This is a genomic window from Blastopirellula marina, from assembly GCF_002967715.1.
GTDB lineage: Bacteria > Planctomycetota > Planctomycetia > Pirellulales > Pirellulaceae > Bremerella > Bremerella marina_B.
In genome coordinates, this window is the sequence record NZ_PUIA01000069.1 from 402837 (window position 1) to 488650 (window position 85814).

General features: G+C 55.7%; 74 protein-coding genes and 2 tRNA genes (1 of these 76 only partly in view). 41 read left to right on the plus strand and 35 right to left on the minus strand.

The features are described 5' to 3' along the window. Positions 1 to 1188, plus strand: the 3' portion of a protein-coding gene (rny, locus tag C5Y96_RS22115; protein ID WP_105357940.1) for a ribonuclease Y. It extends 363 nt beyond the left edge of the window; only the last 1188 of its 1551 coding nucleotides appear in the window; the start codon falls outside the window, past its left edge; its stop codon occupies positions 1186 to 1188. Positions 1189 to 1215: 27 nt separating this feature from the next. After that, entirely contained in the window at positions 1216 to 2028 is an 813-nt protein-coding gene (locus tag C5Y96_RS22120) for a TIGR00282 family metallophosphoesterase (protein WP_105357942.1), read from the plus strand. Positions 2029 to 2041: 13 nt separating this feature from the next. Here C5Y96_RS22120 and C5Y96_RS22125 read toward each other — a convergent pair whose 3' ends face one another. Continuing rightward, on the minus strand, positions 2042 to 2923 hold the full coding sequence (locus C5Y96_RS22125) for a hypothetical protein (RefSeq protein ID WP_105357944.1): 882 nt from the start codon (positions 2921 to 2923) through the stop codon (positions 2042 to 2044). A gap of 185 nt (positions 2924 to 3108) precedes the next feature. Here C5Y96_RS22125 and C5Y96_RS22130 point away from each other — a divergent pair, with 185 nt between their 5' ends. Together C5Y96_RS22130 and C5Y96_RS22135 are read left to right on the plus strand one after the other, a co-directional pair. Beyond that, positions 3109 to 3480, plus strand: a complete 372-nt coding sequence (locus C5Y96_RS22130; protein WP_146115767.1) for a hypothetical protein — start codon at positions 3109 to 3111, stop codon at positions 3478 to 3480. A 98-nt stretch (positions 3481 to 3578) separates the two neighbouring features. Next, on the plus strand, positions 3579 to 6641 hold the full coding sequence (locus tag C5Y96_RS22135) for a PVC-type heme-binding CxxCH protein (protein WP_105357949.1): 3063 nt from the start codon (positions 3579 to 3581) through the stop codon (positions 6639 to 6641). A gap of 14 nt (positions 6642 to 6655) precedes the next feature. Here C5Y96_RS22135 and C5Y96_RS22140 read toward each other — a convergent pair whose 3' ends face one another. Continuing rightward, positions 6656 to 7090 (minus strand): hypothetical protein, encoded by a 435-nt coding sequence (locus tag C5Y96_RS22140; protein ID WP_105357951.1) that lies wholly within the window; start codon positions 7088 to 7090, stop codon positions 6656 to 6658. A 48-nt stretch (positions 7091 to 7138) separates the two neighbouring features. Then, the gene (locus C5Y96_RS22145) at positions 7139 to 8014 is read right to left on the minus strand and encodes a DUF1559 domain-containing protein (protein WP_105357953.1); all 876 of its coding nucleotides are present in this window, start codon (positions 8012 to 8014) and stop codon (positions 7139 to 7141) included. Positions 8015 to 8533: 519 nt separating this feature from the next. Here C5Y96_RS22145 and C5Y96_RS22150 point away from each other — a divergent pair. The 3 genes from C5Y96_RS22150 (at position 8534) to C5Y96_RS22160 (ending at position 10781) form a co-directional block, all read left to right on the plus strand. After that, the gene (locus C5Y96_RS22150) at positions 8534 to 8968 is read left to right on the plus strand and encodes a DUF2752 domain-containing protein (protein WP_158261366.1); all 435 of its coding nucleotides are present in this window, start codon (positions 8534 to 8536) and stop codon (positions 8966 to 8968) included. A 59-nt stretch (positions 8969 to 9027) separates the two neighbouring features. Then, positions 9028 to 9699, plus strand: coding sequence for a hypothetical protein (locus tag C5Y96_RS22155; RefSeq protein ID WP_146115768.1), 672 nt, complete (start codon positions 9028 to 9030; stop codon positions 9697 to 9699). A gap of 137 nt (positions 9700 to 9836) precedes the next feature. Next, on the plus strand, positions 9837 to 10781 hold the full coding sequence (locus tag C5Y96_RS22160) for an alpha/beta hydrolase (RefSeq protein ID WP_105357961.1): 945 nt from the start codon (positions 9837 to 9839) through the stop codon (positions 10779 to 10781). A 40-nt stretch (positions 10782 to 10821) separates the two neighbouring features. On the opposite strand, the gene C5Y96_RS22165 is transcribed toward C5Y96_RS22160, so the two are convergent. The 7 genes from C5Y96_RS22165 to C5Y96_RS22195 all read right to left on the minus strand — a co-directional run bounded on the left by C5Y96_RS22165 (position 10822) and on the right by C5Y96_RS22195 (position 21171). Continuing rightward, complete coding sequence (locus C5Y96_RS22165) at positions 10822 to 11706, minus strand: LysM peptidoglycan-binding domain-containing protein (RefSeq protein ID WP_105357964.1); 885 nt, start codon at positions 11704 to 11706, stop codon at positions 10822 to 10824. 595 nt (positions 11707 to 12301) lie between these two features. Further along, positions 12302 to 16156: a protein translocase subunit SecD gene (gene secD, locus C5Y96_RS22170; RefSeq protein WP_158261367.1), complete on the minus strand. Its 3855-nt coding sequence runs from the start codon at positions 16154 to 16156 to the stop codon at positions 12302 to 12304. Between the two features lie 90 nt (positions 16157 to 16246). Further along, the gene (yajC, locus tag C5Y96_RS22175; protein ID WP_199188759.1) at positions 16247 to 16615 is read right to left on the minus strand and encodes a preprotein translocase subunit YajC; all 369 of its coding nucleotides are present in this window, start codon (positions 16613 to 16615) and stop codon (positions 16247 to 16249) included. Between the two features lie 307 nt (positions 16616 to 16922). Then, the gene (locus C5Y96_RS22180) at positions 16923 to 18266 is read right to left on the minus strand and encodes a PQQ-binding-like beta-propeller repeat protein (protein WP_233199050.1); all 1344 of its coding nucleotides are present in this window, start codon (positions 18264 to 18266) and stop codon (positions 16923 to 16925) included. A 114-nt stretch (positions 18267 to 18380) separates the two neighbouring features. Further along, a complete protein-coding gene (gene tgt / locus C5Y96_RS22185; RefSeq protein WP_105358130.1) occupies positions 18381 to 19514 on the minus strand; it encodes a tRNA guanosine(34) transglycosylase Tgt in 1134 nt (377 codons plus the stop codon). 97 nt (positions 19515 to 19611) lie between these two features. Then, positions 19612 to 20943, minus strand: a complete 1332-nt coding sequence (locus C5Y96_RS22190; RefSeq protein ID WP_105357968.1) for a DNA-directed RNA polymerase subunit alpha C-terminal domain-containing protein — start codon at positions 20941 to 20943, stop codon at positions 19612 to 19614. 154 nt (positions 20944 to 21097) lie between these two features. Continuing rightward, positions 21098 to 21171 (minus strand) — tRNA-Thr (locus C5Y96_RS22195). 760 nt (positions 21172 to 21931) lie between these two features. Here C5Y96_RS22195 and C5Y96_RS22200 point away from each other — a divergent pair. The 3 genes from C5Y96_RS22200 to C5Y96_RS22210 all read left to right on the plus strand — a co-directional run bounded on the left by C5Y96_RS22200 (position 21932) and on the right by C5Y96_RS22210 (position 25730). Continuing rightward, positions 21932 to 22861, plus strand: a complete 930-nt coding sequence (locus C5Y96_RS22200; protein ID WP_105357970.1) for a diacylglycerol/lipid kinase family protein — start codon at positions 21932 to 21934, stop codon at positions 22859 to 22861. A 178-nt stretch (positions 22862 to 23039) separates the two neighbouring features. Beyond that, complete coding sequence (gene kdsA / locus C5Y96_RS22205) at positions 23040 to 23864, plus strand: 3-deoxy-8-phosphooctulonate synthase (RefSeq protein WP_105357972.1); 825 nt, start codon at positions 23040 to 23042, stop codon at positions 23862 to 23864. Between the two features lie 9 nt (positions 23865 to 23873). Further along, the gene (locus C5Y96_RS22210) at positions 23874 to 25730 is read left to right on the plus strand and encodes a tetratricopeptide repeat protein (RefSeq protein WP_105357974.1); all 1857 of its coding nucleotides are present in this window, start codon (positions 23874 to 23876) and stop codon (positions 25728 to 25730) included. Positions 25731 to 25743: 13 nt separating this feature from the next. Here C5Y96_RS22210 and C5Y96_RS22215 read toward each other — a convergent pair whose 3' ends face one another. Further along, positions 25744 to 26604, minus strand: a complete 861-nt coding sequence (locus C5Y96_RS22215) for a phosphoribosylaminoimidazolesuccinocarboxamide synthase (RefSeq protein ID WP_105357977.1) — start codon at positions 26602 to 26604, stop codon at positions 25744 to 25746. Between the two features lie 295 nt (positions 26605 to 26899). Here C5Y96_RS22215 and C5Y96_RS22220 point away from each other — a divergent pair, with 295 nt between their 5' ends. From C5Y96_RS22220 to C5Y96_RS22230, 3 genes are all read left to right on the plus strand, one after another. Beyond that, complete coding sequence (locus tag C5Y96_RS22220) at positions 26900 to 28393, plus strand: hypothetical protein (RefSeq protein ID WP_105357979.1); 1494 nt, start codon at positions 26900 to 26902, stop codon at positions 28391 to 28393. Between the two features lie 107 nt (positions 28394 to 28500). After that, complete coding sequence (locus C5Y96_RS27635; protein WP_199188760.1) at positions 28501 to 28719, plus strand: hypothetical protein; 219 nt, start codon at positions 28501 to 28503, stop codon at positions 28717 to 28719. A gap of 238 nt (positions 28720 to 28957) precedes the next feature. Continuing rightward, the gene (locus C5Y96_RS22230; RefSeq protein ID WP_105357982.1) at positions 28958 to 30571 is read left to right on the plus strand and encodes a DUF1080 domain-containing protein; all 1614 of its coding nucleotides are present in this window, start codon (positions 28958 to 28960) and stop codon (positions 30569 to 30571) included. Positions 30572 to 30655: 84 nt separating this feature from the next. Here the strand turns inward: C5Y96_RS22230 and C5Y96_RS22235 are convergent, their stop codons facing one another. Next, on the minus strand, positions 30656 to 32344 hold the full coding sequence (locus tag C5Y96_RS22235) for a SpoIIE family protein phosphatase (protein WP_105357984.1): 1689 nt from the start codon (positions 32342 to 32344) through the stop codon (positions 30656 to 30658). Positions 32345 to 32567: 223 nt separating this feature from the next. Here C5Y96_RS22235 and C5Y96_RS22240 point away from each other — a divergent pair. From C5Y96_RS22240 to C5Y96_RS22255, 4 genes are all read left to right on the plus strand, one after another. Beyond that, positions 32568 to 32638 (plus strand) — tRNA-Gln (locus C5Y96_RS22240). Positions 32639 to 32728: 90 nt separating this feature from the next. Further along, the gene (locus C5Y96_RS22245; protein ID WP_105357987.1) at positions 32729 to 33934 is read left to right on the plus strand and encodes a S1C family serine protease; all 1206 of its coding nucleotides are present in this window, start codon (positions 32729 to 32731) and stop codon (positions 33932 to 33934) included. 32 nt (positions 33935 to 33966) lie between these two features. Further along, positions 33967 to 34644, plus strand: a complete 678-nt coding sequence (locus C5Y96_RS22250) for an HAD hydrolase-like protein (RefSeq protein WP_105357989.1) — start codon at positions 33967 to 33969, stop codon at positions 34642 to 34644. 127 nt (positions 34645 to 34771) lie between these two features. Continuing rightward, positions 34772 to 35878 (plus strand): M24 family metallopeptidase, encoded by a 1107-nt coding sequence (locus C5Y96_RS22255; RefSeq protein WP_105357992.1) that lies wholly within the window; start codon positions 34772 to 34774, stop codon positions 35876 to 35878. A gap of 11 nt (positions 35879 to 35889) precedes the next feature. Here C5Y96_RS22255 and C5Y96_RS27640 read toward each other — a convergent pair whose 3' ends face one another. Next, positions 35890 to 36327 carry a hypothetical protein gene (locus C5Y96_RS27640; protein ID WP_199188761.1) on the minus strand — a complete coding sequence of 146 codons (438 nt, stop codon included), beginning with the start codon at positions 36325 to 36327 and terminating at the stop codon, positions 35890 to 35892. A 287-nt stretch (positions 36328 to 36614) separates the two neighbouring features. On the opposite strand from C5Y96_RS27640, the gene accB reads away from it, so the two are divergent. From accB to C5Y96_RS22280, 4 genes are all read left to right on the plus strand, one after another. Beyond that, entirely contained in the window at positions 36615 to 37121 is a 507-nt protein-coding gene (gene accB / locus C5Y96_RS22265) for an acetyl-CoA carboxylase biotin carboxyl carrier protein (protein WP_105357994.1), read from the plus strand. A gap of 47 nt (positions 37122 to 37168) precedes the next feature. Beyond that, on the plus strand, positions 37169 to 38512 hold the full coding sequence (gene accC / locus C5Y96_RS22270) for an acetyl-CoA carboxylase biotin carboxylase subunit (RefSeq protein WP_105357996.1): 1344 nt from the start codon (positions 37169 to 37171) through the stop codon (positions 38510 to 38512). 227 nt (positions 38513 to 38739) lie between these two features. Further along, entirely contained in the window at positions 38740 to 40314 is a 1575-nt protein-coding gene (locus C5Y96_RS22275) for an arylsulfatase B (RefSeq protein ID WP_105357999.1), read from the plus strand. A gap of 78 nt (positions 40315 to 40392) precedes the next feature. Continuing rightward, entirely contained in the window at positions 40393 to 41259 is an 867-nt protein-coding gene (locus C5Y96_RS22280) for a LamG-like jellyroll fold domain-containing protein (RefSeq protein WP_105358001.1), read from the plus strand. A gap of 81 nt (positions 41260 to 41340) precedes the next feature. Here C5Y96_RS22280 and C5Y96_RS22285 read toward each other — a convergent pair whose 3' ends face one another. Then, positions 41341 to 41532, minus strand: coding sequence for a hypothetical protein (locus tag C5Y96_RS22285; RefSeq protein WP_105358003.1), 192 nt, complete (start codon positions 41530 to 41532; stop codon positions 41341 to 41343). Between the two features lie 68 nt (positions 41533 to 41600). Continuing rightward, positions 41601 to 42578, minus strand: a complete 978-nt coding sequence (locus tag C5Y96_RS22290; protein ID WP_233199051.1) for a DUF1559 domain-containing protein — start codon at positions 42576 to 42578, stop codon at positions 41601 to 41603. 661 nt (positions 42579 to 43239) lie between these two features. Between C5Y96_RS22290 and C5Y96_RS22295 the strand changes: the two genes are divergently transcribed. The 4 genes from C5Y96_RS22295 (at position 43240) to C5Y96_RS22310 (ending at position 47158) form a co-directional block, all read left to right on the plus strand. Then, complete coding sequence (locus C5Y96_RS22295) at positions 43240 to 44535, plus strand: 6-phosphofructokinase (protein ID WP_105358007.1); 1296 nt, start codon at positions 43240 to 43242, stop codon at positions 44533 to 44535. A gap of 205 nt (positions 44536 to 44740) precedes the next feature. Further along, positions 44741 to 45268, plus strand: coding sequence for a DUF3365 domain-containing protein (locus tag C5Y96_RS22300; protein WP_105358009.1), 528 nt, complete (start codon positions 44741 to 44743; stop codon positions 45266 to 45268). A 327-nt stretch (positions 45269 to 45595) separates the two neighbouring features. Further along, positions 45596 to 46666, plus strand: a complete 1071-nt coding sequence (locus C5Y96_RS22305) for a DUF1559 domain-containing protein (protein WP_105358012.1) — start codon at positions 45596 to 45598, stop codon at positions 46664 to 46666. Positions 46667 to 46747: 81 nt separating this feature from the next. Beyond that, positions 46748 to 47158, plus strand: a complete 411-nt coding sequence (locus C5Y96_RS22310; RefSeq protein ID WP_105358015.1) for a hypothetical protein — start codon at positions 46748 to 46750, stop codon at positions 47156 to 47158. Here C5Y96_RS22310 and sigJ read toward each other — a convergent pair. Further along, entirely contained in the window at positions 47155 to 48030 is an 876-nt protein-coding gene (sigJ, locus tag C5Y96_RS22315; RefSeq protein ID WP_105358018.1) for an RNA polymerase sigma factor SigJ, read from the minus strand. The genes C5Y96_RS22310 and sigJ overlap by 4 nt on opposite strands. Before the next feature lie 56 nt (positions 48031 to 48086). After that, complete coding sequence (locus C5Y96_RS22320) at positions 48087 to 48599, minus strand: hypothetical protein (RefSeq protein ID WP_105358020.1); 513 nt, start codon at positions 48597 to 48599, stop codon at positions 48087 to 48089. A 199-nt stretch (positions 48600 to 48798) separates the two neighbouring features. Here C5Y96_RS22320 and C5Y96_RS22325 point away from each other — a divergent pair, with 199 nt between their 5' ends. Beyond that, positions 48799 to 49923, plus strand: coding sequence for a sialidase family protein (locus C5Y96_RS22325; protein WP_105358023.1), 1125 nt, complete (start codon positions 48799 to 48801; stop codon positions 49921 to 49923). Positions 49924 to 49963: 40 nt separating this feature from the next. On the opposite strand, the gene C5Y96_RS22330 is transcribed toward C5Y96_RS22325, so the two are convergent. From C5Y96_RS22330 to C5Y96_RS22360, 7 genes are all read right to left on the minus strand, one after another. Further along, positions 49964 to 50272: a hypothetical protein gene (locus tag C5Y96_RS22330; protein ID WP_105358026.1), complete on the minus strand. Its 309-nt coding sequence runs from the start codon at positions 50270 to 50272 to the stop codon at positions 49964 to 49966. Positions 50273 to 50421: 149 nt separating this feature from the next. Beyond that, positions 50422 to 51432 (minus strand): DUF1559 domain-containing protein, encoded by a 1011-nt coding sequence (locus tag C5Y96_RS22335; RefSeq protein ID WP_158261369.1) that lies wholly within the window; start codon positions 51430 to 51432, stop codon positions 50422 to 50424. A gap of 311 nt (positions 51433 to 51743) precedes the next feature. Continuing rightward, a complete protein-coding gene (locus tag C5Y96_RS22340) occupies positions 51744 to 52931 on the minus strand; it encodes an FG-GAP repeat domain-containing protein (RefSeq protein WP_105358031.1) in 1188 nt (395 codons plus the stop codon). A gap of 114 nt (positions 52932 to 53045) precedes the next feature. Then, entirely contained in the window at positions 53046 to 53468 is a 423-nt protein-coding gene (locus C5Y96_RS22345) for a hypothetical protein (protein WP_105358033.1), read from the minus strand. A 34-nt stretch (positions 53469 to 53502) separates the two neighbouring features. Then, positions 53503 to 54531: a M28 family peptidase gene (locus C5Y96_RS22350; protein ID WP_233199052.1), complete on the minus strand. Its 1029-nt coding sequence runs from the start codon at positions 54529 to 54531 to the stop codon at positions 53503 to 53505. Between the two features lie 34 nt (positions 54532 to 54565). Further along, positions 54566 to 55609 (minus strand): glycosyltransferase family 9 protein, encoded by a 1044-nt coding sequence (locus C5Y96_RS22355; RefSeq protein WP_105358036.1) that lies wholly within the window; start codon positions 55607 to 55609, stop codon positions 54566 to 54568. Between the two features lie 112 nt (positions 55610 to 55721). Next, positions 55722 to 56879, minus strand: a complete 1158-nt coding sequence (locus C5Y96_RS22360) for a PDZ domain-containing protein (protein ID WP_158261368.1) — start codon at positions 56877 to 56879, stop codon at positions 55722 to 55724. A 173-nt stretch (positions 56880 to 57052) separates the two neighbouring features. Here C5Y96_RS22360 and C5Y96_RS22365 point away from each other — a divergent pair, with 173 nt between their 5' ends. Continuing rightward, positions 57053 to 57922, plus strand: a complete 870-nt coding sequence (locus C5Y96_RS22365) for a class I SAM-dependent methyltransferase (protein ID WP_105358042.1) — start codon at positions 57053 to 57055, stop codon at positions 57920 to 57922. Between the two features lie 9 nt (positions 57923 to 57931). Next, positions 57932 to 58729: a TrmH family RNA methyltransferase gene (locus tag C5Y96_RS22370; protein WP_105358044.1), complete on the plus strand. Its 798-nt coding sequence runs from the start codon at positions 57932 to 57934 to the stop codon at positions 58727 to 58729. A gap of 9 nt (positions 58730 to 58738) precedes the next feature. Here C5Y96_RS22370 and folD read toward each other — a convergent pair whose 3' ends face one another. Beyond that, positions 58739 to 59617: a bifunctional methylenetetrahydrofolate dehydrogenase/methenyltetrahydrofolate cyclohydrolase FolD gene (folD, locus tag C5Y96_RS22375; RefSeq protein WP_105358047.1), complete on the minus strand. Its 879-nt coding sequence runs from the start codon at positions 59615 to 59617 to the stop codon at positions 58739 to 58741. Positions 59618 to 59958: 341 nt separating this feature from the next. Here folD and C5Y96_RS22380 point away from each other — a divergent pair, with 341 nt between their 5' ends. Next, positions 59959 to 61668: an NADPH-dependent assimilatory sulfite reductase hemoprotein subunit gene (locus C5Y96_RS22380; protein WP_105358049.1), complete on the plus strand. Its 1710-nt coding sequence runs from the start codon at positions 59959 to 59961 to the stop codon at positions 61666 to 61668. A gap of 96 nt (positions 61669 to 61764) precedes the next feature. On the opposite strand, the gene C5Y96_RS22385 is transcribed toward C5Y96_RS22380, so the two are convergent. Beyond that, entirely contained in the window at positions 61765 to 63420 is a 1656-nt protein-coding gene (locus C5Y96_RS22385) for a formylmethanofuran dehydrogenase subunit A (protein ID WP_105358052.1), read from the minus strand. 95 nt (positions 63421 to 63515) lie between these two features. Next, positions 63516 to 64628 carry a twin-arginine translocase subunit TatC gene (gene tatC, locus C5Y96_RS22390; RefSeq protein WP_105358054.1) on the minus strand — a complete coding sequence of 371 codons (1113 nt, stop codon included), beginning with the start codon at positions 64626 to 64628 and terminating at the stop codon, positions 63516 to 63518. 383 nt (positions 64629 to 65011) lie between these two features. Here tatC and C5Y96_RS22395 point away from each other — a divergent pair, with 383 nt between their 5' ends. The 4 genes from C5Y96_RS22395 (at position 65012) to C5Y96_RS22410 (ending at position 68277) form a co-directional block, all read left to right on the plus strand. Beyond that, on the plus strand, positions 65012 to 65983 hold the full coding sequence (locus tag C5Y96_RS22395) for a type I phosphomannose isomerase catalytic subunit (protein WP_105358056.1): 972 nt from the start codon (positions 65012 to 65014) through the stop codon (positions 65981 to 65983). Between the two features lie 94 nt (positions 65984 to 66077). Continuing rightward, positions 66078 to 66338 carry a hypothetical protein gene (locus tag C5Y96_RS22400; RefSeq protein WP_105358059.1) on the plus strand — a complete coding sequence of 87 codons (261 nt, stop codon included), beginning with the start codon at positions 66078 to 66080 and terminating at the stop codon, positions 66336 to 66338. 93 nt (positions 66339 to 66431) lie between these two features. Further along, on the plus strand, positions 66432 to 67400 hold the full coding sequence (locus tag C5Y96_RS22405) for a pseudouridine synthase (RefSeq protein WP_199188763.1): 969 nt from the start codon (positions 66432 to 66434) through the stop codon (positions 67398 to 67400). 25 nt (positions 67401 to 67425) lie between these two features. Continuing rightward, positions 67426 to 68277, plus strand: coding sequence for a dihydroorotate dehydrogenase electron transfer subunit (locus C5Y96_RS22410; protein ID WP_105358061.1), 852 nt, complete (start codon positions 67426 to 67428; stop codon positions 68275 to 68277). 200 nt (positions 68278 to 68477) lie between these two features. Here C5Y96_RS22410 and rpsT read toward each other — a convergent pair whose 3' ends face one another. Both rpsT and C5Y96_RS22420 read right to left on the minus strand, forming a co-directional pair. Beyond that, complete coding sequence (gene rpsT / locus C5Y96_RS22415) at positions 68478 to 68756, minus strand: 30S ribosomal protein S20 (RefSeq protein WP_105358064.1); 279 nt, start codon at positions 68754 to 68756, stop codon at positions 68478 to 68480. Between the two features lie 72 nt (positions 68757 to 68828). Further along, positions 68829 to 70274 (minus strand): tetratricopeptide repeat protein, encoded by a 1446-nt coding sequence (locus C5Y96_RS22420; RefSeq protein ID WP_105358067.1) that lies wholly within the window; start codon positions 70272 to 70274, stop codon positions 68829 to 68831. A 166-nt stretch (positions 70275 to 70440) separates the two neighbouring features. Here C5Y96_RS22420 and cobA point away from each other — a divergent pair, with 166 nt between their 5' ends. Then, positions 70441 to 71985, plus strand: a complete 1545-nt coding sequence (cobA, locus tag C5Y96_RS22425; protein WP_105358069.1) for a uroporphyrinogen-III C-methyltransferase — start codon at positions 70441 to 70443, stop codon at positions 71983 to 71985. Positions 71986 to 72049: 64 nt separating this feature from the next. Here the strand turns inward: cobA and C5Y96_RS22430 are convergent, their stop codons facing one another. Beyond that, positions 72050 to 73099, minus strand: coding sequence for a prenyltransferase/squalene oxidase repeat-containing protein (locus C5Y96_RS22430; protein WP_105358072.1), 1050 nt, complete (start codon positions 73097 to 73099; stop codon positions 72050 to 72052). A 161-nt stretch (positions 73100 to 73260) separates the two neighbouring features. After that, a complete protein-coding gene (locus C5Y96_RS22435) occupies positions 73261 to 73443 on the minus strand; it encodes a hypothetical protein (RefSeq protein ID WP_105358074.1) in 183 nt (60 codons plus the stop codon). Positions 73444 to 73729: 286 nt separating this feature from the next. Here C5Y96_RS22435 and C5Y96_RS22440 point away from each other — a divergent pair, with 286 nt between their 5' ends. Genes C5Y96_RS22440 through coaD form a run of 3 tightly spaced genes read left to right on the plus strand, consistent with a single transcriptional unit; the run spans position 73730 to position 76141 of the window. Continuing rightward, positions 73730 to 74890: an aminotransferase class V-fold PLP-dependent enzyme gene (locus C5Y96_RS22440; protein WP_105358076.1), complete on the plus strand. Its 1161-nt coding sequence runs from the start codon at positions 73730 to 73732 to the stop codon at positions 74888 to 74890. A gap of 50 nt (positions 74891 to 74940) precedes the next feature. Beyond that, positions 74941 to 75600, plus strand: coding sequence for a hypothetical protein (locus C5Y96_RS22445; protein ID WP_105358079.1), 660 nt, complete (start codon positions 74941 to 74943; stop codon positions 75598 to 75600). A gap of 37 nt (positions 75601 to 75637) precedes the next feature. Beyond that, on the plus strand, positions 75638 to 76141 hold the full coding sequence (gene coaD, locus C5Y96_RS22450; protein WP_105358081.1) for a pantetheine-phosphate adenylyltransferase: 504 nt from the start codon (positions 75638 to 75640) through the stop codon (positions 76139 to 76141). 284 nt (positions 76142 to 76425) lie between these two features. On the opposite strand, the gene C5Y96_RS22455 is transcribed toward coaD, so the two are convergent. The 3 genes from C5Y96_RS22455 to C5Y96_RS22465 form a co-directional block, all read right to left on the minus strand. Beyond that, on the minus strand, positions 76426 to 78786 hold the full coding sequence (locus C5Y96_RS22455; protein ID WP_146115769.1) for a TIM44-like domain-containing protein: 2361 nt from the start codon (positions 78784 to 78786) through the stop codon (positions 76426 to 76428). Positions 78787 to 78914: 128 nt separating this feature from the next. Beyond that, the gene (locus C5Y96_RS22460; RefSeq protein ID WP_105358086.1) at positions 78915 to 79955 is read right to left on the minus strand and encodes a protein arginine kinase; all 1041 of its coding nucleotides are present in this window, start codon (positions 79953 to 79955) and stop codon (positions 78915 to 78917) included. Between the two features lie 126 nt (positions 79956 to 80081). After that, entirely contained in the window at positions 80082 to 80591 is a 510-nt protein-coding gene (locus C5Y96_RS22465) for a UvrB/UvrC motif-containing protein (RefSeq protein WP_105358089.1), read from the minus strand. Positions 80592 to 80880: 289 nt separating this feature from the next. On the opposite strand from C5Y96_RS22465, the gene trpE reads away from it, so the two are divergent. Together trpE and C5Y96_RS22475 are read left to right on the plus strand one after the other, a co-directional pair. After that, the gene (trpE, locus tag C5Y96_RS22470; protein ID WP_105358092.1) at positions 80881 to 82395 is read left to right on the plus strand and encodes an anthranilate synthase component I; all 1515 of its coding nucleotides are present in this window, start codon (positions 80881 to 80883) and stop codon (positions 82393 to 82395) included. A 42-nt stretch (positions 82396 to 82437) separates the two neighbouring features. Beyond that, positions 82438 to 82749 (plus strand): putative quinol monooxygenase, encoded by a 312-nt coding sequence (locus C5Y96_RS22475; RefSeq protein WP_105358135.1) that lies wholly within the window; start codon positions 82438 to 82440, stop codon positions 82747 to 82749. 121 nt (positions 82750 to 82870) lie between these two features. Here the strand turns inward: C5Y96_RS22475 and C5Y96_RS22480 are convergent, their stop codons facing one another. Continuing rightward, on the minus strand, positions 82871 to 83575 hold the full coding sequence (locus C5Y96_RS22480; protein ID WP_105358094.1) for a class I SAM-dependent methyltransferase: 705 nt from the start codon (positions 83573 to 83575) through the stop codon (positions 82871 to 82873). Between the two features lie 186 nt (positions 83576 to 83761). On the opposite strand from C5Y96_RS22480, the gene C5Y96_RS22485 reads away from it, so the two are divergent. Further along, entirely contained in the window at positions 83762 to 84811 is a 1050-nt protein-coding gene (locus C5Y96_RS22485) for an XdhC family protein (RefSeq protein WP_105358097.1), read from the plus strand. Further along, positions 84808 to 85431, plus strand: coding sequence for an NTP transferase domain-containing protein (locus C5Y96_RS22490; RefSeq protein ID WP_105358100.1), 624 nt, complete (start codon positions 84808 to 84810; stop codon positions 85429 to 85431). Before C5Y96_RS22485 ends, C5Y96_RS22490 begins: the two co-directional genes overlap by 4 nt. The last annotated feature ends 383 nt before the right edge of the window (positions 85432 to 85814 follow it).

The following is an 85814-nucleotide window of genomic DNA, read 5'->3' on the forward strand; positions in this document are numbered from 1 at the left end:
AACGACAAACGCTCGACCAACCTCGAAAGCATCATCCGCGATCAGCAGGAACGTCTGCATCGCATGAGTGGTCTGAATGCCGAAGAGGCCAAGAGCGAACTGCTCAAGCTTCTCGACCAGCAACTTCAGTCCGAAACCGGCGCGATCGTGCTGAAGCACCAGCGACGAATGGAAGAAGAAGTTCGCCCCATCGTTCAAGACATGCTGCTGACGGCCATGCAGCGGTTCGCCGCCGCGCACACCGCGGAATCGACGACCAGCACGGTCGACATCCCCAGCGATGAAATGAAAGGGCGAATCATCGGCCGCGAAGGCCGCAACATTCGCAGCTTTGAAAAAGAAACGGGCGTCGACGTGATCATCGACGATACGCCCGGCGTGGTGATCGTCAGTGGCTTCGATCCGGTCCGCCGGGAAATTGCCCGGCAGTCGCTCAACAAGCTGATCGCCGACGGCCGCATTCACCCTTCGCGTATCGAAGAAGTGGTCAAGGAAACCCAGTCCGATATCGAAACAACGATTCGGAAAAAAGGGGAAGAAGCCACTACCGAAATCAACGTGATGGGACTGCACCCACGACTGATTGAGATGCTGGGAAGACTTCACTTCCGCACGAGCTACAGCCAGAACGTGCTGCGTCACAGCATCGAAGTCGGTTTCATCGCTGGCCTGCTGGCCGAAATGATCGGCCTCGATCCGCAAATTGCCCGACGCGCAGGTTTGCTGCATGATATCGGCAAAGCGGCTGACCACGAACTGGAAGGTGGCCATCCCAAGATTGGTGCCGACCTTTTGAAGCGTCATGGGGAATCCCCCGAGGTCGTTCATGCGGCGTTTGGTCATCACGACGAGATCATCACCGAGTACCCTTACACGATGCTGGTGGCTACGGCGGATGCCTGTAGCGCCTCGCGACCAGGTGCTCGCCGTGAAACGCTCGAGCGTTATATCAAACGCATGGAGGAACTCGAGTCGATCGCCACTGGCTTCCATGGCGTCGAGCAGGCCTTTGCCATTCAAGCGGGTCGCGAGCTTCGCGTGATCGCTTCGGCCAAGGAAGTGAACGACGAGATGGCCGCCAAGATTTGTCGCGACATTGCCAAGGCGTTCGAAGAACAGCTGACGTATCCCGGCGAAATCAAGGTCACCATGGTCCGCGAGTCCCGATTCACGGAATTCGCTCGCTAACTACTCATCACGGAAAGGTTGTACCCCTTGAGGATTCTGCACATCGGAGACATCGTCGGGAAGGTCGGTCGTGACATCGTTCGCGACGTCGTTCCAGGCCTCCGTGAAAAGTACAACCTTTCCCTGGTCGTGGCCAATGCAGAAAACGCGTGTGGCGGTTCGGGATTAACACCGGCCGCCCATCGCGAACTGATCGATGCCCGCGTCGATTGCATCACCATGGGGGATCACATCTACCGGCGCAAGGAACTTAACAAAACCCTTGAGTCGCAGCCCAATATCGTGAAGCCGGCGAACTACCCGGCCTCGGCACCCGGCAAAGACTTTGCCATCGTTCAGTCGAAGGAAGGTCTGCGTGTGGCCGTGATCAGCGTGATGGGGCGGGTCTTCATGCGTCCTGTCGATTGCCCTTGGACTGCGATTGATCGTGTTCTATCGCAGATTCCTTCCGATATCAAAATCCGCTGCGTCGATTTCCATGCCGAAGCGACCAGCGACAAGCAGTTGATGGGTCGTCACCTCGACGGACGTGTCAGCTACTGTCTTGGCACGCATACGCACGTTGCCACCGCCGACGAGCAGATCTTCCCTCGAGGGACGGCGTTCATGTGCGACGTCGGCATGACCGGGCCACACGAGAGCATCATCGGTCGGCGTATCGATCGTGTTCTGGAAACGACGATCACCTTCCGCCCCACGCTGTTTGACGTTGCTAAAGACGATGTACGCCTGAACGGGGCCATCGTCGATGTCGATCCGCAAACCGGCAAGGCGACCGCTATAGAACGTCTGCAAGTCCGTGAAAACCAGGTCAAAGAGCTGAAGCTTCAACGACCGTAGGCCGATCGTTTCTTTACAGTCGCAGCTTCTTAGTCAGCATCTCGGTTTGCTCGTCGGTCAGCGGTTCCCACTTGATCTCAACGCTGGGCATGGCTGCCTTGAGCTTTTCGACATCGGCTTCCGAGATATCAACCTGGCTGATGATCAGCATCTTCAGATTAGGCAGATCCTTGAGCTGCGCAACGGCGTCGTAATTCAGTCGAGCTTCGGTCAGTTCGATCGACTCCAGCGAAGGAATCTTGGCCAGGACCGCAATCGAATCGTTATTGAAGCTGGCTGGCGTCTCCTTACCCCAGTTTGGCAGCCGTTGCCCCAAACGTACCGACTTCAAATTCGTCAGCTTCGCCAGGTGCTTCAAGCCGTCGCTCGTTTCGGTGTTATGCCACTCGCGAAAACTTTCCAGTTGGGTCAGTTGCCCTACCGCTTCCAGCGCTTCGTTGCCTGCGGTTGCGCCGGCGAACGTGAGCGACCGGAGCTGTGGCATGGCTTTCAGATGGGCCAAACCTGACCCATTGAAACCTTCCAGCTTGCGGGACGGGTGAAAGATCGAAAGCTTCGTCAGCTTGGGAAATGCGGTAAAGTGCTGGTAACCATCGTCGGTCAACACACTGCCGTTGATCATGAACGATTCAAGATTCTTTAACCCCGAAAGCATCTTCAACTGCTCGTCGTTCAACTCTTTCCCACTGAGCGATAGAGACTTCAGCGTCTTCAATTGACCGATAAGCTGATACTCCTGGTCGGTGTAGCCATCGCAGTTGGCCGACAACGAATAGACGGCTCCATCACGCACTTGGACTTTCGCGTTGATCTTGTCGAACGCGGCCTGGTCCGGTTCGGCTGCGAGAACGAGTACAGGGGTCAATACGATCAGAAGGGAAAATAGAGTCTTCATAAAAGCTCCTTGAATGATGAGTCAGGCGTCGATTATAGCCCACGACGCCCCAACCATTTCAACCAAAATCGAGCCTGTTTCCCGACGAACACGTAGAATTAACGACAGCAGGGGCAAGGCCACTCATCTCGAGGAGGTGCCTTATGCCCCCATCTGACAAATCGCCTTGCAAGAAGTGCGGAGCGATGATCCTTCCATCCACTTCCGCACAATACGGAGGTATCTGTGCGAAGTGCCACCAGCGGCCAAAACGCGGCGGCTTTGTCGAAATCTTCGACGTCCTCATAGCTCTCTTATTTCCGCTTGTCATGATTGCCGTGTTTATCTTTGGTATCCCGCTGGGGCACTACCTCTTTTTCGGCGGGCGCGACACGGACCTGCACCGCGGCATCACGAAAACCGTGACGCTGGTGGCGGACGTTCCCAACGTCGAACTCAATGGTAAACCAGCGAGAATTACCACGCGTTATCTCGTTATCGAGACGGGAAACGGGGAAACCGTTTGGATCCCCGACGAAAATGTCGCCGGGGTTGAATTTGAATCACAAAGCAACTGATATCTCGAATTATCAATATAGAACTGGACTTCACGGCGGAGGCAGGCTAGAACTGAAATCGTTCCGGCCTGCCTATCTCATTCCTACCAGTGATCGCCATGATGTACCGAAGTCGATCGATCGTCGCAGCCACGCTTACCCTCGTTGTTAACGTCGCCACTTTGGCATTCGCCCAAGAGGACAACACGAAAGCCAAGTCGCTCGATGCGGCAAACAACGAAGCCGTTCGCGAGCATATTCGCAACTTCGAGGGACGCGGGCAAACGGCCGACTTCTCGGTGCCGGCCCTTACCCCCAAACAGGCAGAAGAGGCATTTGTCACGCCGGACGACGTGACGATCAAAGCGGCTCTTACCGAACCTGAAGTACGCCAACCGGTGTGTATCAACTTCGACGAGAAGGGACGCATGTGGGTCGTGCAGTATCTGCAGTATCCTTTTCCGGCAGGGCTGAAGATCGTGAAGTACGACGAACACCTGCGTGCCGTTTTCGACAAGGTTCCACCGGCACCACCCCATCACGATCGTGGTGCTGACAAAATTACCATTCACGAAGACACCGATGGCGACGGCACATTCGACAAGCACAAGACATTTGTCGATGGGCTGAACATCGCCACCAGCGCGTTGCCTGGCCGCGGGGGCGTTTGGGTGATGAATCCTCCGTACTTGTTGTTCTATCCAGATGCCAACCAGGACGACGTTCCCGACGGAGATCCCGAAGTTCACCTTTCTGGCTTTGGCCTGGAAGACACCCACGCGGTTGCCAACAGCCTGACCTGGGGCCCCGATGGCTGGCTGTACGGAGCCCAAGGCAGCACGTGCTGGGCAACCGTGAATGTGTTGAAGAATCCCTCGCAAACGCCTGTCCATTTTAAAGGACAGGGGATTTGGCGTTATCATCCCGAAACACACCAGTTCGAGATCTTCGCGGAAGGGGGCGGCAACACGTTCGCCATCGAGTTTGACGCCCAAGGGCGACTCTACTCAGGCCACAATGGAGGCAACACACGCGGTTTCCATTACGTGCAAGGAGGCTACTATCAGAAGAGCTGGGGCAAGCATGGGGCACTGACCAATCCGCATGCCTACGGCTTTTTCCCAGCCATGAAACATGCAGCGGCAGAGCGGTTCAGCCATACGCTTGTGAAGTACGAAAGTGACACGCTGCCAGAGCGTTACCACGATCACCTCGTCGCGCTGGTTCCGCTTCATAACTATGTCGCGGTCTCTAAGATGTTGCCGGATGGCTCCACTTGGCAAACCGAGGATCAGTTTCATGTTATCGAGACGGATGACATTTGGTTTCGCCCGGTCGATATCAAAGTCGGCCCCGATGGCTGCATTTACGTGGTCGATTGGTGCGATACACGCCTGACGCATGTCGACCCGCGTGATACGTGGGATCGGGCACGGGGAAGAATCTGGCGAATCCAACCCAACCAGTACGCACCTCAACCACCGGTCAATCTGCGTGACCTATCGACCCCACAGCTAGTCGAAAGACTCGCCAGTGGAAACAAGCTAACGCGACAACTGGTGCAGCGAGTTCTGCGTGAATCAGGAGATCCCAATGCAGCAAATCAACTGAAAGAACAACTTCCGGCGGCAGAGGGCCAACTGGCTCTTGAAACCCTCTGGGCGATTGATGGCCTGGGGCAATTCGACATCGAAGCTGCCAAGCTCGCACTGGCCCATCGCGATCCCCATGTTCGCAGTTGGGGCATACGTCTTCTCTCCGAGGATCAAGCGCAGTCTCTGTCCGATACGCTGTTTTCCCTCGCATTGAGTGAAGCACATTCCGAAGTATGTAGTCAACTGGCTTCGACGGCCAAACGAATTCCTGGACCGGTTGGCCTGGAAATCGCTCAACGCCTTGCTTCACGTGACGAGTTGGCGAACGACCCGCACATTCCACTTCTAACATGGTGGGCGATCGAAGCCCATGCCGATGACTCGTCACTGGCGGTTACCGACCTTGCCCATGCGTTGTCCTCAACCCAAATCGGCAGTCAGATCGTTTTGCCGCGTCTTGCTCAGCGTCTGGCCGCTGTGGCAGATACCGGAAGCCTGTTGCGACTTGCTCAGCTCATTCAAAGCGTCGATGACTCAGCAATTCGCACGAAGCTGCTGGAAGCGGTCGACGAAGCGTTCTCGGGAAGAAAGATCGATCAGTTGCCAGAGGAACTGCGAGAAGCGATTGTGGCCTCTGCCTCCGGAAGCTCAACGGCCCAATTAGCGCTGCTGGTTCGTGCAGGGCAAGGCAAGGCCGAACAGGCGGCGATTGCCACGATCGTCAACGAGAAGAAACCCCAGAACGAACGCATTAAGTTCATTCAACTCCTGGGACAGGTCGGTTCGCAAGAGGCACGCAGTGCACTTCTCAAGCTCGCGACTTCCTCCGCGCCTCCCGCCATACGCATTTCTGCGATCAGCTCGTTAGGCTCATTCGACGACTCGAACATTGCCCAGCAGTTGCTCACGCGATACCCCAATGAGCCTGATTCGATTCAGTCGGCCATCATCGACAACGTCACCTCCCGTCCAGCGGCTGCCCACCAACTGCTCGATGCGATCGAAGCCAAGCAAGTATCGCGACAGGCCGTATCGGTTGACCTGTTGGAAAACCTGAAACTGCACGGCGACGAGAAACTGAATGATCGGATCGCCAAACTGTGGGGAGCCACCAGGGCCACGCCAGCCCAACTGGCACTGCAACTTGAACAGACGGCAACGCTATTGAAGACAGGGCAGGGGACCTCCTCAGAGGGTAAGCTGCTGTTCACCAAACGGTGCGGCACGTGCCACAAACTGCACGGCGAAGGCGCGGAGATCGGACCAGATCTGACCGGCTACGAGCGAACCAATCTCGACTTCATGCTGCTTTCGATCGTCGACCCAAGTGCCGCGATTCGGGAAGAGTACACCAACTACCGCGTCCTGACAGTCGATGGTCGCGTGTTGTCAGGCTTCCTGAAAAACCAGGACGACAAGACGATCACCCTCCAAAACGCTGACAATCCGGCACTCGTGATTTCACGCGAGGAAATCGAGGCCGGTCCACTGGCGATTGATAAATCGCTGATGCCGGACCGCCTTCTGGAAGACTTGAACGCGACGCAAATCCGCGACCTGTTTGCCTATCTTCAGAGCCAAAAGTAGCTTCCTCCGCAGGGCTACTTCTTCCCCGTCAGATCAAAGTCGATTTGGTTATCGCTCGCAGTGACTTCAATTTCTTCAGAGTATTTAAGTTGCTGCGGCTCGGCGGCACGAGCACGCGTGGTTTCTGCGTCTTCGGCTGTCATACCACTTGTGTTCACCGTTTTCGGATCGACTCTGGGAACGAAGAATTTCACTTCGTGAGTTCCCAACATGGCACCATCTTCTTCACGGGAGAATTTTGCCGTATATCGCCCCTGGGCATCGGTCGTTGCTGTCGATGAACGACCGTGCGCTGGGTAGAACTCAAGAATGACACCTTCCACAGCGGCCCCGTCTTTCGTGACCGCTCCCTGAACGGGATGAACACCAGGCGTTCCTGATGCTCCACATCCCCATGCCGAGATCAACATCGCAGCGACTAAGCCCGTACCTACAATCTGTGTTCGCATGTTTCTTTCCAAGCGAAAAACAAGTGTCAATAGAACCGCATTGCCGCCCTAGGGAGCCTGAATGACTTCGCCGCCCGAAATCGTGCCAAACGCTTCGTAGGTGGCTCCGTCAATCGTTTCTGGTAGAAATCGAACGCTTCCGTCGACCAGCAGAAACAGCGCGCCGCCAGGGTGAAACGATGCATAGGCGCGATCAGGACGCGTACCACCGCTCTTGTTGATGGGATAGGCATCGTCGGCGGGGGAGAAAGCTCGGTCAGGATAACCTACGTAGTCGGTTCCTACCCAGCACGTTGCGAATCTCTTCGTTAGGTTCTTTGCCGAATCGGTTTCCCCGACACAAACCGTGTTGGATGTCCCATCGGTCACGTCACGCATACGACGCGAAAAGTTGGTTCCAAACATGCCGTTGAACGAAGTCTTGTTGTAGTCGTTGTCAGCCGGCAAAACACTACCGACGCAGCCTTTGTAGTTCGACTTCGCCATATCAGTGTTGTATTCCTGCTGCTTCGCCGGCCCCGGGTCGGATGGACAGACGTAAGCATCCAGGATGGTCGCTCCAACGCCATTGGCAGACCTGTCATATTCCCAGTTATTCGCCGCCCATTCAATCTTCAACTGGTCGTAAACCGCTCCCTGCTCAATGTAAGGAAGCAAAAAAGCAGACCAGATCGTTGGATCCCAACCGTTGGTAAAGTGGGTATGCTTTACCGCACCAATCGGAAAGCCCAAATGCGTGTCGTGGTAGTTGTGCAGACCTAGGCCAAGCTGCTTCAGGTTATTGCTGCACTGCATTCGTCGGGCAGCTTCACGAGCCTGCTGAACGGCGGGCAAAAGCAACGCAATCAGAACGCCAATGATGGCAATAACCACCAGAAGTTCTACTAACGTAAAACCACGACGTGAAACGAAACGTGATACCATCCGATGCTTGCTCCAACGGGAAGAGGAAATAGATTGATTCAGGGAGATCGAAATAACTCTTTCGCTATCAAGAAAAAGTCTCAAGGCTTTGATTTGCTCAGACATGGGGAGAATAAAATCAGACAGAAATTGCCCCAAGTTGCTTATCTAATCAAGCAAAAACCACCCCTTTGGCGTCGAGTTAATTTCTCGGGATATTTACTCATAATAAGCAGCATAACAAAGCTGTCAACCTAATTGCTGCGCAAATAAGCATATAAACACAAAGCAAGGCTCTATCACTCGGCATTGATCAAAGTTTGACCACATAGCTTGCTACAATTCTCAATAACCCCTTCATCCTAGCGGCCGAATCCTCATTTCATCTTGGGGTTATCTGCCGCGAATTGATCGATCGGTATGCGAGCGGCCGCTTGTTTAGTGGTCCACGGGACTGATAGCATCGGGAATGCGAATCTTGACTTGTTCGGTTTGCTGGTTTTCGGTATCGTTCGCGCCCGATGGAAGAGCAATTGTGTCATGGCTGAATTGGCCACCATTTCACCACTTCGTTGGTATCAGCGAATCCTCATGGGAATGGGCGGAAGCATTTTAGCCATACTACTGGCAACCGCCGCATGGTTGACTCCTAGTGTCAGAGGGATGGGAACCCATCAGCAGTTAGGGCTCCCCCCTTGTACGCTCGTGCAGTTGACCGGAACCCGATGCCCTTCGTGCGGGATGACCACTAGCTGGTCGCACCTGATGAAGGGGAACGTTTGGGGCTCGCTCAAAGCGAATACCGCTGGTTGCGTGTTAGGCGTGATTGCTCTCTTCCTGGCCCCGTGGATGTTGAGCTCGGCCGTACTAGGCAGGCTCACCGTTGCGGCTCCTAGTGATGCGGTACTGATTACCATCACCATTCTGGTGGTTCTCGTCACGCTAGGTGATTGGCTGGTAAGAATCAACTTTTGACAAATACCTGACTTGCAAGAAGTAAGTCACTCGATAGATCACCACAGATGGACCAAGTCATGAGCCAAGGACGGTATCGACTTTCGCCCCAAATGTTCTCCGGCATTTTGCCACTGGGCCTGATCTGCGTGCTGCTTATTGGTAATAGCGGCTGCGTTGGCCTTCTGGCGGTGCTACTTCAAAAAGGGGACTTCGCACCGGCCAGGTTCAAAGGCCTGTCCGAACAGAAGGTCGCCGTTCTCTGTGTGGCTGGCCCTTCGTTCTATGCCGAGAATTCAACGTCACGCGATCTTGCCCAGAAAGTCGAAGCCTTGATCCTGGCAAACGGCGAAGAGGTGAAGATCATTCCGCAGCAAAAGATCGATGACTGGAAAGATCGCAGCGGTTGGGACAACATGGACTACCGCGAGGCTGGCAAGGCCCTGAAAGCGGACATGGTAGTCGCCATCGATCTGGCACGCTTCGAGATTCAGCCCAATCCAGGCGTTTACAAGGGTTCGGCCGAATATGTCGTCTCTGTCTACGATATCAATCATGACGGCAAGCTCGTCTTCCAGGACACGCCCAGCCAGCTCGAATTCCCCGTCAATGGGCTAGGCTCTAGCACGCAAAGTGAACGAGAGTTCCGCAATTCGTTCCTCCGCCTGCTCTCGCACCGAATTGCCCGCAATTTCTACAAGTACAACGTTCGCGAAGACTTGATGCTGGATGAGACGTTTGTGGCCAACTAAGCCCGGGCAAGCAACTTGCCCGAAAATTTGACCGGGTGGCAAACTGCGTCTAACATTTAGTAAAGTCAAATACGGACTTACGTTGCGTCGCATAGACGTCCTTTTCCGAACCCGACCCTTCAACCCATCCAGCCAAGATGCGTTTGCAAATTTTCTCGCTGATCGTGGCCCTGTGCGCCTTGTCGACCTTCGACCTTCCAATCGCTCAGGCTCAGCCTGCACCGAAGACTGGGGCACGGAAAGAAATTCCGCCTCCGGAAGCCGTTAGCGTGACCACCAAGGATGGCGTGATCATTCACGGAACTTACTTCGGTAGCAATCTCGGCAAGAAGGCGATCCCCGTCATCATGCTGCCAGGCTGGGAACGAAGCCAAAAGGATCTAACCGGGCTGGCCTTAGCCATGCAGAAGGAAGGCTTGGCAGTGATCACGGTCGACCTTCGCGGCCACGGTGCCAGCAAGTCGATCCAAGGCCCTGGGGGGCAGATCACTGAAATCGACTTGGATCGAATCCGGGCGAATGACTTCGATGCGTTTGTTGCTCAAGACTTGGAAGCCGTGAAAAGCTATCTCATGCAAGAGAACAACAAGGGCAACCTGAACATCGAGATGCTCACCATTATCGGCTGCGACTTCAGCGCGATCGCCGCGTTGAATTTTGCCGCTCAAGACTGGAGCTGGCCTATCCTGCCTTCGATTAAGCAGGGGCAAGACGTTAAGGGGCTCATCCTCATTTCGCCGCCCAAGACGTTTAAGGGCTTCAATGCGAATCGCGCACTGCAAACGCCGGTGCTTAAGAACGAACTGTCGCTCATGATCATCGCCGGAGAAGGAGATCGCACCAGCTTCAGCGACGCTAAACGCGTTTTCAGCACGATTGACAAAATTCGCCAGAAAGGGATGAGCGACCCCAAAGACCGCACCGTCTTTTTTGCGGGCAAGCCCAGTGCGGCAGAAGGAACGGACCTACTGGCCGACCCTCGTGCGAATTGCCTGAAAGATATCCTCTTCTTCACCAAGGTCCACCTGGCAGAACTTCAAGCCAACGATCCATGGACCGATCGCACGACGCCACTTCAGTAGACACAAGCCGAATTGGCAAACCGAAGCCGCCGGGAACGAATTACGCTCCGGGCGGCGACAATGTTGTCCAAGGCTGGTCTCCACCGCGCGGATCGGCGGCGGTGGAAACAGGACGCAGACGGGTCATGGGCCTAAGCCGTCCATCAACCTCCGGGGCTACCTCTTCCGCAGATGAACTGGGAATCGTCAGCGTCACCCCAATGGGCAGCAGCTCAGGAGTTTCGAGCTGCGACCGATTGGCCCGGAAGATCGCATCCGCCAGGAGCGGGTCGCCGAGGTACTTCTCGGCGATTGACTCCAGGCTATCACCATCTCTTACGCGGTGCTCCCGCGTTATTGTCGATCCGCTATTACTCGCGCCGTGGTTGGGTGGTGCGATGCGGGGAAGGGGAGTGAACTGCTGCTGGACTTGTGTCTCCGGCAGTTCTGGCTTCATGACCTGACGCGTCGTAATTACCGGCGAGGTCATCGTAGGCGGCAGCGGTTTTGCTGTGCCCGGAATCTCGATCGGAATCACCGCGTGCGAGGCCGTTCTCGGAGCATTCATGTCTTCTACGCGAGAAGCCAACGAGACACTGCCGACTTGATTGATGGGCACGTTCGCCAGGATCGGCTGAGCTGCAACCGGAGCTGCCTGCTGCATGTCCATCGAAAGGGAAGGAATTTGGGCAGGGTTATCCAGGCCCATACTTTGCCCACCGTGAGGCGTCAGCGTCACGATATCGGGGCGGGATACCTGTTGATCCCAGTACTGCTGCGCGGTGAACTGAGGTTCAGCCGCTGGCTGTGTTGCCGCCGGTTGGGCGGAGGTAACTTCAGGCGGAGCCTGATCCGGAGCCGACCATGCCGACCAATAGGGCATAGCGGAACCAAGGCCAATCACTCCGAGTGCGGCCAAGGTAAGAAATTTGGAATCGCCGTTCATGTTGCGTACCGTCGTCTTGGGGAGTCACGTGTACGCCATCCATTGCATTACTCTTCGAAGACCATCCTGATGCTTCGTTTCATCGACGCATGCTAGCGTCGCACTCTTCACTTTCTGCTGTCATCGAGCACGATTTTCGCCTCACCCAGGTGCGAAGATAAGAGACGCACACATCAGGCAAACTTTGCCTTGGAAGACTTTTCCGGCAACGAAAAACGTGTTGAAAATTCCAATTGGTTGATGGTGCCACTGCCAAGCCCGCCTCACAGGATGAATGAAGCATGCGGTTTGCTTCAGGACCCGATCTGAAGTTCGCCGGAAGGTCGACGAAAGCCGCTTGCCCACATTCATGGAAACCCACACGAGAGCACGTCTCCGTTGACGGTAAAGCCAACGATGGACGCCCTCTCAAGGCATTGCCAGCAGTGGCACCAGGCACAACCAAGAGGAACACTGCTTATAGAATCCCATACGCGATGCTGGCGCGGGCCAGTTCGAGCCTGCGGGTTGGGTTTGCGCGCAAAAAAAGAAGTCGGCATCACTTGATGCCGACTTCGTAAAGTTTACCGATTAGCGAAGCCAAGGGCTTTACCCTTTAAGCTTCGGCTTTCTTGTTGCTCTTCTTGTCGCGGTTCATCAACCAGATCAGGACCGGGCACGCGATGAAGATCGTGCTGTAGGTACCAGCGATGACACCAACAACCAACGAGAACGAGAAGCTATGAATCCCTTCACCACCGATGAAGTAAAGGATGAGCACTACGATCAACGTTGTGAGCGAAGTAAGCAACGTGCGGCCCAGCGTCTGGTTGATGCTGAGATTCACCATCTCGCTGGTCAGATCAGGGCTCTTGCCGCGGACTTCGCGAATACGGTCGAAGATCACGATCGTATCGTTCAGCGAGTAACCGATGATCGTTAAGAAGGCTGCAACCACCGGCAGGCTAATCTTGAATTCCGTAATCTGCAGAAACCCGAGCGCTGGAGCCATCCACACACTCAAAGCAATGAAGCCCAACGTGACCAACACGTCGTGCACCAAGGCCACCACGGCGGCGACACCAAAGGCCACGCTTTGGAAGCGGAACCAGATATAGCCCACGATACCGATCAAACAGAAACCGATAGCCAGGACGGCCATGGTCTGCATATCACCAGCGACCTTGCTACCGATCTTGCTGGACGAAGGCCAGACTGGGGTCGAATCGAGCTTCTTGCTGACCTGCTCCAGAATCTTGGCCGATTCATCAGGCGTGGTCGAAAGCTTGACCGTCCAGGTCGTTTGGCTCACGCGGCTATCAACTGGCAGTGTCTTGCCTTCGCTGTCCAAGAGAGCAACTTCCGGACGAGCAACCCGCAAGCTATCAGCCGCATCGTTGACCAGGGTACGCACCGTCTCGGCACTGATCCCCTCGTCGAACGACAGTTCGGTCTGCGTGTTGAAACGAGGAACTTCTCCACCACCAACCAGAGAACCAAGCGGACCGCCAGCAGGGACATCGACCATCGGCGTTTCCGTCATGGGTGCTTCAGCAACTGGCGTCTCCGTCATCGGAGCAGCCGGCTCTTCCGCTGGCTTATCTTCCTTCGGAGCTTCTTCCATTGGCTTTTCTTCTGCCGCAGGAGCATCCGCAGGCTTCTCCTCCGCTGGTTTGTCGTCAGCAGGAGCTTCTTCGGCTGGCTTATCGGTAGCCGGAGCTTCGCCATCGTCTTGCAGCAAAACATCTAGCGAGACGTGCCATGGCAACAATGCGATCAGACGCGAAGAAACAGGAGCAATGAACGACTGCATATCTCCTTCGGGAGCGGCAGGCTTTTCTTCCGCAGGTTCCGCGGGGGCTTCTTCTTTCTTCTCGGTCGCTTCCGGCTCTGGAGCCAATTCGGCTGGCTCGGTAGTCGTTGGCGAGGTTTCGGGAGCTTCCACCTTGGCTGGCGGCGCACTTGGGGTGCTCGATGTGGCCGTTGGTGGGACGAAGTCCATGTTATGCATCACCAGCAGGCTTTCGCCATTAGGGCCGGTGAATACCTGCGAGATCCGATCCTGCACAACTTCCACACCAGCCGGAATCGCACCGGTGTTGTATCGCAGTGCATCCGTGCTGAAGTTCATACGCAAATGATCGGCGGTCTGGGTATTGTCGTCGACATTCTTGACCGACATCGAACCGGAATCAGCACCGGTCTCGTCTTGGAATTCAATCCCGTCGCCATCCGAGTTTTGCAGGACAGCCACGCCCACTTCAGCAGCGGCCAGACGATCGATGATTCCACTCAGAGTTTCCACGCCAGCCAGGTCGACCTCGGCCGAAGCTCCGGTGCGATCGCTGATGACGACCTTGCCCAGCTGACCATATTCCGACATCGAAGTATCGACCTTGTAGATGCGATCTTCGTAGCCTTCCATGGTGACGGCACTGACCGAGAGATCGGGCAGAACGCCGGTCAACTTGCTGCGAACTTCAGAGATTGGCATTGGTTCTTCCAGGAAGACCTGAACCGAAGAACCACCGTTGAAGTCGATGTCGAAGATATCCTTACCACGAACACCCACACCAATCATGCCGACCAGAATAACCACTAGCGAGACCATTCCGGCAACCTTCTGCTTGGCGATAAAGTCGTAGCCAATGCTGGAAGCCGACGGCATGAACTTGAGCGTCGAGATAATACGCTTCTTTTCCAGGATGTCGAAGATGCCCCGCGAAACATAGATCGCGGTGAACATGCTCATCAAAATACCGACAAACAACGTCACGGCAAAACCACGCACCTGATCGGTACCGATGCGATACAACACGGCAGCGGTAATGAGCGTTGTAATATTGGCGTCCACAATGGTCGACATGGCTTTGCCGAAACCATTGGAAAGGGCAACTCGCAGAGACGCCCCGCCATTTATTTCTTCACGGATACGCTCGTAGATCAGCACGTTCGCGTCGACCGACATACCCACGGTTAACACCAAACCGGCGATACCAGGCAGCGTCAGGTCGGCCTTGATGGCGATCATGATGGCCATGATCAACACCAGGTTAAAGATCAGGGCGAAGCAAGCCACCAAACCAGCAACCTGATAGTAGATCGCCATGAACACCAACACGGCAATCAGCGAGACCGTGATGGCGACCTTACCCTTGCGGATCGTGTCGTCACCCAGAGTGGCACTGATCTTCTGTTCGCTGATCGGCTCTTTGCGAAGCACGACCGGCAGCTTACCACTACGCAGAACCTGAACCAGGTCGGTCACTTCTTGTTGGCTAAAATCGCCGGTGATGATACCGCGATCGGTAATCATCGCATTGATTCGCGGAGCCGAAATCAGGAAGTTATCCATCACGATACCCAGCTTACGCGGGATGTTCGGTTCGCTCAGGTTCTCTTGCGATAGCCGCCCCATACGGTTGGCACCATCGACGCCAAACTCGAAGGCCACCGCTGGCTTGCCATACTCGTCGCGAGTCACCGCCGACGAAGAAAGGTGCTTACCACCCAAGCGAGCTTCAGGGCGTTCGACACGCATCAGCACTTCAAACGGCACGCCTGGTCCACCGCCACGCACGAGGTGACGTTGGCTGTTAAGGTACGGAGTCAAGCTTGGATCAGCAAAATTGGGTTCGCCAACGGCCCCTTGGGCGTCGTCATCGACACGAACCCAGCGACCAATGCGATTGCCTTCTCGGTCGGTGACAAACGTCACGCCGAGCTGGCTTTCATCTTCCGCACGGGTGATCAGGTAATCGTGGTCTTGCTTGTTTGCCACGATCATGAAGTCGAGCACACCCGCTTTGGTGATAAGCCGCTTGATCGAATCGAGGTCGGCCGACTCGGCTTGCGGAACAATCACTTCCACCTGGTTTTCACCGTAAGGGCGAATCACCACTTCGGAAACACCGGATGGATTGATACGCTTTTGCAGCTGCGTAATCAGCTGAGCGGTACCTTGTTCGAGCTGTTTTTCCGGGGTCAGATCGAAGGTTGCACCATCCGAGCTGGCATCCGAAGCGAGCAAATCCAAGCTGGCCTGCTCGTCGACTTCGTAAACCAGGATAACACCACCCTGCAGGTCGATGCCGAACTTCGGCGGCCACAGCAGAAAGCACACCGTGACACTGCACACCAAGCTGGCAAAGATGATGCCTAGCTTGCGACTCAGTTCTGGCATGCGAATCGCATTTGCCAGCCAAAAGCCTAAGATGTACGGCACCACGATCGTGAGGAGAATAATCCCCAGCACGTTGAATGTCTGTGAATTTCCAGAACTCGGCGTTTCAGCTGGTACTGCATTGACGGTCGGGACCGGTACTTCTGCCGATGGCGCGTCTTGTGCCATCGCGGTTGAGCCCAGCCACGAACTTCCGCCGGCGTCCAGCCCGAAATCGACGCCAGTCAACAACGTGACGGTCAGCGTCAGCACGAGCATGACAGCAAAAATCGTGCAACTCTTCTGCATTGCGTGTCTCCAAGCCGTGGGAGCTTCTGCGATCCCAGGCAAGTCGTATAGTGGAATATGGAAAGGGAAATTCGTCCTTGAATCGTCCATTCAAGACTTAGCCGGTTGGGATTCGGCGTTATCGCTCGTTTTTCCCTCTCTCGAGAGAACAGTGGCGATCGCTCGCATACGAACCCGCATCTCTGTGCCCGACTTGTCGTCCAGGCGAAGCACAACCTCTTGCTGGTCTTTCTTCACACTGACCACGGTGGCGATGATCCCTCCGATCGTCTCCACGCGGTCATTCTTCTTGATCCCGTCCAGCATTTTCTGGGCGTCAGAAGCTTTCTTTTGCTCCGGTCGGATCAACATGAAGTAACCCAGCACCAGAATCGCCACGATAGGAAGGTAGGTAAGAGGATTCGTGAAACCGCCTTCTTGCGCTAAGATGTGAACCGGCATTGCCGTCAAATCAAACATTTCCGCCGACGCTTCCTACCACTTGCCTGGCTCCCTGATCGCATTCCGCTGCCCCAGTCGTTGCCGTGTCCCCCAAAGGAACGCCGCTACTTCTGAAAAAGGTCAGAATCACCGAGAGAATGGACCTACTTATGTACCGTCAGCAAAGTGACAGCACATTGAAACCGCTCATGATAAGAGTTTCGTTCTATACCGGCAATAGCGGCCAATCCGCCCAAAAATGCCAAAAGGTGGCCCTGTAGACCACCTTTCGCTCTCTGCCTTCTTATTGCCAGCGACTGGGATTACCCAAATCACCCTGTCGAACCTATTTTTGTCCCAGATCGACCGCGACCAACTCTTTGTCGTTGCGGAAAAAGCCAGTCTGGTTGGCATAAGCAGGGTGTGTCCAGACAACCTGGCGACCAAATGCTTCGCTCGTGGGATCTAAAACATGAAAGCTTCCCAGCGATTCGAAGCCACTCTTGGTCATTTTGGCGACCAGCAAATCGCCAACTTCGCTGAAAATTAGGTAGCGATCGCTTTCCCCCAACCGGGTCACGAAGGCCGTGCCATGCCTAATGAACCGAGTTTCATCCGGCTTGGTTGCCTCGAAGGTTGTCCACAGACGATCCCCGTTCGCAGCGTCCACCGCCATCAGGCTACCGACGTTGCAGTCGCTTCCGTACAACACGCCATCCACAAAAACCGGGGTTGAAGTGCCACTATAGACCGAGGTTTTCGGCTCGCCGTGCCAGAGTGCTTTCGCTCCAGGCTGACTTTCATCCAACTCGATCATGACCGACTGGTTGCCAATTCCGCTGGCATACATGCGGTTTCCATCGACCATCGGACGAGCGATCGACATCTCGTACGCTGGCTCGATCGGAACTTCCCAGTACTTGTCCCCTGTCTTGGGATCAAGCGAAGCCACTCCTTCTGGGTGATAAATGATCAACTGCCGCTTGCCGGCCGCTTCAATGATCGCTGGTGGAGCGTAGCCCATCTTCGCATCCAACGATTTCCAGTGTACCTCGCCGGTTCGTTTATCCAGGGCAACAACTCCTTGCCCTGGGCCACCCACCATGACATAAAGCAGATCGCCGTCAACCAATGGATGCCCAGCACACCCCCAGATGGGAATTTCAGCCTCAAAATCATCGACCAGGCTCTTTCGCCAAGCCAGTTCACCCGTTTCAACTTGCAGGCAGACCAGGTCCCCTTCGGCACCTACCCAGTACAGCAGTTCGCCATCCACAGCCGGAGTGCATCGTGGCCCCACGGCGTAACTAATGGAATAGGGACGATCGTAGGCGTATTCCCACAACTTTCCCCCAGTTTTGGCATCGAAAGCAAGGACCCGCTCTTTCCCCTGACGCTCTTGGCGAGCCCCTGGGTCATTCGAGATTTCATTCGATTCCGCGAGGTAGTCGGTCACAAAAACGCGTCCACCGGCAACCGCTGGGCCGGCATACCCACCTGAGATCGGCACGCGCCATTTCACCTTCAATCCACCTTCAGGGATGGAACGGATCACGCCTGACTCGCGGTACACATCATCACGCTGCGGTCCCATCCACTGAGGCCAGTCATCTGCCATCACAGACCAACTCAGGGCCAAAGAAATCATGACAGCCAACAGGGGGCGGCCAATCGTGGCATAGCGATGCATCAGAAGTTCCTTCAAAGTCGGCACGCAGATAAACAGTACGACGTACTTATTGGAAGCCGAAACCAACGACGAGGATTCACGAACTTCGTGAAGAATCGAAGAAATGCCCAGGACTTAGCCGCCCGATGCCCAGCCAGCCATCTTCTGCTCGTAATAGGCCTCGAATCGGTTTTCTTCGATTGCCAGCTGAGCCTCACGCATTAGCCGCTGATAATAGGCCACGTTGTGCAAGGAAAGCAGTATCGGCCCCAGCATCTCCTTGGCCATGAACAAGTGGCGGAAATAGGCCCGACTGAGCCCAGCGACCTGGGGTACGCTCTTGGGATCGAGTGGCGTCGAATCTCGCTGATACTTGGAGTTGCGTAGCCGAACCGTTCCCTGATCGGTGAAGGCCAACGCATTTCGTCCGTTTCGGGTAGGCATCACGCAGTCGAACAGATCGACACCCCGACGAATCCCTTCCAACAGATCCTCGGGGCGGCCGACCCCCATCAAATACCGCGGCTTGTCGGTGGGCAGGACAGGGCAGGTCGCATCGAGGATTCGATACATCTCCGGCGGCGGTTCGCCAACACTCAGCCCACCGATGGCATACCCGGGGAAATTGAGTTCGGCCAATCGCTCGGCACATTCAACACGTAGCCCTTCATCAAGCCCACCCTGAACAATCGCGAACTGAGCTTGATCCTTGCGGGTGGCGGCATCCTGGCACCGCTTGGCCCAGCGAATCGAGCGGTCCATCGCTTCGCGAATGACTTTCGACTCGTTGGGCAACTCGACGACATGGTCCAACACCATCGCGATGTCGCTTCCCAGGTTCTCTTGGATCTCGATGCTTCGCTCTGGCGAAAGATGAATCTTGCGTCCGTCGATATGCGACCGAAAGATGGCTTCCTTCTCGGTGATCTTGCGCATCTGAGCGAGACTGAAGATCTGAAAGCCGCCGCTATCGGTCAGGATAGGACCACGCCAGTCCATGAACTTGTGCAAGCCACCCAACTCAGCAACCACATCATCCCCTGGCCGAAGCGAGAGATGATACGTGTTACCCAAGATCATTTCGGCTCCGGTCTGCCGCACCATGCCGATCTCGAGACCTTTAACCGTTCCCTGCGTCCCCACCGGCATGAAAGCAGGCGTTTGCACCACGCCGTGCGGCGTTACGAACTCACCACGACGCGCCTTCGAGGTAGTGTCTTCGTGCTTAAGGTGGTACTGAAACCAGTCGACTTCCGCAGGACGATCCAACGCCGATTGATCCAAAGTGTCTCAAAGCTCCATGAAAAAACCCACGCGGCTTTCCGCATGGGTTTGAGTTTTAGGCCATTGGCCGCACGATCAGCAATTAGTCGCCGCGAAGCTTCAGATTGTAGGAAGTCAACTTTTCGCGAACTTCGTTCAAGCTTGTCACGCCGAAGTTCTTACATTCCAAAAGTTCGTCGCCGGTGCGTCGAACGAGTTCGCCGATGGTGGAAATACCCAAGCGAACCATGCACTTGCGGGCACGAACCGACAAGCTGAGTTCGGCAATCGGGCGATCCAACAGAGCCTGCTCGTCAGGCGAGAGCCCCGTGGTATCGTAGCTGACTTCGGGTGTCGAAGGCTTTTCGTTCGACATCTGGCCCAGTTCCAGGCCCTTGGAACGAAGCATATCGCGGATTTCGATCAGCGACGTTTCGCCAAAGTTCTTGCTCGCCAGAAGCTCTTGCTCCGAGCAGCGGCACAGGTCGCCCAGGGTCATGATGCCCATCTTCTGCAGGCAGTTCCGACTGCGAACCGACAATTCGAAGTCGGTAACCGGAATGCTGAGAACCTGCGACATACGGTCGCGTTTCTTTTGCTCTTCTTCGTCGTAGTACATGTCGCCGGATGCCTGGGCATCCTTCATGTACATACGAGCTCGCTTCTCGGCCGGGTAGGAATCGAGCACACGCTGGTAGCAATGGGTCGCACGATCGTATTCACCACGATCTTCGTGCAGCAGCCCCAGGTTGAGCAGTGCACCAACGTGAGTCGGGAAGACAGCAGAAGCACTTTGGTAAAGCTGCAGGGCCATGGCGTCGTTACCGCGACGATCATTTTCCAATGCCAAACCAAAAAGAGCACCGGCGTGACCAGGATCGGCTTCGACGGCTCGCTCGTACAGGGCAACCACTTCGGCCGGGTTACCACCCAGCGAAGCAATGGTCGCACCGCGCTGGTACAGGTAATTGGCAGTCGATTCGACCGGGCCAAACATGTTGTCCAGCATCTGCAGGGCCTGCTCGGAATCGCCCTTGCTCCGAAGCGCTTCAATGACGCCTAGCTGGCAATCATCCTTGTTGTAGCCGGCAGTCTGAGCAGACTGAAATGCTTCGATCGCTTTGTCGAAGTTCTGCATGCAGAAATAGCTGCGACCCAGGTAGTAATGGGCCAGGGCTCCACCATCAGCGGCCGAAAGCGTTTGAACGGCGCTGTTGTAGTTACCCATGATGAACTGGCAAACACCCAGGCGCACGTTCGTGGCTGGCGAACGCTCTTCCGACTGGCCTTCCAGCTCGGAGACACTGTCGCGAAGCGTCGAGAATGCGTTGTAGTCACGTCCTACCGTTCGCAGGATCTGGCGAATTTCCTCCGGACCGAAGGACGAATTCGTGAGGACAACGCTCTTGAGATCGAAATCGATTCCTTGAATCATCAACGGGGCTCCAAACGTTTTTGTCGAGGCCCAAGTGCGAAAGCTCGGGGGAGATAATTGGGCACTGCGTTTCGCCGCTTTTCTTAACTTGGTTAAGGACCGGTCCCTAACTGGAAACGAGTCAATTACCCATACGCATTTGGGAAACAAGAAGAGCCAGCGACGAGAGTCGAACTCGTAACCCCAGCATTACGAATGCTGTGCTCTGCCAATTGAAGCTACGCTGGCTTATTCGCGAGTCGCGAATCAAAACGCTCAAAGATACTGAAGCTCGTGGATTGCGTCAACTTACCCTAGCCATTGATTTTAGAAACTAAGGAAAGGTTTCACGCCTATCGAAGCCAAACAGTGGGATCTTAGACCGAAAAGTCTACGAGAATTCCGACTAAAGCGAAGGGGGCTCGCAGTTTAGCCATAATCATAAGCCAAGAAAAAATCGAGGGACCGCTGTCGTACCAACCCGCGTTGGAGAAGCTGAATCGTCAGGGGCAAGGCAAACCATCCAGCTTAAGTTCGACAGCGGCCCCACGGGCCAGCTTACCGACTCCTCCGAGGAGCCGATGGCCCAAGTAACAGCAATTGCCGAGCCAAACAAGCAATAAAATTGCGATTAGAACCGAACTCCCTTGAGCGTCGAACTTTAGGAAAAATCGCCTAAGCGAAGCATAAATAGCGACAAATGGGTATTTTGCGTATGTGGCTCAAGATGCCACAAAGAAATAATACACACCCCTACATTTGGCTGTTTTTAACAGATTTTTTCCTGACCTTTTGTCTGAAATCGAGACCTAAATGCACAAGCCCTTAACAAGCAATACCTTACTGCATTCGCCAGAAAGCTCACTTTGAGACAAGATGGTGATATCCTTCGAAAGCACCTATCTGCGTCTCAAATTGACATGAAGGATGCGTTAGCCTTCGCTTTCGCGTGGTGCCTCGATAGGATGAGAGCAATCCTAGTTCCAATTACCTCTAAAGTGATGCGACTGTGACGTTCACGGAAACTTGCCAAGCCACTTCAACCGAAACCGCTTGGCTATTTATCAATCGAATTGCCGGCGGATATGACAAGCCGCAGCGGCATGAGAGTCTGCGCGAGCTTCTCAAGGACCTGGGGTTGAACACGGTCGAAATTAATTCTCCCGAGCAGTTGACCTTCCAATGGGAAGACGAAGCTGTTCCGCGTCCCGATTTCATTGTTTCTGTCGGGGGGGATGGAACGGCCGCCATGATCGCGGGCCAGACAGGTGGAACCGTACCTATTGCGATCTACCCAGCCGGTACCGAGAACATCCTCGCCAAGTACTTACAAATCCCCACCGATATTGGGGCCTTTGCGAAGATGCTGTCGAAACGTATCGTTCGGCGATTCGATGCAGGGCAACTTGGCGACCACACTTTTTTGCTGATGCTGTCCGCGGGGTTTGAAGCTGAAGTCGTGCACCATGTTCATCAGCGACGAAATGGGCACTTGACCAAGTTTCACTATGTCAAACCGACGTTTGAAATGCTTGCGAAGTACCCATACCCTAAGCTGGAACTCGATATCGAGCTCGCCGATGGCAGTCGGACGCAAACCGAAGGCTTCTGGGTATTTGCCTTTAACGTGCCTCGTTACGCGTTGGGCTTCGAGATGACACCCGATGCCGTTCCTGACGACGGCCTGCTCGACATCTGCGTACTGACTCAGAAGGGCTTTGGGGCGACGGCTTCCTACATCACTTCACTCCTCTCAGGCACCATCACGAAGCGAAGCGACGTACAGCGGTTTAAGGCCCTCAGCGTTGATATCCGCTGCCCATCCGGCCCTGTTCCTCTGCAAACAGACGGCGACCCGGCCGGCTTCACGGATATCCGACTCTCGGTCCTTCCTAGCTACCTGCCGTTGATTGTCCCTCCGAAGCGAACCGACAAATAACTCGATTCCTTCCATGCCAGGCAAATAGGTCGGATGGGAATTTCTGCGGACTCGTGGCAAAATACGCCTAACCGAGATTTCGCCCTAAGTCTTTGCGAATAATTAACCTGAGACGCCCTGGGAGAATCTTCGGCGGGAAAATAGGATGGATGATTCCCCACTAGTCACGAGATAGCCCTTGAACGATTCGGCCCCCAATTCATCGACGTTTGCCCTGAACTCACAAGGGCAATTGCTTCTCATCGCAGGCCCCTGCGTGCTTGAGTCGCGCGAATTGTCATTCCAAATTGCAGAGCATTTGTGCCATCTGGCCCAGCGGCTGCCAATTCAATTGGTCTTCAAAGCATCGTTCGATAAAGCGAACCGTACTAGCATTCATTCGTACAGAGGATTGGGGCTGGAAGAAGGTTTAAAGCTTTTGGAAGCCGTTCGTACCGAGTTTCAAATTCCCGTCACGACGGATCTCCACGAATCTTATCAAGCCGCTTCCGTGGGACAGGTTTGCGATATCCTTCAGATTCCAGCTTTTCTCGCTCGGCAGACTGACTTGTTAGTTGCCGCGGCACAAACCGGAAAGTCCGTCAACGTGAAGAAGGGGCAGTTCATGGCTCCCTGGGATATGAAGCACGTTGTCGAAAAGCTCAAGGAAGCCGGTGCCCGAGAAACCTTTTTGACCGAACGGGGAACGTTCTTCGGATACGGTCGACTCGTCAATGACATGCGAAGCCTGATTGAAATGCGATCACTCGGTGTACCGGTGGTCTTCGACGCGACACATAGCGTCCAGGAGCCCGGCGGACTGGGAAGCCAGACCGGCGGAAATCGCGCGATGGTTCTTCCCCTTGCCAAGGCCGCCGCAGCGGTTGGTATCGATGGGCTGTTCCTGGAAACCCATCCCGATCCTGACAAGTCCCCCAGCGACGGTCCGAACATGGTTCCCCTGTCGGAACTGGAAAATTTTCTTCAGCGTATTTTGGCCGTCCGCGCAGCGGCCCAAGGTTAATCAACTCTCATGAGCCGCACGCATCGAACCTCTGTCATCCTCCTATTGCTCATCGTTTCTGTGTTGGGATGCGGTGGCAGGAAGATTCGTCCACAGGTCGACGATACCAAAGCGACCGTAGCGACCGATGGTGGCAGTTCCAAGCAATTCGTCGACCAGGCCATGACTTACCTGCGCGACCTGGATCGCTATCCAGCCGGCAAGGTCAAGGTCGAAGTACTCGAGCGTATGAATCGCTGGCTCATGTCCCAAAAGTTAGATCCCACCTGGCAGCCCGATCCTATGGTGGCCGAACTTCCCGATACGATTCGTAGCCTGCCAGGCTTGCAAGATCTGGAAAGTCGTGGATTCCTTGACCAGCCAGAGCAATTCACCGGTGTCACGTTTCGCGGTAGTGAGTTTGATTTTCTGGTAGGTACCTTTTGGGCCAAGACCATTTCGGACTGGATCCGTAAGAATCAAACGCCCCAGGCCGATATGCAGGCCTTTTTAGACGCGCAGATCGATCAAACGCTCGACGATAGCCAGGTCAACGACCTTGGGCTGGCTTACCTGCTGTTCGATTGGACCGTCCGGCACATTCACCCAGTTCGCGCGAATGAACTGGAGGAAGGGAAGTTCGCACCTGGCACCAGTCGCGATACCTGGAACGCATTACAACTGAACGAAGGAGATGCCCTGGAACGGGCCCGTGTGTTCATTCAACTGTGCCGCCAACAAGGCCTGGATGCTGTTGTCGTAAAGTTCGGCAACTCGGACAAAGTTCCTCAGGTCGTCGGCGTGGCAATCGGCCGGGAGTTGTTTCTCTTCGACATGGCCTACGCACTTCCAATCTCCGAGAAAGACGGCCAGGGCATACAGCGTCTATCACACCTGGTAGATCACCCCGAAGACCTGGAAGCGATGGCGTCAGAGAACTACAAGTATCCCGTCACGGCCGAGGATATCGAGAAGGTCACGCTGTTGATCGATGCCCCGTCGACCTCGTTGACCCAGGCAACACAGTTGCTGGAAGGAGTTCTTTCCGGCGACTCGACCATGAAAGTTCACGTCGCCCCGTCCTCGCTGAAGGATCATCTGTCGAATTTCCAGGGAGTCACCGACATCCAGTTGTGGACGGTTCCCTTCGAAGCAGAAGCGGCGATCACCAAGCGTCTGGACGATCCTGTTCTGAAGCCTCTATTCCAGGTCGAACGCTGGATCTACGACACGATGACTCCCTTTGCCGTCGCGCGATCCTTGCAATTGATGTGCAAATTCGACGACGAGACGCAGCAGAAGGGTGCCCGGTCGATGTATATGGATACGCGTCTGATGGAACGTCAGTTCCGAATCGCCAATCCACGCGAACAACTCGAAATGATGCAAATGGCAGGCATGGATTTGCCCGATGACCCCAAGGTTCAGCAGTTCTTTCTCGACCGCGTTCAAAAGAACGTTTTACTGTGGCGAGAACTGGCCAGTTTCAATCTTGGGGTAATCGCGTTGGGAGACGCGCAGTACGACTCGGCGATCTACTTCTTTGAAGAAGGAACTCTCAAAGAGTTTCCCTCCACGCGATTTAAATCAGCAACGTTCTATGGCATTGCCCGCAGCGCAGAAGCACTCGCGCGGCAAGACGAGAACAAAGAGATGGCCCAAAAGGCCTACGATTTCTATACCAGTGACGATGACGTGCTGTCTCCGTATCGCCGCGGTAATGCCCTGCGGGCCGAGCGTTTGCCGTTGTTGGAATCTAAGAAAAAGGCCGAGCAGGAACAGCCTGCAGAAGATTCTGAAATGAAGGAATCTGCCCGAGAAACCAAGGCTGAAGAACCGAGCAAGACGGAGCCGTCTCAGCCAGAGCCTGAGACGCCCGAAAGCTAAAACCTTGAAGCTCCTACCAGGTGAATTTCCGCTGGGTAATTCGCTCGTAGGCTTCGATATACTTGGCTCGCGTTTTCTCGATCACTTCCTGCGGAAGAGCAGGGGGCTCGCTATTCTTGTCCCAAGTGCTCGCCTCTAACCAGTCGCGGACAAACTGCTTGTCGAACGATGGCGGGCTCATCCCAACCGCGTATTCATCTTGAGGCCAGAAGCGAGAGCTATCCGGCGTTAGCACTTCGTCGATCAGCAGCACCTCGCCGTTGACGACGCCCCATTCAAACTTGGTGTCGGCGATGATAATGCCGTGTTCAAGTGCCCGCTGAGCACCGGCCTGGTAGACGGCAATGCTCTTTTCTCGGAGCAAATTCGCCATCTCAGCGCCGACAATTTCCACCATCCGCTCAAACGAGATATTCTCGTCATGCCCCGTTTCGGCCTTGGTGGCTGGCGTAAAGATTGGCTCCGGCAGCTTGGCGGCCTGCTCTAATCCGGCCGGCAATGGGATATCGCAGACCGTTTGGCTGCGTTGGTATTCCTTCCAGCCTGAACCGGCCAGGTAACCTCGCACGACACATTCGATCGGAATGACTTCGGTCTTGCGGGCCAACGTCGAGCGGCCATCAAGCTCTCCGAGATCGACATCGCCAGCCAGGTTCATTTGCTGAACGTCCGTCGAAATCAGGTGGTTTGCGATATCCAATGTCTCGAACCAGAACAGGCTCATCTGCGTCAGTACCCGCCCCTTATCCGGAATGAGTGACGGCAGAATGTAGTCAAACGCACTGATTCGGTCCGACGCGACCAACAATACCTGGTCGCCCAAATCGTAGACGTCACGCACTTTGCCCTGCCGAACAGGATAGTTAAGACCCATGTTTTTCCGATTTGAGTCGCTAAAGGGGATATACTGGAAACCTGGAGCCAGATGATCGTTCCAATCGTATTGGCCCGTTCAACCGGCATTTTGCCACAGGCAGTCTCTTGGAAACAGACCTGGCAAACGCGATTGGCCGCAGACTTAGCCCAGGCGACATACCCCACGAGATAGACATTTTCGTGGTTCATCCCGGCATGGCCGACGATTAGAATTGAAAGAGCGTGCTATCACGCGGGGAAAGCAGCATGATTGGCATTCTCGATTAACCCCCTGAATGAGAGCGAGCCGGGTTTTGCCCAAACTAACGTTTCGAATTCCTAACGAATTGACCATTTCGGACGAGGACTGCCGCGTAATTCACGTGGTTGGCTGCGATCGACTGGTCCGCGCTACGTCTATTAAGCGATCTGACGACCGTCTTGTTCTTGAACTATTAGAGACGGACGGAGTAAAGGTTAAAGTCCCCTTTCGAAACGATCGCCGCTCTTCTCAGATCTTGTCGACCTGTGCACTGCGAGTCGACAACAAGACGCCTTACAGCTTGTTGCTTGAACTGGCTCGTGGTTCGCTGTTCCGCTTTCGTACGCTTTCTAATGCTTGCCTGGATGCCGAACTCGACCTGCTAGACGTGACAAAGAAGCACTTGCAGGATGCAACCAATTATTTTGCCAGAGCAGCCGTAGCGAAAGAGGATCCCGAAGAATCGGATGCGTTGGCGGCCAAGAGCCTGTCGTTCTCACTGAAGGGGCTTTCGCACCTGGAACATGTCTACGCGACGGCTTCGTTCCATGCCCTCTCGAAACAGTCTGGCGAACGGGCTTTCCTGCGCGGTATCGCCTTGACAGAACCGTTTTCGGCCGAGATCAAACCACTGCTCACGCAGTCGTTGAACACGATTCTCGTCGAACCCAACTGGAAGCAGTGCGAAGCCGAAGTTGGCCAGTACGACTGGTCGGAAGTCGACGCCACGTTAGATGCTGTCCGCGATCAAGGTCATGCGACAGTCCTCGGGCCGATGTTTTGCCTGGATCGATTCGCGACTCCAGATTGGCTCTATCTGTGGGAAAACGACTTCGAGGAAGTGCTCAGTTCCGTTACGAAGTACACCCAGGCCCTGATCCAGCACTATCGCAATCGTGTCGATTTGTGGTACTGTGCGGCAGGCCTGAACGCTCAGACATCGCTCGATTTAAAAGAAGAGCAGCGGCTTCAGGTGCTGCTGCATATTATTCAAACGGTTCGCACGGCTGGCCTGCGAGCACCCCTGTTGGTTAGTTTCGCCAAGCCTTGGGGCGAGTACATGACCAGCCGCGATCGCGAGTTGGCTCCCATTCACTTCGCAGAAGAGTTGGTCCGGGCCCGCGTTGGCATTACCGGGATTGGACTCGAGCTGAATTTCGGAGAACTGAATCCGGCGACGTACTATCGTGGATTCTTCGACGTAGTCGATTTGCTCGACTATTGGAGCCTGCTGGGCGTTCCGCTTTTTGTGACGTTATCGGCCCCCAGCTCGTGGCGTCCTGACGAGAACGCACTGTATGACGTGAATCGCGAGAAAGAACCGCTCGAACGAATCAGTCGCCGCACCCAGCGAGAAATGGTCGAGCACATCCTGCCGGCCCTGCTGACCCACCCACAGGTGCAAGGGGTGTTCTGGAGCCAGGTCTCTGATACCCAACCCCACCGCTTTCCCCATGCAGGCCTTCTTGATCCCCGCGGACGTCCTAAATCCGCTGTGACCAAGATGACCCAACTGATCCGCACTTACTTCCCCGAAAATATTTAGAAAACGTTAAGGGGGCACGTTTTTTCGGAAGCCCGCAGCCCCTACAATTAGGGTCTTGGCGTTCCCGCCAGGAAATTTTGCTTTTGACGCTTAGGAGTTTTCTTGCCATGTCAGTTTTGAAGTGGATGTGCTCGGCCAGCTTGGTCATGGGCCTGATGGTATTCTCGATTGGTTGTAACTCGAAGACCGCTGAACCACCGGTTGAAAGCACCGGTGAACCCGAAATCACCATGCCAGCTGAAGGTGATGCAGCCCCAGCAGAAGCTGCTCCAGCGGCTGAAGAAGCTGCCGAAGCACCTGCTGCTGAAGAAAAGCCCGCCGAGTAAGCTTTTCGGCATTCGCTCGCAGAAACCCAAAAGCACCCAGCAAACACTGGGTGCTTTTGCTTGCGCGAAACAAGGAAATCGAGAATAAGTCTCGTAAAACTTGATTCCCTTTGCCCCATTATTCAAACTAGACTTTCTTACCCATCCCCCCGAATCAAACCATTGCAATACAGTCCTGGGCTGCGTCTTGGCTATATCAAGACACTAAAGCCGAGGTTCGTCGGTCGGAGCTACCATCATGTCGTTGTATCGTGTCTTGTTTTCCTTGCTGATCATTACCTCGCTGCTCGCCGGACCGGCCATCGGCGACGAACCAACCGCCAAGAAAGATGGCGAACGAACGGAAAAGGAAGTAATAGATAAAAAGGAGTCCCCCAAGCACGACTCGAAAGAGCACCAAAGGAAGAACAACGAAAGCAAGAAGGACGACAAGCAGCACAAACACGGCGACCAAAAGAAGGACAAGCAGAAAGCATCCGCCCCAAAGAAACCGTCGAAGGACGCTGCGAAAGAGGAAGAGTCCAAGAGGGAAGCAAAGCCGAAGAAGGAAGTGAAGCCGGCCCCCCAAAAAGAAGAACAGAAGAAAGACGAGAAGCCCAAGCCGTCGCAGGATGACGCGAAAGATAAAGCTGAAAAGAAAGACGCCGGCGACCCACCCAAGGAAGACGCTCCGAAAAAGGAGATGAAGCCTGAGCCGAAAAAGGAAGAGCCAACTCCCGCTAAGACCCCAGCTCCCGAACCCAAGATCGAAGCGGGAAAACCCAAGCAAATGGAGTCGAAGCTTGAGCCCAAAGCGGAAGAAAAGCACGAACAAATTCCCGCCCCCAAAGAAGCCCCTAAACCTGAACCCAAGCCAGTTCCTCCGCCGGTTGCCAAGCCAGATCCGAAGAAACTTGCCGCCACGGATTTAAGCCAGGTCGATGAAGACTTCGCACTCCAAGGCGAATACTACGGAAAACTGCGATTACCCGGAGGGATTCTCGAAACGACGGGGATTCAAGTGATTGCCCGCGGCGACGGCAACTTCGTCGGACGTCAGCTACGCGGCGGCTTGCCAGGCAATGGCTGGCGAAACGGTCAGTTGATCGATCTGAGCGGCAAACGAGATGGCGAAACGCTCGTTCTCAGCCAAGGCAATTACCAGGTACTTGTTCGCGGTGGCAAAGCGATCGTGGTCAACTCGGCTGGCGATACCTTGGGCATCCTGACCAAGGTCCAACGCCGCAGCGAGTTGCTGGGGCTTAAACCAAGTTCCAAGGCAACGGTCCTATTCGATGGAACATCCACAGATAAATTCATTGACGCCAAGGTCAACGAAAAAGGGGAACTGCAAATCGGCACGGTCACAAAAGACCCAGTCCAGGATTTCCGTCTTCACATCGAGTTTCGCCTGCCCTACATGCCATATGCTCTGGGTCAGGCTCGCTCTAATAGCGGTCTCTACATCCAGGAACGCTACGAAGTCCAAATTCTCGACTCGTTCGGTCTGCCAGGCGAGTTCAACGAATGTGGGTCGCTCTATCGTACCAAGAGCCCTGACATCAACATGTGCTTTCCTCCGTTGGCGTGGCAGACCTACGATGTCTATTTCACGGCTGCCCGTTTCGATAATGAAGGAAACAAGATTTCGCCGGCTCGCATCACGGTCCAGCACAACGGTATCCTGGTCCAGGACAACTACCTGATCCCCAATAAAACTGGTGCCGGCAAGCCTGAAGGTGCCGACGCTCGCCCGATCAAGCTGCAAGATCACGGCAACCCAGTCGTGTTCCGCAACGTTTGGATCGAGTACCTGGGCGGCCCAGTCGTGACCAACCAGGCTGAAACCATCGTTACGCCTGAAAAGAATTAGCTACCGGCGTGGGGCAACGCCAAGAGTGACTTACACGCGATCCCCCTTTCAAGCACTTTCGCTTCTGAGGGGGATTTTCGTGGATTAAGCTTTGCGTTGAATGGCAACCATGCACATATCGTCGAATTGAGGACTGCCGGCCATAAACTTCCGGCAGTCGTCAATGATCGCCTTGCTGCAGACTTCGACGTCGTCTGTTTTCTGGGAAACGCAAGCCAACATACGATCCATGCCGAATTGATCCCCATCGGCATTCATGGCTTCGTTGATCCCATCGGTATAGATAAAGAGCATTTCCCCCGGCTCAAGCGTGAAACGGGCAATGTCGTAATCCATATCTTCCATGATCCCAAGCGGCAGGCCGATTTCTTCTTCGGCGATCATCGAGCAGGTGCCATCCGGCTTTCGTAAGATCGGCGGATTGTGCCCAGCATTGATGAGTGTGACCTGGTTCGTTTCAGGATGCAAAATCGCAATGGCCAGCGTCACGAATTTGTCTGCCGGGGTATAAGCGGCAAAGTTGTTATTCAAGTGAAACGCCGCTTGCTGAAGATCGGCCATCGAAGCCAGGCAATATCGAGCCTCAGCCGATAGCTTGGCCATCATCAGCGAAGCCGCAATCCCATGCCCCACGACGTCCCCGACCAGGATCGCCGTCCCACCATCCGGTAGGGAAATATAGTCGTAGTAGTCCCCACCAACGGAATTCGCGGCGAGGTAATAGTGATAGAACTTGTAGCCTGACAACGACGGCTGCTCGGACGGCAGAAACCCAATTTGAACCTGTTTGGCGGTGTGCAAGTCGCGTTCGAAAGCAATTTGGCGAATCGCCTGATCGTGCAGTTGAGCGCGTTCGATCGCCGCTGCTGCCTGCATACCGACACTGACGGCAACTTCGAGGTCTTCCTTCTGGAAACGCTTGCGTTGATCAAGCGTATCGATCTGGATCACACCAATCACTTCGTCATCCGCATTCACCAGCGGAGCGCACATGATCGACCGGATCTTAAAGTCGGTGATGCTCTGACTCATCTCAAATCGTGAGTCGGCTGCGGCATCGGCCGAAAGAATCGCTTCGCGTGTCTGCATGACGTGCTTGACGATCGTGCGACTGATGCGAATTTCCTCTTCGTCACTTTCCTTGCGGGCCTTTGTCCAGCGGGGAACCATATTCCCAGATCCATCCTGCAGAATGATGAAACCGCGATCGGCTTGCAGGAAGATACGAAACAAACCCTCGAGAACGTTCGGCAGAACCTCGTCCAGCGAAAGGGTCCCGGTCAGACCGCGAGTGATCTCGAGGAGTGCGTTCAGCTTGACTTCCGGACTGGCTGTCAGATGAATCGAGCCGGTTTGCGACGAAACCTCGAACTTGGACATGATCGTCGAGGTGGCCCCGTCGTCGTCCACCATAACGGCACCAAAGGCCCCCGGCCCATCGGCCTTGAGGCCGACTGTCTCGGTTGGGGCTGGCTTGACCCCTTCCTGCTTGAATTCAAACGAAATATCGCAAACTCGGATCGAATCGCCATGCTGTAACTGGTGGGGCTTGGCGATCTGCTCGTCGTTGACGAAGGTCCCGTTTCGGCTTTTCAGATCCTCAATCGAATATCCACGATCATTGCGGGTAATCTTGGCGTGATAGCGACTTACGGCCCCAACTTCGACGACAATATCGCACTCGGGATGTCGACCGAGTGTAAATTCCTCGCCCGCGAGGAATATTTTTTTGCCGGAATCTGGGCCATTCAGAGCGACGAGGTAGCTAGACATGCCTTGCGATGATCTCCCGCCAATGTTGCCGGGTCCCAAATGCCGGGACACCATCTCGGAAAAGTATGAGGGAAACGGGCAATTCGTCCGAAAACGAAAGGCAACGTTTCTAAGGGGTGTAGGCAGTAGTCTACCAATTATGAGGGTCGACTACTATAGTTCGTTGTCTGAATCCCTTGACGTCAGACGACTTAGGCCCTAACCTTAACCGCTGCAAAATTAGTGGGGAATAGTGTAACGGTAGCACGACAGATTCTGACTCTGTTAGTCTAGGTTCAAATCCTAGTTCCCCAGCTTTGTTGGCTCGCACGATTTGCGAGCTAATTTTTCGCGCGGAAGTGAGTTCCGCCCTTGCTGATCCCTCTAAGCCCCCCGCGTGCTTCCATGGAGCCTACCCCTCACAACGGCCCTCCAGAGGCCGCCAATTCGGCCCGGACTCAGCCCAATCCGGTCGCTTTTTTGCGGCTGTTTCTTTATTGCCTGGTCGCCGCTTTTTGCGGGGCATGGGTAATCAGCTATTGGACTACGTCCAGCGACAAGCCCACGCTTAACCCCCATGCCGAACCTCGGACGATTACCCCGCGGGGGGATTTGGCCGACGATGAGAAATCGACAATCGAGTTATTTGAGAATTCTGCCAATTCGGTCGTTTTCATCACGACCTCGCAGCAGGTTCGGATGTACGGCAGTGCGAAAATCTCCGAGATGGCCACAGGGCAGGGGAGTGGATTCGTCTGGGACGAACACGGGCATATTGTCACCAATTACCACGTCGTTCAGTCCATTGCCAACGGCTCAGGCACAGCTCACGTCACCTTCGCCGACGCTTCGACCTATGTAGCAACCATCGTTGGCTCGTCTCCAGAACACGACTTGGCTGTTCTCCAGGTCACCAATTTTCAAGGAGAAGCTTTCCAGCCGATTCAGGTCGGAGAGTCGGCCAATTTGCAGGTCGGCCAGAAAGTCTTCGCCATTGGAAACCCATTTGGCTTCGACCATACGCTTACCACCGGCGTGATCAGTGGCCTGGGGCGTTCGATCGAAGCCGAAGACGGGCGGCAAATCGACGACTTGATTCAGACCGACGCCGCCATCAATCCTGGCAACAGCGGTGGGCCATTGTTGGATAGCGGTGGCCGGCTGATTGGGGTGAATTCCGCAATTTACAGCCCTAGCGGAGCCTATGCCGGGATTGGGTTTGCCATTCCGGTCGATACGGTGAATTCGGTGGTTACCGAATTGGTACGCCATGGCCAGATCAAGCGTCCCTACCTGGGCGTTCGTGTGGCACCACCAACGATCAATGCCCGACTAGACATCGAAGGAGCCCTAGTCGCCGAGATTATTCCTGGCAGCCCAGCGGAAAAAGCAGGCCTCCAACCGACCATCATTTCCATGGATCAGCACGTGGTGCTGGGGGACCTGATCGTCCAGATTGATGATAAGCCGATCAAGAACTTAGGGGATATCATGCAGGCCCTCTTCGATCATCACGTTGGCGATACTATCAAAGTCAAAGTCATCCGAGGACTGATGACCGACAAGCAGCGCGAGGTCGAACTCGACGTCGTTCTGTCAGAATCGACGTAAGTATTTGTTGATCCGCCGCACCAAGGAGCACCATGAAAGTCTGTCTCTTCGATATCGATGGAACCCTCATCACCACGGGCATGGCCGGCAAAGATGCCATGATCGAGGCGTTTCTGAAAGTGGCCGAACTGACGGAACTAGAGCACCTCTTTCAGGTCAGCGGCAAGACAGACCGCGGCATCTTCGCCGAACTTTACGAACTACACGGCAAGACGCTCAGCGAAGAGTCCTGGCACAAATTCCTCGATCAATACCTCAGCGGACTGGCGACCAACCTGCCTCAGCGGCAAGGGCTCGTCCTGGAAGGGGTTGCCGTGCTACTGGCCAAGCTCTCGCAGCGTGATGACGTTCTGTTGGGCCTGCTGACGGGAAACGTCGAGAAGGGTGCCGCCCTCAAACTCGGACACTACGGCATTCACGAGTACTTCGCGTTCGGCGGGTTTGGCGATCATCATCCCAACCGAGACGACGTAGCACGATCCGCCCTGGAAGCCGCCCAAGTATTTCACGGCCAGCCAATCTCGCCCGATGATATCTATGTGATTGGCGACACACCGAACGACGTGAAGTGTGCCCGAGCCATCGGAGCGAAAGCGGTCGCCGTCGCTACCGGCGTTTTTTCGATTGAACAACTCGAAGCCGCCAAGCCCGACCTTTTGCTGACGAATCTGGCCGATACCGACGCGGTGACTCAGTTTATCTTTGGCTGAGAAATCGACCGCACCTCGGCAATCTGCGCTAGATTTAACAGCCAGTACGCTTGCGAAGGTGCCCAGTTTTTCGAGAATTGGAGCTTCGCATTCCACCGTTGCCCCTCGTAACCTTGAGGCAAAATCCATGGCAGTCTCGCGCAGCAAATCGAGCTCTCGTGTTTCCAAGCTCCGTCGCCAAATCAAGCAGAGCGGGGTGGACGCATTGCTGGTCACCAACTTCAAGAACGTGACCTACCTGACCGGCTTCACCGGGGATGACAGCTACCTGCTGGTAACGGCCAAGGAAGAGATCCTGTTCAGCGATCCACGCTACAGTGAACAGCTCGAAGACGAATGCCCTCACCTGAAACTCGAGGTGCGCGAGCCTGGCACCTCGATTCTCGACTCGGTCGGAAAGACGATCGCCAAGGCCAAGATTGGCAAGCTTGGGATCGAAAGCCAGTCGATGACGGTTCAGTTTTTTAACAAGATGGTCGCCAAGCTTTCTCAGGTCGAGATCAAGCCCTTGGAAGGTCTGGTCGAGGACCTACGTGTCATCAAAGACAAAGAAGAAGTCGCCCTGACTCGCGAAGCCGTGGCTCTCGCAGAAAAGGCGTTTGCCGTGCTGAAAGCCGGCCTTCGCGGCGATCAAACGGAAAAGGAACTGGAAGCTCTGCTCACCTATGAGATCCAACGTAACGGAGGCCGTGGTACCAGCTTTCCGCCGATCGTCGGCGTCGGACCGCGTGCCGCTCGTCCGCATGGAACGCCGGAATTGGTCAAAATGGAAGAAGACAGCTTTGTTTTGATCGATTGGGGAGCCGACTACCGGTTCTACAAGAGCGACCTGACTCGCGTTCTCTTCTATGGCAAGGTCCCGGCCAAGATGCGAAAGATATACGAGACCTGCCTGAAGGCCCAACTCGCAGCGATCGACAAAATCAAGCCGGGCGTCATCATGTCGGAAGTCGACAATGCAGCCCGCAGCATCATTGCCAAAGCAGGCTGGGGCAAACAATTCGGACATGGGCTAGGGCATGGTATCGGCCTCGATATCCACGAAGCACCACGACTGAACTCGCTAAGCAATCGCCCTCTAGAACCAGGGATGATCGTTACCGTCGAACCAGGCATCTATATCCCTGGCTTCGGTGGCGTCCGGATCGAAGATGACATCCTGGTCACCAAAGATGGTCACGAGATCCTCACGAGCGTACCCAAGTCGTTCGAGGAAGCGACGATTACGATTTAAGCCGGTTTGCGTTATCCTTTCCATGTCTTGGGAGAGGGCAACGGATGCTCCGGCTTGACGCTGGGTGCCCGGCTGAGCAGGGCATAGTGGCACTTGAAACCTCTGCCGTAAGGAAAACCGGCTGGCCGGGGGTAACCAACGTGCCCTTGTAAGTGCTCGAGCTTGTCGCCAACCCAGCGAATGATGCCGTGATGCTCACGGCCGTAGTGCTCTCCCATCTCGATCAATTGATCCAGCAGCGAGTACTCGACGCCGCGCCGGATATCGAAACGGCCACTTTCCAGGCAGGTATCCCCCTCCAAGGTTCGATAACAGTAGCCTTCAAACACAACCCTCGGCTTTCGGAACCAGGGGACGTAAAAGGGGACTTTGTGGCCGTCGTCACCAAAGTTCACGCAAATCCATTCCCCTTGCAGATCCTCGAGTGATGGACCGTGAAAGTCACTCATGGCGGGCAACCAATTTGGCAAAATCGGCCATTCGAGCAATCAGGGTGGAAGGGTTCACGTAAAAATCAGGCCCACTACGAATTCAGGTGAATGGTTCGGATATGCCAGTTGGCCCAGTACCCCAGCAATAGGGTAACTAATTGTCCCCTACGCCAAAGAAGTCTGTCAAATCTTCTCCCGGCTTACCCATCTGGACGAAACCTACCCTTATCCCTTACGCTGTAAAGCTTTGCCAAAATACAACATGACCATATTCCCCTAGCGGATGATCCCGTGGGAGAGAACGAATGTCCGATTCCAAATCGACTTCTAGCAATGTATTCAACGTCGAGACAGTTCGCTCGCTGGTTGAATTGATGAAACAGCACGACCTGAGCGAACTCGACCTTCGCGAAGGGGACCAGAAAATCTCGCTCAAGCGTGGTGGTCAGGCTCCAATCTATGCCGCTCCTGCTCCCATGCATGCTGCTCCCATGCAGTTCGCACCGGCACCAACGGCTGCTGCTCCGGCATCTTCAGGTGGCGGCGAAGCTCCGGCTGCCGATTCCCACCTGATTGCCATCAAGAGCCCCATGGTTGGCACCTACTACTCGAAGCCCAAACCGGATGCCGATTCGTTTGCCCGCGTTGGCGATCACGTCTCGGAAGACTCCGTTGTTTGCATCATCGAAGCGATGAAGGTCTTCAACGAGATCAAAGCCGAAGTCTCCGGCAAGATCGTCAAGGTTCTGGTCAAGGACGAAGAACCGGTTGAATACGGCCAGCCAATGTTCATGGTCGATCCGCAAGGCTAACTCCACCCTCATCTAGCCTCGCGCTTAGTGGCGAGGAATCAGACGTCATGTACAACCGCATTCTGATCGCCAACCGCGGCGAGATCGCTCTTCGTATCATTCGCGCCTGCAAAGAACTGGGCATTGAAACGGTCGCCATCTACAGCGAAGCCGACCGTGACGCCGCCTACTTGAAACTAGCCGATGAAGCTTACTGCGTGGGACCTGCCAAAAGCGCCCAAAGCTATTTGAAGATCGATCGCGTCATCAGCGCGGCCGAGGTTGGCAACGTCGAAGCGATCCACCCTGGCTACGGCTTCCTGGCCGAGAACGCCGAGTTCAACGATATCTGCCGTAGCTGTAACATCGACTTCATCGGCCCCACGCCGGAAGCGATGGCCAAGCTGGGGGATAAAAATACGGCCCGCAGCATGGCTCGCGAAGCCAATGTGCCGGTTGTGCCTGGTTCGGCTGGTTTGATCGAGGACGAAGATGAAGCCCTGAAGATCGCCCACGAGATCGGTTTCCCCGTTCTCATCAAAGCCACCGCCGGTGGTGGTGGTCGTGGTATGCGTGTGGCGGCCAACGACTTGGTGCTCAAGAACGCCCTCAATCAGGCTCAAACCGAAGCCGGTGCCGCGTTCGGCAACGCCGGTGTGTATATCGAAAAGTACGTCGAACATCCGCGCCATGTTGAAGTTCAGGTCATCGCCGACCATCACGGCAATGCAGTGCACCTGTTCGAGCGTGAATGCAGCACGCAGCGTCGTCACCAGAAGTTGATCGAAGAAAGCCCAGCTCCGAACCTTTCGCAAAAGACCCGAGACGAAATCTGTGCGGCTGCTGTGCGCATGATCAAAGCGGCTGACTATCAGAATGCCGGTACGGTCGAATTCATCGTCGACAAGGACGAGAATTTTTACTTCATCGAAGTGAATGCCCGTATTCAGGTCGAACACTGCGTGACCGAGATGGTTACCGGCATCGACTTGATCCAGGCTCAAATCCGCGTTGCTTCCGGCGAGCCGCTGCCTTGGAAGCAGGAAGACATCAAGTTGCAAGGCGCGGCGATCGAATGTCGTATCAATGCCGAAGACGCCGACAAGAACTTCATGCCTTGCCCCGGTAAGATCAACCAGTTGATCGTCCCCGGCGGCCCTGGCGTTCGTTTCGATTCGCACGTCTACAGTGGCTACACCGTTCCTCCGCATTACGATTCGATGATCGGCAAGCTGCTGGTCCATCGTAACACGCGCGAAGAAGCCATCCGCTGCATGCTGCGGGCACTCGACGAAATCCGCACCGATGGTGTCACGACGACCGCGAACTTTCACAAGAAGGTGCTGAACCACTCAGCCTTCGCCGAAGGGAAGATCGACACCACGTTCGTCGAACGAACCTGGTTCTCGTAATCAGCACGCTGCGCGACTTGAATAGGCAAGTCGCGCAAAGCGGTTCCCGGTACTACCGAAACGATTGCTGTTGAATTTCAACTAAATCAGCAATTGGATGTAACGTACTCTTCTAGTCGTGGTAATTCTCTACTGCACCGCGACTTTTGTCTTCAATTTCGCGTGGAACCTGCGAAAATAGGCATCTCGTCGATTCCCACCCATCTAGCCGCGATTTGGTATCGTTCATGCTTCCTTGTCGACTCTTCTTTCTGCTTGCCATTGCCACCTCCACCTTGTTCGTGAGCGTCGCGTTTGCCGATGCCCCTGGCAGTCGTCCGAACATCATTTTCGTGTTGGCCGATGACATGGGCTGGAATCAACCAGGCTTCAATCACCCGGAAGAAGCCTCGCTTACTCCGAACATGGATAAGCTGGCCGCGGAAGGGATGCGGCTCAACGAGTTTTACACGCATAGCGTCTGTGCTCCGACACGCGCGGCCTTCTTGACCGGCCGCTACTCGTTTCGGACCTGGAGCGATTGGCGAACCGAAGACTTTGGCAAACCCAGTTATCTCGCCAAGCTGGGCTTGGAACTGGCCCATACTAAAAGTGGCGAGCCGACCCGGCGCATTCATGCCCTCGACACCAACGAGCGAACCATTGCCGAAGCCCTGAAAGAAGCAGGCTACTTCACGGCACTGCTGGGCAAGTGGCACTTGGGCGAGTGGCTACCAGAGCATCTTCCGATGGGGCAGGGCTTCGACTACCAATACGGGCACTATGCCTGGGGAATCGACTACTACAACAAAACGATCGTACACAACGCCCCAGCACGATATGCCGTTTACGACTGGCATCGCAATCAACAGCCGGTCGACGAAGATGGCTACTCAACCGATTTGATCGCCGATGAAACCGTACGTCTGATCGAGTCTCGTCAAGGAAACGACCAGCCGTTCTTTATGTACGTTGCATTCAATGCGGTCCACGGCCCTTTGAATCCTCCGCCCGGCTTCCCAGGAGACCCCAATGACGCCGACGCCGTCCGCGACGCCATGCTCGAAAGTTTCGACAAGGCCCTGGGACGCATTGAACAGGCCATCGAGAAGAACGGCTTCCAGGAGAACACGCTGTTCGTCTTCGCCAACGACAACGGTCCTGTGCTAGAAGAAATGAGTAAACCGTTTCGCGGCACAAAGAACACAACCTTCGAAGGAGGCGTTCGTCAGCCGTGTGTCATTCGCTGGCCGGGGCATGTCGCCCCGGGCACATCGAAAGACGGCCTCTTTTTCATCGCCGACTTCTTTCCCACCTTCATCACGGTGGCCGGCGGCAATCACAAGCAAGAGCGTGCAATCGATGGGCTCGACATGACCGGGGCTTTTTTCTCCGGCGAACAGAGCCCTCGCAACGAGATCATCTACGATGTCGCCGGTAGCGTGAGATTACCGACGATTCGTCGCGGAGACTTCAAGCTGATGGGGGAAATGTTGTTCAACATTGCCCAGGATCCTGCCGAGCAAACCGACATCGCGATCAAGCATCCGCGACTGGTCGCCGAGCTAACCGAGCGTCTCGATGTCGTTGGCAAGGAACGCCCACCCCTGGGTGACAAGCCGCTGCTGATGGATCCTCCGCTTCCTTACGTTTATGGCGAGCAGGAACAGAAAGACATTCCGCAGTGGCTGATCGACAAAGTCGAAGCCGTCCGGGCCACGCAGCCCAAAGAATGGGCCCCAGGCGAAACTCCATGGCCCAAAGCCCCGCAAGGAGCTGAAGCCAGCAAGATGGATGGGCTACGAGACGAGATTGTAAAGTAGGTGGAACTTCGGCAGGCGTGCGGGTTACAATTGTCAACTCACGACATCACCTGCAACTACTCATACTCGCCGAAATCAATGCTGCTTCGCCTCTTCAGTCTAATTGCGTTGTTAAATATCGTTTCCGCGAGCATTGCCCAGGAAGCTTCCCCTTCCGTGGTCCAGCGACCTGGGCTGGTTTGCTTCTGGGATTTTCAAAAGCAATCGGATGGCGGCTATATCAGCACTGGTTCACAGGCCTATGTGCTGAAGCCGCAGAATGGCCCGATCGATCACTCTGAAGAAGGCATCTTCGGCAAGAGCCTGAAGATCCGGCAAGGACAATGGCTACTATTGCCGCGGGAAGATTGCCCAGCGTTGAACTTTCGCAACAAGGACGAAGTCACGATCGTCGCGTGGATTGAACGCGAGAGTGATGCCAACTGGCAATACATCGCCGGCATGTGGAACGAAAGGGACGCTAAGCGGCAATACGCTCTGTTTACCTGTGCCGCCAGCCAAACCAATTTTGAAACGATGGACCGGATTCCGGCCAGGCACCAAACGCACGGCTACGCATCGGATGTCGGTGGTGCCACACCGGGCAAGCCTTTTTGCTTCTCGTACGCTTCCGGCGAAACGAAGCTACCCAAACGCGAGTGGACGATGATCGCCTACACCTACGATCACCAGTTCCTGCGTGTGTACGTGAATGGCAAGCTAGACGAACACCCTGGCTTCAATCCGTTTCCCTGGAACAAGCCGATTTTCGATGGGAAAGAGGAGGGAGCCGACTTCACCGTCGCTCGCCAATGCCTTCCCAATTGGCCCCACTATCCCGAAGCCGAGAAACCCATGCTGAAGCAAGGTTTCGGCGGAAAGTTGGGAGGCCTGGCCGTTTATAAACGGGCCCTGTCGGCAGATGAGCTTGAAACGATGTACCAGGCCACATTCGGCAAACGGTAAGCTTTCGTCCCACAGAAAAGCACGCTCGGCCAAGCAACCAAGGTTGATTGCCTGGCCGAGCATGAGAGGGGGGGGGATCGGTTAAAGACCTTCTTGTTCTCGCGCGGCTCGCTTCTTGAGTTCGGCACGGAGTTCCTCTTTCGACTCCGGCGTTAATTCCTTTTGCTGGGCAACCGGCTTGCTACAACCGGCCAATGTCGTACAGGTAGCAATACTAAGTAATCCAAGAACAACGATCGACTTGTGCAGCAGCAATCGCAGTGAGCTCTTCATGCGGTAATGTCTCATTTGAATTCTAGTGATAGGCGGGATAACGAAACTGGCGAACACTCGCGGGCCGATCAATTTTGGGCGTTAAGGTCTTTGCCATCACGCGTGCCGTAGGCTTTCCACGCATCGCCATCAATGGTCTCAGGAAAGAACTGCACACTACCATCGCACAGCACAGCCAAGGCTCCGCCGGGATGATAACTGCTTGCTGGCGAAACGATTTTGTTGAAATCGCCTGGAACAAACGCTGGCTTATTGGGTGGCAGAATATGGTTGTAGCCGGTTCGCCAGACAGAGCCTTCCATCCAAGGAATACCGCGATAACGCCAATCGCCGGACCAAGGTATATTGAGCGGCTCCCAATCGATTTGCATCAATTCACCACGAGCACTGGCAAAGTCCGTCCCGGATGGCATGCTGATCTCAAACGCATCGAAGCGGTTCTTTCCGCCGCCTGACGAATTGGCTCCAATCACAACTTCCGCAAAGGCCGCCGTGTTACTCAAACCATCGGTGATTCTGCCAAAAGTTAATGGCTTCAGCCGCTTGGCCGAGGAACTACCTTCACCGTCGGCCTGAGGACCAAAGACACCATCCCAACCGTTGAAATGAACCCAACTTCCCCAGTTGCAGTGGTAGCTAGTGGCTCCCTGGCCAACGCCTTCGGCGGGAAACGGATCGCTTGGGCACGCAAACCCTGGGGGTTGATGAAAACTCAGGGTCAGGTTCGGATCGCTGAAAACCCCCGTCTTCAGGTCGATCTGATCGCCGATGGCCGTCTGCTCCATGTAGCCCAACATCATCGCATGCGGCGAGAAATACTCGGCGACCGAGTATTCGCCTCCTGGGATTTCCTGATGAGCGCTCTCAAAGTTGTGCAGGGCAAGACCAAACTGCTTGAGATTATTGGTGCACTCTGATCGACGCGCGGCCTCACGAGCTTGCTGAACTGCCGGCAAGAGCAACGCGATCAATACGCCAATAATGGCAATGACTACCAAAAGCTCGACTAGCGTGAACCCGTGTCTTCTGACCCCAAATGACCTCATCCATCGATCTCCCATGATGACATTTTTTGATGTGAGCATTTCCTGCTCACGGGAATATCACTGATCAAGACGCAATCACAGAAAGCAGCGGGTGTGCCAATTCCACAGAAGCACCTAGCCCAAACAGTCATCAGGCAACTCAAAACTGGTCGATTCTTTGGGAAATCAAAGAAGCTGGGGCATTCTCGGCTGCTCAAAATGCACTAAGTAGAAACTCCCTTGGATGCCGCCTGCACGTATTCTTTGCTTAACTTCCATGCAAACTTGCCGCAATATCAAGCGGATATCATGATCTATCACACCCCCTAGAATTTGGGCTGCCGATCACGCGAGATGATCGTACCGCAGCCGATACGATGCGGAACGAAGACAAATTTCCGTCATGCTCCGTTGCCCGCCGAGCAGCCTCATCGATTGCGTTCGTCCCCGCCAATCGAAATGAATTTCGCGCTGACTGATCGGTACCGTTCTCTTTACGAAGTTACCAAAGACAAGGATTGCCCCTTTAACGTAACTGTAGCGCCCGCGAAATCGCCGGTGAGAGGGAAGTCTTGAAACCGCACCCCACCCAGACTGTGGTTAGGTTGAAAAGCACCCCATAACGCATAAAATCAGCGGTTCAGACAACTTTCTGCTTTTGATTCCCCAATGGATTTTGATCATGGCCAACAGCCTTTCCCGTCCTGAACAGCCTGCACACAACTTCAAGCGCGTTGCGATCCTTTTTTCTGGCGGTCCAGCACCCGCTGCGAATGCCGTGATTTCGACCGCGGCCGTTTCGTTTCTGCGAGCTGGTATCGAGGCCGTGGGCGTTTTGAATGGCTACTCGAACCTGATGCAGTTCGGTCCTGATCGCCCAATGGAAGAGGATCGCGATTACATCATCCTCAACCACAAGGTCCTCAGCCGTAGCCGTGCCAAGCAGGGAATCATGATCGGCACCGCCCGGGCCAACCCCGGCAAGGCGATCTCGCACCCCGACCACTTGAAGGACAAGCAGCGCTGCCAGGCCTTCCAGACCACCTACGACGCATTGTGCTCGTTGGGTATCGACGCGTTGATCTCGATCGGCGGAGACGACACGCTGAAGACGGCCAACAAGTTCAAGATGTTCCAAGATACGCTGCCAGAAGGTAGCAAGAAGCTGCCGGTCGTCCACCTGCCCAAGACGATCGACAACGACTACAACGGCATCGACTTCACCTTCGGCTTCTTCACCGCTGTCGACTTCCTGGCCACCGAAATCCGCACGCTGCTGTACGACGGCGAAGCCTCCAAGGCTTACTTCCTGTGCGAAGCCATGGGTCGTAGTGCTGGCTGGTTGGCTTACGGTGCCGCGATCGCTGGGGAAGCCTCGCTCGTGATCAGCGTCGAAGACATCACCGGCGATTACGTCGAGAAGGAATGGGAAGAAGGGGGCAAGATCAAGAAGACGATGAACGTCCCGAAGGTGGTCGATCGCATCGTCAAAACTATGCTGGCCCGGGAAGCCGAAGGCAAAGAGTTCGGCGTGATCGTACTTGCCGAAGGCCTGGCCGAAATGCTGCCGGAATCGTACCTGGAAGGCGTTGCCCGCGACGACCACGGTCACATTGCCATCACCGATATTCAGCTGGGCCGTACATTCAGCAAGTGGGTTGCCAAAGCCTACGAAGACAAGACCGGCCGCAGCCGTAAGGTCACCGGTATTCAGTTGGGCTACGAGTCGCGCTGCACCAAGCCGCTGGCCTACGACGTGATCCTGGGCAGCCAACTGGGCGTTGGTGCTTACCGTGCCCTGGTCGAAAAGAAACTGAACGGCGTGATGGTCTCGGCCAAGGGGCAGTTCGAATTGCAGTACGTCGACTTCACCGAACTGGTCGACCAAGACAACCTCGTCACGGTCGTTCGCCACATCGAACCAGGCTGCGACTTCCAGAAGCTTGCCCGCTTCCTGGAAACGTACGTCAACGACTAAGTACCGCCACGAAGACCATCTTCACTCAGAAAAGAGGCCGCCAAAGTGCGGCCTCTTTTTTTGCCCACCTCAAATAAGACATTGACATCCTATTTAGGTCGCCATAGACTGGGCAAGACAAAGCGGACAATATAGTCCTATTTAGGTGCCCCAGCCTGAACCTGTCCGCTTTATTCCCTATTTGCCTCTTACCAGGAGTTCCCTCATGCGTACGTCCCAGGCGGTTTCATGGGCGTTGTTGGCGGCCGTTGTGTCGATCTCGTTTCTTTCGATCAGTCGCGGCGAATCGCCTGAAAAGGACGCTCCCGTGGAAAGGGCACGGAAGACCGTTCTAATGATCGACGACATCTACAAAGGGGGCATCGTGCTCATCACCGAGAACTACGTTCACGACGATGACGACATGCCCGCGGGCGTTGCTTTCAAAAAGCTGTTCGCATCCGCGGAAGAGAAGGGGTGGCATAGCGTGCGTCTGCTCGATGCAACGGAAGAGCCATATAACCCCGAAAACGCCCCGGCTGATGAGTTCGAGAAGAACGCCATCAAAGCACTGCTCGCCGGCAAACCAGGCTACGAAACCGTGATTGAAAAAGAGGGCAAACGCTACCTCCGCTCGGCCACGCCAGTTCCTGTCGTTATGCAGAAGTGCATCATGTGCCACGAACAGTACGCCGAAGCCAAACCAGGCACACCCATCGGAGCAATCAGCTATACCGTGCCGATTGAAGACTAACTCACAAGCCCATTATTGAATCTTTCCAAGAGGCCGCGTACTGCGGTCTCTTGGTCGCTTCGGATCCACCAGAAACAAAAGCTGAAAACCGACTAAATTTTCTATCCGAAACAGACGCCCCCCAACGCATATCGGGCACACCTGTCAACTTCTTCCTACGGTAACATTAGCTGACGTTGATCTATCGAGGCCTAAATCGGCACAATTAGTCCCGAATACCTTAGAAATATTCATTGACCCCACTCTTACGGGGCGATAAAACCAAGTTAAGGTCAGGATTTAATAGCTCGCTTATCTTTTTTATTTCTATTGGATCGAGGTCTCAGCATGGTGATTCACAGTCGCAATTCAGGGAACCGGATTGGTTTCACGCTCGTGGAACTACTAGTCGTCATCGCAATTATCGGCGTACTTATTGCCTTACTGCTACCTGCGGTACAGCAAGCTCGTGAAGCTGCCCGGCGAATGCAGTGCAGTAACAACATGAAACAATTGGGCCTGGGAATTCACAATTTCCACGATACCTACGGGTATGTTCCGCCCGGTGGATCCTCCGATCAAATTCCGTTCGGAACGAATACCGGGACAAGCGGATGGGGAAGCTCTTGGATGGTCTATATGCTTCCGTTCATCGAGCAGAATTCCCTGTTCGATAAATTCCACCTTAGTGGTAGCTCTGGCTGGGGAACGGATGCAACGAACAACACGAGTTTCGCAAAGAACGTTTTGATCGACGCTTATCAATGTCCTTCTTCGCCGCTGGACGAGTTCTGCGTCAGCCCGCACTCCAATGGTCCTATCATGGCTGCCAGCTATGCAGCGATCTCGGGTGCGGTCGATGGTCTGATCCCCGGTTACACCGAAAGCCGATATAATACGCCGGCTTCGTCAACCGGTTGTTGTTCTGGTGGAATTGCCAGCGGCGGCGGCGTAATGACCCCCAGTGGCAAGCTCGGCCTGGAATCGATCACTGATGGAACATCGAATACGGCCGTTATTGGCGAAATCAGTGACTTCCTCATCACCGCAAATGGTACGAAAAGTGACTATCGCAGCAGTGCTCGCCACGGCTGGATGATCGGCTGGCGTACGGCGAGCACGCCACCGAAAGTCGGCAACGGCGGCGACCTGCGAACCTTCAACCAAGTCACCATTCGCTATCCCATTAATCAAAAGAAACGACCGGGCACCGGCTGGCCAGACTGGCCCGGCAACTGTGGTTCCGATGGCATCTGCGACAACGCCAGCACCAACACGCCGCTGGTCTCGGCGCATCCAGGGGGCGTGATGACCTTGCTGGCCGATGGTTCGGTCCGTTTTCTTCCCGAGACGATGTCGATGGATATTCTAGCTCGTCTTGTGACGCGCGACGACGGACAAGTCGTGAATCTTCCTTAGTCATTCGCTCTTCTTCAGCCTGGCAGGGCAACACCGAGCAAGGTGTTGCCCTTGGTTCTTTTCAAACTCACTAGAAATACCATGAATAAATCGTCCATTGTGCTAACGGCGTTGCTGTTGATGGGGCTGATTTCCCTCGGCTGCAACGGTGGCCCCCCGATTCCAAAATCGTTTCCCGTTCAAGGAGAAGTCACCCTCGACGGCAAACCGATGCCGTCAGGCGAAGTCATCTTTGTTTCGGTTGCCGAAGGAATTCGCGATACCGTGAAAGTTGCCGATGGGAAGTTCTCAGGCGAAGTTCTCGCAGGCGATCGGAAGGTCGAAATCCGGTCTTATATCGCCAAAGCAGGAAACACCAAGATGTACGGTGCCGACGCGGAACCTTCGTACGTGAACATCATCCCCAAGAAGTACAACGAAGAAACGGAGTTGACAGCGACCGTGAAAGAATCGGATGACAATTCCTTTTCCTTCCAGGTCACGTCCAACTAACTCGCCGAGGCTTGCCCGAAGATCGCCAGCTTGTCTGGATTCCGATAGATAAACAGCGAAGCAATCTTGCCGTCGATCACTTCAAAGTGATAGGCGGCAATGATCGCTTCACCCTGATAGCTCACCACGCCTGGGGCTCCATTGAACCAGGCAGGGCGAAAGGTGATCTCCTGCTGATGCTTATGCTGAGCGTTGCGAAAGACACGAATCATGAAGGTGGTTACCGAGTGGAAACCAACGATCAGATCGCGAGCAGCACTCACCTTGCCACCGCCATCGGCATGCAGGACGACATCTTCCGTCAGCACATCTCGCAAGCCATCTAGGTCGCCTGCGTTCACGGCCTGAAAGAACGCATCCGCGATTCGCTTGATCCCTGCGGGATCGGCCCCACTTCGTGTTTTCTCGCCGCGCAGGTGAATCCTGGCTCGCTTGGCCAGTTGCCGGCAATTTGCCGCTTCCAATCCCAGGATGTCGGCAACCTCCTGGAACTCGTAACCAAACAGGTCGTGCAAGATGAACGCGGCACGCTCGGCCGGTTTCAAACGCTCAATCGTCAGCATCAGAGCGATCGAAATGGTTTCATCCAGTTCCACGCGATCAGCGTGATCATCGAGCATTGGCTCTGGCAGCCATGGCCCCACATACTGCTCGCGCCGGTAACGAACCGACTTGATGCGATCCAAGCAAAGCCGGGCACAAACGCGCAGGTACCAGCTTCGTGGCGAATCGAGTTCCGGTCGCCCGGCTTGTTCCCAGCGGAGATACGCTTCCTGGGCGATATCCTCCGCATCGGGCAGACTTCCCAGCATCCGATAGCAGAAACCAATCAGATCCTGTCGCAGAAATTCAAACTGATCGCCGGTTACCATCGCGCTGACTCCACAACCGAAAGGGTGTTCGCCCCATTTCCAATAAACGGCGAAAGCTAGAAGTCCAGTTTCGCAAGTTCACAGTGATTGGCCATCCCCATGGCACGCTTCAGCGTCGGGTAAATCCGGCAGCCGACAATCACCACGGCCAGTTCCGCAAATGCTTCGATCCCGTAGTGATTGCGAATTCGCTCCATCCGGTCGGCGTCGTCGTTTTCGTTGCGAATCACGGCCATGGCATGATCGTGAATATCGCGGAAATGTTGCGGTAGCGACTGCGGATCTTTCACGACCTTCTTGAGCAGTTCTCGATCGATTCCTTGTTCGGCCCCCATCTTCAGACTTAAGTTCAAGCACGGACCACAATCCTCGGTTTTCATGACGGTCGTTTTCGCTACGAAAAACGCATCCAGCGGCAACGCCTTGTGCACGTTGGGCATTGCCTGAGCGGCCGCGAAAGCCTGGTACGCTTGCGGCGAGTCTTCCAACAGTTGAATGATGTAACCGGTATCATAGTCGTAGTGCTGACCGAACTCCTCCAGGGCTGTCCTGGCATCTTGCATATCCATGATCGTCTCCTCGTTTTTCTGATTGAACAAGCTGCCTCACTTCACCTAACCAGACGAGGGACCTGCTTCGGATGTGACAAGCAACGCCAAAAAACGCTCGAAATCGGTTCTCGATTCATTGTTTGCTCGAGCTATTTTAAGCGTTAAGATAGTTTTTCCCTGCCCACCGCCACGCACCTGCCTTTTCCGAGAATGCTCAATGAATCGATCCACTATCGCCATCCTGGCGCTAATCGCTTTTGTCCTTGCTTCATCCGCGGTGAAAGCAGAGACACCACCCTCTCAAGTCGTATTGCCACCAACGCCTGGCAACCCGCGGAATAGTGAAGGGGACGTCGTTCAGCTGAAAAATGGTGATGTCCTCCTGATCTACACGCACTTCTTTGGCGGGGCAGGGGACCATGCCAAGGCGCATCTGGCCAGCCGCATTTCGCACGACGGCGGCGCGACCTGGTCGAAGGAAGACAAAATCGTGGTCCCCAATGAAGGGGGACTCAACGTGATGTCAGTATCTTTGCTGAGACTCGCCGACGACCGACTGGCGCTGTTTTACCTGCGTAAGAATGCCCAAGACGATTGTCGCCCGCAAATGAGGATCAGCACCGACGAAGGAGTCACCTGGGGGGAAGCGACCGGGATGATCTCGGACCAAGATATTGGCTATTACATTCTGAATAACGATCGCGTCGTGCAGCTACCAAGTGGCCGGCTCATCGCTCCTGTCTCGCAGCATGTCGGGCCGGGGATGCCCAAGCGAAACAACGCCGGGGCGATGCTCGTTTACTACTCGGATGATTCTGGCAAGTCATGGAAGCGAAGTGCCGCGGCACCACGCCCTCCGAAGCGGAATGATCGCGACGTGATGACGCAGGAACCTGGCGTCGTGCTACTCAGCAATGGGCGGCTACTGATGTGGTGTCGCACCGATGCCGGTAGCCAGTTCATCTCATTCAGTAGTGACGAAGGAGAAACCTGGTCGCAACTTGAGCCTTCCAATATGATCTCCCCCTTATCGCCGGCTACGATCGAACGTATTCCTTCGACCGGAGACCTGCTGCTGATCTGGAACGATCACTCCGATATCGATGCTTCGCTTCGCGGCAAAAGAACGCCGCTACGATCGGCGATCTCCTCAGACAACGGAAAAACGTGGCAGCATGTCAAAACGCTGGAAGACAAGCCCACCGGCTGGTACTGCTATATCGCGTTAGACTTTATTGATGGCCATGCCGTGCTGGCCTACTGTGCCGGCGACCGCCGCGAGAATAACGGCTTGGCAGTCACCAACACCCAGCGTTTACCGATCGAGTGGTTCTACGAGTAGAACCAGAACCACCAGTCGAACATTCGACCGTAACAATGAGTTACAGCTTTTCCATCATCTTTTTGGCAATGGAGCGGGCTTGGTTTCCTCGTGCCTTTTCCAGTTGGTTGTAATCTTCCTGCAACTTGGCAGCCTTGTCGGGATCTTCCTCACCGATGCGTGTGATGTTCGATTGGATGGTCATCATCTCGCTTCCCACCTGGCCCGAGTCAACGATGTACTGAAGATCCTTACGAATCAGTTCGGCAGGAGGTGTCGTGTTTTCGGGAACCGGCGTGCTGCCAGGGCCGCAACCCAATACGGCAGAGACCAGAATGCCAAATAGCGCCAATCGCAATAGTGACGACATGAGATAAGTCCTTGAATTGATTTAGGGGGAATTTGGGCAGGCAAATAATGGCAAGACAGAAACCGTAAGCGGCGAGCAAATTTCGTTGCACGCCGCTGGTTCAGAAGCATTTTCGCCATCAACAAGTGACTTCCAACGAAGCCCTTTGACTACGGCAATTGAATCACTTTGCCATCGCTGCGACCGCCGAAATTCTGCCAGGTCGCCAGATCGATCGTTTCTGGAATGAAACGAGCTGAAGCGTCACCAACCGATACGAGAACGCCGCCTGGGTGTCGGCTGCGAGGTGCGTAGACCCCGTCACGATCCGAGGCAAAACCGCTACCGCTGGTTTGGCAGTTCGGATACTGCCAGTTCGGCGGAGCAAGCGTGTTGAAGATCGTCTGCGAAGGAAGCCCCGTAATCCAATATTGGCCATTCGACCCATTGTGATCGGTGATGCCTGCACAAGCTTGACCGAAAGTATTGAGATCGGCTTGCGTAGGGAACTGGTTCCAGCTAACGGTCGAACCCTTACGCGGTTCGGATGAGTTTCCATTCATCAAACTGGTGTCATTGTTGTCGCCGACGAGCCCTTCGGTAAGCATCAACGTATTGCTCAGACCATCGGTGATATCTCGCATTGCCGTTTCGACGCCAGGCTTCGTGTGATCCTTTTGCGGACCGCGGAACATCCCGTTCTGATTGCTGTAGCTGTCGTAGCTGCGGGTCGTGCCAACACTCACGCCGTAATTGCACCCTGGGCTTCCGGAGGGATAAGCGCTATCGGACGGGCACAGAAAGGCATCGACCTTGGTATTCCGCTGGGCCACACTCTGCCAAATGATTTTGAAGCGGTCTGACGAACTAACTAGCTGATCATGCAGCGAGTTTTGCTCGATAAACGGCAGAATCTGAACCCACGCACTGTACGCACGATAGGTGTAGCCAGGATCATCAGCCGGCGTATAGGCCGAGGCTGGAAACGAATTGTGCGTGTCGTGATAGTTATGCATCGCCAAGCCAAGTTGCTTGAAGTTATTCGAGCAACTCATTCGCCGAGCAGCCTCACGGGCTTGCTGAACAGCCGGCAGCAGCAGAGCAATCAACACGCCAATAATGGCAATCACAACTAACAATTCGACCAATGTGAAAGCCGAGCGTTTCGACGTCATCTTCATGGACAACTCTTCTCGTGCGAACAGATATAGAAAAAAAATGGCAAGAATTCCAAAGGTGGGCGTTGGGCGGTTTGACGGCCCTAAAAGCATAGCCTATCGGTGCGAATTATCCTTCGACATTGACAATTGTCAATGTGACGGAATCCTCAGAATGCCTTAGCAACCCAATTACAGCCCAAAAAGTTGCCGCTGTAGAAGCACGACGTAAAGTCAACCGACCGAATGCGTTACACCCTGTCGACTGACGTGTCAGCAATGAAGCACGCCCCTCTTTGAAGGGGCGGCAAAATGTCGCATGAAAAACGCAGAAGTTACTTAGACAGGAACAGGAAAGTCCCCTTTTTGTTCCCGGCAACAATGTCGACCTTGTCGTCGCGATTGACGTCATCCAGCGTGAGCTGGCGACCGGTACCGCTGTTGTTGTCGACAACCAGTGGCTGGAAGCTGACTTCTCCCTTGTCAGAGCGACTGGTCAGGAAGACGACCGTCACCGCTGGATCCTTCGCACCTGGGTCGTGCCCGTTGTGTGCCCAATAGCACTTGCCGGTGACGATGTCCTTCAAACCGTCCCCGTTCATGTCGGCCATTTCCACCGCATGAAGCTGACTGAAAACAAGCTCACTGGCCGACTTGTCAGGCGTGCCCATGATCTCGTGCTGTGTGAACTGGATCTCGCCGTTTTCCCCCTTGGTCTGTTCGTGCCACACCAGACCATAGCCATGCCCATGCAGGCTGGTCACGACATCGTTATCGCCGTCTCCATCCAGGTCGTACGCATGAATGCCTGCTCCGCCGGGAGCAAATCGATACGCGTGCTTTTTCCAAGGAGTGGTCCCATCCCAGTTCTCTGGGTGTTCCCACCAACCCTCTGGCATCAGGAAGTCTTGCCGACCGTCACCGTTGATGTCCCCCACACCAAGTCCATGCTGGTAGCGGCCCCAACCCTGCTTTTCGGAAATGGGGGTCCATACCCAGCGCTGCGTAGGATCTTTTTGGCTGGGGTTGGCATAGCCCAACTGCCCCTCAAAGTGACATACCAGTTCCGGCTTGCCATCTCCGGTGATATCCAGGAAGGTCGGCGCTTCGTTGTCGACGGCTGGGAACGCGAAGTGCTTCTTCCAAGTTTCACCAGACTGGCTGTTTTCGTACCAATGGGCTGGCGTGCCCGGCAAACCGACAACGAGCACATCGTCGAAGCCATCTCCGTTGAAGTCATCGACAAACGAGAAGAAGTTATCTGAATAGCCCCGATCGTTAGGGAACTCCTTGCCGTCGTAAAACTTGTTCTTGGTTTGGAAATCGGGGCCGGCAAACCAATAGGGGCCACAGACGATATCGGTCGTGCCGTCTTTGTTGAAATCCCCAACGGAAGCACCTTCGGCGAAGTACTCCTCGGTCAGTTGCGTCTTGGCAAAGCTTGGCTGCTTGGCGTCTTCAGCTGCCAGGGAGCCAGCAAACAACAACAGGGCAGGGGAGAGCAGTAACAGGCGAATGAGCATGAGCGGGGAACTCCAGGCAGGGAAAAGAGGTATCGACCTTGTGCCCCTATTGTCCCATCGAAATATTCACGTGTCACGTAAATATTTTCCACAGCCTGTGACCTGTCACAAAGCCTAATCTTCGTGGTGCGTACCGGCCTGGGGCTTTTCCTCGCGCAACCGTCGCACTTCTTCTTCCAGGGCCCGGCGACTGGCGATCCGCTGATCGCGAAGGGCCAGGATGTAGGTCTTGGTCGCAAAGCCATCGAGCCCAGCCAGAACCACAATCCGCAACAGCAGCAGAGAAACGCATGCCCAGTACAGCACGTACAGAATGTTCAGCGGGACAATGTTGCTGAACAAAAAGGCCACGGCGATCAGCACAATCGTATGCGTTACCTTCGTCCGCCGGCGTACTTGCGCGAGCAGAAACTCCCGCTTGCGGTCATCCCAGTCGGTGTGCTTCTCGACCATCTTGACTGTGTGCTGATGCTGCGAGTTCATCATCCAGGCAACGACGATCAGAATGAAAGCGATCAGTGATGTGGCGAAGAGCATGTGCGATAGCCCGCCCGATTCGAGTACGGCGTGTTTATTCCACTTCCTGCAGCCAGGTCAGCACCACTTTTCCTACCTTGGCCAACGATGCGGCCGAGCAGTTCTCAGGCACGTCCTGCTGGGTATGCCAATATTTTGGTCCATAACCCGGGCTTGGGAAGTCGAAATCGATAATATCGATGATCGGAATCCCGCCGATATCGTGCAAGGGGACGTGGTCGTCGTTAATCGTATGTCGTGGCCTGCGAACGAATTCCGGAATATTCAGCCGGTTGGCGACGCGCCAGATATCGAGAACCAACGGCCGGGTATCTTTCCAGGACAGACTGTTGCGTTCCTGGTAAATCTGCAGGTCCTTGTCCCCAATCATGTCGAGCAAGATGCCCCACTTGTACCTAAAATTGATATCGCCGTTGCGGTACCTTTGGGCAAGATAGGTCGAACCGAGAAAGAACGGATCGCGTTCCTTGTCGAAGATGAACTCTTCTGCATCTAGGAACACGAGGTCGATTCCGTACCTGGTATCGACCTGCCCCAGGTGCCTGGCCAACTCCATCAGTGCCGCGGCACCGCTTGCTCCGTCGTTGGCCCCCAGAAACGGGGCCTTGGGGTTGTCCGGGTCTTCGTCGGCATAGGGACGCGTATCGTAGTGGCAACAGAGTAGAATTCGCTCCGTCCGATCAGGATGAAAGCGGCCAAACAGGTTCGTCAGCGTGACCGGCTGGCCCGTTTCCGGATGGCGAACTTCCCAAGATTGCCGTACCACCGTGGCCCCGTGCCGGGTCAGGTGATCTTCGATCATCTGCTGCTGTTTCTGCATCGCTGGGGTTGCGCTGACGCGTGGCCCCAACGCACAGATATCCTTCAGATGCTGGTAGGCCTTTTCCCCATCAAAGGGAAGGTAGCGCGAAAGGTCCTCGGGGCCATTCACGTTGGCAACCGGAGGTGCCGGGTCGCCGCCACCGTTGAGAGCGAGCATCACGACAATCGCGACCACGCCAATCATTCCAGCGACGAGCGTACTCCAAAGCGGGATCCGTTGTTCTTGCGGTTCGGACGGCAAAGTGAGGCTCGGTTGGGGCACAGAATAAGTCCAGTTACGCAGCTTTAGGATGCCGCATATTGAGCAGGATGTCTACCTGGCTCAGGACGTCCACCGTCGGAATTGCCCGCATGGCGTCGTTTCCGGCCCGTCTTCTTTTGCGGCAGGAAAGAGGATCGTACACGTTTTGAATGGTCCGGTGGATGCCGCGACAAGGACTATAGTACTCTGCCTTGGTGACGCCGAACAACGAAATCGTCGGCGTATCGAGGGCCACACCGAAGTGCAGCGGCCCTGTATCACCGCTAATCAGTAGCGAAGCATGCCGGATTGTCTCTTTCATTTCGGCGATAGACATCTTGGGCAGAATCGTGACGCTGTGCGGGGCGATCGAGCGAGCCGTTTCAGCGGCTTCTTCGGCATAGGCGTACTCGGTATCGCTTCCCCACAGCAACAAGCTGGGAATTTCGTACCGCATGAACAGGTCGGCCGCGACCTCGCCAAAACGGGCCGGCACCCAGGTCTTCGAGAACCATCCAGCCCCGACGTTCAGCACCGCGTAACGCCCACTTGCCACCATCGGCACTCGGCCGGCCATTGCCTGGTAGGCGACCGGGTCGTATGGCATTTGGAACTCGAGCCTGGGATTCTCGATTCCCAGCGGCTCGAGCAGTTCGAGATAACGCTCGGCAATGTACTTCGCCGTGGGGGCAATACGCACGCCAGCCAGGTTCGGAGCCACTTCGCGCGATTGTCCGCGTGTGAAGGTGATTTGATGCTTCCGTCCCGAAAGCCAACCGGCGACGGCACTCTTAGTCAGCCCCTGGACGTCGAGCACAATCTCAAACTTGTGCCTGGACAGCGCACGCCGCAGCCGATTAATTTCGACCGGCTTGGTGAGCCACCCTTTTTCCACGGTGAACAGGAAGTTGAGATCGGTACGATCGGCCAGCACCTTCGAGGCCGCTGGCTCAGCAACCCAGCCAATTTGCGCCGACGGGAACGCCTTGCGCAGCGCGCACAGTACCGGCAGCGTAAGGACCGTATCGCCCAGGGCACTAAGGCGGGTGATAAGAATGCGTGGGGCAGGTGATAGCATGGGTTTCGACAACTCCTTTTGTCGCGTGCCAGTTCAGGCGGCACGGATGCGGAGCGTATCGTAGGGGCAACCTACCTGCGAGAGCAATAGAGGTTCCCAAAGGAACACATTGTTAATAAGTTTCTCGCAGTTGCCATTTTCCGAGCGTAATATCCAATTCCTTGGTCTCGGTTCCACGAATCGCGATCATTTTCACCTTGTCGCCAGCCTTCTTGTCTTTCAGTAGCTCGATCAGGTGCATGAATCCTTCGACCTTCGTGCCGTTGACTTCGGTCACCGTATCACCACCACGCAGGCCCGCTTTGTAAGCCCCCGTATCCTGATCGACACTTTGCACGACACAAGGAGCTCGATTGCCGTCCGCCGAGCCGCGCACCCCTAGAAAACCACCGCTACGGAACCTCAGATTCTCGGGCAGTACCCCTAGCAAGGCCGAGCGAATTCGCTCTTGTTCGTCGCCATCTTGATAGACCTCTTTGCCATCGACGACCAATCCGAAAATCTCCACGTGACGCAGCGAAGTCATCTTACCCAGCAACGGTGCAGGGGAGCTCTTCAGATTCAGGTAGTAGAGCCTGAGCCAATCGATCTTATGGAAAATCGGCTCTAGCTCTCGCAGCATCTCGATATCAACCGGCCCATCTTTAATCGTCAGAAAATGCACGCTTGGCATCTTGGCGATCTCGGCAAACCATTCGGCGGTGATCTTGTCGTTCTCGATCTGCACGTCTTCGATGAAGCCTAGGTGCTGCAGGTAATGCAGTTCCTTCACCGACCCGGTGTAGTCGTTGGTGATCCAAATCCCAGGCCCTTCCTCCAAGGTCTGAAAACCCTGAATCGGAGCGTAACTGGTGAACTTCACCCCCAGGCCACTCAGGATGCGAATCGCACGTTCGCGCTGAATTGGCTCGATTCGCTTCAGTACGTCCCCGGCATAGGCACCCACTCGGTCGTTCTCGGTGGCGGCGATCAGGGCTAGTTTCGCGTTGGCTTCGATTTCGGTCTCGATATCATCCCCAATGGCAAAAGCCCGCAGCACGTGGATACAGCGAAATGCTTTTTCCAAGCTGCCAGTACGAACCGCATCGGCCAGAGGACCGATGGCGGCCTGCTGGGCACCAATCAGCTTTTGCGTGGCGTTCTCGCGAAGCAGGAACTTGTCGCTGTCGAGTTGGTCGATCCATGACGTAATTTCGGCCGAGGTCGGAGGCTGCTTGGCCGGGGCTCCCTCTGGGGGCTCAGCCGCACAGGCGATCGGCGCAAGCATCATGCCGCCCCAAATCAGGCAACCTAACAGACTTAGTATTCGACAAAGTGTCACGAGCGGTCTCGGTTCAGGGGACGACGACAGGCGAGTCATGTTCTGCTATTGTGGGAAGATATGACCAATTATTCCAGGGCAAAACCAATTTCCCGCCCCTTGTATCACCTCTACCGATCAACATGACTGCTGCCGAACTGGGCTCTTTTCAATATAGCTTGCTCGACTTTGGCTCTGGTCGAAAGTTAGAACAATTTGGATCGGTCGTTCTTGATCGGTATTCTCCGTCTGCCGAAGGATTTAAGGCCACCAGGCCCGATCTCTGGAACCAGGCCATTGCCAGGTATGTGCGGCGCACCGAAACCCAGGGAGACTGGCTCGATGCCGACCGCTTACCACCAACCTGGGAGGTTGCTGCCGGCCCTCTGAAATTTCGCCTGAAAACCACCAAGTTTGGCCACTTGGGACTCTTCCCCGAACAGTTGGCCAATTGGAAGTGGCTGACCGAAACGTGTCAGGCCAGTTCGCGACCGCTGCGAATCCTCAACCTGTTCGCCTACACGGGAGGGTCTTCGTTGGCATGTGCCCTGGGCGGGGCCGAGGTCACCCATGTCGATGCGGCCGCCAATGTCGTGAAATGGGCCCGGACCAATGCCGAGCTTTCCGACATGGCCGACGCCCCCATTCGCTGGATTGCCGAAGATGCCCCCAAATTCGTTAAACGCGAAATCAAACGAGGCAACACGTACGACGGCGTTATCCTCGACCCGCCCACCTATGGGCACGGATCGAAGGGCGAAGTGTGGCGTATCGGCAAGCACCTTCCCTTATTGATGGGATACCTGAACCAACTATTGGCCGAAAACCCGAAGCTTGTCTTGCTGACGTGCCATTCGCCTGGCTATGAAGACGATGTGCTCAAGCAAATGACGCAAGAGGCGTTTCCCGGCATTACCGCCAAACAAATTGAAGCCGGCCCGTTGACCATTCCCGATCGAAACGGACGCCACCTCCCCAGCGGGTACTACGCGAGTTTCGCCAACGTTCGATAGAATTGCTCTATGGAAATCATCCGTTCGCTTCAAAACGCTCAGATCAAATCGGCAATCAAACTGCGCGATCGCCGTGGGCGTATGCAGCAACAACGAACGGTCATCGATGGCCTCCGTGAAATTCGAAGAGCCCTGCAAGCGGGCTTTCCAATCGAAACGATGTTTGTCTTGCCGGAAGCGATCTCCGGTCCCGAGACGGCCTTCTTCGAAGAGATCCTGGCCGATACCGACGACATCTCGATCCTGCACGTAACCCACGAAGTCATGGAGAAACTGGCTTTCGGCCAACGTGTGGAAGGGGCAGTCGCCGTCGCCAAATTTCCGGAAAAGAAACTTTCGGACATCGTCCTTCCCGAATGCCCGCTGGTGGTCGTCATCGAGCAGGTCGAGAAGCCGGGCAACGTGGGCGCCATTCTGCGAACGATGGACGCCGTGGGAGCCGACCTACTGATTTCAGCGGATGGTCGCACCGATTTGTTCAACCCCAACGCAATTCGCGCAAGCCTGGGGACGATCTTCTCAATGCCGGTCGTCGACGCGACTTCGGAAGAGACGATCGCCTTCTTACAGAACAACCAGTTCCAGATCTACGCAGCTCGCGTCGATGGGTCGGTGCCGTACACGACCGTCGACATGAAGCCGGCCACCGCGTTAGTGCTGGGCAGCGAAGCCCACGGTCTGAGCGACAAGTGGCATCAGGCCGGGATCGTCAACATTCACCTGCCCATGCAGGGTATTGCCGACAGCTTGAACGTTTCGACCACAGCGGCTGTTTTGCTGTACGAATCGCTGCGTCAGCGCCGTTAGCAGGAAACGCTACGCCTGAATCATGGCCGCTTTGAGGGTATTCTCCATCAACATGGTCACCGTCAGTCGCCCCACGCCACCTGGTACTGGCGTCACGGCTCCGGCGACTTCCAGCAGGGCGTCGTAGTCCACGTCGCCGCAGAGACCGTCGTCGGTGCGATTGATCCCGACGTCCACCACCACGGCTCCAGGTTTCACCATGTCGGCCGTGACAAACTTGGCGACACCAATCGCAGCCACCAGAATATCGGCCTGGAGGGTCAGTTCTTTCAGATTTGGCGTGCGGCTATGAGCGACGGTAACGGTCGCATTGGCGTAGTCGGCACCGCAGGTTTCGCTCGTTCGCTGCATGAGCATCAATGCCAACGGCTTGCCCACGATATCGCTGCGGCCAAGAATAACGACATTCTTTCCGGCGGTTGGCAGATTGAAGTGCTTCAGAATCTGGACGACCCCGTGTGGTGTGCACGGCAGGAAGTGAGGGCGTCCTTGAGAGAGCAGACCGACATTGCTGGGATGAAAACAGTCGACATCCTTCTGTGGGTCAATTGCGTCCAACACTTTCGAGGCATCCACGTGCTTCGGAAGAGGTAGCTGAACCAAAATGCCGCTGACCTTGTCGTCTTGGTTAAGCTGCTCGACCAGCGCTAGAAGATCGGCCTGAGAAATGTCATCCGACTTACGAATCAGTTGACTGGTCATTCCGACCTTTTCACAGGCCCGCTCTTTGTTTCGCACATAAACCTGGCTGGCCGGGTCTTCCCCCACCAAAACCGCTGCCAAACAAGGAGTTACGCCTGTTTTTGCCTTGAACTGTTCGACACGCTGGGCGATATCGTCTTGCAGTGCGTTAGAGACCGTTTTTCCATCCAGAATGGTCGCAGTCACAGGGAACCTCGTTCTTGGGATAGCAGGCGCATAGGGGACAACGAGACCCATTTTATAAGCCGACACCCCCGCGCAGACTACCACCTAAGAACGAAACTAACTGCTTCGCCCCCGCCAGCAGGGAAGGAAGCAGCCAGGCACGAAATGTTAACCTAGGCAAGATCGATCGGCTAAATCGCGTCAAATTGACGCATTACGAAGAATTGAAGGAATGTGTATATTAGGCGCGTTGTTCCCTGTACTGGCCGGATTGCCACTATCTGGGGACTTTTAGCGTGCCGAAGAACTGTATTTTCGCAGGCAAACCTCCTGCCACCTACTTACCCACATAACTTTGCTCCATGGCTTCCACTGAAAACAAGCTGAGCCCGGTTGAGGGCATCAAAGACGAAAGCAACTACCTGCGCGGCACTGTCGCTGAGGAATTGTCCGATGGAACGGACCATTTCAGCAAAGAAAGCATCCAGCTGATCAAGCACTTTGGCATGTATCAGCAGGACGATCGCGACGCTCGGGCCTCGAATCGAGCTGCTGGTGGCGGCAAAGACTACATCATGATGGTCCGTACCCGCCTGCCGGCCGGCCTTCTGACCGGTCAGCAGTTGCTGGAAGAACTCGATCTGTGCGACGAAATCGGCAATGGTACGCTCCGCATCACCAGCCGTCAGGCCACCCAGTTCCACGGCATTCAAAAGAGTGACGTTCGCCAGCTGATGCAGCGCATGAAGGGGGTTGGCCTCACGACCCTGGGCGCTTGTGGCGACGTCAACCGCAACGTCATGTGCTGCCCAGCTCCTTTCAAAAACAACGAGCTGCACGACACAATCCAAAAGACATCGTTTGCGATCGCCGACCATTTCGCCCCACGCACGGGTGCCTACCGCGAAATCTTCCTGCAAGATCCGGAAACAGGCGAAAAAACACGCGTCGACGAGAATGGTGACGCCGTTGTCGAACCGATCTACGGCAAGCACTACCTGCCGCGTAAGTTCAAGATGGGCATCTGCCTGCCAGAAGACAACTGCATCGACGTCTACACCCAGGACCTGGGCATGATCGCCGTGCACGAAGGGGGTAAGATCCTCGGTTACAACATCCTGGTTGGTGGCGGCATGGGTCGCACCCCCAGTGCCGATAAGACCTTCCCAGCCTTGGGCATGAAGCTGACCTACGTTTCGCCAGAAGACCTGATCGGTGTTTGCGAAGCGGTCGTCAAGGTTCAACGCGACTTCGGTAACCGCGAAGACCGCAAGGTGGCCCGTCTGAAGTACACCGTCCGCAATATGGGCCTGCCCGAGTTCAAGAAGAAGGTCGAAGAATACTTCGGCCGTGCCCTTCCCGAACCGCACGAAGCGGACGTCACCGACTTCGACGACCACAAAGGTTGGTCGGCTCAAGGGGACGGCAAGTGGTTCTACGGTTTGAACGTCGAGAACGGCCGTATCGCCGACACCGACCAGTGCACGCTGAAGACCGCCATTCGCGAAGTCTGCACGACCCTCAACCCAGGCATTCACTTCACCGGCCACCAGGACATCATCTTCAGCGACATCGCCGAAGAAGATAAGCCGAAGCTGGAAGCGATCCTAAAGAAGCAAAACGTCGAGCTGACCGAAGAAATCAGCAATACGCTGCGTTGGTCGATGGCTTGCGTCGCCTGGCCGACCTGTGGTCTTTCGATCACCGAAAGCGAACGAGCCTTGCCTGGCATGGTCGACGACCTGGAAAAGGAAGTCGCCAAACTTGGTCTGCAGGACGAGAAGTTCACCTTGCGTATGACCGGCTGCCCCAACGGCTGTGCTCGCCCTTACAATAGCGACATCGGCCTGGTTGGACGTGCCAAGGAAAAGTACACGATGTTCCTCGGCGGCCGCCTGCTGGGCAACCGCTTGAGCTACATCTACAAAGACATGGTCCCTGCCGAAGAAGTGGTTCCCGAACTGGTGAAGGTCTTCACCGTGTTTAAACAGCAACGCAGCGAAGGGGAAAGCCTGGGCGACTTCTGCGATCGCTTGGGCCAAGAGAAGTTGCTGGAAGCCACTGGCGGTTAAGCAACGCTTCCTGAAATTAGACCAACACAACGGGCACGCCAAGTCGTGCCCGTTGCTGTTTCTTGTCCCCTCGCCGCCGAGGGGACTGGAAGAAAGCTAAGAGCTTGCCACCGTCTCGACCGCCCCCAAATGTTCTTTCTCGATCGCGAAGTTGCGGAAACGAATCGTGTGGGCGTCGTCAAACCACTTCTGGATTACCGGCAACTGGCCGTCATCCATCCCTGGCGATACAGTAAACAGCTTGCCGAAGACTTCGCCGCCGATCTCACCATCTTCGACAATCACGCGGCCGGCCTGCACCACGTAGCGTGGCCTTTGAAACATCTCGGTGCGGTTGGTGCTGGGCGTGTAGATCGTCACATCGGCGTCGGCACCTTCGCCCAGGTGCCCCTTATGTTTCAAGCCTAGCAGCTTGGCTGGGGCGGCCCGGGTGATGATCGCAATGTCGTTGAGAGAGTACTCGCGATCGAGTTCTGCCAGCGTGGTGCGTTCACCAAGCAGCTTATGCATCTTGCCGATCGCTTCGCGGCGGAACGCCGAATCCATCAGCAGGTGAATGACTTCAGGGTAACGGTACACAGCTCCGCCGTTGGGATGATCACTGCTCATAGCGATTCGCCACGGATCTTCGACCAGCAAGTACCACTCCAGCGCGGCGGCCCACTGCACGGCATGCACCAGGGCTTTCTTCGGCTGGAACTCCATCGGAATCACGCCGCAGCTCGCTTCCAGTTCACTATCGGCCGCGTACCAGCGATTGCCGGTCAGCTTCGACAGGAAGTAACCAAACGGAGCATCGCCAGTGATCCCCAGCGTTTTGCCGGGGTTCACGTGGCCGACGTCGATCGAGATGTTCGGGTTGGCGTTCACGTACTCGGCCAGGCGTGGGGCATCACTGCGGAAGCTGGCCGGGTCGTTCTCGTCGCCGGCATAGCTATGAAATTGCGTGTGGGCGAAGTGACCACGATGCCCGCCCAAGGCCTGCATCGTACGCAGGGTCGTCTCGCTATTGCCTGGCACGCCCAGGTTGTTGCAGTGAATGTGGACCGCATGCGGCAAGTTCAAACGATCGACCGCAGCCGCCAGGTTCCGCACGATCGCGCGAGGCGAAACTCCAAAGCCAGGGACTGGCTCGTCCAGTTGCTGTACGGTCTTGCGACTGACCTGCTTCCAGTTCTCGACGCCGCCAGGGTTCACGACTTTCACGGCGTAACCATGCGTCGAACTGAGTGCCCACGCCAGGTAAGCATCCAGGCAATCGCTTCGTTCTTCGCGAATCCGGTCCATTACGAACTGGTTGTTGCCGAACAGTAGATAGAAACCCTTGTCGAGCAGTGGAGTATCCAGCAGGTCTTCATGGGCATGTCGGGCATGCAAACCGGGAATCGCCGCATCCATGGCCGTCGTGTAGCCAAGCCCGGCAAACATGTAGCCGGTACCGACGCAACTGGGCAGCAGCCCGCCACTGGCACTGCGGCGACCTTCACTGCGAGGGATGCCTTCGTTGCGGCGATACTCTGGCGTCATCTGCCGGCCGATGTTGACCTTCGGCCCGGCGATGTGACAGTGCATGTCGACCCCGCCCGGCATGATGACGTAGCCGCGGCAGTCGATGCGTCGATCGATCGCTGGCTGGTCTTCCGTCGGAGAACGAACAACCTTGCCGTCCTTCAGCCACAACGTACGTACCTCGCCATCGATCCCGTTGGCCGGATCGTGAACGATTCCATTTTCCAGGACGAGGTATCCCAAGATTCAATCCTTCTCAGGTTAGGGCGCAAAAAAGATGGCTATCCGACGAAGACGCCGGTAGCCATCCTACGAATTTCTACAACCGATCGCTACGCCTAGGTGGCAGGGAAGGGCTTACGGATGCCTGGCATCCATTTGCAGAGACCAATTCCCAGGCCATACAGGAAGGTCAGCGGCACGGCCAGCAGCAGCATGCTGATCGGATCGGACGGCGTGAGGATCATCGACAGCACGAAGATCACCATCACGGCGATTCGCCAGTTCTTGGTGTACGCCTCGATGGTGAACAATCCAATCCGGTTCAACAGCAGCATCACCAGCGGCAATTGGAAGCTGATCCCAAAGCCCAGCGGCAACATGATCACGAAGCCAAGCCACTCGTTGATACGTGGTCGAGGATCGATCCCCGTCATCAGGTTGAACTGGAACAGGAAGTCGAGCACTGGGTCGAACGCCATGAAGTAGGCAATCGCCGCACCGCCGAAAAATAGCGAAAGGCTGAACGGCATGAAGATCCACACGTATTTCTTTTCGTGCGGATACAGGCCCGCGGCAACAAACTGCCACAAGTGCCAGAAGATACCAGGGCTGGCGATGATAAAGCCGAACACAATACCGGCCTTCAACCACACCATGAACACTTCTTCCGCACGCAGAGCTTCGGTGGAAGGTTGAATTCGCTGCCAGGTTCGCATGCGAACAGGGGCCTCAGTCGGAAGAACCTTGGCGGCCTGCAACGCTTTCAAAATGTCTTCGTCCGAGTACGAAGCGTCCTGCGGGAGCTCCGAGGTATCGACTTTCTTCTCAGGCTCTTCCGCTGGCTCGGCCGCGGGAGCTTCCTCGGTTAGTGGACGATTCTTCGCCTCGGACAGCCGTGTGATCTCTGCCGGCTCGATCCACATGTCGACGGCAATCCAGTCGTTTTGTTGCAAGTGCTTGGCAACGGCGTCTTGCTGGTCGCCATTCAGCTTGATCCCGAGGTTCTCTTCCAACTGCGAGATCGATTTTTTCTGGTAATAGCGGACCAGGGCGCTTTGAATTGGCCGTTCGAGGAACTTGACGACGTCGCTGCCGAAGTAGAGACCAATCGCGACACCGACGGCCAGCCAGATCACTGCGCGGAACAAACACGTACGCAGTTCCTCCAGGTGATCGCCGAAGGACATCGAACTGCCTTCGAAGAAGTCGTCGTTGATCTTGCTGTTCATTCCTAGAACCTCAGTGCAGGAAACGCATCGTTTGCGGATTGGCTGGGTGACAGAAAGTCGCAGTAAGCTTGTGCCTGAGCGGATCTGGGTGACCGACGGCTGGCCTGAACTCAGGCTACCGCTTCACGCCTATCGAAGCGATCAGGTTGTCTTACCATGTCGGTGGATCCTGCCCGGCACCCCGAAAGAGCACTTCGCGCGACAGCAATGGGGCTGAGAAATGAGCCGGTCCTGCCACCTGACATAGTTTTATCCTATCAACGACTCGGTTTCGTTACAATATGCGGCAGCGACTCTTGTCCCCTCTCCCCGCAGGGGCGAGGGGACAAGAGTCGCGTGCATAATCGACATGACCGCTAGACTCGCAACCCAGGGGCTGCAACGTGCCGCTAAACTATCCACTGATCTTCAAGCCGACGTTTCGAGACTACATTTGGGGTGGCCGCCGGCTGGGGACCGTGCTCAATAAGCCGATTCCTGAAGAGGGGATCTTCGCCGAGAGCTGGGAAGTGGTCGATCACGGCGACGACCAGAGCGTCGTAGCCAACGGCCCTGAAGCGGGGAAAACGCTGGGCGAGTTGGTCCAGCAGTTTCCTAAAGATCTCTTCGGCGTGAAGACCCCCACCAAAACGTTTCCGCTGCTGTTCAAGTTTCTCGACGCCAATCGCGATCTCTCGATCCAGGTTCACCCAGACGACGCCCAGGGAGCCACCCTCGATCCGCCTGACCTGGGCAAGACCGAGGCCTGGTACATCCTCGACGCCGAGCCAGGTGCCAAGGTCTATGTCGGCCTGAAAGCTGGCGTTACCCGTGCAGACCTGGCCAAAGCGGTCGAAGCGGATACCGTGATCGACGCAATGCACGTCCTCGAGCCCCAGGCCGGCGACTGCTTGTTCATCCCAGCCACCACCGCGCACGCGCTGGGCAAGGGGCTGCTGGTAGCCGAGATCCAACAGGCCAGCAACACCACATTTCGCTTGTACGATTGGGGACGCGTCGGGGCCGATGGCAAACCGCGCACGCTGCATATCGAGCAATCGCTCGAAACGATCGACTACGAAAAAGGCCCTGTCCAGCCGCAGAAGCCGCAGGCAACATCCGATCCGGACATCGAACGACTCGTCACGTGCGACAAGTTCGTTCTCGATCGCTGGGAGTTCCACGACCGCAAGTCGATCGGCGACGACAAGCGATTCCACATCGTGGCCGTGCTGGAAGGGAAAGTCCGCTCCACGCACGCCCAACTCGATCAGGCCCTGGGCAAAGGAGCGACCTTCCTCATTCCAGCCGCCTGTGGACCGCTACCACTCAAAGCGGTAGAGCCCACGGTCCTGCTGGATATGTACCTGCCGTGACAGCACTGGCGCTGCGGTTCTCCATTGCGGCAATCTGGGGAAATCGGTATCGTTCGCGGAAATGAACTCGGGTTCCCTCGGAGAATCTCCCCCCATGTTGACTCGCCTCGCACTGATCGGCCTGTTTTTGCTGACAACGGCCGGCTGCGCTAATTTGGCGAGACCAAACTGGTTCAACCCAGGCACCGTTCAGCAGCAGAGGGTCAGGGCCCTGTATAGCGATCCTTACCCCGATACCGACGCCGGACCTGAAATGCTGGGCGTGCGACCGCGCGAATTCAGCTCGTCGCTGCCCGAGGCGGTCAAAAACCAGCCGTACAGCTATCTCGATCAGTACGGAAACCCCGCGTTTTAGCCAGTTTACACGCGCGACCCATGGGCTAAGCAGGACTCCAGGCGTATCATAGAGCCATTCGCCGTCGTCCTTTAATTGCAGTCTGCTGGCCCCATGCCTGGTTCATCGTCATCGCTGATTCGTCTCCATAAACTCCTCGCTGAAGCCGGGATCGGTTCGCGCCGCAAGTGCGAAGAAATCATCCAGGAAGGACGCGTCGAAGTCGACGGAGAATTCGTCACCGAACTGGGCACCTCGGTCGATCCTGCCAAGCAGGAAATCATGGTCGACGGCCAGCGAATTCGTGCTCGCCGCAAGCAATATTTCATCCTGAACAAACCGGTCGGCGTGGTCAGCACCAACTTCGACCAGGCAGGGCGTACCCGTGTGATCGACCTCGTCCCGCAGGACGAGCGGCTGTTCACCATCGGACGTCTCGACCGCCAGAGCGAAGGGCTGATCATCATCACCAACGATGGTGAACTGGCCAATCAGCTGGCTCACCCACGCTATGGCGTTCCCAAGACCTACCACGTGGAAGTCGCCGGCTCGGTCTCGGTCGAAGAGATCAAGATGATCCAAAGCGGCGTCTACATCGCCGAGGGCTTCGTCAAAGCGGAAAGCTGCCGCCTGAAACAAAAACGGGGCAAAAGCTCGATCCTCGAGATCGTCCTCCGCGAGGGAAAAAACCGCGAAATTCGCCGTCTGCTCGCGAAAGTAGGGCACAAGGTGCTGCGTCTGAAGCGAATCTCGATCGGCCCTCTCAAGCTGGGGGAAGTCCCCGCCGGCTCGTTCCGCGAACTGAAGCCCTCGGAAGTCAAAGCCTTGCGAGACGCTTCCGCCGCAGGTGCCGCCAAGGGGACTCCTAAGCGCAAGCCTGCCGGCCGACGTACCACCGGTACCAGCCCCGCCAGCCGTCCCGGCAAGACCGCCGTCAAAAAGGGAACGACGTTTCGCGGCGGCAAGAAGAAGACCAAAAAGAACTCCAAGCAGTCGCCTGCTGCCAGCGAATCGCGTCGTGGCCAAGGGCGAGCCGTGAAGCAGAAGCAGGCTTCCAAGAAGAAGCAGATGCGCCGCAAATAGAGCCCGATCAAGGATTGCCAGGCCCATGTCCCAGTTTCAATTTCAGGCGACTTCGATCGTCGAAAACGTCCCCCTCTCGGCCCGCATCTATCGCGTTCGCTTCGAGGCCCCCGAGATCGCCGCCAAGATTCGGCCAGGGCAGTTCGTCATGGTCCGCATTGCCAACTGCTTCGATCCACTGCTGGGACGTGCCTTCGCCCTGTACGACGTCATCGCCGGTGAAGATGGCCAGCCCAAGTACGTCGACGTCGTTTACCAGGTCCACGGCAAGCTCACCACGCGGCTCAAACAGCTCGAACAGGGGCAGAAGCTGGAAGTCTGGGGCCCGCTGGGCAACGGCTTCACAATCCCCGAGACCGACCACCTGATTCTAGTGGCCGGCGGCATCGGCCAGACACCGTTCCTGGCAGTCGCCAAGCAGGTTCTCGGCCAGCAGTCTTACGGTACCGAGCAATTCACCACCAGCAAACCTAAAAAGGTCACGCTGTGCTACGGGGCCCGCTCGTTCGCGGATTTCGCCGGGCTTGATGATTTCAAGGCGACCGGCATGGATGTGAAGATCTGCACCGACGACGGCAGTGCAGGGCACCACGGCCTGGTGACCGACCTACTGCAGCAAGCCATCGCCGAAGACCTTGGCCTCGCCCAGGTGCTGTGCTGTGGCCCTGAGAAGATGATGGAAGCGGTCAGCGAGCTTACCACCGAGCAAAAGGTACCGTGCCAGGTTTCGTTGGAAACACCAATGGCATGCGGTATCGGCATCTGCTTCACCTGCGTGGCCCCAGTTCGCCAGGAAGACGGCAGCTGGGACTACAAACGAACGTGCGTCGAAGGACCAATCTTCAACGCATGCGAAATCGCCTGGGAGCATGCCTGACGCTTCAGGCGGCCGCAAAAAAATAAGAGCGTTCCTCCTTAGCTTGTGCCGCAGGCACGCGCGACCCATGTTCCCGGCTCGAACAAAGATGGGTGCGAAATAGCTAGAGAACGCTCTGGCAGTATCTGCATATTGGTTTCGCCGACCCAGAGTCGATTCCCTGGGTCAGCCGAAACTCAGATATCAGCACCAACAGGCTACTAGGCAGCAGCCTTGTCCTTGGCGGACTTGATGTGATGATTCAGGCGCGACTTCAGACGCGAGGTGGTCTTTTGGTGCAGAACATTCTTGGCACCAGCCTTGTCCAGCTTCTTGACCGTTACGCGGAACAGTTCGTCTGCCTTTTCGAATTCCTTGGCCGCAACAGCTTCCCGAACCTTACGGATCGAGGAACGAATCGCGGACTTAATCGCGCGATTGTGGTTACGGCGGATAACATTCTGGCGAAGACGTTTTTTGGCGCTCTTGGTATTAGGCATGATTGAACCGGGTAATCGGAAACGAACAGTCCTTTGTCAGACTCTTAATAGAAGCTAATCATCATGCCGGATTTACTTGAGTTTGTCTAGCCGTCGCTTCACATCTTTGTAGGCTGGATCCAATTTCTCGAGCCTTTTCAGATACGTGGTGGCCGAAGTCCACTCTTTAAGCCCCTGGGCGAGCACGCCGGCTCGGTACAAAAGGAGCTTCAATCGCTCGGAACTTAAGCTGTCAGAATAGTTTAGGGCTTCTTCGTAGGTCTCCATGGCCGTCACAAACTTCTTCCGGGCCTGCAGACACTCTCCCTTGCCCAGGTAGCAAATTGCTAAAAGTTTTTCATCCGCCAGCGAGATTTCGTCGAACAGCTGCTCGGCCTGTTCGTAATTTCCCATTCGTTTGAGCCGCAAGCCGAGCTCGTATTTGATCATTAAATCGTCCGGATGACGCTCGTTTCGCTTGGCATAGATCTCCAGTTCCAGGCGGTGGAGGTCGTTTTTGGCCGTTTCAACCAGTTCCAGAAGTTGGGGACTCGACTGGGCCGAGGCCTGGTTTTCGGCCATCTTGTACCGATGCCGAGCCTTGTTGATCAGCAGGTCTTCCCGCTTTTCGGTTAGCTCGAGCGAATCGCCAAAATGAGCCTGGGCCTCTTTCCAAACCGCCTCGGCCTCGAAGTACTTTTCTTCGGTGACCCACAAATCGATCAACTTCAGATAGTTTTCCAGTTGATCGGGGTCGGCTTCGATCTTGGCTTTCAGCTTCTGCTTCTCATTCAGTTCGATCTTCGTGGCCGGTCGTTCCTGCACTTCCGACTTACGGTCCCCTTCTTCGTGGGCGGCTTGTCGGCGGCGAACTTTGGCGGCATCGGCCGGATCAATTCGGTTGGTAACCGTCGCCAGACCTTTGGCTCGACGTTCGCGGTCGATAGTCAGCTGCGAAATCATCTGATTCGCTTCTTTTTCGCCGCGGTTCTTTTCTTCAATGAAATGCCACAAGGAGATGGCCTGGTCGAACTGGCCAACCCGTCCCAAATAGCGGGCACAGTGCCGCATTACCTCGATATCACCGGGCGAGCCGTCCATGGCGTTCTTCATGTAACGCAGGCCCACCTCGTTGTAGCGCATCGCCTCGCACGCATCGACCATGCCCCGCAGCGTGATGCTGTCGTAGGGATTGCTCTTAAGCAGGTCGATCCCTTCCTTGATGACGTCTTGCCACTTTTTGGCCGCCAACGCCTTTTTCAGGCCCCCTTTGCCGCCGAAACCGGAAAAGAGCGAGCCTTTCTTCTTCCCTTTGAACTTCAGATCGAGGTTTTCGAGCATCTTCTCGACGTAGACCAAGTTCGCCGGGTCTCTCTTGCAGCAATCCCCCAACAGACTATGCGCATAGTCATAGTCGTACTTCGGTTTGCTCATCATTTGCGTAGCGTGATCAAACAACTGTTGCAGCTGTTTACGCAGCGCAGGCGAGACCTCGTAGTCGGCATCTTCCGAAACTGAGAAACTTCCACCGTCAGACATAAGCAGGCCAAATCAATCGGATACGCATGAGGAATTTTGAATGCTTGCCAAGCACGATAATCCGTTACTCCTATTGTATCAACCGCTTCCGTCAGAGGGTGGATTCGTTTTAAATTCAAGGAAGCGTAACATTTCATGCCTGAAACCTCTCTTTTGAGGGACCGCTGTGACACCCACCGATCAACAATCCGCCGCCACAGAACCTGGAACCGTCTATCTCGTAGGTAGCGGCCCCGGTGACGCGGGTTTGATCACCCAGCGGGGTATCCGCTGCCTGCAGCAAGCCGACGTCGTTTTGTACGACTACCTCTCGAATCCGGAACTGCTAGAGTACGCGATTAGCGCCCAAGAGATGCACTGCCTGGGGAGCCACGCCCAGCGAAAGCTGTGGTCGCAAGATCGCATTAACGAAGAAATGGTCTCGCTGGCCAAGCAAGGAAAAACGGTCGTCCGCCTGAAAAGTGGCGATCCGACCGTCTTTGCCAGGGCTACCGAAGAAATCGAAGCCCTGCGCGCCGCGGATATCCCATTCCAGATTGTCCCCGGTATCACCACCGCATTGGCGGCCAGCGCCTATGCCGGCATCCCACTGACCCACTCCGACCATGCCTCGGCGGTCGCGTTTGTCACCGGGCACGAGAAGCCTGACAAGGAAGACTCCTCGATCGACTACGCTGGCCTGGCTAATTTCCCTGGCACACTGGTCTTCTACATGGGAGTCACCACGGCCCCGCAGTGGTCGGCCCAGTTGATTGCCCATGGCAAATCGCCGGATACGCCGTGCGCGATCATCCGTCGCTGCAGCTGGCCTGACCAGGAAACGTTTCGCTGCACGCTCGGCGAGATCCCCAGCCTATTGCACTCTGGCTCCAAGATTCGCCCCCCGGTGATTACCGTGGTGGGGCAAGTCGCCCAAGATCAAAGCATTCCCAACTGGTTCGAGCAGCGGCCTCTGTTCGGGCAATCGTTCCTGATCACGCGTCCAGAACATCAAGCCGCCGAGCTGCGTTATCCGCTGGCCGAACTGGGGGCGGAGGTCTTCGTGCAGCCGGCGATCGATATCAACTTTGCCAACGATCAAGGTCCCTTGAACGAAGCCATCGCCAAGTTGAAGTCGTTCGATTGGATTGCGTTTTCCAGCCGCAACGGCGTTACGTTCTTCATGGAACGCCTGCGGGCCCTGGGCTACGACTTCCGGATGCTGGGGCACTTGAAAATCGGAGCGATCGGCCCCGGCACTGCTGAGCAGCTGCTCGCCTACGGTTTCAAGGCCGACATCATTCCTGCTGAGTACCGGGCCGAATCGCTGGTCGAAGCGATGGCCGATCAGGTTGTCGGCAAGCGCGTGCTGTTGCCGCGGGCGTCACGCGGACGCGATGTGCTGCCGGTGGGACTCGCCCAGGCAGGTGCCAACGTGACAGAAGTGATCGCGTACGAAAGCACCGACGTGGCCGAGGTCTCACCAGAAGTAAAAAGGCAACTCGAGACCAGCGGGTTCGACTGGGTGATCCTCACCAGCAGCGCTATTACCAGGGCCACCGCGCGATTGGTCCCCGAAGCGATGGCCAGCAGCAATATCGTCACCATCAGCCCGATCACATCCGATACCGTCCGCGAGCTTGGCTACGAAGTAACCGTCGAAGCGAAGACGTACACCATGGACGGCATCATCGAAGCAATCCTGGCGTACGAAGACGAGAACTCGGTGTAAACTTGCTCGCCTCCTCTCCACCGTCTGCGGGGGAGAGGAGGCGAGAGAAACGCTCTCGTTGCTACTACCGCTGATAGATCGGCAGATAGCCCATGTCTAGCTGCATCATGATCAGGTTGCAGGCCGTGACGTAGATGGGACCGATGCTCGTTTCGTCCCAGTAACCTTCGCCGTTCTGCTCGCCGGTGATGCGGTCGTACAGGCGATTGCGGAACGCTTCCCAGAAGGTCTTGTCGTCAGTCCCTTCGCGATACACGACCTGCGAGTAATACAGGTACGAGTAGTGCCAGTGGCTGAAGCTTTGGGCCTGGGTTTGGATCTGGTAAAGGTTCTTCTTGCAGTAGTCGAGCATCTTCTGCACGACGTCTGACTTCGTTTCGCCCGCGTTTTGCAGGCAGCAGATCGAAGCTGCCGTAATCGCTGGGCGAGATGTCCCACGGTTCTTCGAGCTATACGAAATGCCCCCGTCCGGGTTCTGGCAGTCGTAGATGTACTTCTTGGCGTTCTCGATCACTTCGGTGGGAACGGGGATGCCGGCGTTTCGGCAGCCGCGTAGACCTTGCACCTGGGTGATGGTAGTCGAACCTTCGTCGAAGTCGTTACCATCCTTCGCGCTAACGTAGCCCCAACCGCCCGACTTGGTTTGAGCGAAGACACTGAACTTCACGGCATTGGCCAGGATCTTGATCAGTTCTTCACGACGCAGCGAGTCTTCTTCTTCTCCCAGCACCTGCGAAAGGAAGAGCATCGAGAACCCATGACCGTACGTGTAGCGGTTGTCGGTCAGCGGATCGCCGATCAAACCGTTAGGGCGAGCCTTCGAGACGAGAAACTCCACCGCGCGGCGGAGGTTCTCAGAGTACGGACCCTGCATGGTGGTCGAGCCCGAGGCACACAAAGCCGTGCCAGCCAACGCAGTCATGGCCGTGGGATAGTTGGCGGCGGTCCAGTGGCCCAGGCGTGATTGGGTACGCTGAACCCAGCCCAGGCCTTTCTCGACGCACGCTTCCCAGGTACGTCGCTGTGAATCGGACGGAGGAGCAGCCCATAGAGGTGGAGCAGCAGCCGCTGCGGATATTCCTCCCAGCATTCCCAACATTCGTCGGCGATTCATGTTTAGCACTCGCTATCTCCCTTGATTTGCTTTGGCTTTGCTCTATTTTTCCAGCCAAAGCGAACCACGTAAAGCAAACTTTCTCGTTACCAGTGGGAGAGACGCGGAAAGACGCACGAAAAATCGGACGAATTCCCACACAATGGGGCAGATGCGCCGAATTATTTCTGTTCGGCGAAGGTGGTATACGACAGAAACCCGAGGATCGCAGCACAGATCACAAACGCAATATCCATCGTCATGCTAACGCCGCCAAAGGGGACGCCTGCCAACAGGTCGAGCGCGAATACCAGAATCAGGAGAACGGAGACACCCATTCCCACAATCGTCAGCGCTTTCGGCATTGGCAACTCCTGGAGACAGTCAGCGATAAGCTACGTAGTGAAAAGACAAATTTTGACCAATTTATCTAGTCCATCCAGTATACCTCAAGCTTAGGCAATGTCACCTAGAGTGCACAATCTGCCAGATCAAGGGTCACGCGACAGGCGTTATCCGACGCAGTGATGGTGTGGGATGAATGGAAAAGTCTTAAAATTGGCTGGAAACCGGCCCAGTGAAAAACGTCCTAATTTACGACGTAACTATATTTCCAACAAGTCTTTCAGTCGATCTTAAAAGAACCTTTTCATGACGTTTTCTGATGATTCTCGCTGGCAGTCCTTCCGCCAGGCGATGCCAGTGACCCAGAAATGGGCCTATTTCGACCACGCCGCTGTCGCTCCATTGCCGCAAACAACGGCCCAGGCAATCAAAAATTGGTGCGATCAGGCCGCCCAAGAGGGGGATGTAGTCTGGCTCGACTGGGAACGAGCGATCGAGAACACCCGCCAGTCGGCCGCCAAACTTATTGGTGCCCAAAACGAAGAGATTGCCCTGGTCAGCAACACGACACACGGCATTAACCTCGTTGCCGAAGGGCTCGCCTGGAAGCCAGGGGACAATTTGGTGGTGCTCGGGAACGAGTTCCCCTCGAATCTCTATCCATGGCTGCATCAACAATCCAAGGGGGTCGAAGTCCGCGTCATTCCGGTCGACGGCGTCCAGCCTGATCTGAACCGAATTGCCGAGGCCTGCGACGAGCGTACCCGTCTCTTGTCGATCAGCTGGGTCAGCTACAAGACCGGCTGGCGGATCAATCCGAAACAAGTCGCCCAGATCGCGCACGACGCCGGGGCGTTGTTCTTCCTCGATGCCATCCAGGGGATGGGTGTCTTTCCGCTGGATGTTCGCGACGCCGACATCGACTTCCTCTCGGCCGATGGCCACAAATGGATGCTCGGCCCAGAGGGGGCAGGGGTGTTCTACGTGAAGCGGGAACTGCTCAGCGAACTGCATCCCATCGGCATCGGCTGGAACAGCGTCGCCGGGCGAAAGAACTTCGACAAGATCGACCTCACGTTCCGCGATAGCGCGGCCCGCTATGAAGGAGGTTCGCAGAACATGCCTGGCTTGATCGGCCTGGGAGCCAGCTTGGATCTGCTGCTCGAGTATGGTGCCGGTCCCAAAGCTTCAGCGATTGGCGAGCGCGTGCTGGAAGTCACCGATTACGCTTGCCAACAACTCGAAAGCGTTGGCGCTAAGATCCTGCCCAGTCGTCTCGGGGACGAACGTTCAGGCATCGTCTCGTTCCAAGTCCCAGGCAAGTCTCCCCAAGACCTTCGCGCGGCAGGTCAGAAAATGGGGGTAAACTTTAGCGTTCGCGGCGACTTTGCTCGCATCAGCCCGCACGCTTACAACAATCAGGCCGATATCCAGCGATTGCTAGAAACCCTAGCCGCCGTGGATTAAGCTTTCAACTGACAAACGCCTGCATTGCCTTACCCTACATGGAAAAGCGGATGGTTGACTTCACCGATCGAGAGGAAGTACTGGCCGAAGTGCTTCCCAGCGAGCCAGCCCGGCCGAAGAAGATCACGATTATCGTCGTGATCGCCATCATTCTGGCTCTGTTGTATTTGTTGGGATTCCTCAGTGCGGTTCCCATGCTCATTATGCATGTGGTTTCGCCAGGTGGATTCAATTTCACGCCCCCTTCGGACGATCCTCAGTTTAAGATGCAAGCCGAAATGCAGGCGGAAATGCAAGCCAAGATGGCCGAGGTAACACAAACCTATTTCATTCCGCTTATTATCTTGGCGTTTGCGTCACTAGCCGTCGGTGTTTTGCTGCTGTACGGCAGCATCCAATGTCTGCGACGGCGAGAGGTGTCCGACTATCGCCTCCTCAACAACACGTTCATCTTTGCGATGGTACTGATTGTTGGGAACACCATTACGACCGTGCTCATGCAGATAGCCAATTGGAACATCATGGAAAGTACGCTCGTCATGCCAGAGACACCCAACCCGCAGGCAGCCGAGATGGTCAAGACCTTCATGATGATCTTCATGGCCATCGGTGTTGGCTTGGGAGTCGCTTTTCAAGTCGCTCAGTTTGTTTATTTCGCCATCGCACGCTGGGTCTTCAGCAACTACATCACGACGTTCGATAAGTCGTAGCCCCAACCCCTTGATAGAAAACACCTGGACTGAATCGATGACCGCTGGCAACCGCATCGCCGTTTACGTTGGATCGTTCGACCCCATCACCCTGGGGCACCTCAACCTGATCGAGCGCAGCAGCCAACTCGTCGATCGCTTGATCGTGGGTATTGGCATCAATGCCGATAAGAAAGGCCTTTTCAGCCCCGACGAACGCGTCGACCTGGTTCAGCGTGTGACGGCCGAAATGCCCAACGTCGAAGCTCGCACGTTCGACGGCCTGGCGGTCGAGTTCGTTCGCAGTGTGGGCGCGCGGGTGATGATTCGCGGTATTCGCCCTCTGACTGATATCGCCGGTGAATTCACAATGATGATGGCCAACCGCAAGCTCGATAGCGAGATCGAAACGATCTTCCTCATGGCCGATGAAGAATACGGCCACGTTTCCAGCTCGCTGCTCAAGCAGATCACCCCGCTGGCCAACGACGAACAGTTGGAAAAGTTCGTCCCCAGTTCGATCATCCCCGATCTACGGGCCAAGCTGACGAAAAAAGACTAGTCGTCACGACAGATCGAGTGCCCGGAACTAGCCTCCATGCCTACGTCTTCGTAGGCATGGTCCTGTCATATTCGCAGGCTCAAGCAGACTTGAGGGTGTCCGATAATTCAATTCCGGAAAAAGCATACTGTATAGCCGTTTAGCAATCAGCGAGTTTCCTATTGGTTGAACCCGTCGCTAGAGTGCTTCTGGTATGCCCATTTTCTCGGGGTTTTATACGATTTGAATTATCGGACACCCTCAAGCAGACTTGGGCGTGGCACCCAGCACACATGAAAGAACGACTAGTCCTTCCAGTCGGCTTTCAAATGCAGTTCGCCGTCTACCGAGGTCGACTTCTCGCGTAGGGCCTCGCGGGCTTGCTTGTATAACACCGCTTGGCGGCGGCGGATGAGATGGGTCAAATCGTAGTCGGTCAGGCCGATCTTTTTGGCGACCTTGCCTAAAACCTTCTTCTCTTTCGCGCATACGCTGCCGTCGGCAAAGGCCATGTCGATCATCTTCACCAGCCAGAACTGGCCGATCGTCTGATCTTCCGGGACACTGACCTCAAGCTTGTTCTCCTTGGCGGCGATGCACATCTCCTTCAAGCGTTTGTGAGAGATCCCATAGTCGGCGGCCAATTGCTTTAACTGCTCGATCTCTTTCGGATCGAAACGACCATCCGCGGCGGCCATGTACACGACCCACGAGAACATGTCGACGCTCCGCATCCCTTCGGTCCACTCTTCTAACTGAAGCGTCCGTATCCGAAGGGCCGCTTCCACATCGTATCGGCTCAGCCCCAACTCAACCGCGGTCGCGTTGATGTAGACCTTTTCCCAGGCCTCCATGCGGCTATCGATTAAACTCACGTCGATCATCGCCATCAGCCAGCGTTTGAGGACCTGCGAGTTCACGTCCTTCAACCGGCGGCGATCGAGCTTCTCGCGTCGTCGCATCGCTTTGACGAGCGCGGCGTTATCGATCCCGCACTTTCTAGCCACCTCGCGAATAAAATCCTTTGCGTCGGCCTTCGAGATATGCAGCCCACCAGCGACTTCCCCTAGTAGCTGGCAGAGCGTAATATCGTCTTCGCGCACGGCCACTTTTGGGGCCACGCCGTCGATCTGCACCCCTTCCATCTCGCTCTTGGTGAACTCGGGCAGCGTCTGTTCCATCATCACCACGCGCTCGATCGGGGCATCCTCGCCGGTATCGAACGGCAACACGGCGATCTTCGTTTCGATCCCTTCGTATGCCTTCTTTCGCAGGGCCATCGCCGCGGTCGAGGTGAACGGCAACACGTCGGCCAGCGTCCATTCAAGAGCCCCATCGTTGAGTACCGTATGGCAGAACTCGCAGGCATGCGAAGCGTTATTCGACTCCGGGGCACCACACTTGGGGCAATGCGAACTGGTGATCGTGCGTTCGATGCGCGTCTTCGCTCCGTGCTGACGAACCAGAACCATCATCGTACTCACCTGCACCGGATCTCGTTCCAGTTCCAATTCGCCGTGACGATCGATCGTGCCGCGGCGAGCCGTCCAGCGAATGTACATCAGGGCCCGATCGAATGGCTCTTCCGCAATCACGCCAGAAACATCCGCCGCCAGGATTCGTGGATGGATGTAAACCGTGCGCCGGCCGAAACTATCTGGCAATAGCTTCTTTTCGTATCCGTCACAAAAGCGATCGGTCGCGACCTTCCCCAGCGGATCGATCACCCCCAGGCGGTCGGCCAGGAACTTGCGAAAGAAGATCACGCTCGCGCGGTCTTCCAGGTAATGCGAACTGAAGCCTTGGTCCTGCTTGATCCAGTAGCGGGTCGCACTGCTCATCTTGAACGGCCGGGTGATCTTCCACGACGATTGATCCGAGATCTCGGAAAGGACCCAGTCATGTTCGCCGGAACGGACGGTGCTCTCGCACGAAGGGCACTTCTCCCACTGGTTCACTGAAATGTCAGTTCCGCAGTTGGGACAATGACCATGCACCGAACCGAAGTCCTTCGACTTGGTTTGCGCCCCGCGGCGTCGCAAGAAGGTCCACACCTCCGCGATCGGCTCGGGTTCTTCGATGATCACATCCGTGCCGTCTTGCTTCATGCGGTACTGCCGAACGGCCGAGCCATTGATCCGCAGCGAGATCACCTCGAACGCGTTCTGGGTGTTCTTGGAAGACGTGATCTCGACCGGCGAAAGGCTGGTGAGCTTCAACTCAGTAGTCTTCCGCGTACGCCCCAGGCTCGCCTCTTCCTCCAGCGCAAAGGCCATTCGCTGGTAGATTCCATCGGAAACAAATGAACGGATGTCGCTCAGGTCGCCGCTGTCCAGAGCCTTGTCGAACTCCAGAAATGCGCCGGTCGCCGCGATGCAGAAGTTCTTTAAGTCAAACTTGGGGTCCGCCTCTTGGATCGACTGCAGCGCCAATTCCATCCGGCTGAGGTCCCGTTTCTTATTGCCCAGGCGAATCATCGACGCACTACGCAAGCCTCCCTGAAGATGCTCCGAAAAGATTCCGCCCAGCATGAACAACACGACCACCACGATGGTAATTCCATCAATGGCATCGGCGGCCAGCAGAACTATGCTTTCTGGCAGTAGCGTAGGCATAGGTAACAAGTAGAGGATGAGTTGGTGTTCGCTACCTGCACGACGCCACAATGTTCCGGTCCCCTCTCCACCGTACTCGGGGGAAGAGGGTGAGGGGACATGAGTTGAGCGCGCAGCGTGATTTCGACAAGTTATTCGCCGAGTCTATAGAAATCTTTCAGGAAAATCGACCGCGAACCCTAATTTCGTTCGTCGCGGTGTTCTTTTCCTCGATCTTGCAGATAGCGCCGCAAGTAGAGAGCCCGTTCGATGTTTCGACCGGCCGTGTCCAGTTCGTTGCCACGCAGCTTCTGCAAATGAGCCGGCTGCGTTTCGACGAACAGCTTGTTGATGTCGGAAATCGCCAGGTCGTCGATCAGCCCCAGGTTCACGCCCATTCGCACGCTGGAAAGCAGGTGCATCGTTTCTTCGCTGCTGATCGTTTGGGCCGTACACAGAATGCCGTAGGCTCGGCTGATCTTGTCGTGCAGGTCTTCGCGGTTCTGCGTGATCAGGAAGTCGCGGGCCTTGCGTTCGTACTCGATGATCATTGGCACCACGCCGCTCACCTGGCCGATCAGCTCTTCTTCCGACTTGCCGAGAGTGATCTGATTGCTGATCTGGTAGAAGTCACCCATGGCCTGTGACCCTTCGCCGTACAGACCACGCACGGCCAGGTTGATCTTCTGCAGGCTGCGGAACACCTTCTCGATCTGGTTGGTAATCACCAGGGCCGGCAGGTGCAGCATCACGCTCACTCGCATGCCGGTGCCAACGTTGGTAGGGCAGGCGGTCAAATAGCCGAGCCGTTCGTGAAACGCATAGCTCAGCTTGCTTTCCAGCTGGTCGTCCACTTCGTTGATCTGTTGCCAGGCGCTGTGCAAATCGAGACCACTCTTCATCACTTGAATGCGGAGGTGGTCTTCTTCGTTGATCATCACGCTTAAGCGTTCGTCGTTATCGATCGCCACGCTGCGGGCACCTTCAGCCTCGGCATGTTCGCGGCTGATCAACTGACGTTCGGTCAAAAACTGGCGATCGACGTGGGCCAGTTCATCGACACGCAGGTAATACAGCGTGTTGAAACCGGGGATCGCCTGGAGACGGTCGTGCACCATCTTCTCGATCGACTTGCGATCTTGCGGCGAGCAGCGGCGAATGAAGGGGAACTCAGCCAGATTGCGAGCCAGGCGAATACGACTGCTGATCACGATATCGGACTCAGGCCCGCTACCGCGCATCCATTCGCCAGATCGACATGCCAATTCTTTGAGTTCCACTTAAATTGTACCTTCACTCTCCAGTTGGGTATTTCAGCTCGAGCCGTCGTCGCGGGCTTACAGTGTATGCTGTCCCACAGTGTAAGCTTAGGACTCGCCTTCCTCAATCTTACGGATTTCATCCCGTATTTGGGAAGCACGCTCGTAGTCTTCCTTCTCGATGGCTGCTTTCATGTCGTTGTGCAGCTGAATCAACCGCGTCTGATCTTGCGACGACTGCCGATGATGCTTGGGATGCTTGCCGCTGTGCTGTGTATCGCCATGGATATTGACGATCAGCGGATCGAGCTCGCTGCCGAAGCAGGTATAGTCGTGCGGACAGCCGAGCCGCCCCTGGTTGCGGAATTCATAGAAACTAATGCCGCAGATCGGACAAACCTGCTCGTCCAGCTTGGCCAGTTCCTTGGCCGTGTCGGCCACTTTCAACTGGTGATGCAGCATGCCGGCCAGCGAAGGCTGAATCGGCATCCCACCCGAGGGGTTCTGCGTCAGGTACGACTGCGCGCATTGCTCGCACAAGTGCAGCTCATGCGGCTTCTCGCCGGTAAGTTCCGTGATATGAAACGTGGCGGGCTTTTCGCATTGTTGACATTTCATGACGAAAAATCGCCTCCTCCCACGTGGGTTTTAAGCCGCTGGTTTGTCTTGTCCTCGTTAACCGACCCTAGCAGCTGGCTGGCCGATTAACGTAAATCCAATTCGCGATTAGAGATAACGCGAGAGGATTATTCTGGATTCTATCGACGCCAAGGGGGGTGTCAAGATTAGACGCCATGCCGTTCAATGTTACCAGAGACCGATTTCCGGCAGGCGTGAACATTTACGATGCCTGTCGCGTCTCCTCCAACGGATTGGCAAGCACTACCCTTTGGCAGACACCTGACTTATGCCGTACCTCCCAGAATTCTCCGAGTTCGAAAAGCTCGCGGAAAAGTTCGAGATTATTCCCGTTTATCGGCGCTTGATCAGCGATTCGATGACCCCGGTCTCGGCATTTCACAAGTTAGACGACGGCAAGCCAGCTTGCCTGTTTGAAAGTGTCGTCGGTGGCGAGAAGGTGGGCCGCTACAGCTTTATCGGAATTCATCCCGAATACCATCTCAGCGCGACACGTGATCAAGTCACCATCACCAGCAACGAGGGAACCGAGACCTTCACCAGTGCCAACCCGCTGGAAGAGCTCCGCAAGCGGCTGGATACCGGCAACGTCGCCCACATCGAAGGGCTCCCCCCGTTTAACGGTGGCGCGATTGGTTACGCGGGGTACGACGTCGTGCGCTACGTCGAGAACCTTCCCAACGCCCCCCAGGATGATCGCCACCTGCCAGACCTTTCGTTCGGCTTCTACAACAACCTGGTCGTCTTCGATAACGTCACCAAAACGGCCTACGTTATCGTCATGGCCAAGTGCCCCCAGGGCAAACCCAACGATCATCAGGCCATCTATAACGCTGCCTGTCAGCAAGCCGAAGAGATTGTCGCTCAGCTGACCAAGCACGACCCGACCCTCACCCCGACCGACATCGATCTGGCCGGCTACCCCACGATCGCGTACCGCTCGAACTTCACTCAGGAAGACTTCGAAGCAGCCGTTCGCAAATGTGTCGAGTACATCGTGGCCGGTGATATCTTTCAGGTCGTCTTCAGCCAACGCCTGGAAGTCGACATCCAGAGCGACCCATTCGAGATCTACCGCACGCTACGGATCGTGAACCCCAGCCCGTTCATGTTCTTCCTCCGCACGCCCGAAACCACCCTGGTCGGCAGTTCGCCAGAGATCATGGTCCGCGTGATGGATGGCACGGTTACCGTTCGCCCGCTGGCTGGCACTCGTCCGCGTGGTTTGACCGAAGCGGAAGACGCCCACTTGGCCGAAGAACTACTGGCCGACCCGAAAGAACGTGCCGAACACGTGATGCTGGTCGACCTGGGACGCAACGACGTCGGCCGCGTAGCCAAGTACCGCAGCGTCCAGCTTTCCGATGTGATGGCTATCGAACGCTATAGCCACGTGATGCATATCACCTCGAACGTCACCGGCGAGTTGCCGGAAGGGAAAGACGCGTTCGACGCCATGGCGGCCTGTTTGCCGGCCGGTACCGTATCGGGCGCACCCAAAGTGCGGGCCATGGAAATCATCGACGAGATCGAACCCAATCGCCGCGGCCCTTACGCCGGTGCGGTGGGCTACATCGACTACGGTGGTAACATGGATACGTGTATCGCCCTGCGAACGATCGTCATTCAAGACGGCATCGCCTACGTTCAGGCTGGGGCCGGGATCGTCGCCGACAGCGATCCGAAAATGGAATATCAGGAAACGCTCAACAAGGCCCGCGGCATTCTCAAAGCGATCGAGATCACCGAGAAACGATCCGCTGCCCAGAAGAACAGCAAGTAAGCCACCCGCCACTTAAGACCCCAGAAAGAGACTATGCGCACCATGATCCACGTCATCGCAACTATCAACCTGAATCCTGGCACCCGCGACGCCTTCCTGGTAGCATTCCACGAACTGGTTCCGAAGGTACTGGAAGAAGATGGCTGCATCACCTACGGACCCACGATCGACGTCGACGCAAGCCTCGGCGACGTGCAGGAAGGCCCCCGCGACAACACCGTCACCGTTGTCGAAGCCTGGGAATCGGTCGAGCACCTTCAAGCTCACCTCGTTGCCCCGCACATGAACGAGTACCGCGAGCAAGTCAAAGACATGGTCACCGATATGAAGGTGCAAGTCCTAGCCCCAGCGTAAGCGATGCGTGATCTTAGCGAGCCGGGTGCCACGCCCAAGTCCGCTTGAGGGTGGCACCCCGGATCTTTCGGATCTTTTATCCGCGCCCATCCGCGTAATCCGCGGTTAGCCTTCCTCTTCCTTACTTCCGTTCAAACTGCAGGAAGTAATTCTCTTTGAACGAAGGAACCTCCACCTCGTTCACGAATCGGAAGCCTGCCTTTTCGATCTCGGCACGGAAGACTTCTTTGCCCGCTCGCACATGGTTGATCGTCCACTCCCGTGATTCGCCTGGGATGCGGTTGAAGTCGATCACCACCAGCTTGCCGCCGGGCGACATCGCTTTGTGAATCGAGGCCAGCGACTGCTCGGGGTATTCAAAGTGGTGATACACATCGCAGATAAATGCGGCATTGATGCTGCCCGGTGCCAGACGAATATCATCCTGCCCGCACAGTACCGGCGTCACATTGCTTAAGCTGCGAATCTCGGCCAGTTTCTCGACCCGCTCGACAAACTTCGGAGCGATATCCAGCGCGTAGACCCAGCCTTTCTCGCCAACCGCTTCGGAAAACGGCTCGACGAACAGCCCGGTGCCGGTACCGATATCGGCCACCCGGTCCCCCGGCGAAAGCTTCATCCGCTCGACGATCTCGTTCCTGGCCGCAAAGACCTCGCGGCTCTCAACCTCAAACCGCTTCACGTACGACTCGACATCCAACTCTGGGTCGAGAAACGAATCATTGATCCCTGGCTTCACACTTTCAGGAGCAGCCGTTTCTTGAGCCCAGGCACGGTTGCCCAGTAGCAAAACAACGAACAGAGTGATCGACAAAATGAAACGCATGACAATATTCTTCCAACGAAGGTAGCAATATCCAATGATCTAACGACATATTGGAATGTAAAAACGGAAATGCCCCCGGTCAATCACTCTGGCAAGATTCGCGGCAACGCTTGCCACTGGTCTCCGGCCCATCGTACCCATTACCATACAGTCACCCATTTCCATCGTCCTACTCGAAGACCCTGCATGCGCGACGTCCTTCAAGCCCTGGTTACCGATATCCCGGCCGGCAAAGCGGCTGCCTATTGTCAGCTGATCGATACCCGCGGTTCCACGCCCCAAAAGGCGGGCGCGGCGATGCTCGTATACCCCAGCGGACAGCAGGTCGGTACGTTAGGCGGCGGTTGCGTCGAAGCGGAAGTCAAACGCCGGGCAATCGAGCTCCTTGAAGCAGGGGAGGGGACCGTCGTCGAGTTCATCCTCGATCACGACTACGGCTGGGACGACGGTCTGATCTGCGGCGGACGCATGGAAGTGATCATCGAGCCCCTCACACCCCACAACAAGGTCGACTTCTTCGAGTCGATTCTCGCAGCGATCACCTCAAACCTCGGCGGCACGCTCGCTATCGCCGCCGATCCGCGCGACCACGCGCCGCGGAACTTTGGCATGGTACTCCTATCACCAACCGGTGCGATCATCGCCACCCAAGGAGACGCCAGCCATTGCCGCGATGCAAAGGGAATCGCCGCCCAGGCACTGCGTCCGCTGACAGGCCGGCCGCTCTTCTATCGAGAGCAGAACGTGGCCTTCGTCCCGATCCTGCCTCGCTGCGAATTAGTGATTGTCGGCGGTGGGCATGTTGGTCAGGCCGTTGCCAAACTGGCTCACTGGGTCGACTTCGATGTCACCGTCGTCGACGACCGCGCGGAAGTGATCACCCCCGAGCGTTTCCCGACCGCCATGCGGCGTGTGCCTGGCAAGTTTCAGGAAGTGCTTCCGAAGCTTCCCCTGCGCGATGGTGCCTACGGCCTGGTTGTCACCCGAGGGCACAACCACGACGAAATCGGCCTGTACCATCTGCTGAAACGCCCCTTGGCGTATCTGGGCATGATCGGCAGTAAGCGGAAGATCCGCCTGATCTACGACGACCTGCTCGAAAAAGGAATCACCCAGGAGCAGCTCGACAAGGTCCACGCCCCGGTCGGTCTCGACATCGCTTCCCGCACCGTCGAAGAGATCGCCATCAGCATCGTCGCACAGCTAGTCTCGCACCGTAATCGACCACAGCCATGAGTAGTGCAGCACGCAGCTTCGCCATCATTCCGGCCTGCGGTGAAAGCCGCCGGATGGGGACCGATAAGCTGCTGCTGCGCTGGAAGGACTCGACCATTCTGGAAACGGTGATCGCCGCCTGGCAAGCATCGCAGGTCGATCACATCTTCGTGGTCATTCCACAGAGTCGAACCGAGTTGCAGAAGTTACTGCAAGTTCTTCCGGTCCACATCGTCCTCGCCGATCCACGCCCGGTCGACATGAAAGGTTCGATCCAAGTCGCCCTGCGCATGATCCAAGAACCGTTTGAGCCCACCTCGGACGATACCTGGCTGATCGCCCCCGCCGACATGCCGACCCTTTCGACGGCAACGATCGACCAGGTTCTTAAGGTGGCCGCAAACATGCCCGGCCAGATCGTTCGCCCTTCCAGCGGAGGGAAGCACGGTCATCCCGCGCTCTTTCCGTGGAAACTGACAGAAGAAGTCTTCAACCTCGCCGAGCACGAGGGGCTCAACGTCCTTGCTCAGCGCTATCCGCCGTTCGATGTCACTGTCGAAGAACTGGGAGAGGACGTCGATACGCCTGAGGATCTAAAGCAACTACAAACAGACCAATCAATCGATCCCTCCAGCAAATAAAAAGAACAACACCAATTCCGTTCCCCACGCCCAACACTCACCAACAACCCCAATCCAACGGGTGCCACGCCCAAGTCCGCTTGGGCGTGCGAATCAGGTACCCGCTCTCTCACATTCCAAGAGAAGTGAACCGCGTAATCCGCGGTTAAACTCCTTCCTCATCGCGCGTCCTCTTTTCTAGTTACAAACCGACTTTCTCGCCCGTTTTCCTCGAAATAAAAACTTCCCAAAATCATTCCAACAAGCCTGTACATGGGTACACACAGGCAGGTATCTTATATCTCACAAGCGGCAAAGACCTCCGCAAACAAGATCTCTCACGGCCGACCAGCGAGACGAATTTCTTCCGTCGCTTGAGTCAGGCCACACTCCAATCTCCCGGG

What these genes read in the sequence shown, in the direction of transcription:
- C5Y96_RS22435 (WP_105358074.1), bottom strand. Translation starts at nt 73,443, where the DNA reads ATGCCGAAAGCGCTGACGATTGTGGGAATGGGTGTCTCCGTTCTCCTG.
- C5Y96_RS22230 (WP_105357982.1), top strand. Translation starts at nt 28,958, where the DNA reads ATGTCGTTGTATCGTGTCTTGTTTTCCTTGCTGATCATTACCTCGCTG.
- C5Y96_RS22245 (WP_105357987.1), top strand. Translation starts at nt 32,729, where the DNA reads ATGGAGCCTACCCCTCACAACGGCCCTCCAGAGGCCGCCAATTCGGCC.
- coaD (WP_105358081.1), top strand. Translation starts at nt 75,638, where the DNA reads ATGACCGCTGGCAACCGCATCGCCGTTTACGTTGGATCGTTCGACCCC.
- C5Y96_RS22280 (WP_105358001.1), top strand. Translation starts at nt 40,393, where the DNA reads ATGCTGCTTCGCCTCTTCAGTCTAATTGCGTTGTTAAATATCGTTTCC.
- C5Y96_RS22135 (WP_105357949.1), top strand. Translation starts at nt 3,579, where the DNA reads ATGATGTACCGAAGTCGATCGATCGTCGCAGCCACGCTTACCCTCGTT.
- C5Y96_RS22310 (WP_105358015.1), top strand. Translation starts at nt 46,748, where the DNA reads ATGAATAAATCGTCCATTGTGCTAACGGCGTTGCTGTTGATGGGGCTG.
- C5Y96_RS22250 (WP_105357989.1), top strand. Translation starts at nt 33,967, where the DNA reads ATGAAAGTCTGTCTCTTCGATATCGATGGAACCCTCATCACCACGGGC.
- C5Y96_RS22215 (WP_105357977.1), bottom strand. Translation starts at nt 26,604, where the DNA reads ATGGGTCTTAACTATCCTGTTCGGCAGGGCAAAGTGCGTGACGTCTAC.
- C5Y96_RS22480 (WP_105358094.1), bottom strand. Translation starts at nt 83,575, where the DNA reads ATGCGTTTCATTTTGTCGATCACTCTGTTCGTTGTTTTGCTACTGGGC.
- C5Y96_RS22370 (WP_105358044.1), top strand. Translation starts at nt 57,932, where the DNA reads ATGGAAATCATCCGTTCGCTTCAAAACGCTCAGATCAAATCGGCAATC.
- C5Y96_RS22150 (WP_158261366.1), top strand. Translation starts at nt 8,534, where the DNA reads ATGGCTGAATTGGCCACCATTTCACCACTTCGTTGGTATCAGCGAATC.
- C5Y96_RS22180 (WP_233199050.1), bottom strand. Translation starts at nt 18,266, where the DNA reads ATGCATCGCTATGCCACGATTGGCCGCCCCCTGTTGGCTGTCATGATT.
- C5Y96_RS22325 (WP_105358023.1), top strand. Translation starts at nt 48,799, where the DNA reads ATGAATCGATCCACTATCGCCATCCTGGCGCTAATCGCTTTTGTCCTT.
- C5Y96_RS22355 (WP_105358036.1), bottom strand. Translation starts at nt 55,609, where the DNA reads ATGCTATCACCTGCCCCACGCATTCTTATCACCCGCCTTAGTGCCCTG.
- C5Y96_RS22235 (WP_105357984.1), bottom strand. Translation starts at nt 32,344, where the DNA reads ATGTCTAGCTACCTCGTCGCTCTGAATGGCCCAGATTCCGGCAAAAAA.
- trpE (WP_105358092.1), top strand. Translation starts at nt 80,881, where the DNA reads ATGCCGTACCTCCCAGAATTCTCCGAGTTCGAAAAGCTCGCGGAAAAG.
- C5Y96_RS22190 (WP_105357968.1), bottom strand. Translation starts at nt 20,943, where the DNA reads ATGATTCAAGGAATCGATTTCGATCTCAAGAGCGTTGTCCTCACGAAT.
- sigJ (WP_105358018.1), bottom strand. Translation starts at nt 48,030, where the DNA reads ATGGTAACCGGCGATCAGTTTGAATTTCTGCGACAGGATCTGATTGGT.
- C5Y96_RS22300 (WP_105358009.1), top strand. Translation starts at nt 44,741, where the DNA reads ATGCGTACGTCCCAGGCGGTTTCATGGGCGTTGTTGGCGGCCGTTGTG.
- C5Y96_RS27640 (WP_199188761.1), bottom strand. Translation starts at nt 36,327, where the DNA reads ATGAGTGACTTTCACGGTCCATCACTCGAGGATCTGCAAGGGGAATGG.
- C5Y96_RS22285 (WP_105358003.1), bottom strand. Translation starts at nt 41,532, where the DNA reads ATGAAGAGCTCACTGCGATTGCTGCTGCACAAGTCGATCGTTGTTCTT.
- C5Y96_RS27635 (WP_199188760.1), top strand. Translation starts at nt 28,501, where the DNA reads ATGTCAGTTTTGAAGTGGATGTGCTCGGCCAGCTTGGTCATGGGCCTG.
- C5Y96_RS22335 (WP_158261369.1), bottom strand. Translation starts at nt 51,432, where the DNA reads ATGAAGATGACGTCGAAACGCTCGGCTTTCACATTGGTCGAATTGTTA.
- C5Y96_RS22445 (WP_105358079.1), top strand. Translation starts at nt 74,941, where the DNA reads ATGGTTGACTTCACCGATCGAGAGGAAGTACTGGCCGAAGTGCTTCCC.
- C5Y96_RS22405 (WP_199188763.1), top strand. Translation starts at nt 66,432, where the DNA reads ATGCCTGGTTCATCGTCATCGCTGATTCGTCTCCATAAACTCCTCGCT.
- C5Y96_RS22380 (WP_105358049.1), top strand. Translation starts at nt 59,959, where the DNA reads ATGGCTTCCACTGAAAACAAGCTGAGCCCGGTTGAGGGCATCAAAGAC.
- C5Y96_RS22490 (WP_105358100.1), top strand. Translation starts at nt 84,808, where the DNA reads ATGAGTAGTGCAGCACGCAGCTTCGCCATCATTCCGGCCTGCGGTGAA.
- C5Y96_RS22420 (WP_105358067.1), bottom strand. Translation starts at nt 70,274, where the DNA reads ATGTCTGACGGTGGAAGTTTCTCAGTTTCGGAAGATGCCGACTACGAG.
- C5Y96_RS22485 (WP_105358097.1), top strand. Translation starts at nt 83,762, where the DNA reads ATGCGCGACGTCCTTCAAGCCCTGGTTACCGATATCCCGGCCGGCAAA.
- C5Y96_RS22130 (WP_146115767.1), top strand. Translation starts at nt 3,109, where the DNA reads ATGATCCTTCCATCCACTTCCGCACAATACGGAGGTATCTGTGCGAAG.
- C5Y96_RS22165 (WP_105357964.1), bottom strand. Translation starts at nt 11,706, where the DNA reads ATGAACGGCGATTCCAAATTTCTTACCTTGGCCGCACTCGGAGTGATT.
- C5Y96_RS22295 (WP_105358007.1), top strand. Translation starts at nt 43,240, where the DNA reads ATGGCCAACAGCCTTTCCCGTCCTGAACAGCCTGCACACAACTTCAAG.
- accC (WP_105357996.1), top strand. Translation starts at nt 37,169, where the DNA reads ATGTACAACCGCATTCTGATCGCCAACCGCGGCGAGATCGCTCTTCGT.
- secD (WP_158261367.1), bottom strand. Translation starts at nt 16,156, where the DNA reads ATGCAGAAGAGTTGCACGATTTTTGCTGTCATGCTCGTGCTGACGCTG.
- C5Y96_RS22475 (WP_105358135.1), top strand. Translation starts at nt 82,438, where the DNA reads ATGATCCACGTCATCGCAACTATCAACCTGAATCCTGGCACCCGCGAC.
- C5Y96_RS22210 (WP_105357974.1), top strand. Translation starts at nt 23,874, where the DNA reads ATGAGCCGCACGCATCGAACCTCTGTCATCCTCCTATTGCTCATCGTT.
- C5Y96_RS22140 (WP_105357951.1), bottom strand. Translation starts at nt 7,090, where the DNA reads ATGCGAACACAGATTGTAGGTACGGGCTTAGTCGCTGCGATGTTGATC.
- accB (WP_105357994.1), top strand. Translation starts at nt 36,615, where the DNA reads ATGTCCGATTCCAAATCGACTTCTAGCAATGTATTCAACGTCGAGACA.
- C5Y96_RS22160 (WP_105357961.1), top strand. Translation starts at nt 9,837, where the DNA reads ATGCGTTTGCAAATTTTCTCGCTGATCGTGGCCCTGTGCGCCTTGTCG.
- C5Y96_RS22330 (WP_105358026.1), bottom strand. Translation starts at nt 50,272, where the DNA reads ATGTCGTCACTATTGCGATTGGCGCTATTTGGCATTCTGGTCTCTGCC.
- C5Y96_RS22125 (WP_105357944.1), bottom strand. Translation starts at nt 2,923, where the DNA reads ATGAAGACTCTATTTTCCCTTCTGATCGTATTGACCCCTGTACTCGTT.
- C5Y96_RS22145 (WP_105357953.1), bottom strand. Translation starts at nt 8,014, where the DNA reads ATGGTATCACGTTTCGTTTCACGTCGTGGTTTTACGTTAGTAGAACTT.
- C5Y96_RS22255 (WP_105357992.1), top strand. Translation starts at nt 34,772, where the DNA reads ATGGCAGTCTCGCGCAGCAAATCGAGCTCTCGTGTTTCCAAGCTCCGT.
- rpsT (WP_105358064.1), bottom strand. Translation starts at nt 68,756, where the DNA reads ATGCCTAATACCAAGAGCGCCAAAAAACGTCTTCGCCAGAATGTTATC.
- C5Y96_RS22440 (WP_105358076.1), top strand. Translation starts at nt 73,730, where the DNA reads ATGACGTTTTCTGATGATTCTCGCTGGCAGTCCTTCCGCCAGGCGATG.
- C5Y96_RS22410 (WP_105358061.1), top strand. Translation starts at nt 67,426, where the DNA reads ATGTCCCAGTTTCAATTTCAGGCGACTTCGATCGTCGAAAACGTCCCC.
- C5Y96_RS22345 (WP_105358033.1), bottom strand. Translation starts at nt 53,468, where the DNA reads ATGCTCTTCGCCACATCACTGATCGCTTTCATTCTGATCGTCGTTGCC.
- C5Y96_RS22340 (WP_105358031.1), bottom strand. Translation starts at nt 52,931, where the DNA reads ATGCTCATTCGCCTGTTACTGCTCTCCCCTGCCCTGTTGTTGTTTGCT.
- C5Y96_RS22365 (WP_105358042.1), top strand. Translation starts at nt 57,053, where the DNA reads ATGACTGCTGCCGAACTGGGCTCTTTTCAATATAGCTTGCTCGACTTT.
- C5Y96_RS22430 (WP_105358072.1), bottom strand. Translation starts at nt 73,099, where the DNA reads ATGAATCGCCGACGAATGTTGGGAATGCTGGGAGGAATATCCGCAGCG.
- C5Y96_RS22275 (WP_105357999.1), top strand. Translation starts at nt 38,740, where the DNA reads ATGCTTCCTTGTCGACTCTTCTTTCTGCTTGCCATTGCCACCTCCACC.
- C5Y96_RS22155 (WP_146115768.1), top strand. Translation starts at nt 9,028, where the DNA reads ATGAGCCAAGGACGGTATCGACTTTCGCCCCAAATGTTCTCCGGCATT.
- C5Y96_RS22290 (WP_233199051.1), bottom strand. Translation starts at nt 42,578, where the DNA reads ATGAGGTCATTTGGGGTCAGAAGACACGGGTTCACGCTAGTCGAGCTT.
- C5Y96_RS22320 (WP_105358020.1), bottom strand. Translation starts at nt 48,599, where the DNA reads ATGGATATGCAAGATGCCAGGACAGCCCTGGAGGAGTTCGGTCAGCAC.
- C5Y96_RS22465 (WP_105358089.1), bottom strand. Translation starts at nt 80,591, where the DNA reads ATGAAATGTCAACAATGCGAAAAGCCCGCCACGTTTCATATCACGGAA.
- C5Y96_RS22460 (WP_105358086.1), bottom strand. Translation starts at nt 79,955, where the DNA reads ATGCGCGGTAGCGGGCCTGAGTCCGATATCGTGATCAGCAGTCGTATT.
- C5Y96_RS22305 (WP_105358012.1), top strand. Translation starts at nt 45,596, where the DNA reads ATGGTGATTCACAGTCGCAATTCAGGGAACCGGATTGGTTTCACGCTC.
- tatC (WP_105358054.1), bottom strand. Translation starts at nt 64,628, where the DNA reads ATGAACAGCAAGATCAACGACGACTTCTTCGAAGGCAGTTCGATGTCC.
- yajC (WP_199188759.1), bottom strand. Translation starts at nt 16,615, where the DNA reads ATGTTTGATTTGACGGCAATGCCGGTTCACATCTTAGCGCAAGAAGGC.
- C5Y96_RS22360 (WP_158261368.1), bottom strand. Translation starts at nt 56,879, where the DNA reads ATGATGCTTGCGCCGATCGCCTGTGCGGCTGAGCCCCCAGAGGGAGCC.
- C5Y96_RS22400 (WP_105358059.1), top strand. Translation starts at nt 66,078, where the DNA reads ATGTTGACTCGCCTCGCACTGATCGGCCTGTTTTTGCTGACAACGGCC.